Here is a 109,951-nt window from a genome sequence, read left to right as displayed (position 1 = left end):
TGCGCGCCGACCTGCGCGATCCGCAGCACAAGCGCGGCCTCAACGAGAACTTGGCCCGCGAAATCATGGAGCTGCACACGCTGGGCGTGCGTACGGGCTATACGCAGGATGACGTCACCGAGTTTGCGCGCGCGCTGACGGGTTGGAGCATCGTCGGGCCGAAAGGCGAGGGCGGTGCGCCCGGCAGTTATGTGTTTCGCCCCCGTCTGCATGAACCTGGCGAGCGCACGGTGATGGGCCGGCATTACGGCCAAGCGGGCGAGGCTCAAGCGCTAGCCATCCTGCACGATCTCAGCGCTGCGCCGGCCACTGCACACCACATCGCGATCAAGCTCGCCCGTCATTTCGCCGGCGACGATCCGAGTCCCGCGCTCGTTGCGCGCCTAGCCCGCGCGTTTCAGACGAGCGGCGGCAATTTGCCCGCTGTCTATCGTGCGCTCGTCGCCTCGCCGGAGCCGTGGGCGAGCGCGCCGGTCAAGTTCAAAACGCCGTGGGATTGGACGATTTCGGCGCTGCGCGGGCTGGGCGCACGCGAATTGGATGGGGTCAAAGCCGCTGCGCTGCTCGCGCAACTCGGGCAGCCGGTTTGGCGACCCGGCTCGCCGGCCGGCTATGACGATGTCGCCGCGAGCTGGGCCGCGCCCGATGCGCTCGTGCGCCGCGTCGAACTGGCGCAGCGCATCGCGGCGCGCGTCGGCGATCGCGTCGATGCGCGCACCCTCGGTCCCGTCTTGACGGCCGGCTCGCTCAGTCCTGCGACGGCGCTTGCCGTTGCGCGTGCGGAAAGCGCGCAGACGGCGCTAGCGCTGCTGCTCGTGTCGCCCGACTTTCAACGGAGGTGAGCCATGCTCTCTCGCCGCAATTTCCTGAGATTCACGGCCGCAGGCGCAGGCGCGATGCTTGTTGCCCCGCGGATGGCGTTCGCGAGCGTGCAATCGGATCGCCGTTTCGTCTTCATCATTCAGCGCGGGGCGGCCGATGGGCTGCACATCGTCGTGCCCTATGCCGAGCCGGCTTACGCGACGCTGCGCGGGCCGATCGCCGTTGATGCGTCGACTGCGACGCGGCTCGACGGCACCTTCGCATTGCATCCTGCGTTGCAGCAAACGGCGCAACTCTATGCGCAACGGCAAGCTCTGTTCGTGCATGCGGTTGCCACGCCGTATCGTGACCGGTCGCACTTCGACGGGCAAAACGTGCTCGAAACCGGCGGCGGCGCCCCGTACAGCGTGCACGACGGCTGGTTGAACCGCTTGGTCGCGCTCGTCGGACCGAGCCGCGCCGAAGCGATCGCCTTCGCGCCCACCGTTCCGGCGGCGCTGCGCGGCAAGATCGACGTCGCCTCCTACGCGCCCTCGAGCTTGCCGAGCCCGCCCGACGACTTGTTGCTGCGCGTGGGCGCGCTGTACGAGCACGATGCGCAACTCGGGCCGCTTTGGCGCTCGGCCATGGCTGCTCGCGAGATGGCCGGTGGCGCACGCGCCCGAGGCGACGCCGCCGGTCTCGGAAAAGTCGCCGCGAGCTTTCTCGCGCGCGCGGACGGGCCTCGCATCGCCATGATCGAGACCGGTGGGTGGGATACGCACAGCGGGCAGAGCGCGCGCCTTGCGGCGCAGCTCAAGGCGCTCGACGCGATGCTGGGCGCGTTGCACGATGGCCTCGGCCCCGCCTGGGACAAGACGACGATCGTGGTAGCGACCGAATTCGGGCGCACGGCAGCCGTCAACGGCACCGCGGGCACCGACCACGGTACCGGCTCCGCGGCCATGGTGTTGGGCGGAGCCGTTCGGGGCGGCCGCGTGCTGGCCGACTGGCCCGGCTTGCGCACGGCGGATCTCTACGAAGGGCGCGATCTGCGCCCGACCACCTCGCTCGACGCGATGATTGCCGGCGCGGCGAGCGAGACCTTCGGTCTCGATCCACATCGCACGATGGCCTCGCTGTTTCCCCAGACGGCGCAGGCCAAACCCCTGACGGGGCTCGTTACCGTTTGACCGCGCGCGACCGCAGCGGGCCGTGGCGCAACGGCGCAATGCCGCACTGCCAGGAGCCGGCAGCCGAAATTGCCCGTCACGATGCAACAACGCACCGCCTCGCGCCGGTCTTACCGGTAACGAGGCAATACAACCCAGGGAGGCAGTTAGATGTCGATTCGTTTTACGCTTATTCGCTCACGCGCCGCGCAGGCGCTATTGCTGTCGGCGGCCGCGCTCACGCTGGCGGCCTGCGTGGTCGAGCCGGCCCGGCCGCCGCGGCCCGCGCCGCTGGTCGAAGTCGTGCCCGCGCGGCCCGCGCCCGAGTATCACTGGGTTAAGGGCCGCTACGTGTGGGTCGGCAACCATTGGAATTGGGTCCGTGGTCACTGGGTACTCGACTGACTCAACGGCGGCGGCGCAACCGAGGCGCTCACGCGCCGTAGTTGCGTAGCCGCTCGAGATCGACGACCGTGACGCCCCCGTACTCGAGCCTGACGACGCCATCCTTGTGCAGTGCCTTGAGCGATTGGTTGGCAACTTGGCGCGTGATGCCCGAAAGCAGACCTAACTCTTCCTGTGTGATCTCGAGGTGGTCCCCACTGCCCGGATAGAGCACGGGGTTGAACAGCGAGGCGATGCATCGCGCGAGGCGCGGCGTCGCATCGAGCATGCGGTCGTATTCGAGCAGCGCCATGAAATGGCTGAGCCGCTCGTTGAGTTGGCGCACGAGGAACCGATTGAACGCAACGCTGTGCTCGACGAGCCACATGAAGGTCGCACGGTCCATGAACGCCATGCGCGTGTTGCGCAGCGCGACGATGTCATAGCGGCGCGGCTCGTTCTTGAGCACCGAGCCCTCACCGAACCAGCCGCCTGCCGGCACCCCCGTGAACGTGACGCTGCGGCCGTCTTTCGAGACGGCGCCGACTTTGACGAGCCCCGACACGACGCCGGTCCAGCTTTCGAGCACCGTGTGTTTCGGGCAGATGCAGGCGCCGCGCGCGAAGGTTTTTTCGACGATGCCGGCGCAGGCGCGTTCGGCTTCCTCCTCGGGCAACTCGAGCGACCAGGCGGCGATATGCGCTAGCCTTGCCCGCCCCACGCCGGGCCGGCCGGCTTCGGCATCGGGGCGCGGTGGCGCTGTCATGGCTTCGCTGCGGGCTCGGCCGCGGCCGCGCCGGGCATGCGGCGCTGAACACCGACTGGCAATGCGCTCACGCGGCGCACTTCGGGCGAATCGAGCCAGGCGCGCGAACCGATGCAGTCGACGAACATCTCGGTGGCGTCTTCGCCCCAGAACAGCTCGCCGTCGAGCACGAACGTCGGCACGCCGAACAGGCCGAGCGCCATGGCCCGATCGGTGTTGGCTTTGAGCGCGTCCTTGGCGCTTTGCGCTTCTACCGCTTCCACGCCTTGGGGGTAGTCCATCGCATCACAGAGCGCCGCGAAGCCTTCGGGCGAAGCGACGTCGTGGCCGTCGCGCCAGATGAACCGAAAGATGCGTTGGATGACATCGAGCGAGCTCCCCATCGCGATCGCGAGCCGTAACGCCTTGAGCGAATTGAACGGGTGCGCGGGGGGCATCCGATAGGCGATGCCGAGCTTTTGCGCGCGGTAGAGTGCATGACGGTAGGTGAAGACGCGCTTGGCCGGAATCTCGGCCGGACCGCGTTGCCCCACTTGCGTCAGGATCGCGCCAAACGCGATCGGCCGCGCTTGGACCGTCAGCGTGGCGGGCAGCTTGTCGAACTGCTCCAACTGCAGGTAGGCGAACGGTGAGACGAAATCGAAGAACCATTCGGCCGTGTGGCCGGTCGTGGAGCTGGACATCCTGCGAGTTCTCCTGGGGTAGGTTGGCAAGTGGGCATCGATGGCGCGTCGCCAGGTGCCGCCTATCGCGCCGCGCGTGATGCGCTTTGTAACGTAAACGAAGCGGCCTTCCCGCTCAGGGCGCGAGCTGCCGCCATGCGGGCGAAAGCTCGAACGGCGCATCGGTCATCGCGCGCACGTCGGCGAGTGTCGCATGCGAAATGATTTCACGCAGCAACAGGCCCGTCTCGGTGACGTCGAACACCGCATGCTCGGTGACGATGACCTTGACGCAGGCGCGGCCCGTCAGCGGCAGCGTGCAGCGTGACAGGATTTTCGAGCGCCCATGCTTGTCGGTATGCGCGAGCGCCGCGATCACTTTCGGCGTGCCGTAGCACAGATCCATCGCCCCGCCGATGCCGGGCCACCACTTGCCGTCTCGTTCGCACGCCCAGTTGGCCAGATTGCCGAGGGCGTCCACTTGCAGCGCGCCAAGGATCGTCACATCGAGATAGCCGTTGCGCATCGCGCCGAGCGAGGTCGCCAGGTCCATCAGCGCCGCACCGGGCGGCAGTGTGATCGGTTCGGTGCCCGCATTCGTGAAGTCGCTGTCGATATCCGCGAACGCAGGCCGCCCGCCGAATCCGAACGCGCCGTTTTCCGTGTGGAAGATGATGCCCGCGCCGGCATCGAGATAGTTCGCCGTCAGCGTCGGGATACCCAGGCCGAGATTGACGACTTCGCCGGCTGTCAGCTCCTGCGCGCAACGCGCCGCGATGCGCTGTTTCGGGTCGGTAAGGTAAGTGCGGGTCAGCATCGTAGTCTCCTCGCATGCGTCGGTCGGTTTGGCGCCGGGCCTTCAGGCGCTGGCGGCGGTTTCTCGCGGCAGGCGGCCCAGCTTGGTCCACTGATCTCGGTAAAGCGCATGTTGGGCGGGCAGCGTGAGCCCCTGCACGACGGCATCGACAAACACGCCTGGGCAGCCCACGCGTTCGGGCGCGATGGCGCCGACTTCCACGATCTCGTTGACTTCGACCACGGTGTAGCGGCCGGCCATGGCGATATCGCGCTGGTTTTGCAGCGACGTGCCACGAAATTCGACGTTGCCGAACGTATCGGCGCGCCAGCCTTTGATGATCGAGACATCGGCCGTGAGCGGCCGTTCGACGAAGAACTCCCGACCGTCGAGCGTGAGCTTGTCCTTCGGCGTGTTGCGCGCCGGAAACATGCCTGGTTGATCGAGGATGCCGATGCCGACGGGGATCAGCACGCCGCCTAAGCCCATCGCGCCCGCCCGGACTTTTTCGGCCCAGGTTCCCATGGGAAAGAACTCGGTCACGCGCACGGCGTCGGTCAGGTACGCCCAGGTCGACTCGTCCGTCGTGCCGACATGGGTGCCGATGAACTCGGCAAGCTGCCCCGACGTGAAAAGCCGCGCCTTCAAGAACCCGCCACGCAGCCCCGGGGTATTGGCGATCAGCGTCAGGTCCCCGACCCCGCTTGCGAGTAGGGCTTCGATGCAGCAAGCCGCTTCGCCCGCGCCGACGAATTCGCCCAACATGAGCCGCATGCCCGGCTGCAAGGCGGCGAGCGCCGCCTCTATGGATTTGACCTTATTTACGTAGCGCATCGCCGTCTCTCCGTTGTGGGTGCAACACGAGCCGTCGCCTCGCGCGAAGGGGACTGCGCCGCGTGAGCCGATTGCGACGCAGTCTAGGGGGTGTTGCGCCTGCAAGTTGTCTTGTGGATGACAGTTCGTCGATTCGAGCGGGAACGCTCCATGCTCGTACGGTTCTCGCCTTTGTCCCCGTTTACGAGATCCCGAGCGTCCGGAGGTTGTCCGATGTTTCGCTGTCCTGGTTTTATCGCCGCGCTGCCCGTGGCCTGCGCCGGGCGCAATCACGTGCGGCTACGATTGGCGCGCGAGGCGGCATGACGATCGGTTGCCCCGAATGCGGTTCGTTAGCGCACACGTCCGTGCTGGCCGGGCGCATGCTCGCGCGCTGCCGTGTTTGCCACTATCCGCTCGAACGCGCGAGCGGCCGCTCGGTCGCGGCGGCGCTGGCTTGTTCGTTGACGACCTTCGTCCTGCTGCTGCCCGGCAATTTGTCGCCGCTCATGACCGTTCATCTGCTCGGCGGCGAGCGCTCGGCGGTGCTGGCATCGGGCATTGTGCTGATGTGGCGCGAGCGCTTCGAGTTATTGGCGGTGCTGCTCGGCCTCGCGGGCGTCGTGCTGCCGCTCGTGCGCTTTTCCGCGCTGTCGGTGGTACTGGCCGCGGTGCTGCTGCGCTGGCGCCCGCGTTGGCTCGGAGCCTGCTACCGCTGGACGATTTGGCTCGACGCGTGGGCGATGCCCGATGTCTTCTTGCTCGGTTGCTTCGTCGGCTATTCGCGCGTCACGCAAGACTTGACCGGTTCGATCGACGCCGGCGGCTACTGCTTCGTCGCCGCCGCGTTCATGTCGATGGTGACGCGCGCCACGCTGGATCACCGCACCGTTTGGCGCGCGATTGCGCCCGAGCGCGAGGTCGCGCCGGGCGAGCGCGTGCTCTCGTGCACGGCGTGCGACCTCATCGCGCCGGTTGAGCACGAGGGGCGTGCCTGTCCTCGCTGCGGATTGAAGCTGCGCAAGCGCAAGCCCGATGCGATCGCCCGCGCCGCAGCGCTGAGCCTGGCCGCCTTCGTGCTGGCGTTCCCCGCCAATCTGTATCCGATGACGATTTCGCTGCAACTCGGGCGTCCGGTCACGCATCGCATCATCGACGGCGTCACCGAGTTGTTCAAAGCCGGGTTGTGGCCGCTTGGCATTCTGATCGTTTGCACGAGCATCGCGATTCCGTTCGCGAAACTGTTCGGCATGGCGTGGTTCATCGTCTCGACGCTGCGTCGGTCCACGCGCCACCTGCGCACCAAGACCTTCGTCTACCGGCTCATCGACGAGTTGGGGCGCTGGTCGAACGTGGACGTGTTCACGATCGCCGCGTTCGCGCCGTTGATCCAGTTCGGGGGCTTGGCGAGCTCGCGCCCCGATGACGGCGCGACCGCCTTTGCGCTCGTCGTCTTCTTGACGATGGCCGCCTCGCGCGCATTCGATCCGCGTCTGATGTGGGACGCCGCCCAAAGGAGGCGCGCGTGAACGAGCTGAACGAGCACCGCACCGAGGCAGCCGACTTGCGCCGCACGCGTTGGCCGGGCTGGATTTGGGCCGTGCCGATCGCCGCGTGCGGCGTGGCGGGCTGGCTCGGCATTCGGGCGCTCGTGCATGGCGGCGAGACGGTCACGATCGTGTTCGACGACGCCTATGGGATGAAGGCCGACGATACCTCGGTCACGCTGCGCGGCGTGAGCATCGGCGAAGTGCGGGACGTCTCGCTCGACGACGACGGCCGCCACGTCGATGTGCAAGTCGAGATCGATCGCAGCGCCAAGCGCTATCTGCGCAAGGGCACGCGCTTTTGGGTGAAGGGCGCTCAAATCGATTTGAGCGATCCGTCCACGGCCAAGGCGATGCTCGGCGGTCCGGAGATCGTGATGGAGCCGGGGCCCGGCGCCGAGACGCGCAAGTTCGTCGGAGGCGAGCGCGCCTATGCGCCCCGCGGCCCGGTCGTTAAGTACGTGATTCGCTTTCCGGGCGCGGTTGGGCAACTGGACGAAGGCGCGCCCGTGCGGCTGCGCGGTTTTCGCATCGGCGAAGTCGCGCATGTGGGCTTTCGCTACGATGCGGCCGCGGGCACGCTCGATTCGCCAGTCGAAGTGGCGATCGATTCGAGCAAGCTGGGCCTGGCCGATGGCGTCAAGCCCGCCGACGGCAATTGGCGGCCCATCGTCGACGATATGCTCAGACGCTTGATCGCGGCGGGCTTGCGTGCGCGGCTGTCGCAGGACCCGCCGATCATCGGCGCGCGCGAGGTCGAGCTCGACTTCGTCGCCGGCGCGCCCAGCGCCGACTTGGCCGTGAGCGCGGGTGAAACCGACATCCCGAGCGCGCCTTCGGGCGATGTCGACGCGATCATAGCCAAAGCCGACGACGTGATGACGAAAGCCGACCACGTGATGACGAAAATCGACGCACTGCCGATCGAGCAGACGGGCGAGGACATTCGCCGCATCGCAGCGCGCATTCGTACCTTGTCTTCGTCGCCGCAGATCGCCGACAGCTTGGACCATTTGGACCACTCGATCGCGCAGGTCGACCGTACGCTGCGGGAGGTTTCGCCGCAGCTCGGGCCGCTTGTCGCGCAACTGCGCCAGACGGCGCACGAGGCCGATAGCGCCGTGGCGGCCGCCAATCGCACGATCGGCGGCGATCCGATGCGCCAGAACGATTTGCCCGAAGCGCTGCGCCAGTTGACCGAGATGGCGCGCTCGGTGCGCTCGCTCGCCGACTATCTCGACCGCCATCCGGAAGCGCTCGTGCGCGGCAAGCAAGGGAGAGGGCAATGACACGGAAAACGACGTTGGCGCTCGCCGCGGTGCTGGCGCTTGCCGCATGCGGGCACAGCCCGCCAACGCGCTACTTCTCCCTCGACGCGGTGCCCTCCCGCGCACCGCTCGCGACGGCGGGGGCGGCGCCCCGCGCGATGCCGGCCGTGCAGTTGGGCGCCGTGCGCGTTCCGGCTGCGCTCGATCGGCCGGAAGTGGTCGCCCAGGATGCGGCGCATCGGCTTTCGGTGCGCGAGGACGACCATTGGGGGGCGCCGCTCGGGCAGATGATGCGGCGCGCGCTGGCGCAAGATCTGCTCGCGCGCTTGCCGCCCGGCGCATTCGTGCTGCCCGACGCGCCCGCGCCCGACGGAACGCGAGGCATCGTCGTAACGGTGCTCGATCTGCGCGCCAGCCACGACGGCCGTTTGACGCTCGAAGGCAGTTGGACGCTGACGGCCGGGCAGCCGGCCAAAGCCGTGTCGATGCAAGACATTGCGTTGAGCGAGCCGCTGTCCTCGGACGATTCGGCGGCGATCGCCGATGCACTCAGCCGTGTCATCGGGCAACTGGCCGATCGGATTGCACTCTCGCTTGCGCAGCAACGCTGAGGCGCGCGTTCGATAACCGATATCCGACCCTCCTGCCGACCTCGATCCGCAAATCTAACGGCGTGCGGCATCGCCGCTATTGCGCGCGCTCGGCGGACGGCCGCTGCAAGCGTTCGGTCAGCGCCGCATGCAACTGCGCGAGCACGGCCGGTTCTGCATCGCTCACCGCCCACCAGATCATGCCGCCTGCACGCCAGCTCGCCAGCGCGTAGCCGTCGCTCGTCGATGCGCTCGGGGCCGGCGCGGCGCCGTCGCCTTGCTCCGGCATGACGTACACGTCGATGACGTGCTTCCGATACCGATAGACGAGCACGGCGACACGGCGATGATCGACATAGTCGAGCCGCCCGCCGGTCAACGCGAAGCCGCTCGCGGCGAGGTCTTCGACGGGGGGCGCATAGTCGAGCCTGCCGTTGAACCATGGCTTGACCGTATGTTGATCGGACGAGACCACGTCGATGTCGTGCCCGGACAATTGCGCGCGGACGTGACTGGCGACGAGGTCATCGACGAGCGACGAGCCCGGGGCAGGGGGGCGCGGCACGAGCAGGAAGAGGCTCGCCGTCACGGCCAACGCCGCCAAGGCGGCCCCGACGATCGCGACGGGCCGGCCAAGCGCTGCCGGGCCACCGCCTCCCGTAGGTGCGCCGCGCGGCGTGCGCCATCCCGGCCAAAACTTGCCGAACTTGCCGACTTTGCCAATGCTGTCGAACGCCCGCTCGGGGGGGCGCTCGGGCACGGTCTCTGGCCGTGGCGGCTCGACGCTAGGCGGTCTCGGCGAGACCGGCGCGGGCTGCGAATCTGAGGCGGCCGATGCATGCCCTTCCTGCTCGTCCGTCGCATCGACGGCAGGCAGCGCCGCGACGAGGCGAGCGCGCAACGCGTCCGGGGCGTTGAAGTACGGCGCCACGCGCGTGGCTTGGCTGACCGCTTGCAGCGCTTGGGCCTCGCGCCGGCACGAGGCGCAGGTCGCCACATGCTGCTCGAGGCGCAGGGCTTCGGCGGCCGATAGCTCGCGATCCGTCGCGGCATCGAGCAGCGGGCGGGCTTCATTGCAGTCCATCAGAGCTCTCCTTGCCGAAACGCTGTGCGCCCGCGCGGCCTTCCTCGACGAGCGGCGCGAGCAACGCCGCGAGCTTGCGCCGGCCGCGTGCCAAACGCGACATGACCGTGCCGATCGGCAGATCGGTGATGGCGGCGATATCGCGGTAGGCCATCTCCTCCAATTCGCGCAAGATCAAGACTTCGCGAAATTCGACGGGCAGGCTCGCGAGCGCTTCGTGCACGAGCCGCGCATGCTCCCCTCGCAGGAGCAACGCTTGCGGATCGGCGAAGCCCTCGCAGGTCGGCTCGAAGACGCTGGTTTGATCGAGCGCGTCGTCCAACGGTGCGACTTCCCGCGAATTCGCGCGCCGTTGCCATTCCGTGTACCAAGTTCGGCGCACGATGGCGAGCAGCCAGGGCCGTGCGTTGTCGCCGTGGAACGAATCGAAGAAGCGAAATGCGCGCATGAACGCTTCCTGAACGATGTCCTCGGCGTCGCCCGCGCTGCCGCTGAGCCAACGAGCGAGGTTGTAGGCCGCGTCCAGATGCGGCAGCGCCACTTGCTGAAAGCGGCGGCTGCGCTCGGCCTCGGAGCACGGGCTGGGCGCGTCGCTCGCATGCTTGTCGGTTTCGGCCACCGGGGGCGCCTCCTGGGTTGACCGCTGCAATACCGAAGATGCGTCCAGTTTATTCCCGCGCGGCTCATCCGCGGCGGCGGTGCGCACCGCCGCGAGCCGCACCCTCGAGCGGCGAGCCGCCAGCCGGGCTTGATCGATCATGATGGCCCCGGGTTAGCGAACGACGATCTTGCCGACCATCATCGGATGGATGCCGCAAAAGTAGGCGTACGTTCCGGGCTTGTCCAGTACGGTCGCGAACGAATCGTTCGTGTCGAGCGCCTGCGAGGGCTTGAACGCCCCGGCGGCGCTGACGATCGTATGCGGTTCGTCGTCGAGATTGGTCCAGACGATGCGTGCGCCAGCCGGGACCGTGAGCTCCTTCGGTGCGAACGCGAAGTTGTGAATGTCGATCCGATAGGACGGTGCGCCTTTGGCGGACGTTGCAGCGTTGCCCGTGTCGTTGGTCGCGGCGACACCGCGACGCGTCGTTCCGACCAAGAGCAGCGGCGTGAGCGCGAACGCGGCGAGCAGGGTGCGGCGCGCGGGACCGAAGGGTTTCATGAGAGCGCCTCCTCCGTCAGCGCGAGCGTGTTGCCCGCTTGCACGTGGCGCACTTCGCGCACGCCGAGATAGCTCGCCAGTTGGCCGGGTGCGACTTCCTTGAGCGGACCGGGGCCGGAGCCGACGCCGGGCGCGGGTTGCGGGTAAGCGGTCGAGCGCGCCGTATGGAACGTGATCTGTCCTTCGACCTTTTGTTGAATTTGGTGGATGTGACCGTTGAGCACGGTGACCGAGCCGAAGCGGCGCAACATCGTCATCGCTTGGCCCGCATCGTCGGTGCCCCAACCCCATGCAGGGTAGAGCGACCATAGCGGCATGTGCGCGAACACGACGATCGGCGTCTCCGATGAGCGCGCCGCCAAGTCTTGCTTGAGCCACGCGAGTTGATCGGGACCGAGCCAGCCCAAGCCCCCGCCTTTGAGGCTGAGCACGTTCACGAGTGCGACGAAGTGAACGCCGCGGTGATCGAAGCTGTACCAGCCGCCTTCGGTTTGGCCTTCGCCGAAGCGATGAAAGAATTCGCGGCCGTTGTCGCCGATCACATCGTGCTCGCCGGGCACGAAGAACGCGCGCTGGGTGCGCGAGCCGCGCATCAGTTGCTGGACCGTGTCGAACTCGTCGGGGCGCGAGAGGTGCGTGAGGTCTCCCGTGTGAATGATGAAGTCGGGCTGCAGCGGTTGCGCGTCGATGCGCGCGAGCGCCGCTTTGAACGTGCCCGTCACGTCGGGATTGGGGGCCTTGGTGAAGCCGATATGCGAATCGCTGACCTGCACGAAGCTGAAGGTGGCGTCCTTCAGCGCATCGCCGGCCACGCCGGCGCCGTCCTGCGCTTGCGTGCCCAGCATGCGCGCTTGCAACACACCGGCATGCATGGTCCAAAGCGTGCCGGCGCCGGCCCATGCCATGCATTTGAGAAAACGGCGCCGGTCTGTCGATCCGTGCTCGCTACGCTCGTCCTCGCGGTCCATCTCGCTCTCCTTGGGAATGAACGGTTGCGCCGTGCTGCGCACGGCTAAGGCCGCCGCCGTGCGTCTGGGCGCGGTCCTCGAGGTGCATTACCGGAGCGCTTTCGTGGATATTCCCGTGCGGCGGCGATTGGCTGCCGCCCCCGGCACAAGCAGACGATTCGCCTATCGCGGCCTACGCCTTTCGTCGGATATTCGCCCGTCCAAGTTTTGCTGACGGGAAGTGCACCGATATGAACGAAGCAACGACGATATTTGCAGGGGTGCGATGGCCGCGCCTGACGATAGGCGCCTGTCTCACGGGTGGGCTTGCGCTCACCATCCACGTGGTGATGGTGCAATGGCTGAAGGTGTCGAATCCGGACTTTCATTCGCCGTTGCCCGAAGTGCTCAATGCGACGGTGATGGTGTATGCGGCGATGTGGCTCGATCGCTGCCTGCGCGCGCAATACGCGGGACGGTCGCCGGCCCTGCGCATCTTCGTCTTGTTCGCGCTGCTCGCGTGCCTGAACGCGACCGTCAGAAACGCGTTCATGACCGGCTATTGTTCGACGACCACCCCGCTCAGATGGCTCTTCGGTCCGTTATCGAGCGTGAGCCCGATCGTCTATTTCGCCGTCGCGGCCGCCTTGACGGCTGGGGTCTGCCAATTTCGGCAAAACGGGGTGCGGCTCGCGGCCGGCGCGGGAGTGGCGTTGTTATTGGTTGCGGTGGTTTCGCCGGGTTTGTCGCTGATGGAGCAGGCGGCTTACGTGCAATTGTCCGCACTGCTGCCCAGCGTTGGGTGGTGCAAGCTGCCCTACGGAATGGACGTCATGATTCCGGCGTATTTGACCTCGGTCGAGCCGGCGCTGGCCAGCTTCGCTTGCATCGCGCTCGTTTGGCGATATCTGCCCGAGCGCCCGCTGCTTCGCACCGTGTCGTTCGTCGTGTTGATTCTTGCGCTCAAGAAGCAGTTGCTGGCGTCGTTGCTTTATCCGTTCTTTGCGCCGGGCTCGGCGCTTACCGCGCTCGCCAGCATGGGGCAGCTTTCCTTGGCGGCAGCGGCGCTCGGGCTGCTGACCGTAGGGTTTTGGCGCTGGGTGCGCCCGGTCCCGCTGAAGCGCGAGTGCGCAAAGGCCTGACGGCCACTAACCGACGAGCGCGGCGGCTCGATCCTTCACGGCTCGCGCGAGGCCCGCATCGCTTCGCGCAATTGCGCGCCGATCTCGAACGAGCGCAGCCGCGCTGCGTGATCGTAGATCTGAGCCGTGAGGATGAGCTCGTCGGCTTGCGTTTGCGCGATGATCGATTCGAGCGCGGCGCGCACGGTGTCGGGGCCGCCCACCGCGGAGCAGGCGAGCGAATGTTGCACGTCCGCCAACTCGAAGTCGGCGGCATCGAGACGATCCACCGGCGGCCGCAATTGTCCGGGCGTGCCGCGCCGACGCAGGAGGAATTGCTGTTGCAGCGACGTGAAGAGCCGCTGGCCCTCGGCGTCCGTATCGGCCGCGAACAAATTGACGCCCACCATCGCGTAGGGCTTGGCTAGGGCGGCGGAAGGCCGAAATTGCGCGCGATAGACCTCGAGCGCCCTGAGCAGGAGATCGGGCGCGAAGTGCGACGCGAACGCGAACGGCAGGCCGAGGCTCGCGGCCAGTTGCGCGGAAAACAACGACGAGCCGAGCAGCCAGATCGGCACGTTAAGCCCTGCGCCGGGCACGGCGCGCACGCGCTGGCCGGGCACCGGTTCGGCGAAGTAGCGCTGCAGCTCGGCGACGTCTTCGGGGAACCGATCCCCGCTGTCGCCAAACTGATCGCGCCGTAGGGCGCGCATCGTGGTTTGATCGGTGCCGGGCGCGCGGCCCAGGCCCAGATCGATGCGATCGGGATAGAGCGAAGCGAGCGTGCCGAACTGCTCGGCAATGACGAGCGGAGCGTGGTTGGGCAACATGACGCCGCCCGAGCCGACGCGAATCGTTTTGGTGCCGCCCGCGATATGGCCGATCACGACCGCGGTCGCCGCGCTCGCGATGCCGGGCATGTTGTGGTGCTCCGCCAGCCAGAAGCGTTTGTACCCCCAGCGTTCGACGTGCTGCGCGAGATCGAGCGAGTGAGCGAAGGCGTCGGCCGGCGTCTGACCGAGCGGCACGGGGCACAAATCGAGTACCGAGAAAGGGATCATCGTGTCGAGTTGTCGAATTGTCGAGTCGAGTTGCGGCGAAGAGGCGGTCGAGCAACGAGCAGGACCGTCGCACCGAACCGCGACGGGCGGTCGATAAATTGGAGAAGGCATTGTGCCAAACGGGCGAGATCGCCGCTGGCGGTGCAGAAAAGGCCCTGCGCGCGACGGGTGTACTACCGTGCTCGATGCTTCGTCTTCGGTCATATCGTCGCGCATTTGGTTAGATAGTTGCATAGCTAACGATATGACGATAGAATGCGGCTCATGTTCGATCAATGCCTTTACTTCAATACATCGGCGCTGGCGCGGCGTCTCGAGCGCGAGTGGGCGGAGGCGTTCGAGCCGTTCGGCGTGACGCCGCCGCAGGGGTTTATGTTGCGGGCCATCCTCGATCGTCCTGGCATGTTGCAGCGCGAGTTGTCGGAGGCGTTGTCGATCGCGCGCCCTACGGCAACGCGAGCGCTGGACGGCTTGGAGGAGCGCGGTTATATCGAGCGGCGGCGCGTGGAAGGCGATGGCCGCGAAGTGGCGATTTTCCCGACGGCGCAGGCGCAAGCGATCAAGCGGCCGCTGAACGAGGCGAGCGGCGCAGTCACGGCGCGGCTGAAGGATCGAATGGGCGGCTCGACGTTTGCTGAGACAGTCCAAAAGATCCGGGTGGTGCGCTCGGCCTTGGAATGACGAAGGATTTTTTTTGAAACAAATAGTTGCATAGCTAATTATCTGACGAAAGGAGCGGCAGGATGGCTGATATTCATTCGGAGGGAAGGGCGAGGAACGGCAACGGCGCATCGGTGGCGCGGGCGGGATGGGCGGTGCAGCCGGCGGCTAGGAACGAGGGGCGCAGGGGCGGGCCGGCTGCGCCAGATGGCGGACGGATGGCGGCATTGCGTATCGGCGCTTTTTTCGCTGCGAGCTGGCTTGCCGCGGCAGTGCTTTACTTCGGCCGCCATAGCGTGGCGCTGATCGTCGTGAGCGGTGTGGTGGCGCTGGGCGGGCTCGATGTGATGCGGCCGGAGTGAAGGACGGTGACGATGGATAGAAGGCGGGTGCGCGGCTTCGGCCTTTTTAGTGGTAATCGTCTTCGCGCTGATGGCGAACGGCAAGGATTGTGATGTAGCGATTTTCAACGCCAGCATGCGCGGCGTTACCCGCACCTTCGATTTCGAACAGCGCTACATACCCTGACTCGCCGAAGGAAATAACCAATTCACGTAAGAAGGGATCGGCATCGTCCACTTTGCGGCACGTAAATGGGAAGGAGCGCAGCATATCCGCAGCCTTGCGGATCGACTCGAGCGCGCGCTGCGCCACTTCGACATCCCGTTCGAGCAAGAAAGCGTAGAGTCTTTTGAGATCGTCCCGAGCCCCGCGGGTGTAGCGAACGCGAAAGCTCATCGTTTCATTTGCGCGGCATGCAGCATGCCCTCGAGTTCGGCATGCACGGTGTCTGCATCGAAATACTCATTGTCGCGGCGCGCCTGATCGCGCGCGTCGAGCCCTCGAGCAACAAATTCGCGCTGCGTCCGACGGCGCGCGATGCTTTCGCGCAGCGCGGCTTCCATGAACGCCGACAGCGATTCGTCCTTGCGTAACACGCCTTCCGCGGCCTGTCGCAATTCGGGGTCGACGCGCAGCGGCGGCATCGTAGCGGTTTTCATATGCGTAATTGCTCCTTGCATTGCAAACGCGATGCAAGGATAGCATCACACGGCGTCAAGGAGGAAGTGCAAAGTCGTGCGGCTTGTCGCGGGGCAATTTCTTCCTACCATCTGCCGCTTTGCATGGCCGACACTTGCCGCCCCCCAATTTCTCTTCCTCCCCCTTCTTGAAATTGCCCAGGTCGGTCCATATAATTAGCACTCGCTGCACATGAGTGCTAACAAGTTTCATCCGGGTCGCGCTCCGCGGCCTTCACTTAACTTCAGCGTTCTTCAGTCTCAAACCAGAGAGGAGTATGTATGAACCTTCGTCCTTTGCACGATCGCGTCATCGTCAAGCGTTTGGATCAGGAAACCAAGACCGCCTCGGGCATCGTGATCCCTGACGCCGCGGCCGAGAAGCCGGATCAAGGCGAAGTGCTCGCGATCGGGCCGGGCAAGCGCAACGACAAGGGCGACCAAATCGCACTCGACGTCAAAGTCGGCGATCGCGTCCTGTTCGGCAAGTACGCCGGCCAAACCGTCAAAGTCGACGGTAACGAGCTGCTGGTGATGCGCGAAGAAGACATCATGGCCGTCGTGCAGAAGTAATTTCTGTCCTGGTCGATATTCCACAAAGATTTCAAGGAGTTAGAAGATGGCAGCTAAAGACGTCGTATTCGGCGACAGCGCTCGCGCCAAGATGGTCGAAGGCGTGAATATCCTTGCAAACGCAGTGAAGGTCACGCTCGGTCCGAAGGGCCGCAACGTCGTCCTCGAGCGCAGCTTCGGCGGCCCGACGGTCACGAAGGATGGCGTGTCGGTCGCGAAAGAGATCGAACTCGAAGACAAGCTCCAGAACATGGGCGCGCAGATGGTCAAGGAAGTTGCGTCCAAGACGAGCGACAACGCCGGCGACGGTACGACGACGGCCACGGTGCTGGCTCAGTCGATCGTGCGCGAAGGCATGAAGTACGTCGCATCGGGCATGAACCCGATGGACTTGAAGCGCGGCATCGACAAGGCCGTGCACGCCGCCGTGGAAGAGCTGCGCAAGATCAGCAAGCCCTGCACGACGAGCAAGGAAATCGCGCAAGTGGGCGCGATCTCGGCGAACAGCGATTCGTCGATCGGCGATCGCATCGCTGAAGCCATGGACAAGGTCGGCAAGGAAGGCGTGATCACCGTCGAAGACGGCAAGTCGCTGGCCGACGAGCTCGAAGTCGTCGAAGGCATGCAATTCGACCGCGGCTACCTGTCGCCGTACTTCATCAACAACCCCGACAAGCAAGTCGCCGTGCTCGAAAACCCGTTCGTGCTGCTGCACGACAAGAAGGTTTCGAACATCCGCGATCTGCTGCCGGTGCTCGAGCAAGTGGCCAAGGCTGGCCGTCCGCTGCTCATCATCGCTGAAGACGTCGAAGGCGAAGCGCTCGCAACGCTCGTCGTCAACAACATCCGCGGCATCCTGAAGACCGTCGCCGTGAAGGCGCCTGGCTTCGGCGATCGTCGCAAGGCAATGCTCGAAGATATCGCAATCCTCACGGGCGGCCAAGTGATCGCCGAGGAAACGGGCCTCACGCTCGAGAAGGCGACGCTGCAAGAGCTGGGTTCGGCCAAGCGGATCGAAGTGGGCAAGGAAAACACGACGATCATCGACGGCGCAGGCGAAGGCAAGAACATCGAAGCGCGCGTGAAGCAAATTCGCACGCAAATCGAAGAAGCCACGTCCGACTACGACCGCGAAAAGCTGCAAGAGCGCGTTGCGAAGCTGGCTGGCGGCGTGGCCGTCATCAAGGTTGGCGCCGCGACGGAAGTCGAAATGAAGGAAAAGAAGGCGCGTGTCGAAGACGCGCTGCACGCTACGCGCGCGGCCGTTGAAGAAGGCATCGTTCCTGGCGGCGGCGTGGCGCTGATCCGTGCTCGCACGGCCATCGCTGACGTGAAGGGCGCGAACGCCGATCAAGACGCCGGCATCAAGATCGTGCTGCGCGCGATGGAAGAGCCGCTGCGTCAGATCGTGATCAACGGCGGCATGGAAGCCGGTGTCGTGGTCGCCGCGGTGGCGAACGGCAAGGGCAACTATGGCTTCAACGCTGCGACGGAAGAGTACGGCGATCTGGTGGAAGCCGGCGTTGTCGATCCGACGAAGGTCACGCGCACGGCGCTGCAAAACGCCGCTTCGGTGGCAGGCCTGCTGCTGACGACGGACGCAGCGGTTGCCGAACTGCCGAAGAAGGATGCTCCGATGCCTGGCGGCATGCCCGGCGGCATGGGCGGCATGGGCATGGACATGTAATTTCGGCGGGCCGATAGGCCATTTGCCGAAACGACATGGGGGCGCGCCGCAAGGCGCGTCCCGTTGACGAAAAACCCGCATTGCTTTTCGGCGCTGCGGGTTTTTTTACGTCTGTGCGATACGTGCGGGGCGCTAAGCCCGCGTCGATTTTTGGCGAGGCGTTTGCTCGCCGATCGTCGGCGTGCCTTCGTCGTCGCGAGCCCAGAAGAAGCGATCAGGCATATAGGCGCCCATTCCGGGGCGGAACGCCTGACGTGTCGCTTGATAGAGGTATTCCTGCGCTTCGCGCACGGCCTCCGCAGGCTCTTGCCCGTTGGCGAGCAGCGCCGCGACGGCCGCGCCGAGCGTGTCGGTGATGCCCATGACGCGATATTGCGGCTGGTCCCACATGTCTTGGCGAACCTGCCCTTCTTCGCTAAAGAGCGTATAGACCAAGCGATGCGCGCCCGTTTGCGTCGCCAGCACATACTCGGTGCCTTGCGAGAGCAGATGGGCGATCGCCGCATCCAAGCTGGGCGCTTCGGCTTCCCCGTCGGGCTGGGCGAGCGTGATCAACGTCGCTTGATCGGCGATCAGGACCGTCGTTTGCGGGGCGAGCAGATCGGCGATCGATTCGCGCAACTCGTCGGCGGCCAGCACGTGCTCGTCGTCGACGGTGAAATCGGGCGCGAGGATCAGCGGGATGCCGTCGTAGTCGGACACCACTTCGGCAATGGCGCTAACCACTTCTGCGCGCGTGGCGGCGCCCACTTTGAAGGCGGCGACGGGCATATCTTCGAGCAGCATGCGCGCTTGCGTGGCGACGACGTCGGGGTCCAGGCCCGTCACTTCATCGCAGGTGGCCGAATCGCGCACGGTATAGCCGGTGAGAACCGATACCCCGTGGCAACCCATGCTCGCGAGCGTGAGCAGGTCGGCCTGCAGGCCGAAGCCACCCGTGGGGTCGGACAAGCCGAATGTCAAAACGATGGGGGGAGCGGCACTGTGCATGGAATGGAGCAATGTGATGGAATTCGCGGGCGGCGGGCCGGCCGGCGCGCCTGCGCGGACGCCCCATTATGCGGCTTTATTCGCTCCGATGGCACTGACAAGGATGTCGCGCACACACAGCGCGCGGGCGCAGACCGAGCGCCGCGCAGGCAGCCGAGCGCACGCATGTGTATTCCTAGCCAGGCGCGCCCCAAAAACGGTACCATCATGGCTCTTTGATCCACGGATCTTTCGACGCGATACAAGAATGGAATACAGAAGCTGGATGTGCCTGATTTGCGGCTGGATCTACGACGAAGAGGCTGGTTTGCCTGAAGAAGGCATCGCCCCGGGTACGCGCTGGGAAGACGTTCCGATCAATTGGACCTGTCCGGAATGCGGCGCGCGCAAGGAAGACTTCGAAATGGTTCAGATCTGATCGGCGCCGGGCGGCTGGGGCCGAACGCGGCCGGGCCGCTCCCCATGTCCACGACGCTATGACATCCGCAGATTTGCCGACTCTGGAAGCATTGCCCAACCCGCGCGGCGCCGCGGTGCCCGAGGCCGAAGCCGCGCTGGCCGAGGCCCGCCGCGCGAGCGAAGCGCAAATCGCCGTCGTCGGGCCGCTATTGCGCGCGGGGCAAGTGTTGCGCCAAGCCGGCTGGCTTGCCGCGCAACGTTACACCGACGCGCTGGTGCTCGCTTCTCCGTTCGCGAGCGGCGATTTTCTGCCGCAGTTCAATGCGGCGCTTGCCGATTTCCACGCGGCGCTCGGGCGTCGCAATTTGCGTGAGTTGGCCTGCTCGCCTACGCTCTTCGCGCATTATCGCGAGTTGCACGCGCACGTCGCCAAACATACCCAAGGCTATACGGCCGTTTTCGAAGATCTTGCCCTTGCGGCGCGGCCGATTGCGCCGGCCACCATGCGAGCCATGGCGCCCGCGGCGCTCGGGCCATTGCGCGCTCGTTACGAGCAGGCGTTGCTGCCCGTGCTCAAAGGGTCCGACGAGGCGCCCGCCGCGCTGGACGAATTGGACGGGTGCCTCGCCACGCTTGCCGGGGACGATACCTACGACGCCTGGCGCTTGGCCGGCGCATGCGCGCACACATTGCGCGTCAGCGGGCGCGCGCGTGCGGGCGAGCCGGACGCCAAGCGGTTCTATGCGCGCTGCAATTTGCTGTTGTCGGAACAAGAGCATGGATTGCAATTGGCCTCGCGCTCGTTCGTGCGGGCCACGCTCGCGCTGCTGTGGCGCGATTACGCGCTGTATGGGGCGGCGGCGGAGGATGCCGATGCCGTCGCGCTCTTGAACGATTACGGTTTGACGGTGGATTGGCACGTCGCGGCGACCCAGTCGTCGGAAGCGGCATGGGAGCAGGGCGCCACGCTGGCGGAAGCGGTAGCTGCAGGCGAGATCGCGCGCGACTTGGGCGTTCTGTCGGTCCCCGTTTTCGCGTATGAAGATTTCCTGCAAACGGCCGATGCATCGATGGCGGCGCTGGCGGTCGGCATGGACGCCGTTTTTGCGGGCCCCACACCGGATATCGCCGCGGCCGAACACACGGCGTTGGCGGCTTATCGGTTGGGCGCCTCGGCGCAAGCGTTGGGCCTGGGCCATGTCGCATTGCTGGCCGAGGCGCTAGGACTCGCATGGCGTCGTCAGGCCTATGCGGCGCGCATCGATTCGCCGCAGTCGGCGCCCGCGCGGCGTCCGGTGGAACAGGCGGCCGAAGCGCTGCGAGCCATGTTGCTGCGTGTCGCGGCCGGGGTTGCACCGCCCGATTCCGCGGTGCCGCTGGCGCTGCTGACGCAGGCGATCGAACGCGCCGCGCCCGGCAGCGGCGGGGCGCAAATCCCTGCGGTTCCTTAAAGGCTACCCGAGCTCGTGCCTTGCCCCGCATCCAGCTGTGCAAAAGACTAGCCGCTGAGCGTAATCCCTGACTATCTTTGTTTCTATGTGAAACGCGGCCGGGCCGTTCGCGCCGGGCCGTGCGGGCCCCTTGTCCGAACGGCCAAAGCGCGCAGTCGCCGCATGCATGCGTGATAGAGTGCGATAAGCGTACTTACTGCCTGCCGGGGCTGGCGCGAACGATGCGCCGGCCTTGGCCGCGGCCCGTCGCGTGCGCGCCGCAACGCACTCGTGGCGGCCAACCTGCACCGTCTTTGCTAAAATTCGAACCATGCCTAAGAGTAACGATCGCATCAACCTGACCAACCAGTTCCTGATCGCCATGCCCAATATGGCCGATCCCACTTTTTCAGGGACTGTGGTCTACCTTTGCGATCACAGTGAGCGGGGTGCGCTCGGCCTGGTGATCAACCGGCCGACGGACATCGATCTGGAATCGCTTTTCAGCCGCATCGATTTGAAACTCGAAATCGAGCCTTTGCTTCATGTCCCCGTCTACTTCGGCGGCCCCGTGCAAACGGAGCGCGGCTTCGTGCTGCACGAGCCGGTGGAGGGCAGCGCCTATACCTCGTCCATGGCGGTGACGGGCGGCTTGGAGATGACCACCTCTAAAGACGTGCTCGAAGCCGTGGCCAGCGGCAAAGGCCCGCAGCGCTTTTTGCTGACGCTCGGCCACGCGGGCTGGGGAGCGGGCCAGCTCGAAGAGGAAATCTCGCACAACGGCTGGCTGACGGTGGAGGCCGATCCGAGCATCGTGTTCGACGTGCCGGCCGAAGGGCGCTTCGAAGCGGCGCTCGCGCTGCTGGGCGTCACGCCGTCCATGTTGTCGGGCGACGCGGGTCACGCATGATGAAACCGGTCGGGCGTGAGGCGACGCTGCTTGCGTTCGACTACGGCGAAAAGCGCATCGGGGTAGCGATCGGCAATCTGCTGACGCGGCAAGCGCGCGCACTCGTCGTCGTGCCGAACCGCAGCCGCGAATTTCGCTTCGAAGCGGTGGGCAAGCTCATCGGCGAATGGAAACCCGAAGCGCTCGTCGTCGGTTTGCCGTGCCATCCCGATGGCACGCCTCACGAAATGACGCAGTTGGCGAAGCGGTTCGGCAATCAGTTGAACGGGCGTTTCAATCTGCCGGTCGATTGGGTGGACGAGCGCTACAGCTCGGTCGTCGCCGATCTCGATATGCGCGAGAAAGGCGCGTCGGCGCAGATGCGCGATGCCGAGGCGGCTTGCATCATTCTCCAACAGTACTTGGACGGACTTTCCGATGAGTTGCATTGACGCCGAAGCGTCGTATCAGACGCTGCTCGCGCAGATTCTCGACGCCTACGGCGCGTCGTTCGCCGCGGCCGACGGCCCCGTGCTCGCCGGCATCTATAGCGGCGGCGCGTGGTTGGCCGAACGGCTGGCCAGTGACGTAGGCGCGAAGTTTTTTGGCGTCGTCAACGTCTCGCTGCACCGCGACGATTACGCCAAAAAGGGATTGCATAGCCAAGCGAGCCCGACCACGCTGCCGTTCGACGTCAATAACCGCCGCATCGTGCTCGTCGATGATGTTTTGCACACGGGCCGCACCGTGCGCGCAGCCATCAACGAGTTGTACGACTACGGGCGCCCCGCGGCCATCGAGCTTGCGGTGCTGGCCGAGCGCAGCGGCCGCGAGATGCCGATCGAAGCGCGGTTCGTCGGCGCTCACGCGCAGCTCGATGCCGATACGACGCTCGTGCTGGAGCAAGGGCCCGATAGGCGCTTCACGTTCCGTGTCGAGCCGCGCGTCGCTTGAACCGTATGCTGCCTTACCGCTATCGCTCTTCGGCGCAATGCCCGTGCGTCATGCGTCACGAACGGCATGCGTGCCGCGCGGCGCATCGTTCTTCCATGTTTGAACTAGACCGATCATGAACACCGTCACCCCGAGCCCCGCCGCCGGCGGCGAGCCCGCCCAGCCCGAGCGTTTTCGCTATGGCTTTTTGAAGGGCAATCCGCAGCTCACGAAGAACGGCGAGCTCAAGCATCTGCTCACGGTCGAAGGGCTGCCGCGCGCGATCGTCACGCATATTCTCGATACGGCGGAGCAGTTCGTCAGCGTGACCGATCGCGAGGTGAAGAAGGTGCCGCTGTTGCGCGGCAAATCGGTCTTCAATCTCTTCTTCGAAAACTCCACGCGCACGCGCACGACGTTCGAAATCGCGGCCAAGCGCTTGTCGGCCGACGTCATCAATCTGAACATCAACGCGTCGTCCACGAGCAAGGGCGAATCGCTGCTCGATACGATCAACAATCTCTCGGCCATGCACGCCGACATGTTCGTCGTGCGTCACGCCTCAAGCGGCGCGCCGTATCTGATCGCCGAGCATTGCGCGCCCCACGTGCACGTGATCAACGCCGGCGACGGGCGCCATGCGCATCCCACGCAAGGGCTGCTAGACATGTACACGATTCGCCATTACAAACGCGATTTCACGAACTTGCGGGTGGCGATCGTCGGCGACATTCTGCACTCGCGCGTGGCCCGGTCCGACATCCATGCGCTCACCACGCTCGGCGTGCCCGAAGTGCGCGCGATCGGTCCGCGCACGTTGTTGCCGGGCGGATTGGAAGAGCTTGGGGTGCGCGTCTATCACGACCTGGACGAAGGGTTGAAGGATGTCGACGTTGTCATCATGCTGCGGCTGCAGAACGAACGGATGAGCGGCGCGTTGCTGCCCTCCGCGCAGGAATATTTCAAGAGCTGGGGCTTGACACCCGAGCGGCTCGCGCGCGCCAAGCCCGATGCGATCGTCATGCATCCGGGCCCGATGAACCGCGGCGTCGAGATCGATTCGCAAGTGGCGGACGGTCCGCAATCGGTCATTCTCAATCAGGTGACGTTCGGCATCGCGGTGCGCATGGCCGTGATGAGCATCGTCGCCGGCAACAACGAGTGAGCGGGCGGCGTACTCACGCCTGAACCGCACTGAGCGACGGAACGAAAACAAAGGCAGCGCATGAAGATTCATATCCAAGGCGGCACGGTCATCGATCCGGCCGCGGGCGCGGAAAAGCGGGCGGACGTATTCGTCGCCGACGGCAAGATCGCCGCTATCGGCACGACCCCGGCGGGCTTCGAGGCCGAGAAAACAATCGATGCGACGGGGCTCTACGTCGCACCGGGCTTTGTCGATTTGTCCGCGCGGCTGCGCGAGCCCGGCTATGAGCACAAGGCGACGCTCGACTCCGAGATGGCGGCGGCTGTCGCCGGCGGCGTCACCACGTTGGCGTGCCCGCCCGATACCGATCCCATCCTCGACGAACCTGGGCTCGTCGAAATGCTCAAGTTCCGCGCGAGCAAGCTCAATCGCGCGCACGTGCACCCGATCGGCGCGCTGACGGTGGGCTTGAAGGGCGCCGTGATCACCGAGATGGTCGAGTTGACGCAGGCGGGCTGCATCGGCTTCACGCAGGCCGACGTGCCTGTCGTCGATACGCAGGTGCTGCTGCGCGCTTTGCAGTATGCGAGTACGTACGGCTACACGGTGTGGCTGCGGCCGCAAGACGCGTATCTCGCGAAGGGCGGCGTGGCGGCGAGCGGTGCGGTGGCCTCGCGCATGGGCTTGTCCGGCGTGCCCGTGGCGGCCGAAACCATCGCCTTGCACACGATTTTCGAATTGATGCGTTCGACGGGCGCACGCGTGCATCTGTCGCACTTGTCGTCGGCCGCGGGCGTGGCGCTCGTGCGCGAGGCCAAGGCCGAGGGGCTGGCCGTGTCGTGCGACGTCAGCGCGAATCACATCCATCTGACCGACATCGACATCGGCTATTTCGATTCGCAGTTCCGGCTCGATCCGCCGCTGCGGACGCAGCGCGACCGCGAGGCGATCCGCACGGGGTTGGCCGACGGCACGATCGACGCCATTTGTTCGGCGCATACGCCCGTGGACGACGACGAAAAGCTTTTGCCGTTCGCCGAGGCCACCCCTGGCGCAACGGGCCTCGAGTTGTTGTTGTCGCTGACGATCAAGTGGGCCGACGAGGCGCGGTTGCCGCTCGCGCAAGCGCTTGGCCGCATCACCGTGGAGCCGGCGAAGGTGCTGAAGCTGCCGGTGGGGCGCATCGAGGCGGGGGCGGCGGCGGATATCTGCGTGTTCGATCGACATGCTTATTGGCGTGTCGAGCCGCGGGCGCTCAAGAGCCAGGGGCACAATACACCGTTCCTCGGCTATGAGCTGCCGGCGCGCGTGCGTGCGACGATCGTCGCGGGACGCGTGGCGTACGAGCAAGCGTGATGATGAAGACGACGCTCGCCAAACTGCGCCTCGTATTGCATTTGCTGCATGGCATGTGGATCGTTGCGACGCGCTATTCGCGCTGGTCCGACGCGCGCAAGGCCGAAGTCAACCGCGCGTGGTCGCTCAAGATGCTGCGGCTTGCGGGCATGCGGCTCGTCGTGCATCACGACGAGGAGCGGCTCGATCACGGGGCGCTCGTCGTCGGCAATCACGTTTCATGGCTCGACATCTATGTGATCAATGCGTGGCGGCCCACGCCGTTCGTCTCGAAGGCCGAAGTGCGCCAATGGCCTGTGGTCGGCTGGTTGGCGCATCGGCTCGATACGATTTTCATCCATCGCGAGAAGCGCCGCGATGCGCAGCGCGCCATGCATGAAATGTCCGGGCGCTTGGAGCGTGGCGGGGTAGTTTGCGTGTTTCCGGAGGGCACGACTTCAGATGGGCTGGGCTTGTTGCGGTTTCACGCGAATTTGTTTCAGGCCGCGGTGTCGGCCGGGTGCGCCGTGCAGCCGATTTGCTTGATGTACGAGGATAAGGACGGGCGGCAGTCGACCGTGCCGGCGTATATCGATGACATCTCGCTTGGGCAGTCGGTCGAGGCGGTGCTGCGCGGGGGGCCGTTTACCGCGCATTTGTATGTCGGGGCGGCGATTCCGGCAATGGACGATCGGCGCGCCTTGTCTGCGAAGGCGCGCGAGGCAGTTGCCGCGGGCTTGGCCCAATTGCAGGCGAGCGTGGCGCCCGCGCTCGATCAAGCCCTAGTCATGGCGGTTGCCGAGAGCGGCGGGGAAACTGGCGAGCCTGGCGACAATCCCGCGATCGAAGGCGCGTTCACGCCGCGGCATTGAGCGGCGCTTTGGCTCATTCGCCGGGGCCGTTCCCTTCACATTCCCCGCATTCGACTTGCACGACGGTTCGCTCGCTAGGATCGGATGCGAGCTTGACGGCGGATAGACGATTGCCCCACACGCAACCCGAATCCAGCGCAACAAGGTTCTCGCGCAGCATCAGGCCGAGCGCCGCCCAGTGGCCGAAGACGACCGTTATGTCCGAGGTGCGCCGCTCCGGGGCGTCGAACCAAGGCATGTGGCCGGGTGGCGCAGAATTGGGGCCACCGTTCGCCGCGAACTCCATTGTGCCGTCGGGCGTACAGAATCGAATGCGGGTGAAGGCGTTGAACGCCACGCGTAGGCGGTCTTTGCGCTTGAGGTCGGGGGACCAGCGGCGCGGCTCGTTGCCGTAGAGGTCTTGGAGCGTTTGCTTCCAGCCGGGCGCTCGCAGTGCGCACTGCAATTCGTCGGCGAGTTCGAGCGCGAGTGTCAGGTCCCATTGCGGCAGGACGCCTGCATGCACCATCAGCATGCCGTTTTCGAAATGGGCGAAGGGGCGGTGGCGGAGCCAGTCGAGTAGCGGTTCGGCGTCGGGTGCTTCGAGGATGTCGGCGATCGTGTCGCTGCCCTTCATCTTGCGGATGCCGGCCGCGACGGCCAAGAGATGCAGATCGTGATTGCCGAGCACGGTTTGAGCGCGGGCGCCGAAGGCTGCGACTTCGCGCAGTGTGGTGAGGGAGTCGGGGCCACGGTTGATGAGGTCGCCCGCGAACCATAACGGGGTGTGGGGTTCCAGGGGCAGGGCCGAGAGCAGGCGGCGGAAGGGGGCGTGGCAGCCTTGGAGGTCGCCGAAGGCGAAGGGGGGCTCGGAAGGTAGCGAAGTCATGTCGTCATTATCGGATAAAAACTTTCGGCGGTTGCACAGACAGGACCTACGGTGGCGATATTTTCCCTTTTTCTTGGTTTGATTGGAATTTTGTGCCATCGACTGGCCAGCCATGTCTTCGCCCCTCGAGGGACGCCCGCCAAGCTGCGGCGTGTCGGCGAGACCGCGCTCACCCGCGGGCAGAGTCGATACGGCTTTGAGGCGCGGCTGTTTTGGCGGACAATGCGAGGTTGGCGCCGCGGCGCGTGCCTCGGCTGACGGCCTCCACTGAACGGGTGGAGCGGCAGACCGGCGGCTTGCTCCTCCGCTTGAGCCTAGACGGCAAGCCGAGTTGCGACAGCATGGCGGCGTTATGTTAATGCAGTGGGTTTAAAAAAATTCACGTGGACTTGAGTTGATGAAAGCGGTAATTCTTGCGGGCGGCTTGGGTACCCGTATCTCTGAAGAGACGATATTCAAACCGAAGCCTATGATCGAGATCGGCGGCAAGCCGATCTTGTGGCACATCATGAAAATCTACTCGGCGCACGGCATCAATGAGTTTGTCGTTTGCTGCGGGTACATGGGTTACGTCATCAAGGAATACTTCGCCAATTACTTCCTGCATATGTCGAATGTGACGTTCGATATGCGGAACAATCGGATGGATGTTCATCAAAATCACGCGGAGCCTTGGAAAGTCACGCTCGTGGATACGGGCGAGAATTCAATGACCGGCGGACGCCTCAAACGCGTGAGGGACTACCTCGACGACGACGATTTTTGCTTCACCTATGGAGATGGCGTGAGCGACGTCGACGTTACGGCCACGATCGAATTCCATCGGCGCCATAAGAAGTTGGCCACGCTCACCGGGGTCCAGCCGCCGGGGCGTTTCGGCGCGCTTAACATCGATGGTGACCGGGTTATTAGTTTTGAGGAAAAGCCGCAGGGCGACGGGGCATGGATAAACGGTGGGTTTTTCGTGCTCTCGCCCAAGGCGATCGATTACATCGACGGGGACAACACCGTTTGGGAGCGCGACGCGGTAGACAAGCTCGCGCGCGCCGACCAGCTCTCTGCATGGCTGCACCGGGGCTTTTGGCACCCTATGGACACGTTACGCGATAAGAACCACCTCGAGAACTTATGGAGTTCCGGTCGCGCTCCATGGAAGGTTTGGACGTGAACCGCGCTTTTTGGCAAGGCAAGAAAGTCTTCCTGACAGGGCATACCGGGTTCAAGGGCGGTTGGTTGAGCTTGTGGCTCCAACAACTCGGCGCACAGGTGACCGGTTACGCGCTCGCGCCGCCGACGAACCCGAGCTTATTCGAGGTCGCCCGCGTAGCGGCGCACATGGAGTCCATCGAGGGGGACATCCGCGATTTGAGCGCGCTCGCTCGAGCGATGGATGCCGCCGGACCATCGATTGTCATTCATATGGCGGCTCAACCGCTGGTGCGCCGCTCCTACGCCGATCCTATCGAGACTTATTCGACGAATGTGATGGGCACGGTGAATCTGCTCGAAGCCGTGCGTCGCACGCCAACCGTGCGTGCGGTCGTGAACGTCACGAGCGATAAGTGTTACGACAACCGTGAATGGGTGTGGGGCTATCGAGAGAACGAGCCCATGGGCGGCTACGATCCCTACAGCAGCAGCAAAGGCTGCGCGGAACTCGTGACAGCGGCCTGGCGTAACTCGTACTTCAATCCTGCCGCCTACGACGAGCATGGCGTCGCTGTTGCCAGTGCGCGAGCAGGCAATGTGATCGGCGGCGGCGACTGGGCCGAGGACCGGCTGATCCCGGACATACTGCGCGGCCTCGGTGAGGGTCGCCCCATCGTCGTGCGCAATCCGCGTGCGACGCGCCCCTGGCAGCATGTCCTAGAGCCGCTTAGCGGTTATCTGACGCTGGCCGAAAGATTGTGCGAGCACGGCGCCGAATACTCCGGGGCTTGGAATTTCGGTCCCATGGAAGAAGATGTGAAGCCGGTTTCGTGGATCGTGGACCAGTTTGTCCAGCAATGGGAAGGTGAAGCCAGTTGGGTGTGCGATCAAGCCGAGCATCCGCATGAGGCGCACTCGCTTAAGCTCGACTGCTCCAAGGCCAGATCGCAACTTGGTTGGCAACCGCGATGGGACCTTGCGCGCGCGACCGAAGCAATCATCGCTTGGGAACGCGCCTACCTCGCCCGAAAGGATATGCAGGCGGTGACGCTCGAGCAAATCCATCAGTTCATGCTTTGAGAAGGGATATGAGTACTACCCGCAAGGAACAATTACGCGAGCAGATCGCCGAGCTCGTTGCTCAATATGCCCAGTTGGCTTTTGAGCCGACTGCGTTCGATGCAGGCGTGAGTGCGGTCCCGCCTTCGGGAAAAGTCATCGGCGTACGCGAGCTGCAGCATATGGTGGAGGCTTCGCTCGACGGGTGGCTTACGACGGGGCGCTTCAACGACGCGTTCGAGAAGCGTTTGCGTGAGTTTCTCGGGGTGAAGCACGCGCTCACCACCAATTCCGGCTCGTCTGCGAATTTGCTCGCCTTTTCTGCGCTTACTTCGAGCAAGCTGGGCGATCGTGCGATTCGGCCCGGCGACGAGGTTATTTCCGTGGCTGCGGGCTTTCCGACCACGGTCAACCCGATCCTGCAATTCGGTGCCGTGCCGGTGTTTGTGGATGTGCACTTGCCGACCTACAACATTGATCCGGCGAAGATCGAGGCGGCTATCACGCCCCGGACGAAGGCGATCATGCTCGCCCACACGCTGGGCAATCCGTACGATCTCGCGACGATTACGGCATTGGCGAAGAAGCACGGACTGTGGCTGATCGAGGACTGCTGCGACGCCCTTGGCTCGACCTACGGCGGCAAGCTCGTGGGCACGTTTGGCGATATCGGCACGCTGAGCTTTTACCCGGCGCACCACATTACGATGGGTGAGGGTGGCGCCGTGTTCACGAACAATGACGAGTTGCGATCGATCATCGAATCGTTTCGCGATTGGGGACGCGATTGCTATTGCGCGCCGGGCAAGGACAACACCTGCGGCAAGCGCTTCTGCTGGAAGTTGGGCAATCTGCCGGCCGGATACGATCACAAGTACACCTATTCGCACCTTGGCTACAACCTGAAGATCAGCGATATGCAGGCTGCGTGCGCGCTTGCCCAGATGGAGCGCGTGGAAGATTTCATCGCGGCGCGCAAACGCAACTTCGCTCGCCTAAAGGCGGGGTTGGCCGAGTGCGAACAATTCCTGTTGCTTCCCGAAGCCACTGAAAACAGCGAGCCGTCGTGGTTCGGTTTCCCGATCACCATCAAGCCCGCTGCCGGAGTGAACCGAGTCGATATGGTCCAGTACTTGGACCAGCACAAGATCGGTACGCGATTGCTGTTCGCGGGGAACCTGACGCGGCAGCCGTACATGCTAGGACGGAACTTCCGTGTGTCGGGTGACTTGGTCAATACCGACATCATCATGAACGACACGTTCTGGGTCGGCGTCTATCCGGGACTCAGCGACGAGATGCTCGACTACGTCATCGAACGTATTCGTTTATTCGTTGGCGTTTGGTGATGCGGCGGTAATCGAGAAGCGCAATACGAGACACGATGAGGCTAGAGACAATGGCAAGCTTGGACGTATATAAGAAATCCGTTAAAGAGAATTTCTTGTTTCTCAAGGCAGCGACCAACGTACAGGAACTGTACCTTCGCGCGATTCCGCTAAAGGGGGAGCAGGGTTTCCTGATTCCTGTGGCGCAGGTCCATCTCGGAGACGATGCCTTGCTGCAACGCTTGACGCAGTGGCGCAATCGTTTCGTGCACGTCTATCCCACCCAGTTCCTCGCGACCCTAGAGAGCACGCGCGCTTGGTTGAGGGACAGATTGCTGGCGGTCGAGGACCGCATGCTGTTCCTCGTCGTCGATAAACAAGGCGCGGTCGTTGGACACATGGGTTTCAACTCATGCTTCAACGACGAAGCGCAAATGGAACTCGACAATATCGTGCGCGGGGTGGACGGCGTCGAAAGAGGCATCATGGCCAACGCGCTGCTAACCCTTACCGAATGGGCGCGCAAGACGATCAATGTGGAAGGTTTCTTTCTGCGCGTCTTCGCGGACAACGCGAAGGCGATCGATTTCTATCGAAGCCTCGGTTTTGTGGTCGATGAAACCATCCCGCTCACGAAAGTGGAGCAAGAGGGGTTGGTTTCGTACGTAGCGTGCGAGAACGGCGGGACGCCCGACGCCAGCTTTTTGCGAATGAGCTTGCACGCGGCGAGCCCGGAGATCGGCAAGACGTTGATGTCGACGGCCGGGCCTTCCATCTCCGCTAAGGAAGCTGCGTACGCTTTCGATGCCGCCGCAACAGGCTGGAATAGCAACTGGAGCCGCTATCTGACGAAGTTCGAGCAGAGCTTCGCCTCCTATGTCGGCGCCAAGTATGCCCTCGCGACGACGAGCTGCACGGGCGCACTTCAGATCGCGTTGATGGCCCTCGACATCGGTCCCGGCGATGAAGTCATCGTGCCGGACATGACATGGGTGGCAACGGCCAACGCTGTCCGCTACGTCGGCGCCACGCCTGTGTTCGCCGATATCGAATTCGATACGTGGAATTTGGATGCGGCGACGATCGAGCCGCTCATCACGCCGCGAACCAAGGCGATCGTTGCGGTTCATCTATATGGCCATCCGGCGCGCATGACGCGCATTATGGAGATCGCGCGTCAATACAATCTGAAGCTGGTCGAGGATGCAGCCCCGGCGGTCGGTGCCGAATGGGAAGGCCGGCGTTGCGGGTCGTTCGGCGATTTCGCGGCGTTCAGCTTCCAAGGCGCGAAACTCTTGGTCACCGGCGAGGGCGGCATGCTCGTCACCAACAACGACGCACTCTATGAAAAGGCGCTGAAGATTTGGGACCAGGGCCGCGATCCTTCCAAGGTGTTCTGGATCGACGGCCACGGGGTCAAGTTCAAGATGTCGAACGTGCAGGCTGCTTTAGGCCTTGCTCAGTTGGAGCGCGTCGACGAGCAGATCGAAATGAAGCGCCGCATCGCGCGCTGGTACCGCGAAGGGCTCGAGGGTGTGAGCGGCATCTCGCTCAACCAAGAGGTGCCGGGTGCTCGGAGCATTTTCTGGATGACGAGCGTCTTCCTTCATGAGGATGTCCGAATCGATCGAGAGCTGGTTCGAAAACTCATGAAAGACGCTAACGTCGACACACGGCCGGTCTTTCCTGCGATTAGCCAGTATCCGATTTGGCCGGTCAAGCAAACGCCGCAACCGGTGGCGCTTCGAGTTGGCCAGCGCGCGATCAACCTGCCTAGCGGCGTTTGTCTGAAGCGCGATGAAGTCGATTACGTATGTGACGTACTCAAAAAAATCTTGAAGTAATTGCCGCTGACGCATAGCGCAAGGCGGACGCGTTTCTCGTCCGCCCCTTTTGCCTCTGCGCTGTTCGATGCTTTTTCACGGTCCGCCTACCTTGGTTGCATGCGCCGCTCGTGCTTCCAACCTCGCCAGACCAGCAAGATCAGGGCAGGCGCATACCTCTTGATTCCGCCTTACAGTCGCTGTCACCTGCGCGCCAGATTATGAAAGCTTCGGACGCCGTAACCAAGTTTCTAGCTGCCCACGACATCCATCATTGCTTCGAGCTGGTCGGGGGCATGATTACGCATCTGCTCGATAGCATGGCGCACGACGGGCGCTTTACGATAATGTCCATGCATCATGAGCAGGCGGCTGCATTTGCGGCCGAAGGCGTTGCTCGGCATACGATGGGGACCAAGATCGCCGTCGCACTGGGTACAAGCGGTCCTGGCGCGACGAACCTCATCACCGGCATTGGCAGTTGCTGGTTCGACTCGATCCCATGCCTATTCATTACTGGACAGGTGAACACCACCGAGTTGAAGGGCGACAGGGCGATACGCCAACAAGGCTTCCAAGAACTGGATATCGTCCCAATGGTCAAGTCGATCACTAAGTATGCCGCTCAGGTCACCGACCCGTTGTCGCTGTTGCCGCAATTGCATAAAGCGCTGTCGAGCGCGCGTGGCGGGCGTCCGGGCCCGGTGCTGATCGACATTCCGAACGATGTGCAGCGCAAAGACATTCCGGACGACGTAGTCCAAGCTTGGGTTACGAAGCCGCTGGAGTCGGTCGACGCTCCGGCGCCGGCAACCACGCTGCTCGATGAACTGTCAGCGCTTTGCGCAGCCGCGGAGCGCCCTCTCGTATGCCTGGGCGGCGGCGCGCGGTGGGCGCCTTCGATGCCTGCCTGGGTTGCATCCCTCGAGGCGTTCGGCGTCCCATATGTATCGACGTTGATGGGGCACGAGCGCGTCGCGTGCGCGCACCACTATTTCAACATGATCGGTAGCTACGGCAATCGCGAAGCGAATTGGGCGGTGCAGAACTGCGATTTACTCATCGTCGTGGGCGCGCGTCTCGATGTGCGTCAGACCGGCGCCGACACGGCCGACTTCGGTCGTGCGGCGAAAATCGTGCAGATTGATCTCGACCCGGCGCAGTTGGATAACCGTATCAAGTCCGATTTGGCCATCTTGAGTGAGGCGGAGACATTTTTTCGGCGCTTTCAGATTGGTCCAAAAACATTTGCGGCCAAGAGCGCCGAGTGGGTCGCTGCACTTGCCGACGTACGAGCAGGCGGTGCGAGAAACGAGTATCCAGATTGGGACATCAGCCCGAGCCATCTATTTGCATTGCTCAACACCCATCTGCGCGGCAAGCCGGTAGATTACGTGTGTGACGTCGGCAACCATCAAATGTGGGCCGCGCAAGGGTTGAGGCTCGGCGAGAACCAGGCGGTCCACTACAGCGGCGGCATGGGCGCCATGGGTTTCGCCTTGCCGGCGGCGCTGGGCATTGCCTGCATCTCGAAGCACAAGACGATCGTGATTTCGGGCGACGGCAGTATCCAAGTCAATGTCCAGGAACTGGACACGCTGCACAGGCGGGGTTCGGATTTGGCCATCATCGTGCTGAACAATCACTCGCTCGGGATGGTGAAGAATTTCCAGGATATGTACTTCGACGGGCGGAACCAGTCGACACTGCAAGGCTACAGCTGTCCGTCGTTCACGGAGCTTGCGCGCGCATACGGTATCAAGGCCATTCATGTCTCGGGCAGCGCGCAGCTCGAACAGGCGGTGATCGAGGTGGCGCAGTCGAGCGGGCCCATTTTGCTTGAAATCTCCATGCCTTATGCGACTGAGTGCCGGCCCCGACTCGCTTTCGGAAAGAAGCTGGACGAGCAATATCCAAGTGTCGACTGACCTGAGCGCGATAGGCAGCTCAGTGTCGGTACGGCGAGCCAGTATCGTTTTTGAATGATTGACGTCGAAGGCGCAGCGGCGCGTTTGACCGTGCAAAAAATTGGACGGGAAAGAGGCAAGGCATGGAAGGGAAGAAGCTGATCTCAGTGGTGACTCCATGTTTCAACGAAGAGATGAACGTCGAGGAGTTGCACGCGCGCATTCGTGAAACGATGCTTTCGCTCGGTGAGCGCTACGATTACGAGCACATCATCATCGACAATGCGTCGACGGATAGGACGGTTGCCATCGCAAAGGCGCTCGCTAGCCAGGACCCCAATCTAAAAATAATCGTCAATGTCCGCAATTTTGGACCGGTTCGCTCGCCGTATTACGGCATCGTTGAAGCTTACGGGGATGCCGTGGTACTCGTGGCGGCCGACCTGCAGGATCCCCCGGAGCTCATTAAGGAGTACATCCAGAAATGGGAGGAAGGGTTCGACGTCGTCATGTCCACGAAGGCGCGCAGCGAAGAATCTCGCCTCATGCAGAGGATTCGGAAAACCTACTATAAGCTGCTGAACTCTATCAGCGAGGTACCCCTCGAGGAAAATGCGACTGGGGCGGGGCTTTACGATAGAAAAGTGGTGGACGCGCTCAGGCGGCTGGCGGATCCGTATCCCTACTTCCGTGGGTTGGTCTGTGATTTGGGGTTCTCGCGCTGCACGATCAGCTTTCTGCAACCCATGCGCAAGCGAGGCGTATCGAAGGCCAACATCTATGGCCTGTTCGATCAGGCGCTGCTGGCGATGACGAAGCATTCCAAGTTGCCTCTGCGACTCATGACCTTCGCCGGATTGGCGCTCGGCGTGCTGTCGTTGCTCGCTTCTTTGACGTTCCTCGTGCTGAAGCTGCTCTTTTGGAACTCGTTCAACATGGGCATGGCGCCCCTGCTTGTCGGGCTGTTCTTCTTCGCGGGAATGCAGTTCTTTTTTCTGGGAATTCTGGGCGAGTACATTGGAATGATACTGACGCACGTGCGCAATTTGCCACTCGTGGTCGAGCGCGAGCGAGTCAATTTCGAGGATCGCGGCTAAATGCGCCGAGTCCGCGCCTGGGCTGCCGCTCACCCAACCGGAGCACTCTTTGCGCGTTTCATTGCCGTGGGCGTTCTCAACACCGCTTTCGGGTACTCCTGCTTTGCGGTGCTGCTGTATTTCGGGCTTCCCTACGCCGTTGCGCTGCTGATTGCGACAGTGCTTGGTGTGCTCTTCAACTTCAAGAGCACTGGCATGTTCGTCTTTAAGTCGCGTGACAACAGCCTGATATTTCGCTTTGTGCTCGTGTACGGTGTCGTCTATGGGATCAACGTCATCTTGTTGAAGCTGCTGCTGCTGATCGGACTCAACTCATATCAAGCGGGCGCGCTCTGTTTGCTGCCCATGGCGCTTCTGTCGTTCGTTCTGATGCGCGCCGTGGCGTTCCGTGGCGTTTAATGCGAGATAAAGCCGGAGGCGCGTGACTGGCTGCGGCTAGCATCGCGTCGAAACCGGCCGATGCTCGAGTGCGGCACGGCCCCTGCGTGCCGCGAGCGGGGCCGGCTACCGCAGTTCGACGGCGCTGCGTGCGCAGCGCCGTCGTTCGCTCTAATGATCGTCAGCGTCAGCGAGGGACGTAGAGTTCGTAGCCGTCGGGCACGCCGTAGCCGGTTAGCAAGCGGTAGTGTGTTTTGATGTACCCGTAGGTCAGCGAATTGGTTTGAGAAAACCGCTGACCTTCGCGTCCGTCCAACGGTAAATCGTTTATTAAGACGAACCCGGGCTTGGCTGCCGCAATCTTTTCATTCTCGCGTTGCTGGAACCCTTCGGTTCGCGGCCATAGCGCATAGATGGCCCACGTCGGCGATTTTTGATCGAACAGCGCATAGGCGCCGGGCCAATAGGGTGTGACGTAAAACGGTTTGCCGTTGGGTGCGAAGTCATGAACGAGCTTGTTCAAAAGGGCTACGTCCTTCGCCGTGCCGGGCACGACTCGCAGTTTGTCCGTCCCTACCGTCGTGACTGTGCATTCGGTCTGGTGACATGCCCAGCCGGGATGAGTTGGCCCGACGACAAATACGCTGATTGCGGCCAGCACGGCCGCCAGGGTGTAGCGTAGGGGCGCGCTCGACCGTGCCAGGGCGACGAAGCAACCCACGAGGACCGGGGTGATCGACACGGCCATATGGTCCACGTCGGCTCGCGAATAAGCGTAGTGCGCATACGGAACCGAGACGAGCAGGGCCGCGACGAACTCTGGGTGCGTGGACGCGCTGCTGCGCAGATTGATCGCGGCGCATACGAGGCCCGCCATGGGGAATGCAATGATCCAGAGGAACAAGACGCCGAGTGGCATCTGTTCAAAGGGAACGCGCCACGGGAACGGCACGGGGAGCGGAAAGTTGGTGGCACCCTCATGAAAGATCAGCTGAATGCTGTCCCAGAATGCCGAGCCGAAGCCGGGGATCAAGAACATGGCCAGCAAAGGGCTGAAGCCAGTGACAACGCCCAGAGCACCTGCTCCGAGTTCTTTCAACGTGGCGAGACGGCGCAATTGGAGCGCAAGATAAGCCACTGCTCCGATCGATGCCGCCAGCCCGTAGACGCCGTGGTTGCGCCCGAACACGGCGGCAAATCCCACGCAAAAGCCCGCTACGAAGAAGCCTCGAGGGGAAGGTCGTCGCAATAGATATGCGAACCCACAGATGAGTAAAATGGCGAAGGCGTTGTCGAAAACCTTGAACCAAGGGTTCATCCAAGCGCAAATCGACACGGCGGCCAGCACCCATAGGATGCGATCCGTCTTTGTCGCCCCGCCGCGCGCAACGAGCCAGACGCCCGCAAAGACCCCAATCCAACCGAAGATCGCCGCCGTCGCTCGCAGGGCCACGATGCTGGTGCCGCGTGTGGCCGCGAGCAACGCGGCGGACCAGTAGTAACGGCCGGGGTCGTACGCTTGAAAATCTCGAATCGGGACTTCGCCGCTCAGGACGCGCTGCGCGCCGTACCAGAAGAAACCGCCGTCCGGCAGATTCAGGCCCACATGGCCTTCCCATAAAAACAGGGACAGGGCGATCAAGAGGGTCAGGGCGATCAACTGCGTCACCGTGCGCGTGGCGAGGCGCTCCGGCTTTGCGCTGGCGCCAAAACTGCGCGCAAGCGTATCGCGCGCGTGTGATGTGAGGGGACGGCTGGCGCCTTTGGCGAGCTCGTTGTTAGACATTGTGACCACCTGAGATTCGCCGCAGGCGAGTGCGGACTACCTATGGACACCCGTCACGTTCGATAAGCGTATTTCCATCGCCGCTCGGGCGCGCCGCACGGCGTTTCGGTGTTCGTCGCGCGCCTTGCGCCGGAGCCGAGTACGCGGGGCGCCATTATAGGCGGGGCAGTCGCCGGCTCGCAAGATGGGCGCCGCCCGCGTGCGACGCGCAGCCTTTCGGTCGAGCGGGGCGGCGAAATGTCGCTTCGTGGGGCGGCGGGACGTAATCGGTGCGCAGGTTGCTAATGCGGCGGGCGGCGGCTGTCAAGCTGTTTCTAGTTGTGAGGAACGTGGTTTTTGTTGTCCGCCGCCTTATAATTACGGTCTTTGCGAATTGCGAAGACGCCCCAGCGAAAGGCGGCGGCCCGTCGACGCTCAGCGGCGAGCTCCGGGCCATTGGCTCGGCTCGTTAGGTGATGCTCCGTGCGCGCGGCCGGATCTTCCCCAAGCGTTAGCTCGGCCGTTCACAATATTCCACAAGGAAATGCCAATGATCCTGGTAACGGGCGGCGCCGGTTTCATCGGTGCCAATTTTGTACTTGACTGGCTGGGCGGTGGCGGCGAGTCCGTGGTGAACGTGGACAAGCTCACGTACGCCGGCAATCTGCGCACATTACGCTCGCTCGAAGGAAATCCAAAGCACGTGTTCGTGCGCGCCGACATTTGCGATCGAGCCGCGATGGATGCGTTGTTTGCAGAGCATAAGCCGCGAGCAGTCGTGCATTTTGCGGCGGAGAGCCATGTGGATCGTTCGATTTGTAGCCCGTCCGATTTCGTTCAGACGAACGTAGTCGGCACGTTTACATTGCTCGAGGCCGCGCGCGCCTATTGGGGCGCCCTGGGCGACGACGCGAAGGCCGGGTTTCGGTTTCTGCACGTTTCGACCGACGAAGTCTTCGGCTCGTTGTCGGCCACGGACCCGCAGTTCTCGGAAACGACGCCGTACGCGCCCAATAGCCCTTATTCGGCGACGAAAGCCGCTTCCGATCATCTCGTGCGTGCGTACCATCACACCTATGGCCTGCCCACGCTCACGACGAATTGCTCGAACAATTACGGCCCGTATCACTTTCCCGAAAAGCTGATTCCGCTGATGATCGCCAATGCACTCGCCGCAAAGCCCCTGCCGGTCTATGGCGATGGCCTGAACGTGCGTGACTGGCTTTATGTGGGCGACCATTGCTCCGCGATCCGTACGGTGCTCGCGCATGGTTCACCGGGTGAAACGTACAACGTCGGGGGGTGGAACGAGAAGACGAATCTCGAAGTGGTCCACACGTTGTGCGACCAACTCGATGCGCTGCGCCCCAAGGCGTCGGGTTCCTATCGCGATCAAATCACCTTCGTGAAAGATCGTCCTGGCCACGACAGGCGTTATGCGATCGATGCGCGCAAGTTGGAGCGCGAGCTCGGCTGGAAGCCCGCCGAAACCTTTGAATCCGGCATGCGCAAGACGATTCAATGGTATTTGGAAAACCAGGAGTGGGTGCAAGACGTCATGTCGGGCGAGTATCGGAATTGGGTGGCGCAGCACTATGCAGCCTAACTCGCCGGGTGTGCCTACGCTGCTGGTGACGGGAAGCAACGGTCAGGTCGGCTTCGAACTGCGCCGAAGCTTGGCACCACTCGGCCGCGTCATCGCTCTCGATCGCGCCGGCTGCGATCTGTCGCGGCCCGATGCGCTGCGCGGGGTGCTGCGCGAATGGCGTCCTGACGTCATCGTGAATGCGGCTGCCTATACTGCCGTCGACAAGGCCGAAGGCGATGTCGACGCCGCATTTGCCATCAACGCTGCCGCGCCGGGCGTTCTCGCCGAAGAGGCGCGAGCAGCGGGCAGCTTGCTCGTCCATTACTCGACCGACTATGTGTTCGACGGTTGCAAGCAAGGTCCGTACGTCGAAACCGATGCCGTCAACCCTCGATCGGTGTATGGCCAGAGCAAATTGGCCGGCGAACAGGCCATTGAGGCGGCCGGAGGGACGGCCCTTGTGCTGCGTACGTGTTGGGTGGCCGGAGCGCACGGCGGAAATTTCGCGAAAACGATGCTCAAGCTGGGGCGAGAGAGAGATACGTTGCGTGTGATCGCCGATCAGTTCGGGGCGCCAACGACAGCTTCCCTGATTGCCGACGTGACTGCTCAAATCGTTTCGCGCCACTGGCTCCATGGTCGGCGCGAGTCGTTTCCCGCGGGCGTCTATCACTTGGCCGCCGGCGGCGAGACGACTTGGCACGGCTATGCCACCGAGGTGCTCAAAAACGCCGCGGCTCGCGGCGCCGAGCTAAAGATCGATCCCGCCAGCATCGAAGCGATCCCTACGAGCGCTTATCCGTTGCCCGCACCGCGCCCCGCAAATTCGCGGCTCGATACCCGCAAGCTGCGCGAGACGTTTGGCATCTATCTTCCGGACTGGCGCGAGGGCATGCATTTGCTGCTCGACCAGATCCTTTCCTGACGGTTCGCAATATGCGCAAAGGCATCATTTTGGCCGGCGGGTCCGGCACCCGGCTTTATCCGATCACGCGCGCCGTGTCGAAACAGCTGTTACCGGTGTACGACAAGCCGATGATCTACTATCCGCTGTCCACGCTGATGCTGGCGGGTATCCGCGACATTCTCGTCATTTCGACCCCTGAGGACACGCCGCGCTTTGCGGATATGCTCGGGGACGGCAGCAATTGGGGTATCAACCTGCAGTACGCCGTGCAGCCTTCCCCGGATGGTTTGGCGCAAGCCTTCATCATCGGTCGCGACTTCATAGCCAACGATTCCTCGGCGCTTATTCTCGGCGACAACATTTTCTATGGTCACGACTTGGTGCAGCAGCTCGAGCATGCGTCGGAACGGGAAGATGGGGCGACCGTCTTTGCGTATCACGTTCAAGACCCCGAGCGATATGGCGTGGTCGAATTTGACGACGAATTCCGCGTGCGTTCGCTCGAGGAAAAACCGGCGCGGCCTCGCTCGAACTATGCGGTCACGGGCCTTTATTTTTACGATCGGCAGGTTTGCGATATCGCGGCCGAGATCAAGCCGTCGGCGCGAGGCGAACTCGAGATTACCGACGTCAATGCACGTTACCTGCAACTAGGACAACTCAACGTCGAAATCATGGGGCGCGGTCATGCGTGGCTTGATACGGGCACTCATGATTCGCTGCTCGAAGCGGCAAGCTTCATCGCGACGCTGCAAAAGCGGCAGGGGTTGATGGTGGCGTGCCCTGAGGAAATCGCTTACCGGAGCAAGTGGATCAGCGCCGAGCAGGTAGCCAAGTTGGCTGCTCCCCTGTCCAAAAACGGTTATGGCAAGTACTTGCAGCAGATTCTTTCGGGTGCAATCAAATGAGCTTGAACGTCATACGCACCGCTATTCCCGAAGTAATGGTCATTGAGCCCAAGGTGTTCGGGGATGCGCGCGGCTTCTTTTTCGAAAGTTTCAATCAGAAGGCGTTCGTGGAGGGCACGGGGCTCGACGTGACTTTCGTGCAGGACAATCACAGCCGCAGTGCCAAGGGCGTCTTGCGCGGATTGCACTATCAAATCCAGCAGCCGCAAGGCAAGCTCGTGCGAGTCGTGCGCGGCGCCGTGTTCGACGTAGCCGTCGACATTCGCAAGCACTCGGCGACGTTCGGCAAGTGGGTGGGTGTCGAACTTAGCGAAGACAATCACCGCCAACTCTGGGTGCCGCCAGGCTTCGCGCATGGATTCGTTGTAACGAGCGAGTCCGCTGATTTCCTGTACAAGACGACGGATTATTATGCGCCGCAGTTCGAACGGTGCGTCCTGTGGGACGATCCGGACATCGGTATAGCATGGCCCGACCTTGGAGCGCCTGTCTTGTTGTCCGCTAAAGATCAGCAAGGGGCGCGGTTTTCCGAGGCAGAAGTGTTCGCTTGACTTCGTCGAAACGTCGAGACGATCGTTGGATCGCTCGGCATCGAGTTACCGCTTATCAATTCAGTCTCTTTCGTCGCGCATGAACCTTAACCAAGCAAAAATCGCCGTCATTGGCTTGGGCTACGTCGGCTTGCCGCTCGCTGTCGAATTCGGAAAGCTTCGTCCCGTCGTGGGCTTCGACATCAATCCTGCGCGCATCGCAGAGTTGCAGTCCGGTGCCGATGGCACGCTCGAAGTCAGCCCCGAGGAACTCGCAACCGCGCAGCAGCTTGCGTTCACCTGCACCGTCGACGATCTCCGAGATTGCACGGTATTCATCGTCACGGTGCCCACGCCCGTAGACAAGGCCAACCGCCCCGACATGACGCCGCTAGTCAAGGCCAGCGAAACGGTTGGCCGGGTGATGCCGGCGGGTGCCGTGGTGGTCTACGAATCGACCGTCTACCCCGGTGCGACCGAGGAGATCTGCGTGCCCGTGCTGGAGCGGTTCAGCGGCAAGTCGTTCAACGTCGACTTTTTTTGCGGCTACAGCCCTGAACGGATCAACCCGGGCGATAAGGAACACCGTCTGCCCACGATTCGCAAAGTGACGAGCGGCAGCACGCCGGAAGTGGCGGATGCCGTGGATCGGCTCTACGGCGAGATCATTACGGCCGGGACGCACAAGGCAAGCAGCATCAAGGTGGCCGAAGCGGCAAAGGTCATCGAGAACACGCAGCGAGACGTCAATATCGCATTGATGAACGAACTCAGTCTCATCTTCCATAAGCTCGGCATCGACACGCTGGAAGTGCTTCAGGCCGCCGGCACGAAGTGGAATTTTTTGCCCTTCCGGCCAGGGCTCGTCGGCGGGCATTGCATCGGTGTAGACCCATACTATCTGACGCATAAGGCGCAGGAGGTGGGATACCACCCCGAAGTCATTCTGGCCGGTCGCCGCATCAACGACAACATGGCGCATCACGTGGCCGACGAAACGATCAAGCTCATGCTACGCAAGGGCTTGCCCGTGCTCGGCAGCAAGATCCTCGTGCTTGGTCTGACGTTCAAGGAAAATTGCCCCGACGTGCGCAACACGAAGGTCGTGGATATCGTCAGCGCGCTCGAAGCGTACAACGCGCAAGTCGACATTTACGATCCTTGGATCAACGTGGCCGATGCCGAGCACGAGTACGGCCTGAAGTGCTTGACGCAATGCCCTGAGCCGGGCCAATACGCCGCGGTGGTGTTGGCTGTCGGCCATCGCCAGTTCGTGTCGATGGGAGCGCAGGGGATCAAAGCGCTGGGCCAGCCTGGTGCGGTGCTTTTTGATGTGAAAGGCATCTTGCCGCTTGGAGCGGCAGATGGACGTTTGTAAAACGGATGTAGTGGGGCGACCGAACATGTCAGGGGTATCTTCTCACGCGAGCGCGTACGAACAGTTGCGGGATCGTCTTGCCGGCGAGCCGCGCACGTGGCTCGTGACGGGCGTCGCCGGCTTCATCGGCAGCAATCTGCTCGAAACGCTGCTGCGGCTCGATCAGCGTGTAGTCGGCTTGGATAACTTCGCGACCGGCCACCAACGCAACCTCGATGAGGTCCGCGGCCTAGTGACGTCGGCGCAGTGGGCGAATTTCAGGTTCGTCCGGGGCGATATTCGTAATCTCGACGATTGCAAGGGCGCTTTCGTGTTTCCCGGATCCATGGATGGAGGAGTCGGAGCCCCTGGTGGCGAGGCTTATCCGGTCCAGCATGTGCTCCATCAGGCTGCGCTGGGTTCCGTTCCACGAAGTCTCGTCGATCCCATCGCCACGAACGAAACCAATATCACTGGTTTCCTGAACATGTTGGTCGCGGCGCGCGATGCACAGGTCAAAAGCTTCACCTACGCTGCCAGCAGCAGCACGTACGGCGACCATCCGGGGCTGCCGAAGATCGAAGATCGAATCGGTTCGCCGCTGAGCCCGTATGCCGTCACGAAGTACGTCAACGAACTGTACGCCGACGTGTTCGCCCGTTGCTACGGCTTCCGAACCGTGGGCTTACGCTATTTCAATGTATTTGGGCCCAGGCAAGATCCGCAAGGCGCCTATGCGGCGGTGATTCCGAAGTGGACGGCCGCGCTCCTGGATGGTGAAGCGGTCTACATCAACGGGGACGGTGAGACGAGCCGCGACTTCTGCTACATCGCCAATGCGGTTCAGGCGAACCTGCTGGCGGCTACGGCCGAAGGCGACGATGCGACGAATCAGGTGTACAACGTCGCGGTCGGTGATCGGACTACCCTGAACGGCTTGTTCGCGTCGCTGCGAACCAATCTCGCGGCGCACGGCGTCGCCCCCGACGTGCAGCCTGTCTATCGCGATTTTCGTGCCGGGGACGTTCGTCATAGTCAGGCAGACATCGGCAAGGCCGTACGATTGCTGGGCTATGCGCCGACGCACCGTATCGAGCACGGACTACAAGAAGCAATGAGTTGGTACGTCGACTTTCAAAAGCTGCGTCGATGAATTGACGCGCTGGGGCATCCGCTTCCGGCGACGTCCGGCGATGCGCCCAACCTATAAAAAATGCGTACATCACACGTTTCTTGGAATCTGTTTGGCTTGGGCCTGCCGCTGCTAATCGCGGCGGTCACTGTTCCGCATTTGCTCTCCGCGCTGGGTGGCCAGCGCTTCGGCTTGCTCGCATTAGCCTGGGGCTTGATCGGCTATGGCGGCGCGCTTGATCTCGGTATCGGTCGCGCGACGACGCAGCGCATCGCCGCTTTGCGCGACGGCCATAAAGAGCGCGAGATTCCCGATGTATTGGCGACGGCGACCCGCTTGACGCTCGCGACAGGTGGTGCTGGCATGCTGCTGATTGCGCTCGCGGCATTCGCTGGTGCTGGCAGGTTGGTGCATGCGGGCGAAGTGCCGCAGACCGAGATCCGCTCGGCCATCCTCTTGCTCGCCTTGGCGCTGCCGATGCAAGCGGTGAGTGCGACTTATCGCGGTGTAAACGAAGCTTTTCTCAGGTTCGAACGCATCACGATCGTGCGCGTGCTGCTCGGCGCCGCCAATTTCGGATTGCCGTACTTGATCGCGTTGCAGACCACCCGCGTCGATCTTCTGATTGCGAGCCTGGTCGTATCGCGCGGCCTCGCACTGGTGTTTTACCGCTTGTTCGCGCTGCGATGTCTCGCCTCGCTCGGCAGCCGCGGAAAGTACATGGCGCCGGTCGCGCGGCAGTTGTTCCATTTCGGTGGCTGGTTCACTGTCAGCAGTGTGGTGAGCCCGTTGCTGGTGCAGGCGGATCGATTCTTCATCGCTGCAATCCTCGGCGCCGCAGCGGTCACCACGTACGTGATTCCGTACGAAGTAACCGTGCAGACGCTCATCTTGTCGAGCGCGGTAACCACCGTCGCATTCCCCGCCATCAGCCGCCTGTTGCACACCGATCCCGAGCAGGCGAAGCGCTTGTTCAACCGTTGGCTCAAGCGCGTATTGGTCGTGATGGTAGTCGGCTTGACTGTATTGGCCGTGATCTTGCCTATCCTGTTGACGGTTTGGCTGCACAAACCTGCAGATCCGGCTTCCGTCGCCGTAGGGAGGATCTTGTGTATTGGCGTGATCGCCAATTCCATGGGGGCCATGTATTTTGCGCTGCTCCATGCGAGGGGCAAGACCCGCGTTACAGCGATCGTTCATCTGATCGAAGTGCCGCTTTATGCCGCGGCGCTGGTCGTGCTCGTCAAATACTTCGGGGTCGAGGGTGCCGCCGTGGCATGGGCGCTACGGATGCTGTTCGATACGACATGTTTGAAGGTGTTGTCCAAGGAGGCTGTGTGAGTGACGTGCTTCGTCAGCGCGCTCGGACGGCGGTCAATATTGCATTTCTTGCCACGCTGGCTGTCTTCTTGGGCGTGATTGCCGGGCATCAGTACCTCGGCGAGAGCCGTGACTATCGCTACTATTTGTGGTTTTTTCGTCTGGCGCGCTCGAGCCAAGGCATTGCCCAGATCGATTCCAGATTCGAGGTTGGTTTTCGATTTTTAATCTATTGCCTGAGCTTGTTGGGTTTCAGCAATGTCCTGATCTACACCGCGATCTGTTCGTTCTGCGTGTTGCTGAAGGGGTTCGCATTTCGGGCCGCTGAGGTGACGTGGTGCGCCGCGTCGGTCTTCTTGTATTTCTACCTGACGCGGTATTTTATCTTGTTCGAGATGACGGTCTTGCGCGCGTCGATCGCGTTCTCGATTGCTTTTTTCGTGTACTTCAGAAAGCGTGACACGAAATTTCATTGGCATGAATTCCTGCTGTTGGTGGCAGCAATCGGATTTCACTACTCGGCGATCGTGTTTTTGATTGTCTATTTTACGGGAAGGCTGAATGCGCGCGGTGTCGTGGCCTTCGGCGTGCTCGTGTTTTTGCTCGGATTCTTCGGCAAAATTGTGCTTTTTACATGGTTCAGATCGGTGTTGCCGGTGCTTCAATCGTATCCTGCGTGGAAGATCCCGAGCACAATTGTTCCGATCCCGTTCATGTTTGATATTGCTATGGTGATCGTCGCGCTATTTTTATGGAAGCGCAGCGATGTGGCGATGAAGTATTCGATCGTTGGTATCGTGCTGAGCGTAGCGATCCACTTTTCGATGGTCGGCTATCCGACGATCGCGGGTCGCTTCAGAGAATTGCTGTCGATGTTTATCCTGGTTTATGTCGTCAGAGCGACATTGTCTGAGGATCGAATGCTCAAGCTGCTTGCCGTTTCGTTTGCGCTGTTCAGCGGGGCGCTGCTGTTTTATGGAATGCTTTTCTACGAGCCGTTACTGACGCCATGAATTTGATTGATATCGTGATCGTGAATTGGTCGTCCGGCGGGCAGTTGCTCGATGCCATGCTGAGCTTGAGGCGTTTCGGCAGCGAGTTTATTGCTTCCGTGGCGATCGTCGATAACGCCTCGATCGACGACTCACTCGAGCGCGTTGTTGCCAAGGGTGATTGGGACTTCCCGGTTCATGTGATCAGAAATAAGAGCAATCGGGGGTTCGGTGCGGCGTGCAATCAGGGTGTCGCCTTGGGCAATGCCGAGTACGTTTTGTTTCTGAACCCCGATGCGCGTGTGTTCGAGGATTCACTGTCGTCACCGCTTGCGTTTATGGAGCGTGCCGAGAACGCCAACGTATTCGTTACCGGCATCCGGCTGATAGACGAGCAGGGGCATACGTCGCGCGCCTGCGCGCGCTTTCCCACAGTCGGCATGTTCGCGGCGGCGGCTCTCGGCCTCGATCGGCTGCCCGCGCTGCGCAGCTACACGCTTCATATGGCGGATTGGGACCATGGCGAGACGCGAGACGTCGATCATGTGATCGGTGCCTTTTATTTGATTCGAAGGAGAATTTTCGAATCGCTCCAGGGATTCGACGAACGTTTCTTTGTTTATCTGGAAGACCTCGACCTGTCGTTGCGCGTAAAGCAGGCCGGCGGGCGCGTGGTATATTTTGCCGATGCCCAAGCGTTTCACGCGGGCGGTGGCACTTCGCGGCAAATCAGAGCGACCCGTTTGTTCTATTCTTTGCGTAGCCGCCTGCTATATGGCTTTAAGCATTTTTCTCGCGTGCAGGCTTGGGCATTGGTTGGCGTGACGATGTGTATCGAGTCGATCTCGCGGTTGCTGTTTGCCGCGGTACGGGGCGGCCTCGAAGATGTTCGCAACACGCTGCGAGGCTACGGCATGCTTGCGCGTTCGTTGCCCGCGATTTTGAAAGCGTCGAAACGATGAAAGTTCTTGCGCTGACTCGTTACGGCAGGCTAGGGGCCTCGTCGCGCGTGCGCATGCTGCAGCACGTTTCATGGCTTGAAAATGCAGGCGTTCAGGTCGACGTGCAACCGCTGCTCGCAGACGACATGCTCCGCGGCCGGTATGAGTCGGGATCGTACGGCCGCGGTGCGCTGCTCGCCGCCTATCGCGCACGCATGCAATGTTTGAGGCGTCGCCGTCGCTACGATTTGTTGTGGATCGAGAAGGAGGCGTTACCGTGGTTTCCGGCTTCGATCGAGCGCACCTTGCTGCGCGGTGTCCCCTATGTGCTCGATTACGACGACGCGCTCTTCCATAATTACGACCTGCATCGTTCGAAATGGGTCCGCCGTTTGTTGGGGCGGCGCATCGATCGCCTAATGGCGGGAGCGAGCCTGATCGTCGCGGGCAACGAATACCTTGCGCAGCGTGCGCGCGATGCGGGTGCGCGATGGGTCGAAATTGTCCCGACAGTCGTCGATCTGGACCGCTATCCAATCGATGCGGTCGGCCACGATGGCTCGGTGCAACGTATCGTTTGGATCGGGTCGCCTTCGACGGCCGTCTATGTGAGGGAGCTCGCGGAGCCTCTACGCAGGCTGGCGGCACGTTACGCAATCAAGTTGCGTGTAATAGGCGCCGAGATGTCGATACCGGGAGTCGATGTGGAGTGCGTGTCGTGGGCCGAAGATACGGAAGCCGAATCAATCGCTCAATGCGACATCGGCATCATGCCGCTGAAAGACACGCCTTGGGAACGAGGCAAGTGCGGTTACAAGTTGATTCAGTACATGGCGTGTGGTTTGCCGGTGGTCGCCTCTCCCGTGGGCGTCAATGTGCAGATCGTGCGTGAGGGCGAGAACGGGTTTCTCGCCGACGGGCCGCAAGACTGGGAGATCAAATTGGGCCAATTGCTTGAGAGTTCGCCTTTGCGCTCGGCGATGGGCGCCGCTGGACGGGTTCGCGTCGAGCAAGCATATTGCGTACAGCGGGTCGCGCCCCGGCTTGCCCAAATGTTGATTCGAGCAGGAGCGCGCTGATCATGTGCGGAATCACAGGATTTATGGGCGGCAAGCTTGCCAAGGTTGAGGAGCGTGCGGCCGTCCTCACCGCGATGGCCGATCGGATCCGTCATCGCGGCCCTGACGACGGCGACGTCTGGTGCGACCTGGATACGCTCGTGGGGTTCGGTCACCGCCGCTTGGCCATCGTCGATTTGTCACCGGCGGGGCATCAGCCGATGAAATCGGCCAGCGGCCGCTATGTCATAGCGTATAACGGCGAAATCTATAATCACCTCGCGCTTCGCGAGGCATTGGAGCGGGCCGGTGCCGCGCCGCAATGGCGTGGCCATTCCGATACGGAAACCCTGTTGGCGGGGATTGACGCCTGGGGCATCGACGCCACGTTGCGCCGTGCAGTGGGGATGTTCGCCATTGCGTTGTGGGATCGGCAAACACGCGTTTTGACGTTGGCGCGCGACCGGATCGGGGAGAAACCGCTCTACTACGGTTGGCAGGGAACGGCCGGCGCAAGGTCTTTTCTGTTCGGCTCCGAGTTGAAAGCCTTGCATGCGCACCCAGCGTTCGAAAAGCGGATCGACCGCGACGCTTTGTGCGTCTACATGCGCCACAACAACGTGCCGGGCGAGCATTCGATCTATCAAGGAATCCACAAGCTACTGCCCGGCCATCTGCTCGAGGTTGCTCCGCATCGACCCGAACCGGTGTTGCGCTCGTATTGGTCCGGCGCGCAAGCGGCGCTGCAAGGCGCGCGCGAGCCGTTCGCAGGCAGTGCCGACGAGGCGGTGGATGCGCTCGAACGGTTGTTGAGAGATGCCGTTCGGCAACAGATGATGGGCGACGTGCCGCTGGGGGCATTCTTGTCCGGCGGCATCGACTCGTCGACGGTTGTGGCGCTGATGCAGGCGCAATCTTCGCAACCGGTTCGGACGTTTTCGATCGGATTTCACGACGATGTCTATAACGAAGCCAAGCATGCCAAGGCGGTAGCGGCGCACCTAGGCACCGACCATACGGAGCTTTACGTTACGGCGGATCAGGCAATGGCCGTGATTCCGCGATTGCCCACGCTCTATGATGAACCGTTCGCCGATTCGTCGCAGATTCCTACCTACCTCGTCAGCGAGTTGGCCAGACGGCGCGTGACCGTTTCGCTCTCCGGCGATGCGGGGGACGAACTGTTCTGCGGGTACAACCGCTACCAGATCACGGCCAGCCTCTGGCGGCGGCTTTCGGCGGTGCCGTCGAGCGTGCGCTCGGCCGCTGCATGGCTCCTCACGCGCGTTTCGCCGCGCAGCTTGAATCGCCTGGCCGCGTCGCATCCGGGCGCCGCACGCTGGGCCAATATCGGCGAGAAGATTCACAAAGGCGCCGGCGTGATGGCGGCCGGGTCGCCAGCCGAACTGTATCTCGGCATGGTGTCTCAATGGCAAAACCCGGGAGACATCGTCGTGGGCGGGGTCGAGCCCGCCACGCTGCTCACGGGCGCCGCGCCGGAACTCGACGGGCTTGGCGAAGTCGAGCGGATGATGGCGCTCGATCTGCTGACGTATCTCCCGGACGACATCCTGACGAAGGTGGATCGTGCAGCGATGGGCACGAGCTTGGAGACGCGCGTCCCGTTTCTCGATCACCGGGTCGTCGAATTCGCGTGGAAATTGCCGCTCGACTACAAATTGCGGCTGGAGGACTCCAGTTACACCACCAAGTGGGTTCTGCGGCAAGTACTCTACCGGCACGTGCCGCGCACCTTGATCGAGCGGCCCAAAATGGGCTTCGGCGTGCCGATCGACAGTTGGTTGCGCGGGCCGCTGCGTGACTGGGCGGAAGACCTGCTCAGCGAGCAGCGTTTGCGCCGTGAAGGGATGTTGAACTCCGCGCCGATCCGCCGGAAGTGGCAGGAGCACTTGAGCGGGCAGCGCAATTGGCAGCATCCGCTCTGGTGCGTGCTTATGTTTCAGGCCTGGTTGGCCAACGAGACAGCGTTCGATTCGACGCTGGCGGAGCGCGCCGCGTGAAGTTCTTGATGATCGCGAGTTTCGCCGAGTCGCTGGTCGGGTTCCGCGGGCCGCTAATCGCCGCACTCCAAGCCAAGGGGCTAGAGGTCCACGTCGCCGCGCCCGATTTGCCCGCGTCGCACCCGGTGCGTGCGCGATTGGAGGCGCAAGGGCTCATCGTCCATGACGTGCGGATGCGAAGGACGGGTACTGACCCTTTGGCGGATCTGCGCACGCTGCTGGACCTGCATCGCTTGATGCGCCGCATTCGGCCGGATTTTGTCATGGGTTATACGATCAAGCCCGTTATTTACGGAACATTGGCCGCGTGGCTGGCGCGCGTGTCGCGTCGTTTCGCGCTGATCACCGGCCTGGGTTACGCATTTCAGCAAGAGAGCGGGCGAGGCCGTTTGCGAGCGCTCGTCCAGCGGCTCTATGCGCTAGCGCTTAGCCGCGCGGACAAGGTTTTCTTCCAAAACCCGGACGACGAGGCGATGTTTCGCCAGCGCGCGATCTTACCCGCCCGCGTTCCTTCCTGTGTGGTCAATGGCTCGGGTGTCGATGTGAGCAGTTTTCAGGCGGTGCCTTTGCCCGAGGGAGATCCCCGTTTCCTGCTGATCGCGCGCTTGCTTGGGGACAAGGGGGTGCGCGAGTATGTGGAGGCGGCGAGGCGGATTCGTGCGAAAGGGATGAAGGCCTCGTTTGCGTTGGTTGGGTGGATCGATTCGAATCCGGATTCGATCAAGCAGGAGGAACTCGATGCTTGGGTGGGCGAGGGCGTAGTCGACTATCTTGGAAAGCTGTCGGATGTTCGGCCCGCGATCGCGAGCAGCACGGTGTATGTGCTGCCGTCGTATCGTGAGGGGACACCGCGCACTGTGCTCGAGGCAATGGCAATGCAGCGTGCTGTGATCACGACGGACGCCCCCGGTTGCCGCGAGACGGTGGTGGACGGCGTGAATGGGTTACTCGTACCGGTCAAATCCGTTGAAGCACTCGAACGCGCGATGCAGCGCTTTATCGACGACAAAGCGTTGGCTAAGACAATGGGCCTGCGTGCGCGCGAAATCGCGGTCGAGAAATACGACGTCCATAAGGTGAATGCCATCATGCTGGGCGAGATGGGAATTTCATGAAGCGGCTTTTCGATATTGTGATCGCCGGTACCGCGCTGATCGTCTTCGCTATTCCGTTGCTGGCCCTGACGTGGCTAGTGCGGCGCAGGTTGGGTAAGCCCGCTTTCTTTCGCCAGATTCGGCCTGGCCTAAACGCGCGCCCGTTTACGATGCTCAAGTTTCGTACCATGACCGACGCGCGGGACTCAGGCGGTCAGTTGTTGCCCGATGCACAGCGTCTGACGCCGTTTGGCCGCTTCTTGCGATCCACGAGCCTGGACGAGTTACCGGAGCTTTGGAATGTCCTGAAGGGCGACATGAGCTTGGTTGGGCCGCGGCCCTTACTGATGGAGTATCTCCCGCTGTACACGCCGCAACAGGCACGTCGCCACGACGTGCGGCCGGGGGTTACCGGCTGGGCCCAAGTGAACGGCCGCAATGCTCTCAGTTGGGAGGAGAAATTCGCGTTGGACGTCTGGTACGTCGATCACCGCACACTCTGGCTGGATCTGAGGATTTTGTGGTTGACGCTGCGCAAGGTGCTCGTGCGCGAAGGGATTAGCGCGGCCGGCGAAGCCACGATGTCCAAGTTCACGGGTAGCGAGAAGAGTCCATCCAAGCAACCGAAGAGATGAATCGATGAAAAAATTTGCCATTTTCGGCGTGAGCGGTTTCGGCCGCGAAGTGCTGCCTTTGTTGCGTCGACAACTGCAGGCGGAGCAAGAACCTTGGGAATTGGTGTTCGTCGATGACAATCCGTCGGGATCCCACGCAAACGGCCAACGCGTGCTCACTTACGCGCAATGGATGGCGGAGCCGGCTACGTCGCGGCATATCAATATCGCCATCGCCAATAGCGGTGTGCGTGAGAAGCTCGCTGCTCGATGCGAGAGCGACGGCGTGCAGTTCGTGACAGTAAAGGGGGAGAACGTTGTCGAACTGGATGCGATAGAAATGGGTCCAGGCGCAACGCTGTGCTCGTTTGTCAATCTCACGAGCAACATTCGGGTCGGCAAACACTTCCATGCCAACATCTACAGCTATGTGGCGCACGATTGCGTCATTGGCGATTTCGTCACGTTCGCCCCGGGCGTCCACTGCAACGGAAACGTTGTGATCGAGGATCACGCCTACATCGGCACCGGTGCAATTCTGCGCCAAGGCGAGCCGGGTGCGCCGCTCGTCATCGGGCGCGGCGCGATCGTGGGCATGGGCGCCGTCGTCACCAAGAGTGTTGCCGCAGGCACGACGGTTGTCGGCAATCCGGCTCGGCCGATGGAACGCCGCTCCAATTGATGTCCCCTAGGACAATACAATGCTCAATACTCCCTTTTCCCATTGGCCCAATTTCACCGATGAAGAGGCTGACGCCGTGCGGCGAGTGCTGTTGTCGAACCGGGTGAACTACTGGACCGGTACCGAATGCCGCGAGTTCGAACGAGAGTTTGCCGAGTGGACGGGTACCGGTTACGCCGTGGCCTTGGCTAACGGCACGCTGGCACTGGATCTCGCTCTGAAAGGTCTCGGCGTCGGCGCGGGCGACGAGGTGGTGGTAACGCCGCGCACGTTCATCGCTAGCGTGTCCGCAGTGGTTAATGCTGGCGCAACGCCGGTGTTCGCCGATGTGGACGCCGATAGCGGCAACCTGTCAGCAGAAACGATCGCGCGTGTTCTCACGCCGCGCACGAAAGCTGTGATTTGCGTCCATCTGGCCGGCTGGCCGTGCGACATGGATCCGATCATGGAATTGGCCGAGCGGCATGACATCAAGATCATCGAGGACTGCGCTCAGGCGCACGGGGCACGTTACAAGGGGCGTCCTGTAGGCTCGATCGGCCACGTCGGCGCATGGAGTTTCTGTCAGGACAAGATCATGACCACCGGCGGCGAAGGTGGGATGGTCACGACCGACGACGAAGCCCTTTGGCGCACGATGTGGGCCTTTAAGGACCATGGAAAGAGCTACGAGGCCGTGTATGAGCGCCAACATGCTCCCGGTTTTCGCTGGCTGCATGAGAGCATCGGGACGAATTGGCGGATGTTGGAAATGCAAGCCGTGATCGGCCGAATTCAATTGCGGCGCATGACCGATTGGAGCGAGAGGCGCGCTGCGCATGCCGCGGCCATTTGGGCAGCGTGCAAGCCGTATCCATCGGTACGCGTGCCCGAGTTGCCTGCGGGTAGTGTGCATGCGCACTACAAGTGCTATGTCTATGTGCGGCAGGACCGGCTTGCAAGCGGCTGGAGTCGCGACAAAATCGTCGAGGCCATCAATGCTGCCGGCGTGCCGTGTTACCAGGGCTCCTGCTCGGAGGTCTATCTCGAGAAGGCATTCGACGATACGGGGTGGCGGCCGGCACAGCGGCTGCCTATCGCTCGCGACCTCGGCGAGACGAGCCTGATGTTCCTCGTGCATCCCACGTTGACGGAGGCTGAAATCGCCAAGACCTGTACGGTTGCGAGCGATGTATTGGGGCGGGCTAGCAGGTGACTAGACTGACTGTCCGCTTGTTGGCGTTGCCGCGTTCGGCAAAGCGCTTCGTCGTCGTCGCCGTCGACCTGATTTTGGCGTTGTTTTCGGTTTGGTTTGCGTTCTACCTGCGTATCGACCAGACCGGCTTGCCGCACGCACAGCAGGGATATGTTTATTTACTGGCGCCCCTGTTGGCGTTCCCGCTGTTCGTACGCCTCGGCCTGTATCGCGCGATCTTTCGGTACACGGGCATGGCGGCATTGGCTAGCACAGCCAAGGCGGTCGGCCTTTACGGCGTGCTGTTTTTTCTTGCCCTCATGCTACTCAAGCTCGACGGCGTGCCGCGCAGCGTCGGGCTGATACAGCCGATCCTATTCCTATTGCTCGTGGGCGCGAGCCGCGCCATGGCGCGCTTCTGGTTGGCCGGTTCGTCGGTTGTAAAGATGGGGCACGCGGAAGGCCGGCTGCTGATCTACGGTGCCGGCGCGGCCGGCGTGCAGACGGCGTCCGCACTTGGCATCGGGCGTCAGTTCGTTGTGCTCGGCTTCATCGATGACGACCCCGCCAAGATCGGCCGCAGCATCAACGGCGTCGACATCATGGGCCCCGGCGGCGTGCGCGACGCCGTCGAGCGCATGGACGTGACCGATATCCTGCTCGCCATGCCCTCGTTGGGAAGAGCGCGTCGCAACGCAATCATCGACAGCCTCCGCGAAGTGCCTGTCCATGTTCGCACGCTGCCGGGGATGGTCGATCTCGCATCTGGCCGCGTCACGGTGGGCGATATCCAAGAGTTGGACGTCGAGGATCTATTGGGCCGTGCGCCTGTCCCCCCGGACGCCGCTTTGCTCGCTCACAACCTCTCGGGCAAAACGGTGCTCGTGACGGGCGCGGGCGGGAGCATCGGCAGCGAGCTTTGCCGTCAGATCATTCTCGAGCGGCCCGTGCGGCTCGTGCTCGTCGAGCACAACGAGTTCGGTCTCTATACGATACATCGTGAGCTCGAAGGCCTTTGCACCGAACACCATTTGCCGGTCGAAGTCGTTCCGTTGCTCGCGAGCGTGTCCAATCTTGGCCGTTTGCGCGAGATATGCCGGCATCACCGGCCCGATACCGTCTATCACGCGGCGGCCTACAAGCATGTGCCGCTGGTTGAGTGCAACCCATCGGAGGGCGTGCTCAACAATGTCTTCGGCACGTTGAATATGGCGCGCGCTGCGATGGAGGGCGGCGTCGAATACTTCGTCCTCGTCTCGACCGATAAGGCGGTGCGCCCGACGAACGTGATGGGCGCGAGCAAGCGCTTGGCGGAAATGGTGTTGCAAGCGCTGGCTGCGCGCGATGCGGCGTCTTTCGGGATATTGGATTCCGTGCCTGCCGATGGCGATGGAGCTTTGGCCGGCGATAGCGTTGCAAATCGCACGGTATTCGCCATGGTCCGGTTTGGCAACGTACTAGGCAGCAGTGGCAGCGTCGTGCCGCTCTTTCGTCGGCAGTTGATAAAGGGGGGGCCGTTGACGGTCACGCATGAAGAGGTGACTCGCTATTTCATGACCATCCCGGAGGCTGCGCAGTTGGTGCTGCAGGCCGGAGCGATGGCGCGTGGCGGCGAAGTATTCGTGCTCGATATGGGGCGGCCGGTCAAGATCGTGGATCTGGCCAAGCGCATGATCCAACTGGCCGGGCTGTCAGTTCGCGACGAGCGTAATCCGGGCGGCGACGTCGAACTCAAGATCACTGGCTTGCGCCCAGGCGAAAAGCTCTACGAGGAACTGCTGATTGGGGACAATCCCGAAGCCACCGCGCACGAGCGCATCATGAAGGCACGAGAAGATTTTATGGATTGGTCCGACTTGGCGCCTGTGCTGGTCGAGATACGGCAGGCGGCGGAAGCGAACGACCGCGAAAACATCGTGAAGGTACTGTGCGAGCACGTGCATGGCTACGAGCCGCAACGTGCAGAGCCGTGCGATACAACGCTTGTTCCTCGGGACGACATGGGGCGGCCGATCGAGACTGCCGCTCCCTGAGATCGCGGCGGGGCGGCTCGAAAAGGGTTTCAATACCTGCCGCCGCTTTCGGTTCCGCAGACCCCAGCGGCTCGCTTCGTCCCTCAGGTTACCGGCGCTTTACAGCGGGCCCCAACGCAAGTGCCGCGCCCACCAGCAAACCCAGGAGCGCGCCCGCAGCGATCAGCAATTTTGCACTGGGCGATCGCGGCTGCAGAGGCGCGTACGGGGCCTCCACAATGCGTGTCGGGTAGGTGTTCATCGGGCTCAACGCTTGCTGAAGCACGGTGATCTGCTGTTTCAACTGCAGGATCTGCGAACTGATCTGGGTTGTCATGTTGGTGACCAGGATATTCCGCGCGCTATCGAGAGCCGCTTTACCCTGATCAGCCGAGGAGCGGATGGCCTGATAGCCGAGGGCGTAATCTGCCTCCGCGGCGGCAAGCTTCCTCGACGAGTTGTCGAACTCGCGTTTCATGCCGTCGACCTCGGGATCGTACAACTGCCGATGCGCAGTTGAAAGTTCGTCGAAAGCAAAGCGCAATGCAGCCTCTGCTTGCTGGCGCGAGTAGGCCGTCACGTGAAGGTGAATCAGGTTGGGGCTTGTCTCTTGCGTGGCGTTCAGCGAGTCGAAGATTTCCCTCGATGCCGCCGCAGCGTCCGGTGACGGCAATCCTAAGTCCTTGACGACTCGTAGCCGGAAAGAAGGCAGATTGTAGCGATCGATGACGGTGAGTGGATCTTCGATCTGACGACGGTCCAGCGTGGGGTTGCCAGGTGTCGTGATTTGTCCGATTTGAATCGTCATGGAGGCCGCCCATCGCAAGGGTACGAAGTGGGAGACTGCGGCCCCGGCGAGCGCGCCACCGACGCCGGCAAGGACGACGAGCTTGAGAGACTTGAAGAGTTGTCGAATCAAACTGCGAGGCGAAAATGTCGCAAAAGCGGGAGGTTCTTGGTGCATACGGAGGTACGTTCGGGGAATTTCTAGCACCGTTCCAACCCCACGGCTACGGTGTTCTAACTGATTATTGTAGCCCGAATTGCGGATGTCCCGGCAGATGCGACCGATTTGCGCAGCATGTGCCAGTAAGCGCTCGACGAATCGTCCAGTTTTCGTGATGCGGTATAGTGTTGCCTCTCTGCGCTTAATTGATGCATCGCAAAGCGCGTTGCACGCACCATCCGTTTGATCGCGACGTGGTCGCGAGCCATCATCTTTAACAACCTGAGGGTGTGACGCAGATGTTCCGACACAAAGCCTCATGGCAATCGGTTGCCGTTTTCCTATTCGACCTTTGTTCCGTCGCGGGGGCCTGGCTCTCCGCGTATATGCTCCGGTTCAACGGTGCCATTCCAGACACGTACTGGCACGAAGCATTGGCTTCGCTCGTCTGGCTTCTTCCGATTTATGGGCTGATGTTTCGCCTCTTCGGTCTCTACCGCGGGATGTGGGTGTTCGCCAGCTTGCCTGATTTGATACGCATTTCGAAGGCGGTGGCCTCGGCCGCGGTGGTGGCGACTGTGGCCTCGGTGATGGTTCAGCCCATGCCTCCGATGCCGCGCTCTGTCGTCATCGTTGCCCCGCTCCTGTTGTTTCTCGCGATGGGCGGTGCGCGCGCCTTCTACCGAACCGCTAAAGAATTCCACCTATACGGCGGGCTCGTCGCGCAAGGAAAGCCAGTCATCATACTTGGCGCAGGCAGCGCCGGTGCCAGCCTCGCACGAGAACTGACGCGCTCGCCCGAATGGCGGCTCGTCGGTCTTCTCGATGACGACGCCGCGAAGCGCGGACGCGAAATCTACGGCTATAAAGTGCTTGGCCCTATCAGTGCATTGGAACATTGGGCTCGTTCGCTTGATGCAGGGCATGCGATCATAGCCATCCCGTCCGCGTCAGTGGAACTGCAGCGTCGATTGTCGATGACATGCGTGCGCGCTGGCGTGCATGCGCTGGTTTTGCCCGCGCTTACCGAGGTTGCGCAAGGACAGGCGTTTCTCTCTCGCGTGCGTGAAATTGACGTCGAGGACTTGCTCGGCCGCGAGCCCGTAAAAATCGACACTGAGCATGTGGAGGCGCTACTGCGTGACCGCGTCGTCATGGTCACGGGAGCCGGCGGCTCGATCGGTTCAGAGCTCTGCAGGCAGATTCAACGGTTCTCTCCCGCGCAGCTCGTTGCGCTCGATTTGTCTGAATATGCGATGTATCGGTTGACCGAGGAGCTACGCGATTCGTTTCCCCACTTGCCTGTGGTGCCCATCGTCGGCGACGCGAAGGACTCGCTTCTGCTCGACCAAGTGATGTCACGTTACTCGCCGCATATCGTTTTTCACGCGGCCGCGTACAAGCACGTGCCGTTGATGGAGGAATTGAACGCATGGCAGGCGGTGCGCAACAACGTGCTAGGCACCTTGCGGGTCGCTCGCGCGGCCATTAGGCATGACGTCAAGCACTTCGTTCTCGTCTCGACCGATAAGGCCGTCAATCCGACGAATGTGATGGGGGCGAGCAAGCGGCTCGCCGAGATGGCCTGTCAAGCGCTTCAGCAAACGAGCAGGCACACGCAGTTCGAAACGGTTCGTTTCGGCAATGTTCTCGGGAGCGCCGGCAGCGTGATCCCGAAGTTCGAAGAGCAGATCCGCAAGGGCGGCCCGGTCACTGTCACGCATCCAGAGATCACGCGGTATTTCATGACGATCCCGGAGGCGTCGCAATTGGTGCTTCAGGCGTCGAGTATGGGCCGAGGCGGCGAGATTTTCATCCTGGACATGGGCGATTCGGTGAAGATCACCGACCTCGCACGAGATCTCATTCGTCTTCACGGGTACACGGAAGAGCAGATTCGCATCGTCTTCACCGGATTGCGGCCCGGCGAGAAACTGTATGAGGAGTTACTCGCCGACGATGAAAAGACCATCCGAACGCCGCATCCGAAGCTGCGCATCGCTTGTGCGCGCGAGGCGCCCGAGCGTTTTCTCGACGAACTAATGCCCTGGTTGATGCAGCACCGCACGCTGAGCGACGACGAGGTGCGGCGCGATTTGCGTCGATGGGTGCCGGAATATCAGACGTCCATCATGCCGACGCTGCAGAGCACGTTGGGGGCAGCGCAAGCGCCGCGGATGTCGCACGGCGCCGGCTGAGCGGTTGACGCTGAGCGGTCACTTCCCCCGACCGCGCCGCACCACCAACCACCGTGGCGCCTTAAACCTAACAATACTCACATAAAGCCAAACATACGTCGCCGCGAACAGGACCACAAACGCAAACAAATGCACCGTATGCTGCCAAAACAGCGTCGCCGGTATCACCCCGATCAGACACAGCAGCCATAGATACGGCGACGTATACGAATTCCTGCGCGTAATCTCATGCGCCGTCTTCGCCCCCACCGCCCACCGCATCAACCGCTTATAAACGAGCATATGCAGATGTACGCCATCCGGAATCCCTGGCGACATCCCGCGCACGAACTTCTTCCGGTAAATGGAAAAGCAAGTCTCGAAGATCGGATAAACGAACAGCAGCACCGGATACCAGGCCGACACCTCCCGGTGCCGCATCACCAGCGAAATCGCCAGCTCGGCAAGCATGAAGCCGATGAAATAAGCCCCACCATCCCCGAGAAAGATCAACCCGGCCGGGAAATTCCAGATAAAGAACCCGAGCACCGCCCCCATCATAATGAGCGACCCCGACAAGGCAACCGGGTCGCCCAGCCGAAACGCGACATACGCCAACGACGCAAACATCATCAACGCGACCATCGATGCGAGACCGTTGAACCCGTCGATGATATTGACCGCATTGGCGAGCGCCGCCACGGCCAGCACCGTTACACAGAACGACACCGCGGCATACGACAGCAGAAAGTCGAGCGGCGGCACGCTGATGCGGATCACGGCGATATGCAACGCGAAATACGCGATCGCGGCGGCGGCCATCGTCGCCAGTAGACGGGCCGAGGGCGAGACGCGTTTGGTCAGGTCTTCGATCAATCCCGAGCCGAATGCGGGTAGGCCGCAGGCCACCAGGGCAAGGATCCCGTACGCCACCGTGGGATACGGCCAGGCCAACTGCAACGCGGCGCCAATGAGGCCGATCAGAATGCCCACGCCGCCGATCCGCGGCACCGGGCGCACGTGGAATTTCTGAACGCCCGTCAAATCGCTGTCGACCGAAAACTTCTCGTGCAAATGCGCATAGCGAACGATCAACAACGTGACGAGCAACGAGATCAGAAAGGCGAGGGCAAAGCTGAGCATTACGCAAACCCCATCGGATTCATCTCCTGCCAGCGCCAATGGTCCGCGCACATCCGCTCGATCCCATACTGCGCGCGCCAGCCGAGCAGCTTCTCGGCTTTTTCGGTGCCGGCATAGCACGCGGCCACATCCCCCGAGCGCCGTTCGACGATCTCGTACGGCACCTTACGCCCGGATGCCGCTTCGAACGCACGCACGACTTCGAGCACCGAATACCCGCGCCCCGTCCCTAGATTCACCAACACGCTCGCATCTCGCGTATCGAGCGCATTCAGTGCGGCCACGTGGCCGCGCGCCAGGTCGACGACGTGAATGTAATCGCGCACGCCCGTGCCGTCCGTCGTGTCGTAATCGCCGCCGAACACGCGCAGCTTCTCGAGCTTGCCGACGGCCACCTGCGCCACGTAAGGCATCAAATTGTTCGGCACACCTGCCGGATCCTCGCCGATGAGCCCGCTTTCATGCGCACCAACTGGGTTGAAGTACCGCAGCGTAGCAATGCGCCAGCTCGAATCGGCGCGCTCGAGGTCACGCAAGATTTGCTCGCCGATGATCTTCGATTGCCCATAAGGGTTCGTCGCCGACATGGGGAACGATTCGTCCACGGGCGAGCGTTCGGGCACGCCGTAGACCGTCGCCGACGAACTGAACACGAATTTCTTGATCGCTCTTTCTCGCATCGTTTCGAGCAAGACGAGCAAGCTGTCTACGTTATTGCGGTAATACTCGATCGGCTTGGCGATCGATTCGCCCACCGCCTTGAGCGCCGCAAAATGAATGGCCGCGTCGATCGGATGAGCATCGAACACCGTGGCCAGCGCGGCTTTGTCGCACACGTCGATCTCGTAGAAGGGCACGGGCCGCCCGACGATCCGCTCGACGCGGCGCACGGCCTCGCGCTTGCTGTTGACCAAATTATCGGCAATCACCACTTCGTAGCCGTTGGCGATCAACTCCACTACCGTATGCGAACCGATGAAGCCCGCACCCCCCGTGACGAGGATCGTTCCGCGTCGTTGCACTGTCGTTGTCATCGTTCTTCTCCCGTAGCAGCGCGCATGGCCGCACGCCGTTCGAATTGGCTGGCGCCAGTTAGCGCATGCAGCGTTTGTCGATAGCGTTCGACGACGATCGCTTCGTCGAACTCAGCCGTCACTTTTTTACGTCCGCGCAAACCCATCGCGCGCCGCTCGTCTTTGCTCATGTCGAGCATGCACGCGAGCTGAGTTGCGAGGCTAGACGCGCTCTTCGCTTCGCATAAGAGCCCGGTGACGCCATCCGTGACCACTTCGCGGCAGCCCGGCACGTCGGTAGCGACGATCGGCCGCCCCATGGCCGATGCTTCGAGCAAAGTGCGCGGGACGCCTTCCCGGTACGAAGGCAGAACGACGCAGTCGGCGTTGGCGATGACGGGGCGCACGTCGTGCGCTTCGCCAAGATACTCGATAACGCCTTGCTCGCGCCAAGCTTGGACGTCGGCTTGCGTGATCGCGCTCGGGTTGTCCACGCCAACCGGCCCTAGCAGCTGAAAGCGCGCTTGCGGATATCGAGCGCGCAGCATGCGCGCGGCTTCGACGTATTCGCCAACCCCTTTGTCCCACAGCAAGCGCCCGATCAGCACGAACGTGACCGTTTGTGTGCCGCTTGGCAGCCGCGTCAGAGCGAACTGCTCGAGATCGACGCCTTCCCCGTTCAGCAGCTTCGCTCGCTCGGGATGCGCGAGCAGGCGTTCGTGCAAGAAGGCCTCGTGATCGTCGCGATTGAGAAACCACACTTCCCGCGGAAAGCGAAAGGCGATGCGATAGAGCAGCTTGGCCACTTGCGCCGCGCGGCTCTTTTGAATGAACACGTAGCCCAGGCCCGTCGTGACCGCAATCGACGGCACGCGCGCAAGCCACGCGGCCACCGAGCCGTAGATGTTGGCCTTGATCGTGTAGTGGAACACGACGCCCGGGCGAATCGTGCGGTAGTGCCGATAGAGCGCGGCGAGCGTTTTCAAGTCGTCCAGCGGGTTCGTGCTTTTCGCCGCGACGGGCAGGTCGATGCAAACGCAGCCCATTTCTTCGAGCAAGGGGACCGTGCGATCGCGCGGCGCGAGCACGACCACGCGCACGCCTTTGGCGACGAGCATGCGAATCACGCCCTGCCGGTAGGTGTAGATGGCGAACGCCGTGTTGCAGACGAGGCAGACCGTCAGCGGCGCGGCGTCCAAGGAAGCAGAGGCGGGGGCGGGATTCGACGTTGTCTGCATACGGATTTAGGCCGCCCGCGTAGCGAACAGCGCGCGTTTCATCGTTTGAAGGGCCGAATATGGCGTGACCAGATGCAAGAGATTCTTCGCAAGCCCGAGCCAATCGTAGACGTTCGCGGCGTTGAAGTAGCGCCATTGCAGCTTCAGCGTAGAAACGATCTGCCGCCGTCGTTTCGTCGCGCTGATGCCGCCTTCGTTAAGTTCGTAATAAAGCCCGAGTTCCGGTAGATTCGCGCAGTCGTAACGCTCCATCAAGCGCAGGAACAGGTCGAGGTCTTCCGCGGCGCGGTAAGCGACGCGATAGTTACCCACCGCGCGCACGGCATCGACGCGCAGCATCATGGCCGGGTGGACGAGCGAGGTGCGAAAGAACCGCAGACGCCGAACGGCTTCGGGCTCGACGGGCGTGCGCAGCACGAAGAGTGGGGCGCCTTGTCGCGAGACGACCTGGGTCCACATGCCGAGGCCGGCCACGTTCGGATGTGCTTCGAGATACGCGCGCTGTTTGCCGAGACGCCCGGGGGCCGCCAAATCGCCCGCATCGATGCGCGCCGCATAGCGATAGCCGCGCGCGGCCAGCGCTTCGATGCCCGCTTGCAGCGCGCGCTCGATGCCGCCGTTTTGCGGCATGCGCAGGATCTCGATGTCCAGGTTTGGCAGCGTCGGGGCAACGATGGGCGGGGTGCTGCCGTCGTCGACGATCAGCACCTGCACGCGCGCGCTTTCGACGAACGAAGCGAGCGTGCGCTCGACGTCGGCTTGGCCGTTGTATGCCGGCATCAGAACGGCGACATCGCCTAGCATGTCTTGCGGCGCGGAGCCGGGGGTGGGCGTCGTCATGGGCGCAGCTTGAGGCGAATGTAATAGACGTTGACGGCGACGGCCGCGCAGTAACCGGCCGCAAGACCCGCGAGCGCGCCGTAGGCGCCGATGCGAGGGATCGCGAACAGATTCACGGCGAAGGCGACGGCGAGCGCGAGCAGCCATTTCGTTAGGACAACGAACTTGGCTTGATACTTGAGCAGCACGAGATTGCCGATCGCTTCTACCCCGGCGGGCACCGACAGCCACACGCACCAGCGAAAAATCGGAATGGCATCGGCGAAGTTCGCGCCGAACACGCGGGTGATCACGATCGCGCCCAGCGCATCGAGCACGAGCGCACCCGAGATCATGAGCCCCGCGGCAAGGACCATCAGGTGCACGACGTTGCGCAAGAGACGCGCAGGGTCTTGCACGCGGTAGACGAACGCCGGGGCGATCGTCTGCGCGAGCATGAGCGCAAGCGCGATCCAGTTCTCGTTGATTTGCTGCGCGGCGGAGTAGCGGCCGAGATCGGCGAACGAGATGGCGCGCTCGAGCATGAGCCGGTCGAGCTTCAGGAACAGGTACATGCAGACGAGGCCAACCCAAAACACGGCGCCCGCGCTCGCGAAATGGCGCAAAAGGGCGCGCTCGACGCGCCAGCCGAGCTTGCCGCCATGACGGCGCGCGTAGTAAGCCAGCAGCACGGCGCCGATGGCCGCTGCTTCGACCGCCCAAAGCCACGCGAAGTGCGGGGCGCTGGCGCTCATGCGCACGAGGAGATAGACGAGCGCAAGCTTGCCTAACGCCGCGATCATGCTCGCGACGAGCTGCGGCTTGCTATACGTGAGGCTTTGCAGCCACGAGTTGATGACGCCGATGAACGGCTCGCGAAACAGCATCGTCACGGCGAGCCCGGCAAGCATCGCGCCGACGACAGGGTCGGTCAGCCCCGCGGCGACGCCGCCCCAGGTCGCCGCCAGCGCGAGCGCCGAGACGGCAAATCGTAGGACGAAGGCGCTGCCAAGCACGGCGCCCAGGTCGCCTTCGCCGCGCTGAACGATCGTGGGCACGAGGATTTCCGCGCCGCATACCCACGTGATCGGGGCAAGCACGAGCAGAAGCGTATTGGCGTATTGCCACTTGCCGAACACATCGGGGCCGAAGTAGCGCGCAAGCATGCCCGCGATGGCGATCGCCACCGCGATTTGCGTGAGCCGCTCGAGCCCGAGCCAAACGATGTTCGCGGCGGCTTTAGCGATTTCCGGATGGGCGATGCGCCTCAGCATGTAACCAAAAGTAAAGGCAGGGAATTTGCTGGCCGTGCTCGCGTCGGCGCGGAAATAGCGCGCTTTTCGGCCGTCATCTCGTAGGGCCGGGTCGCGAAGGGGCATATGCGCATTAAAATAGGCGCGAGCCGCGCCGGTCGAAAAACTGCAATTATAAGTGGGTTGACGGCGCCAGCACTTTTCCAATCGCAGCCAAAAGAGAGCTATCCATGATCTCGCAATCCATCTTCAAGGCGTACGACATCCGAGGCGTCATCGGCAAAACTCTCGATGAGGACGTCGCGCGGCTGGTAGGCCGGGCGTTCGGCAGCGAAGTGCGCGCGCAAGGCGGCGATGCCGTCGTGGTCGCGCGCGATGGTCGCCTATCCGGCCCGTCGCTGATCGAAGCGCTCGCACAAGGCCTGCGCGCAGCCGGTGTCGACGTCGTCGATGTCGGCATGGTGCCCACGCCGGTCGGTTACTTCGCGGCCAGCGTGCCGCTCGCGCTAGCAGGCGGCGAGCGCCGCGTCGATTCATGCATCGTCGTGACGGGCAGCCACAATCCGCCCGACTACAACGGCTTCAAGATGGTGTTGCGCGGCGCAGCGATCTACGGCGAGCAAATCCAAGCGCTGTACCGCCGCATTCAAAAGGACGACTTCGAAAGCGGCAGCGGCAGCTACGAGCAATACGACATCGCCGATAAGTACATCGAGCGCATCGTGAGCGACGTCAAGCTCGCGCGGCCCATGAAGATCGTCGTCGATGCGGGCAACGGCGTGGCCGGCGCGCTCGGTCCGCGCCTGTTCAAAGCGCTCGGCTGCGAATTGGTCGAACTCTTTACCGACATCGACGGCAACTTCCCGAATCACCATCCCGACCCGGCGCATCCGGAGAATTTGCAAGACGTCATCCGCGCATTGAAGGAAACCGATGCGCAGGTGGGCTTTGCGTTCGACGGCGACGGCGACCGGCTGGGCGTCGTGACCAAGGACGGTCAAATCATCTATCCCGATCGTCAGTTGATGTTGTTCGCACAGGAAGTGCTGTCGCGCAACCCGGGCGCGCAGATCATTTACGACGTCAAATGCACGCGCAATCTGGCGAAGTGGGTACGCGCGCAAGGCGGCGAGCCGGTGATGTGGAAGACGGGCCATTCGCTCGTGAAAGCCAAGCTGCGTGAAACCGGTGCGCCGCTAGCGGGCGAAATGAGCGGCCACGTGTTCTTCAAGGATCGCTGGTACGGCTTCGACGATGGGCTCTACACGGGGGCGCGTCTGCTCGAGTTGCTCTCGCGCGTAGAGGATCCGAGCAAGGTGCTCAACGACCTGCCCAATTCGCTGTCGACGCCCGAATTGCAGCTCAAGCTCGAGGAGGGCGAGAACTTCCAGCTGATCGGCCGCCTGCAAAAGGAAGCGAAGTTCACCGGCGCCGACGAGGTCATCACGATCGACGGCTTGCGCGTCGAATATCCCGATGGCTTCGGGCTCGCGCGTTCTTCGAACACCACGCCCGTGGTCGTGCTGCGTTTCGAAGCCGATAGCGCCGATGCGCTCGTGCGGATTCAGAACGATTTTCGGCGGGTGATCGTCGCGGCGAAGCCGGATGCGAAGTTGCCGTTCTGAGCGAAGCCGGGCGCGAGGCCGGCTTATCTCTTCGGTTAGCGCTCGGGTGGCCGGGCGCTAGCGGGTAAGCCAACCCGGAAGCGCCACCCCGCGGAAATGCGCGAGCGCGCCCGCCGCCTGCCTCACTGCGAGGCGGCCTGCGCGGGTGCGGGCTGCGCGTTCGTCGGTTGCGCGGCCGCCGGCGCTTCGGGCGCGATGAGCGGCGGTGCGGGTTCAAACGGCATGGCCGTTGGCGATGGCAGGCCGGTGGGCGAGTGCGGCGCGTAGAGCGACGCTGCCCCGAACGGCGCAGCCTGCACGGCCCCGCTGAGCATCGTCTGCGCAGCGGCGGGCGCATCGTTCATGGCCGGCATGGTGTTAGGCACGGTGGCCGATGCAGAGGTCGGTGTAGCCGCAGCCGTAGGCGCTACGGGCGCCATCTGCGTCGTGGCGGCGACCACCGGCGGCGGAGAGCCGGGCAGAACCGTGCTGGTCACGGGCGCCACCGGCACGGGCGCCGTCTTGATCAGCGAGCCCACATAGTGGCCGACCGAATCGAAGAAGCGATCGTAGAACGCGTTCGATTGAATCGTTTCGCTCGATACTTTCACCATCGCGTCGCTATTGGAGCGGATCGGCAGTGAGACCGAGCCGAGTATGCTCAAGCCGACGCTCGCGGACGTATCGCTCTTTTTCAGGGCGTACCCGCTTTGGATTGCATTCGCGTACATGATGCTGGTGCCGTCGGCATCCTCGCCCGGCGTGCAAACCACGTGAAATTCGACGGTGATGTGCGATTCGCCGCTCGGCTGGAAATCCTTGGTGGCGTCGATGCGATCGGTGCCGCTAAAGGTCGTCAAATAACCTTGATTGAGCAAGGCGCGCCGGGCCGCTTCGCAGGCGTCGTTGCTGCCGACGTTATAACCGCGCGAAAACGGGCTCGCGCCCGAATCGAAGAGTTCTTGCTGGAATTTCGGTTGCGGTGCGCTCGAGCACGCGGCGAGAACGGAGAGCGCCGCGAACGAAAGCGCCACGCGCGCTGGACGGAACGAACTGAGCATAATGCGTCGAAAAGGCTGCACTCGGCGAGCGGTTGATGCGGACGAGAAGCATTGTAGTGCCTTCGCCCGGCGGAGCACTAAACACTCGCGGTTGGGAAGGCGACATCATATCGCGCCCGCATCGACCGTACCGCGCGCAAAAATAGTGCGCGGGCGCGGTAGAATGCCTGCCCTCCTGGCAGCATTGCGCCGGGGCGTCGCCGTGCGCCGCCGCGCCTGCCATGCCGTACCTTTCTTTTTACTTTCAGTGTGCAAAAGATCCTGCTGGTCCGCGTGTCGTCGCTCGGCGACGTCGTCCACAACATGCCGGCCGTCGCCGACATCTTGCGCGTCTATCCCGACGCGCAAATCGATTGGCTCGTCGAAGAAAGCTTTGCCGGCCTCGTCACGCTCGTCACGGGCGTGCGCCGCGCGATTCCGTTTTCTTTGCGCCGCTGGCGCAAGCGCTTGCTCTCGCCGTCGACTTGGCGCGAGATTCGCGCGTTTCGGCGCGCGCTTGCCGCCGAGCAGTACGACCTCGTCATCGACTGTCAGGGGCTGATCAAGACGGCATGGGTGGCGAGCTGGGCCCGCGGGCCGCTCGTCGGGCTCGGCAATCGCACCGACGGCGCGGGCTACGAATGGCCGGTGCGCTTTTTCTACGACCGGCGCGTGCCGATCGCGCCGCGCACGCATGTGGTCGAGCGCACGCGGCAACTCGTCGCGCAGGCCATCGGCGCGCCGGTGCCGCAATCGACGGATGAACTCGATTTCGGGCTCGACACGTCGCGCGCCGCTCGCGCATTGGCCGAGACGGGGCTCAACTTGCCGGTGCCTTACGTCGTCTTGGTGCACGCCACCTCGCGCGCCGACAAGCAATGGCCCGATGCATCGTGGATCGAACTGGGCCGCGCCCTCGTGACGCGTGGCGCGTCGCTCGTGTTGCCCTGGGGCAGCGAGGCCGAGCGCGCGACGAGCGAGCGCTTGGCCAAGGAGTTCGGCGCCGCGGCCATCGTGCCGCCGCGCTTGTCGCTGCCAGCCGTGGTGGGCCTGCTCGATGCGGCGGCGGCGACGGTCGGTGTCGATACGGGGCTCGTTCACATCGCGGCGGCGCTCAAGCGTCCGACCGTCGAGTTGTACAATTTCGCGACCGCATGGCGCACGGGCGGCTATTGGTCCCCCCGCGTGGTCAACCTCGGCACCGCCGGCGATCCGCCGACGCTGCAGCAAGTGAAAACCGCACTGGCCGGGTTCGGCCTGCTGTAATCGATGGCGCACAACGGGACCATGAAAGAATCGCAAATCCTCGAAGTCAATTGCTCGGATTGGGAAGGCTCCGACCTTTCGGTCACGCGGGACACGCTGCGTGTCGCGCTGGAAACGGGCAAGGTCATCTATTTCCCCAATCTGCGCTTCGCGATCGAAGGCGGGGAGACGGCGCTGCTCGACCCGGCGCTCGCCGATCCGAAGCGCAAGAACATCAGCCTCGATCCGAACGGGGGCGAGCTGCGCGGCGTAGCGGGCGACGCGGTGACGCAGTCGGCCGTGCGCGCACTCGTCGCGCGTTACCAAGCGCAAGCGCGCACGCTCGTCGATCGCTTGGTGCCCGAATATCGCGAGGCGTTGCGTCCCGCGCCCACGAGCCTGCGCCTGCTGCGCGTGGAAACGCGGCATACGTCGTGGCGCAAGGACGACAGCCGGCTGCACGTCGATGCGTTCCCGTCGCGGCCCAATCGCGGCGAGCGCATTTTGCGCGTGTTCGCCAACGTCAATCCGAACGGCGAGCCGCGCGTCTGGCGCGTGGGCGAGCCGTTCGAGCAAATGGCCAAGCGTTTCCTGCCGAAGATCAAGCGCCAGACGCCGGGATCGGCATGGCTGCTCAATGCGCTGCATATCACCAAATCCAAGCGCAGCGCTTACGATCATCTGATGCTTAATCTGCACGACGGCATGAAGGGAGATCTCGAATATCAGAAGACGTGCCCGCAAGAGACGATGCCGTTCCCGCCCGGCAGCGCATGGATGTGCTTCTCCGATCAGACGTCGCACGCGGCCATGTCGGGGCAGTACATGCTCGAGCAGACGTTCTTTCTGCCCGTGCGCGCGATGGTGCAACCCGAATGCGCGCCGCTCGGCATTCTCGAGCGGCTCGAAGGCCGCGCGCTGATTTGATGCCGATGCCCAGCCAATGGAAGCACCCATGTGACACGCCTGCGCAATGCGTTGCGGGCGTGCCCGTCGCGTATGCATGGCGCGCCGCCGTGAACGAAGGCCGAGCATGTTGAGGGCGATCTATCGCGCGCTGTGGTGGGTCGTCGCGCCGCTCGCCGTCTTGCGGCTTCTCATCCGCTCGCGCCGCGAACGCGGCTATCGCGAGCATATCGGCGAGCGCTTCGGTTATGCGCCCGCCCGTGTGCTCGAAGACGATGCGCCGCTCATCTGGGTGCATGCGGTGTCCGTGGGAGAGACGCGTGCGGCCGAGCCGCTCATCACCGCGTTGATGAAGGCACGGCCCGATGCGCGCGTGCTGCTCACGCACATGACGCCGAGCGGAAGGGCGACGGGCGCGCAATTATTCGGCGATCGCGTGCAGCGCTGTTATTTGCCCTATGACTTGCCGCACGCGGTGCGGCGTTTCTTGCGTACTTGGCGTCCGTCGCTGGGCATCGTGATGGAGACGGAAGTCTGGCCGACGCTGATCGACGAATGCCGCGCCGCGGACGTGCCGCTGGTGTTGACGAACGCGCGCATGTCGGCGCGCTCGTTCAAGCGCGCGGCGCGTTTCGGCGCCGCCGCGCGCGAGGTGTTCGGCGGTTTCTCGCGGGTGCTCGCGCAAAGCCCGTCGGATGCGGAGCGGCTCACGGCGCTCGGTGCGCGCAATGTGGCCGTGTTGGGCAACATGAAGTTCGACATGGCCACGCCGCCCGAGCTCGTTGCGCGAGGCCGCGCCTGGCGTGAGGCGATCGGCGCTCGGCCCGTTTGGGTGGCCGCCAGCACGCGCGAGGGCGAGGAAGCGCTCGTGCTCGATGCGTTCGCGGCGCTCGCCGCGCCACAGGCGCTATTGATTCTGGTGCCGCGGCATCCGCAACGTTTCGACGAAGTCGCGGCGCTCGTGGAACGCCGCGGGTTGCGCTGCATGCGGCGCTCGGAGTGGGGCGGGGCGGCGCTCGCGGCGGCTGCCGCGACGCACGTCGCCGACGCGCCGCTACCGCGCGATGTGACCGTGCTGCTCGGCGATTCGATGGGCGAGCTCGGCGCGTACTACGCGGCGTCGGATGTCGCCTTCATCGGTGGCAGCCTGTTGCCGCTCGGCGGGCAGAATCTCATCGAAGCGTGCGCCGTCGGCGTGCCCGTGCTGATCGGCCCGCACGTGTTCAACTTCACGCAGGCCACGCTCGATGCGGTCGCCGCGGGGGCGGCCGTCCAAGTGGCCGATCCGAGCGATCTGGCGCGCGTGCTGGGCGAACTGTTCGCCGACAAGGCGCGGCGCGTGGCGATGGGGGCGGCCGCCTCGGCCTTTGCGGCGCGGCATCGCGGGGCGACGCAACGCACGCTCGACGTATTGCTGACGTTGCTGCCCCAGGATGGCGGCGTTCAGGCGTGAGCGAGTAGTCGCTCGCATGAGCAGGCGTGTTCGGCCTGCTGATAGGCGGGACTGTGGTCGCCCGTTCGCGCGAGCCGCCTGCGTGACCGAATCGGCCGTCTACCTAGGCGATCCGCGAGGGCAGCCGCCTCACGCGGACAACAAGCCTTTCCGCTCGATCAACGCAATCACCTCGTCGAGCCCGCTTTGCGTTCTCAGATTGCACATGACGAACGGCCGCTCGCCGCGCATCGCTTTCGCATCGGCCGCCATGATGTCGAGATTGGCGCCCACGTGGGGCGCTAGATCGATCTTGTTGATCACCAGCAGATCCGACTTGGTGATGCCGGGGCCGCCTTTACGGGGGATTTTCTCCCCGCCTGCGACATCGATGACATAGATCGTCAGATCGGACAGTTCGGGGCTGAAGGTCGCTGCAAGATTGTCGCCGCCCGATTCGATGAAGACGATGTCCGCATCGGGGAATCGCGTGAGCATCCGGTCCACCGCTTCGAGGTTGATCGAGGCGTCTTCCCGAATCGCCGTGTGCGGGCAGCCGCCCGTTTCGACGCCCATGATCCGTTCGGGCGCGAGCGCGCCCGCGACCGTCAGCAGGCGCTGGTCTTCCTTCGTGTAGATGTCGTTCGTGATCGCGACGAGATCGTAGCGCTCGCGCATGGCTTTGCAGAGCATTTCGAGCAGCGTCGTCTTGCCCGAGCCGACCGGGCCGCCCACGCCGACGCGCAGCGGCGGCAGTTTCTTGGTTCTCATTGCGAGTCTTCTCTTCTCTTGGGATGGCGATTGTCGATTGTCGATCGGGGAGAATCACGAACGGAAGAGTCGCGAATATTGCGTCTCATGCCGCGCCGAGAAAACCCCGAGCATCGGTGAAAACGTATTGATACGATCGGGCGGTGTCCGCAGGGCACGGGCCACGGCCTCATCGATGACCGCACGCGCCGCCACCAAAATGCGCTGCCCGGCCAACTGACCGAGCGGCACGGCCTTGATGGCGGCGGCAACTTGGTTCTCGGCCCAGGCGAACGCATAAGCGGCCAGTGCGGCGTCGGCTGCGATATCGTGGGCCGCCGCGGCAAACGCGAAAGCGGTGGGCTGCGAAAGCGGGGTAAGCGCCCCGAGCGCCGCGCGAGACGCCTCGCCGCCCCACGCGAGCGACAGCGCAAGCTGCTTGAGCGACCATCCGATCTGCTCGGTTTCGCGTCGAAGCTCGGCCGACTCGCGGCTGGCGATGAATTGCCGGTCCGCAGCGGCGATCGCGGTGGCGTCGTGCCGATGCCAGCGCTCCATTTGATGAGAGATGAACGGCAACTCGGCGCGCGCGAGCACGTGCATCAAGCCGTCCTCGATCCATGCGCTGGCCGAGTCGGCATCGACGATCCATTGCGCATCGACGCCCGCCTCCAAGCCTTGCGAATAACTGAACGCGCCGATCGGCAGCGCCGGGGACGCGAGATGAAGGAGGGCGGTGAGTTCGGTAAGCCGCATGGTAGATCAGCGAGGCTTGTGCGAATGCGGTTCGTTGTGGCCGCAACAATCTGCGTCGCCATGAGCGTGATCATGCCCGTGCTCGTGATCGTGCCCGTGAGAATGGCCGTGGCCATGCGTGTCGTCATGCGGATGATCATGACCATGATCGTGGCCGTGGCGCTGCGCGAACACCTGCTGCGCGAGCGCGTAATCCTCGGCAAACGTCGCATCGTGACCATGCCGGTGTCCGCCGCCGTATGCGCCGGCTTCAGGATGAAACGGTAGCGTCGCACGCTCGACCTGAACCCCCAGCCGCACCAGCATCGCTTCGAGCACGCTGTCCGCTTCGAGCTTCAAATAGCCCGCGCCGATTTCGACCGGCGTATGCCGATTGCCCAGATGATAGGCGGCGCGCGTGAGCGTCGTGGCATCGGCCGCGCGCACGACGAGCACGGCTTCGGCCTGTGCCACCACGCGCACGAGCGCGCCATCGTCGGCGACCAGCACATCGCCGTCGGCCAGCACCGTGCCGCGCGGCATGACGAGCGCCACTTCCTCCCCCGTATCGAGCGACGCTGCGAGCCGGCTCTTACAACGCGCCTCGTAGGCGAGCGTCAGTGTGGGCGCGCGCGCGACCAGCGAGGCCGCGAGCTTGGCCGGTGGGGAAACCCGTTTGTCGATCGTTCTCATCGTAAATAGTCAGTACAACGCAGTTTCGTGTCGTCGAGCGTCAAAACAAGAAATAGCGCTGCGCCATCGGTAGCACCGTGGCGGGCTCGCAGGTCAGCGTTTGGCCGTCGGCTACGACCTCGTACGTTTCGGGGTCGACGCTAATGGCCGGCTGCCACGCGTTGTGAATCATATCGGCCTTCGATACGGTGCGGCATCCGCGCACGGGCACGACGCGCTTTTGCAGGCCATAGCGCTCGGCGATACCGGCATCGGCCGCCATTTGCGAAACGAACGTCAGCGAGGTTCGCGCAAGCGCCGCGCCGCGCGTGGCGAACATCTCGCGGTAATGCACGGGCTGCGGCGTCGGGATCGAGGCGTTGGGGTCGCCCATCTGCGCGAGGGCGATCATCCCGCCTTTGACGATCATCGTGGGCTTGATGCCGAAGAAGGCAGGCTCCCAGAACACGAGATCGGCCCACTTGCCCGCTTCGATCGAACCGACTTCATGCGCGATGCCGTGCGTGATCGCCGGGTTGATCGTGTACTTCGCGACGTAGCGCTTCGCGCGGAAATTGTCGTTGCGCGCACCGTCTTCCGGCAGCGGCCCGCGTTGCGTCTTCATTTTGTGGGCGGTCTGCCAGGTGCGGATGATGACTTCGCCCACGCGGCCCATCGCTTGCGAATCGGAGGAGAGCATCGAGAGCGCGCCCAGATCGTGCAGGATGTCTTCGGCCGCGATCGTCTCGCGGCGAATGCGCGATTCGGCGAAAGCGAGATCCTCCGCAATCGAAGGGTCCAAGTGATGGCAGACCATCAGCATGTCGAGATGTTCGTCGAGCGTGTTGACGGTGTAGGGCCGCGTCGGATTCGTCGACGACGGCAACACGTTCGCTTCGCCGCACACCTTGATGATGTCGGGGGCATGGCCGCCGCCCGCGCCTTCGGTGTGATACGTGTGAATCGTTCGCCCTTTGAACGCGGCGACGGTGGCTTCGACGAAACCCGCTTCGTTCAACGTATCGGTGTGGATCGCCACCTGCGTGTCGGTGGTGTCGGCCACGCTCAAGCAGTTGTCGATCGCGGCCGGCGTCGTGCCCCAGTCCTCATGCAGCTTCAAGCCGATTGCGCCGGCCGCGATTTGTTCGACGAGCGGATCGGGCAGACTCGTGTTGCCCTTGCCGAGAAAACCGAGGTTCATCGCCCACCCGTCGGCCGCCTGCAGCATGCGTTCGAGGTGCCACGGGCCGGGCGTGCAGGTGGTCGCATTCGTGCCGGTGGCCGGTCCCGTGCCGCCGCCGAGCATGGTCGTCACGCCCGAGGCCAACGCCTCCTCGATCTGCTGCGGGCAAATGAAGTGGATGTGCGTGTCCACGCCGCCCGCCGTCACGATCAGCCCTTCGCCGGCGATGATTTCCGTCGCCGCGCCGATCGCAATGGTCACGCCCGGTTGAATGTCGGGGTTGCCCGCCTTGCCGATCGCGGCGATGCGTCCGTTCTTGATCGCGATGTCGGCTTTGACGATGCCCCAATGATCGAGAATCACGGCGTTGGTGACGACGGTATCGGCCACTTCGCTCGCGACGCGTTGCGATTGGCCCATGCCGTCGCGAATCACCTTGCCGCCGCCGAATTTCACCTCTTCGCCGTAGACGGTGAAGTCGCGTTCGATTTCGATCAGAAGCTCGGTGTCGGCGAGCCGAATACGGTCGCCCGTCGTGGGCCCGAACATTTCCGCGTAGGCGCGGCGGCCGATTCGTAAGGTCATGACGATTCGTAGTCCGAAGTAATTGCGCCGAAGGGGTGGTCAGCGGGGTGGCTCAAAGCGGCCCCATGACCTTGCCGTTGAAGCCGTACACCGTGCGTGCGCCCGCCAATGCGACGAGTTCCACCGTGCGCGACTGCCCCGGCTCGAAGCGCACGGCCGTGCCGGCGGCGATGTTCAAGCGAAAGCCGCGAGCCTGTTCTCGATCGAACGCGAGCGCCGCGTTGACCTCGTAGAAGTGGTAGTGCGAGCCGACTTGCACGGGGCGATCGCCCGTATTGGCGACGGTGACGGTGCGCGTGTCGCGGCCCGCGTTCAGTTCGATTTCGCCGTCTTCGGTCAGGATTTCACCGGGAATCATAGGCGCCTCAAAGACATGCTCAAGGAATCGGATGGTGGACGGTGACGAGCTTTGTCCCGTCGGGGAACGTCGCTTCGATCTGGATCTCGGCGATCATTTCGGGCACGCCCTCCATCACGTCGTCGCGCGAGAGCAGCGTCGTGCCGTAGTGCATGACTTCGGCGACGGTTTTGCCGTCGCGCGCCGCTTCCATCAGCGCCGCGGAAATGAACGCGACCGCTTCCGGGTAGTTCAATTTCAAGCCGCGTGCGCGGCGGCGTTCGGCAAGCAGCGCCGCCGTGAAGATGAGCAGCTTGTCTTTTTCTCTGGGCGTCAGTTTCATGGGCGCGCGGCGCTCGATAACGTAATGTCGTTGAAAGATGGGGCGGCCCTGCGCGCAATCGGCCAGGACGCGATCATCGTAGCACCGCCTCGCCACGCGGCAAATGGCGGCGTGGCGGGGCAATGGTTAGGCGTGCTTAGCGATGCGGTGCGCCGCTGCCGAACGCGTAAGCGCATCGAACCGGCGAGCCCGGTGGCGCTGCGGCATCGACAGGCCTCGCTCAAGTCTGCCAAAGCCGCAGCGGCCTCGCGGCGACGCCGTGAACCAACGGACGCAGTGCGAGCCAGCATTGCGTCAACGTGTGCTGTAGCGCCTCCATCGAATGAGCGAGCGCGCGCACGATCAGCACGCCGTCCGCGATGCAGGACACCCCGGCGCGTTGCGCTTCGTCGAACGGAAGCTGCGGCGCGAGCGTTTCGGCGAGCGTCTCGTTGCAGGCGGGACCCACGGCCCATAGCGTGCCGTAAGCGGGAAAGCCCGCCAGCCCTTGGCGTGCAATACGCAGCGGATCGTCGGCCGTGAGTTCCGCGCGCTCGAACCATAGCGGCTCGCCGGTGGGGCCGAGGATGCGCGCCGTGCTCGACAAGGCGCCGGCAGCCCAACGCTCGCCCGCGGCGATGCGGCCGAGCTGCGTGGCATCCCAGCCGAGCGCCGTCGCGCCTTCGGCAAGCGTCAAGGTGAAGTCGAGCGCGATCTGCGCGCCGTCGAACACGATGTTGTTTTGCGGCAGCCAATCGAGCTTCGCCTGCGCGCCGAGCGTGATGTCGATACGCTGGCGCGCGAGGCGGCCGTTCGCCTTGTACCACTTCGTCGCGCCAGGGGTGGTCAATACCGCATGCGTGCGCGCGCCTAGCAAAACGTCGATCGACAACGCATCGCCGCCCGCCACGCCACCGGGAGGGTGAACGATGACGGCGTGACAAATGGCTTCGCCCTCGGGGTACAGCGGTTTTTGCACACGTAGCGGTCCCGAATGCAGACGATGCACGAGCGTCGTGCGCGCGGCGCGGTGTTCGAAGCCGAGCGCAAGGTGCGCCTGCCAGCCGTTGCGATCGTGCGCGGGAGGGTCGCCACCGAGCGTGGCCGTCGACGCCATCGGGGAGGCCTGATGAAATACCGAAGAAGACATGAGATGCGTTGGGCGTCGGACAGGCGCGCGGATGAATGGGGTCGAGCATAGCACCGGCGCCGGTCAGACGGCGATCATCTCGCGCACGCCGCGCGCGTCCATTTCCGAGCCCGCGCCGCTCGCCACGATTTCGCCGCGGCGCATGACCCAGTAGTGATCGGCGAGCGCTTTGGCGAAGTCGTAATACTGCTCGACGAGCAGCACGGTCATCCCCGTTTCGTCGACGAGCTTGCGCAGCGTCCGCCCGATCTCCTGAATGACTGACGGTTGAATGCCCTCGGTAGGTTCATCGAGAATCAACAGCCGAGGCTCGCTCATGAGCGCGCGTCCGATCGCGAGCTGTTGCTGTTGTCCGCCCGATAGGTCGCCGCCGCGCCGCTTGCGCATTTGCTCGAGCACGGGAAAGAGGCTGTAGATCCGCTCGGGAACGCGCGAGACGCCGCGCTTGCTCGCCGCGCCGACGAGCAGGTTTTCCTCGACGCTCAAGCGCGGGAAGATCTCCCGGCCCTGCGGCACATAGGCGATGCCGCGCGCCACGCGCGCGGGCGGGGCGAGCGCGTCGAGCGTCTCGCCGCCCCAGGCGATCGTGCCGCTCTTCGCGCGTACGAGGCCCATCAGGCAGCGCATCAAAGTGGTCTTGCCCACGCCGTTGCGGCCGAGCAAGACGGTGAGCGAGCCTTGCGGAACGTGCATCGTGACGTCGCGCAAAATGTGGCTGCCGCCATAGAACTGATTGAGTCCGGTCACGTCGAGCATGGATGTCCCCGTTGATGCAGTTGTGTTGCACGCGGCATCGAAAGCCTCATCGGCCGAGATACGATTCGATGACGGTCTCGTCGCGCTTGACTTCGTCCAGCGTGCCCTCTGCGAGCACCCGGCCTTCGGCCATCACCGTGACACGGGATGTTGCGCCTGCGAGCGCGGCGACGAACTCCATGTCGTGTTCGACGACGATCATCGAACACGTGCCGCGCAAACGATCGAGCAACGCAGCCAGCGCCATCGTCTCGTCGTCGGTCATGCCGGCCGCCGGCTCGTCCAAGAGCAGCAGCGCCGGTTGCTGCATCAGCAGCATGCCAATTTCGAGGCGTTGCTTTTGTCCGTGCGAGAGCACGCCCGCCGGCCTGTGCGCCTCGCGCTCGAGACCGATCATGGCGAGCGTTTCTTCGATGCGGCACAGCGCCGCGCCGGTTAGCCGCGCGCGCAGCGAGGTATGCCAGCGTTTGTCGGTTTTCATCGCGAGTTCGAGGTTCTCCCATACGGGATGCTGCTCGAACACAGTCGGCTTCTGAAACTTGCGGCCGATGCCGGCGCGCGCGATCGTCGGCTCGTCCATGCGCGTGAGATCGAGCGTCTGCCCGAGAAACGCGCGGCCGCTATCGGGGCGGGTGCGGCCCGTGATGACGTCCATCATCGTCGTCTTGCCCGCGCCGTTGGGCCCGATCACGCAGCGCAACTCGCCTGCATCGAGCGTCAACGACAGCCGGTTCAGCGCACGAAAGCCGTCGAAGCTGACCGTCACGTCGTCGAGATAGAGGATCGTGCCGTGCGTGATATCGATGGCCCCGCGTTCGAGCACATGGGCCATCGGCGCGTCGCCGGCCGGTGCTGCATCGTTCGTCGACGATTCATGAGCCATGCCGATCATTACCGCTCTCCTTTGCCGATTACCGACAGCGCCAAACCGACGAGGCCGCGCGGTAGCGCGAGCGGCACCACGACGAAGAGCGCACCGAGGAAGAACAGCCAATATTCGGGCAGGTGCGCGGTGAAGACGCTGCGCGCCGCATTGACCACGACCGCGCCCGCAATGGGGCCGACGAGCGTTCCGCGACCGCCGACGGCCACCCAAATCGCCATTTCGATCGAGTTGGCCGGCGACATCTCGCTTGGATTGATGATGCCCACTTGCGGCACGTACAACGCGCCGGCGATCGCGCACAGCATCGCCGAAATCGTCCACACGAACAGCTTGTACGCGAGCGGGCTATAGCCTAGAAACATGAGGCGTGTTTCGCTGTCGCGCATGGCGGTGACGATGCGGCCCAGCTTGGACGTGACGATTGCACGCGCGCCGAGGAAGGCGAGCACGAGCGTCGCGAAGGTGAGCAGAAACAAAGTGACGCGCGTGGCCGGTTGCGCGATCGAAAAACCCGCGATGCGTTTGAAATCGGTGAAGCCGTTGTTGCCGCCAAAGCCCGTTTCGTTGCGATAGAACAGCAGCATGGCGGCGTAGGTGAGCGCTTGCGTGATGATCGACAGATACACCCCTTGCACGCGCGAACGGAAGGCGAAGAAGCCGAAGGTCCACGCCAGCAGGGCAGGCACGAGCAGCACCAACAACAGCGCGTACCAGAGATGTTCCGTGCCGTGCCAAAACCACGGCAACGCGTGCCAATTCAGAAACACCATGAAGTCGGGCAGATCGCTGCCGTACACGCCGTCGTGCCCGATCGCGCGCATCAGGTACATGCCGATGGCGTAGCCGCCCAGGGCGAAGAACAAGCCATGGCCCAAGCTGAGAATGCCGCAATAGCCCCATACCAAATCGAGCGCGAGCGCGGCGATCGCGTAGCACATGAACTTGCCGCCAAGCGTCAACGCATAGGCCGATAAATGAAAGGCGCTCGATTCGGGCAACACGAGCGCGGCCAGCGGTGCGCCGCAGCCGACTGCGAGCACGAGCGCGACGAGGGCGGTCCATGCGGGCCGCGAGAGCAGGGCGCGGCGCTCGGGCAGCGCGAGTGCCGGTCCAGTGGCCCTCGGTTGAACGGGCATCGATGCCGGCACCGACGGCGCGTGCGGCGCATGCACTTCCTGGGCCGCCGTGGAAGGGGGGAGCGTTTGCATCGTGGGCCTCATGCGCTGCGTCCTTTCAAGGCGAACAAACCTTGCGGACGCTTTTGAATGAATAGGACGATCAAGACGAGCACGGCGATTTTCGCGAGCACCGCCCCCCAGAACGGCTCGATCGCTTTCATCAGAATGCCCAGGCCAAAGCTGCCGAGCACCGTGCCCGCGAGTTGCCCGACGCCGCCGAGCACGACAACCATGAACGAATCGACGATATAGCTTTGGCCCAGATCCGGGCCGACGTTGCCGATCTGCGAAAGCGCGCAGCCGCCCAGGCCTGCAATGCCGGCGCCGAACGCGAAGGCATAGGAATCGATGAAGGCGGTCTTGACGCCCACGCAGGCGGCCATCGAGCGATTCTGCGTGACGGCGCGCACGAACAGCCCGAGCCGGGTGCGTGTGAGCACGCCCCAGGCGATGGCCACCACCGCCACTGAAAACGTCAGGATGACGATGCGGTTGTACGGCAAGATCAAGTTCTGCATGACCGTGATGCCGCCGGTCATCCATGCGGGGTTCGCCACTTGGACGTTTTGTGCGCCGAAGAGCGTGCGGGTGGCTTGCATCAACACGAGGCTCGCGCCGAACGTCGTCAGCAGCGTCTCGAGCGGCCGCCCGTACAGGCGCTTGAGCACGAGCCGCTCGAGCGCGACGCCCACGGCGGCCGCCGCCAGGAACGAGGCCGGCACGGCCGCGAGCGGATACCAATCGAAGGCGCCGGGCGCATAGTGCCGAAACGCGTTCTGCACGAGATAGGTGGCATAGGCGCCGATCATGAGGAACTCGCCGTGTGCCATGTTGATCACGCCGATCACACCGTAGGTGATGGCAAGCCCGAGCGCCGCGAGCAATAACACGCTGCCGAGCGAAATCCCCGCGAAGAGCGTGCCCGCCATACGGCTGTTGCGCTCGATAGCGTCGAGCGCGTCGATGCCGCGCTGTGCCGCGGCGCGCACGCGCACATCGGGTTCCGCGAAGGAGCCGTCGGCGCGCTTGGCCACGAGCGGTTGCAGCAACGGATAGAAATCGAGGTCGTGGCGCGCGGCGACGAGCTCGACCGCTTCGAGGCGTTTGGCCGGATCGGGATCGGTGAGCGCGGTCGTCGCCCATAGCGCATCGAGCCGGCGCTTGAGCGCGGGATCCGTTTCCTTGGCGCGGGCGGCTTCGACGAACGGCTTCATCGACGCATTGGGATTGGCGAGCAGTTCGTCGACGGCGGCGCGGCGCACAGCCGGATCGGGCGAGGCGAGCCGCAGGCCCGCCAAGGCACGCGCCACTTTGCCGCGCAGCAGATTGTTGAGCATGACGGGCTGCGCATCGCCGATGGCGACCGGCTTGCCGGAGACGGCATCGCGGGCATGGTCATCGTCGCCGGCCGCTTGGATCAGCACGTCGCCTGCGCTCGTCGCCAGCACGCGGTCATCGGCAAGGCCGTCCAGCAGCAAGAGCGCGGCGGGATCGTGTCCGGCCGCCAGTGCATCGATAGCGGCCGCTTTTGCGTTGAAATCATCGCCTGCTAGCGGGGCGACATCGGCCGGCGTGAGCGCGAACGCCGCGGGTGCGAGCAGCGAGCACGCGAGCGAGCAAGACAGCGCTGCGACGACAAAGGCGCGGCGTAGGGATCGGTTCATGAGTCAAGGCCAAGCAAGAGCAACGACGCGATTGCGCCGAGGCGCGGCAGCGAGCCCGAGATCGATCCGTTGGGCGAGCCGCGCGCCATGGCGCACGAGAGAGAATGCCGCGCTAAGAGCGCGGCTCGAACGGGCGTTGCGTTCGTTCGTCTATGCGACGCGTCGGCGGCGCAGGAACTCGCCAATCGAGCTGACGACGTCCGGCTTGCCTTGATTGCCTGCGATGAACGGGCTCCAAGGCTGAGCGCGAATCGCGGTCTTCGTCTTCCAGACCACGTTGAATTGCCCGTCCGCCCGGATCTCGCCGATCATGACCGGCTTGTGCAAGTGATGATTGCCGTCCATCGTCAGCGTGAAGCCCGAAGGGGCGGCAACCGTTTGCCCGATCATGGCGGCGCGCACCTTGTCCACGTCGGTGCTCTTGGCTTTTTCGACGGCTTGCTTCCACATATGGATGCCGACGAACGTTGCTTCCATCGGATCGTTCGTCACGCGCTTCGTGCCGCCGGGCAAGTTTTGCGCGGCGACCCATTCGGCCCATTGCTTCTTGAACTTCGCGTTTGCCGGGCCTTTGACCGACATGAAGTAATTCCATGCCGCGAGGTGGCCCACGAGCGGTTTCGTGTCGATGCCGCGCAACTCTTCTTCGCCGACCGAGAATGCGACGACGGGCACATCGGTGGCTTTGAGCCCTTGGTTGCCGAGCTCTTTATAGAAGGGCACGTTCGAATCGCCGTTGATGGTCGAGACCACGGTGGTCTTGCCGCCCTGGGCGAACGCTTTGATGTTGGCGACGATGGTTTGATAGTCGCTATGGCCGAATGGCGTGTAGACCTCTTGGATGTCGGAATCCTTGACGCCTTTCGAATGCAGAAAGGCGCGCAAGATCTTGTTGGTGGTGCGCGGGTAGACGTAGTCGGTGCCGAGCAGGAAGAAACGCTTGGCGCCGCCGCCTTCGGGGCTGATCAGATATTCGACGGCGGGAATGGCCTGTTGATTCGGCGCGGCGCCCGTGTAGAACACGTTGCGCGACATTTCCTCGCCTTCGTATTGCACCGGGTAATAGAGCAAGCCGTTCAATTCTTCGAAGACGGGCAAGACGGACTTGCGCGAAACGGAAGTCCAGCAGCCGAACACGCAAGCGACTTTGTCCTGCGTCAGCAGTTGCCGCGCTTTTTCCGCGAACAGCGGCCAATTCGAAGCCGGGTCGACGACAACCGGTTGAATCTGGCGGCCCATGACGCCGCCGTTCTTGTTGATATCGGCGATCGTCATGAGCGCCGTGTCTTTGAGCGAAGTTTCCGAGATCGCCATCGTCCCCGACAGCGAATGCAAGATGCCCACCTTGATCGGACCGCTCGACGATTGCGCGCGAACCAACGGGCTTTGTCCCGCGAGCGCGAGCGCGCCGGAGAGCGACCCGAGCTTCAACAAGCTACGACGTTTCATTTGCTTCCCCTTGCCGGTGCTGAACTTGCGTTTATTGGATTGGGCCGCGCGGCGCTTGCGGTGTGCATCGATGCGATGCACAGGTCATGCGCGCGGGCCGCCGAGCGTTGCAAGGGGTGTGCCAAGCGATGCGTCGCCAGGCAGCGTCAGGCTGCGCGCGGTTCGCGCGCGTGGCGCGCGGACCGGCTGCACTGTGGGGAGGAGCTAGCTTGGTGCGTGATGCGCCGCCAATGAGCGGGGCGAGCGGTTTTGGTGAATCGGAGGCGGCGGTGTGCGCCTACCGGGTGGTGCGCGGGTTTTCGGCGAATTGCCTTGCGGCGGGTACAGCGGCTCGCGCCGCGTGTCGTATCGTGCGTTAGGTTAGTACAGCGGCACCTTGGGATCGACTTGACGCGACCACGCATCGATACCGCCTTGCAGATTGAACACATGCTTGAAGCCGCGTCCTTCGAGGAACATGGCGACGTTCGCACTACGCGCGCCGTGGTGGCAGATGCAGACGATCTGCGCTTCGTCGTCGAGTTCTTCACTGCGCGCCGGGATGTCGCGCATCGGGATGTCGACGCAGCCGGCAATATGCGCCGTCGCGATTTCCCATGGCTCGCGTACGTCGAGCAGCACCGGAGCGGGGCGCGACGGATCGGCCAGCCATTGTGCGAGGTCGGGCGCGGTCAGGTTTTGCATGGCGAAGATTGGTGTGGGCTGGTGTGGAAGCGATCGAGCGAGGCGGCGCGACCCTGCAGCCGCGCCGATCGACACAGCTTAGAACTTGAAGCGCGGGGGTTGCACGGCGTTCACGAGGGGTTCGACATAGGTTTCGAACACATCGGCTACGCGGAACTGCTTTTCGTCGATGCGCGTGATGATCTGCGCTTTCATGACGGGCGCCGTCCCGACGAAGGCGGCAAGGCGGCCGCCGATCTTCAACTGCTCGAGCATTTCCTGCGGCAACACCGGCAGGCCTCCCGAGACGCAGATGACATCGTACGGTGCAGCCGCGGGCCAGCCGCGCGCGCCGTCGCCTAGGGCGACTTCGGCATTGGTCACGCCGTTCTCGGCCAAGTTGCGCTTGGCAAGTTCTGCCAGCTCCGGCTTGATGTCCACGGTCAGCACATGGCGGCCGCGGTGAGCCAGCAGCGCAGCCATGAAGCCCGATCCCGCGCCGATTTCGAGCACGGTTTCATTTCTCTTGACGGCCAGTTCCTGCAACACGCGGGCCTCGACGCGCGGGAAGAGCATGTGCTCGCCCGCGGGCAAGGGCACTTCGAGATCGGCGAAGGCGATGTCGCGATAGGCGGCGGGAACGAAGTTTTCGCGCTTGACGACCGACAGCAGATTCAGCACGTCCTGGTCCAGCACGTCCCAGGGGCGAATTTGTTGTTCGATCATGTTGAAACGGGCTTGCTCGATGTTCATGGCGACTTGACGGACTTGGACGTAGCGGTTCGTGCGGGATGAAATGTGCGAGAGAAACTTGCGGATTGTACCAAACCGCGTTGCTTGGGCGTTCGCCCGCCATTCCGAAGCGCGCGCAGGTCCCATCGGACGCTTATGCAGCGCCACGGCTTTGCGGTGCTTAGGGTCGAGCGCAGGGCACGGCCCCCTAGCGCTTGCTGCGTTTGATCTGCGCCTCGAAGGCGACGTCGAGCTTGCTCACGCGCTTGGGTTTGGCTGGCGAGACGGCGTCGACGAAGGCGACGAACGCATCGAGCGGCAACGGCTCCGAGAGCGGCGCCTCGGCCCCGCTCGCCCGGTCGACCAAGCGGAAGAGGCCGCCGGATAGGCCGATCGCGGCGTAGTGGGGATTGCCGGTGCGCTGCTTGAGCCTTTCTACTGCGGAAATGGCGCGCGTACTGCGCATGCTGGGTTCCTCTAAGTGGTCGTCGAACGTGTAGGAAGCGTACTTTACCAAGTCGCACGTCGCGAGGCCGGGCTGGGCGAGGACGGATGGTATGCGACGGCCGAAGCGGGTACGCTAGCGCTTTGCTCGGCCTATGTGGCGCTGCCCGCCCGCGTTTCAATGAGGGCCGAATGATCTCGATCCCTAAGCCACGGCCCCCATGAATTGTCGCCCCGGTTGCGGCGCCTGCTGCATCGCCCCCTCGATCTCGAGTCCCATTCCCGGCATGCCGCACGGCAAGCCGGCGGGGGTTCGGTGCATCCAACTTGGCGATGACGAGCGGTGCATGATCTTCGGGCGGGCGGATAGGCCCGCGGTTTGCGGCTCGCTCGGCGCGAGCGAAGAGATGTGCGGCGCAGACCGCGAGCACGCGCTGTTCTGGCTCGAACGGATGGAATTCGCCACGTTCCCCGAGCGCGGGTGAGCGTGCATCGCGCGGCCATGTGCGCTTGGCGGGTTATGCTCCTTTTTCGCTAGCGCGGTTCAGTCTTTGATGCCCGAAATGGACGGCTAGCGACTCCCGCAGGCCATAATGTCGTTTTCCGGACGGACCAGATTTTTCATGGCGCACCACCACCACCACGACGATCACGCGAGCCATCACGAGGGCGAGGGACACGCGCATCCGCACGAACATGACGACGGTCATGACCATGCCGGTCATGGTCATGGTCATGGTCATGGTCACAGCCACGGCCATGGTCACGCGGGCCACAATCATTTGCACGGTGTGATGGATCAGCGCCGCATCGGCTGGGCGTTCCTCATCACCGCCGCCTTCATGCTCGTCGAGGCGGTGGGCGGCTTGATGTCGGGGTCGCTCGCGCTGCTCGCCGATGCGGGGCATATGGTGAGCGACGCCGCTGCCCTGGGATTCAGTTGGGCGGCCATGCACTACGGCCGCCGCCCCGCAACGGCGCAGCTTTCCTACGGCTACAAGCGGCTCGAGATCCTGGCCGCCTTCGTCAACGGCTGCGCGCTGTTCGTCATTGCCGGGTGGATCATCGTCGAGGCGATCCAGCGGTTCTTCGCACCGGTGCACGTGGCCGGCGGCATGATGCTGGTCGTCGCCATCCTGGGGCTCCTCTCCAACATCGCCGCGTTTCTCGTGCTGCACGGGGGCAATCGACAAAACCTGAACCTGCGCGGCGCGTGGCTGCATGTCCTTGGCGACATGCTGAGTTCGGCCGCTGCCATCGTCGCTGCGGGCGTGATTTTGCTGACCGGTTGGACGCCGATCGACCCGTTGTTGTCGGTATTCGTCGCGCTCGTCGTGCTTCGCAGTGCGTGGGGGATCGTCAAATCCTCCGCGCATATCTTGCTCGAAGGCACGCCCGAGGGCCTGAGCCTAGCCGACATCAAGGCGGACTTGGAGGCGAACCTGGCCGAAGTGCAAAACGCCCACCATATTCACGCGTGGTCCATCACGGGCGAGCAGCACATGCTGACGTTGCATGTCCATCCGACAGAAGGCGCGATTGCGCGCGACGTTGTGACCGCGGTTCAGCGCCGGCTTGCCGAGCGTTTCGACATCGCTCACGTCACCGTGCAGATCGAAGAGGATTTCTGCATCGACACGCACGGGCATGAGAAAACGGGGGCGAGCGCCTCCAACTGTCACTAAAGGCCGGCTCGCACGGATCGAGCATTCGCCGGGGCGCGCCCCGCTAAGGCCCCGGTGCGCGGCCCGTTAAGCGTCCATTAAGCGTCCATTAAGCGGTGCGCATCGGAGGCCCGCTGCGGCGGGACAGCAACAGCACGATGGTGCACAGGCAAAACGCCGCGCTCGCATAGAAGGTGGCGGCCGCGCCCACGCGATCCCACAGCGCGCCTGCGAGGACGCTTGAAACGAGCGTAACCAGGCCGGTCAGCAGATTGAACATGCCGAACGCGGTGCCGCGCAACTGCGCGGGAGCGGTGTCCGCGACCATCGTGGCAAGCAGACCTTGCGTCATGCCCATGTGCAGGCCCCACAGCGCCACGCCCGTCACGACGAGGCTCCAATGACTGCCGTGCGCGAGAACGAGATCGGCTGCAATGAGTACGGTGAGGCCCAAGATCAAGAGTCGCGTGTGGCTGACTTTGTCGGCAAGTTTTCCGAACGGAAATGCCGACAGCGCGTAGGCGATGTTCATGGCCACCATGACGAGCGGCACGAGCGCTAGATGGATGCCGCTTCCCATGGCGCGCAGCACGAGGAACGCCTCGCTAAAGCGCGCTAGCGAGAAGACGGCGCCCACGAGGACCACCCACCAGTAGTGCGTGCTAAGTTGCGCGAGGCTTTCCCTGCGGATGGGGTTGATGCGCCTTGCGCCGCGTGGGTGAACGGGCTCTTCCACTGCTAGCGTTAGCAACGCGACACAGAGTGCGGCAGGGATCACGGCAAGCCAGAACGCCAGCCGAAAGTTGTCCGCCCACAGAATCATCGCGAGAGCGGCCAAGAGCGGGCCGAGAAACGCGCCAACGGTATCAAGCGCCTGGCGCAGCCCGAAAGCCGCGCCGCGCAGGCCCGGGGGCGTCACATCGGCCACGAGCGCATCGCGCGGCGCGCCGCGAATGCCTTTGCCGACGCGGTCCATGAGACGCGCCGCGACCACGACGCCGATACCGGGCGCCAACGCGAACAGCGGCTTGCTCAGCGCGCCGAGGCCGTATCCGGCGACCGCGAGCCATTTGCGGTTGCCTAGGTAGTCGCTGAGCGCACCCGAAAACACTTTGACGACGGGCGCAGTCGCTTCGGCGACGCCTTCGATTACGCCGATCGTCGCCGCACTGGCGCCGAGGCCTACCATCAGGAACATCGGCAACAAGCTGTGGATCAACTCGGAGGACACGTCCATCAAGAGGCTGACGCAGCCCAGCACCCAGACGGTGCGTGGGATTTGTCGAAGAATGCCGATATCCGATCCGCTTTGCATGGGGCGTTCCAGTCTAGTGGTTTGGTGTGGTCTGGTCGGTTTTGCGGGTTCGAGGCGAGCAGGCCGGGAGCGAAGGATTTCAGCCACCGCGCTCGACATGTCCCGTCGGCATAAAATGGCAAGCAGGTTTCGATACTAGCAGTCCAGCAGGAGGTTCATGCATGCCGTATGCAGTTGCGCCCCGTCGGCGCCGGTTGTTGGGTTTGGCATGCGCGGCGCTCGCTAGCGCGAGTCTGGGTGTGTCGCTCGCGGCATGCGCGAGCGAGACGTTTCCATTCATTCCCGACCACTACACATTCTCGCGCGAGCAGGTGCAGACGGCCGTGGGGCGCAAGTTTCCCTATCGGCGCACGGTGTCGCAACTGTTCGAGGTGGCGCTGACAAACCCCGTCGTCGGCTTCGAGCCGGGTCAGAACCGCGTGACGGTCCATGTCGACGCACATGTCGAAAGCCCGTTTCTGCAGCAACCGGTCGACGGCGCCTTCCTGCTCTCGAGCCGGCTCGAGTACGACGACGCGAGCCATGCCGTCGTATTGCGTTCCCCCAGCGTCGAGCGTGTCGATGTGAGCGGCGAGGCGCGAGCATACCGCCAGCAGATCGAGGCGGCCGGCGCCCTGGCCGCCTCGCAATGGCTCGACGGCTATCCGCTCTACACGTTCAAGCCCGATCAGTTGCAGTTTGCCGGCGTGAACTTCGAACCCGGTACAATCACAATCCTTACAAACGGCATACGCGTGCAAATCGTCGAAAAATGACGTGTGCGCGGCCGCGAGGGGCTGCGCACATCTTCGCCGCCCTCTCGCATTTCGAAAGAGGGCACCGATGGACTTGATATTGATCGGCAAGGCGTTGATCCTCGGCATCGTCGAAGGGCTGACCGAATTTCTTCCCGTGTCCAGCACGGGGCATTTGATCGTGGCGGGCAGTTTGCTCAACTTCGGCGGCGACGGCGCGAAGACGTTTCACGTGGTCATTCAATTCGGCGCCATCCTCGCGGTCTGCTGGGAGTACCGGCAGCGCATCGGCCGCGTGGCCGCCGGCGTGTGGACCGATGCGACGCAGCGGCGCTTTGCGCTGAATGTCGTCATTGCCACGATTCCGGCTGTTGTCCTTGGGCTGACGTTCGAAGCCGTCATCAAGGACGCGCTGTTTGCACCGGTGCCCGTCGCCTTCGCCCTCGTGACGGGGGGCTTCGTCATCCTTTGGGCGCAAGCGCGTGAGCGCCGTCGCGACGGCGCGCCCGCGCGCGTGCAAGCGCTCGATGAATTGGCGCCGCTCGATGCACTCAAAGTGGGGGTCGCGCAGTGTTGCGCATTGATTCCGGGCGTCTCGCGCTCCGGTTCGACGATCATCGGGGCCATGCTGCTCGGCGTCGATCGGCGCGTGGCGACCGAGTTTTCGTTTTTTCTGGCGATTCCGGTGATCGGCGGCGCGACGCTTTACGAACTGGCCAAGCATCGCGGTGGCGCTTTCATCGACATGGCCGAGATTTTGACGATCGGCACGGTGGCGGCGTTCGTCAGCGCCTTCATCTGCGTGCGTTGGCTGTTGCGCTACTTGGCCACGCACGACTTCACCGCATTCGCTTGGTACCGCATCGCGTTCGGGATGATCGTGCTGGTCATCGGCTATGGCGACGCGCTCAATTGGGGCGCGTAGCACTGCACGAGCGGCCCGTTCGCGCTGCGGGTTCCACCGCGCTGCAGATGCCGAACGCGAAGCGCGGGGCTAGTTATTACGCGCGCCGCTTGAAGACGAGATCCCAAACGCCGTGGCCGAGCCGCAGCCCGCGTCGTTCGAACTTCGTCACGGGCCGGTAGTCGGGCCTTGGCGCGTAGCCGTCGGCTGTTTGGTCGAGCGACGGCTCTGCTGAAAGCACTTCGAGCATTTGCTCGGCGTAGTTCTGCCAGTCGGTCGCGCAATGCAGATAGGCGCCCGGTTTCAGGCGCGATGCCAAGAGCGCGACGAACGGGGGCTGAATGAGGCGGCGCTTGTGGTGCCGAGCCTTGTGCCAAGGGTCCGGAAAGAAAACGTGCACGCCGTCGAGCGAGCCGGGCTCGATCATGTGTTCGAGCACTTCGACTGCGTCGTGCTGAATGATCCGAATGTTCGTCAACTGTTGCTCGCCGATGAGCTTGAGCAGCGCGCCCACGCCGGGCTCATGGACTTCGACGCCGATGAAATCGTCGTTGGGGCGTGCGGCCGCGATTTCCGCCGTCGACGCGCCCATGCCGAACCCGATCTCGAGCACGCGCGGCGCGTGGCGGCCGAACTGGGCGTCCCAGTCGGCGGGGCTGGGGGCGTAGGGTACGACGAAGCGCGGGCCTAGTTCATCGAGCGCGCGGCGCTGGCCTGTCGATACGCGGCCGGCGCGCGTCACAAAGCTGCGAATGCGGCGCGGAAAGGCGGGGGTGCCTTCGGCGCCGGATTGGCTCGTTTCCTCGGTGTTGCCGGGGGTTTCGGGCGGCAGGCCCGTCTCGTTCGGATCGTGACTCATGGTGCTCTAACAGTCGAAAACATCGGCGGCCGCCACGTGAAAAAAGCCGCCAGTGCGGGCGGCTTGCGTGTCGGGCGCGGGCCGGCCCATGGCCGGCGTGGCGTGGGCGAGATTGTAGACGAGTGCGCGGCGGCCGTGAGATTTCAGCGATGTGTGGCCTGTCGGGTGTTACTGGATGGCGGGGGATGGATAATGCCTGCGCGGTGTGCGGGCGGATCAGTTGGACACGATCACATGGATGCGCGTGGGAAATTCGAGGTCGAACTCGCGTGTGCGTCCGACGCGGACGTTGAGCAGGAGGCGCTCGACTTCCTGCAGCATTTGTTGATTGCGCGCCGTATTGTTCCGCGATGTTTCATGCGTCTCCCCGGCGAGGGCTCGCCGCGTATCGACCAGGAGCGCGATGGCGCTGGTGCGTGACATGAAATACCGTTCCATCTTTGTCGAAGGCGCAAGAAGAGGGCAGTGGGGCGCTACGGCCAGCCGGATTCCTATCGACAGCGGCGCGCGCCGGAAATTCCATGATCCCCGATCCGTACGGCGCTGGATGTTTCGCGGCGAGCGCGGCCGTCCCATTTGAAATCAAGCGGCCCTTGAGCGCTTGGTCGCTGGGCGGAGAGCTCCCTACATGGGCGCTGCCTGGGGTTTTTTCAAGCGAGGGCGGGCTGTGACGGTGTGACTCAGGGGCACGTGTTCGCCGAGAGCGATTGTGTCATCTGCTTGGTGCGGTCGGTCTGACACATGGCTTCTGCGGCCGAGAGCATCGAACCGTCTCCCCACTGTCGTATTGCCGACTGTTTGCAGGTTTGATCGCGGCGTTTTTGCCAGGCGGCGAGTTTTTGGGCGAGCGCGGCTGCGCACTTGGGCGATACGGTGCGTTTTTCCTCAATCAGCTGCTGAAGCCTGCGTTCGGCGATGAGTTGGTCGCGCCAGGCGCAAAACCGCATGCTGGTGGGGTTGGCGTCGCAGCTGGAGAGGAGCGAGGCGACTTCTGGGGGCGTCAGGCCGCTGCGTTGAGCCAGTACTTCGGTGAGCGTTGGGCCGGGTGCCGCGCGCACGGCGGCAGACGCCGATACCAAGGCGAACAGCAACACCATGCGTTTCGCTAGTCTTTCCGCCGACATGTGAAGCTCACGTCATCAGAGGCAACTGATCGACTCCGGAGGAAGCGCTTGGGAGAATGCTGGAGCGGGCGATGGGAATCGAACCCACGTCTCTAGCTTGGGAAGCTAGGGTAATAGCCATTATACGACGCCCGCAGAGCCGGTGATTGTACAGGGGTTTTGGTGGTTTGGGGAGTGGGGTTTTGCGGTCGCTGGCATCGAAACTGGCCTGGCTCGCTCGTGGAATGGTGGCATCGCTAGTCGGTCCGAATGTGGCTAGTTGCGGCCGCTCGCCCGAGCGCTGAGGCGGACGCTCAGGCGTCGGCTTTGAAGGAGACAGCGGACCTTCGCCCATTCTCACACCAGCGCGGCGGTTGCTCGAACTGTCGAGCGCAGATGTGAACAAGCCCGCGCGCGGCGGGCTGAGACATGATCCGAGCACGTATAAAAAGCACGCGCGCGGCTGCGCCTTCAGGGTCGGCTACGCAGCCATCAGAAGGTCCGCAAACTCCTTATCGTCTTCGTACGAAACCACTCGCGCCGCCTCCGAAAGAACGGTTGCTGCTCGACCAAATTCATCCGCCGACGCCCCTTGCTCCATAACGACAACTCGATTGTGGACCGCCTGCGCCGTAGCTTTTTTCAGATCGGCAAGCTTGCCGTAGCTCTGATAGATATAGCCCCAATCAACACGCCTATCGTCTGATACGCCGATCGGCTGGACTACGCGTATGCCTCCGTCGTTGGGGAGAACTACGCCAAGGGGAAACTCTATCTGATGCCCACTGACCCCTGCGAGGCGAGGTTTGCTCAGCACGGACCCAGGCGGCAGCTTCGCGCGAAGAGTGCGGGCCACTTGCGCCGCAAACCGTTCGTGTCGGGTCTTGGGGAGCCAGTTCACCTCGTTGTCGGAAATGGCAACCGCGAGTCGCAAAGCATCCCACAATGCGAACCTGAGGTCTGCTGCTGGACCGGCCGCAGTGATTTCACCATCCTTGCTCAGGGTCGCGAATCTCGCGCCGGGAATCGACGCAACCTTCTCTAGTCGAGTAGGCGATGGCTTAGCGCCATGGTCAATCGCATGCAGGATTGTGCTATGGCCATCCGTCAAATAGAAGTGACCCGGCGCATCTTCCATCACATAAAAGCTGGCAAGCTGGCCGTCATTTCCCAGTGAAATAGGGGCATGAACATGTAGGGTATTGCACCCCACTGGAGCGCAAACCCAGTCTGTCGCTTTGACTAGATCGGTGCAGTTCATAGTAGCGTCCCTGTCTCGCCCTTGAGCGGATGTTCGATATTCCCTTGAAAGGTCAGATTGCATTCTACGGCAAATGTTTTCAGCAGATCCACGACATCCATCAGCGGCGGCTCAACAGGCTCTGCGTACCCATATTCGCCCACCCAAACATGTCGGTGAGTGGGATTCACAAGCGTCTTGCCGTAGAAGGGACGCCCGGCGCCAACCCGATTAGGATGGCTCTGCTGCGGATTCGTGTCGAGCGCCGCAACGCGATCATTCTCCACGAACAGGGCACATGCGAAGCTTTCGGGGATCGTGAAGGATGCAAGGCCCTTTTCGATGAGTTTCGGGCCGCGAAATCTAGCCCGAACTACGACCCCCTCCAGAACCTCTTTGCCAGCCTGCACGCCACTCTCGAAGATGCTCGTTTTCGGCACATGGCCGCTGGCCTCTATAGACCATATGAACGGCCTGACAACCAGCTTCCCCGGCATCGCCAGTAAACTGCGGACTTCTTCTTCTGTCACCAGTTCGCCCCTTCGCGCTGGAATTGGATGTTGTCGTATTGCCGACAAACTACAGTAGGTGGCACCCACGATTCGACGCCATTATGCGCCGACTGCGTCATCCCAATAATCCCCACCACCAACGCGTCATCTTCCGTCGCTGCGATAGGTACTGTGCGATGACAGGCCAGTGCTCGGCCCGTATCTAATCCGATGCTTCCATCGTCGTTCTTGCTGAACCTATGCACCTTTGCTTCGACCACTTCGCCAGTCGTCGCGTCGCAGCTGAATCATCCAATACCGCAACCGCTCATCGCCTTCCCGATGTGGTTCGTCACAAGCGACCGTTCTCGACCTTGGCGGAGTCCCATTTACCAAGGCGGGCAGCTGTGACGAGCATGCCGACCGTGATAGGAATGCGATCGAGCGCCCGTCGCCGCTTCCGCGACAGGGCTGTGACGAGCATGAGCAGAAGGCCGGACCCCGCGTCCATGAAGTAGCGCCCCGACGCAAAAATCGCCTTCGTCGACCTTGACGCGGGCAAAGAAGGCTTCCATGAACATTTCGCCCTCCATGCCGGTGCTTTGGCCAAGGCGAGATGGGTCGCTCTGCTGTACCGCGAGCTAGAAGTAGGCCCTCCAGAACTCAGTTCGTGGCTTAGCGCGCGTTACCGCATTGATCCAGTCAGCAAGCGCCCGTAGCTCCACTTCTGCTTGTGCAGCGTCGGTCTCGCCACTTCGCCAAGCCGTCCAAACCTTCTGGAACCATTCTTTGGGCAACGGCGGGCGGGTGGATGCTGTCATTCCCCATCATGCCCTCAACGGTCCAGCCGCTCCATGCAGGGTCCGCGTTGTCCAGCCAATCAGCGCGGGCGGTGTTCGCTCGCCCTGGCGATCTCCATGTGGTCCCGTTCGAGTTCGATCTCGTAAGTGTCGTCATGGCTCCAACGCGGGCTGAAAATCTGCAACTCAATTGTCGGCATGCTCGTGTCTCGTGTGGTTGTTGTACTGCCTAATCCGCAGGGTAGTTGCCCGGCGGCCGTCGCGATAGCGCTTGTGAGTCCCAGCTGCCATCAATCAGTGCCCTATGAAGCATACCGACCGTCAGGGTTTCCCGTTTAAACGAGTGCGGCTTTCTCAGTATTTTCATTACCAAATGATACAGAATGCCCTCGCCTTCCATTAGGAAGTAGCGATGAAAGTCGTAGTCGCCCCTATCCAAATGGAACGCTTCGAAGAAGTGCTGCATGAACTCGTCAGCATCGTCGCCCTGTTGCCCCAAATCCGTTTCGATCGTCGATTCGGGTGTTATGGCCTTCTTCGGTGATACGCACGCTTCCTTTCTGACAAACGATTCGAGGTCTTCCCAGGTATGGCTTGCCATTAGAACACCCTATCCTCGGGCGAAACGATGCGGTTGTATTGAATGACGGTGTGATATCCGATCTGGGCAACATCGTTTGCCAAGAGAACCCAACCGACGCCCGGCAGCGTTCGACCGATAAACGTGCTGAGCTTGTGAGTCAAAATCCAACGAAGCCGCTTTATGCTGTTCATCGTGAAGGTCGGCAAGACCTTCTTTTTCAGCTCGTAGCGGAACAGCGAACGAGACATAACGGAGGCGATAGACGTTCCCTTCGTCGCTCCCAATGGCTTGGCCCGTGTTGGCAAGATCGGCAGACCGGAAAAAATCAAGATGACGTATTCCACGTCGTCGACCCCGAGCTGCTCGCAGGTCTGCTCAACAGCGATGAATAAGAAAAGCTCGGTCGGCTCCAGATCTTTGTGAGATCCGTAGTTATACGTGTTGCTCATGCGGCCCTCATGTTTTTTTGCTTAGCTCGGATACAAGCCGACGAACAGCCGACGAAACGCCGCCTGTTCGTCGGCTGGATCGTATCAAAAAAGCTGGGGCGGCGGTCGATCCGTCTGGGGAATCGGACGGTGACGGGGATGGGGCGTCATATCGCCATGCGTGAAACGCGTGATCGAAGCGATTCTGCAATTGATGTTTTATGCAGGAGGCGCGGCCGTTCGCAATGCGCTCGTTCACTGCAAGGGCCTGCTAACTGGCGGGTCCACATTGGCGACAACTTAGAAGCGCAGTCCATGCCTTCAACGCGACGGGGGCGCGGCTAATTGCCCGAGGTCGCGCCGGCCAGCGCCCGAACGCGCGCTTCGTCGCTGCGAAGCTCTTCGGCCGTGCCTTCGTAGACAATGCGTCCGTTGTCGAGCACATACGCGCGATCGGCGATCTCGAGCGCCACGCGGACGTTCTGCTCTACCAGCAACACGGCGATACCGGCATCGCGCATCGTCGCGATCGCCTTGAACGTGTCGCGCACGATCAACGGCGCGAGTCCCTGCGAAGGCTCGTCGAGCAGCAACAGCGTCGGATTGAGCAGCAGCGCACGCGCAATCGCCAGCATCTCCTGCTCGCCGCCGGAAAGTTGCGCAGCCTTCTGCGCGCGCCGTTCCCCTAGCCGTGGAAACATCTCGTAGATACGCGCAATGTCCCATTTCCCGGGCCGCTGCAGCGGCACCTTCAGGTTCTCTTCGACTGTCAGGTTCGCGAACGTGCGCCTGCCCTCCGGCACATAGCCGACACCGAGCGCGGCGATCCGGTAGGGCGGCCACGTGCGCGTCGAATGACCGAGCATGCTCACCTTGCCCTGCTGAGCGTGAATCAACCCCATCAACGCGCGCAGCGTGGTGGTCTTGCCCGCGCCGTTGCGCCCGAGCAGCGTGACGATCTCGCCTTCCTTCACCGTGAGCGACACGCCGTGCAGGATGTGGCCCTTGCCGTAGTACGCATGCAGCGAGTCGACGTCCAATGCGCTCATTCGGCCTCTCCCAGATAGGCGGCTTGCACATCCTCGTTGGCGGCGATCTCCTCGGGCGTGCCGTCGGCCAGCACGGCGCCGGCGGCAAGCACGAGGATCCGCTGCGCGAGCCGGAAGATAACCTGCATGTCGTGCTCGATCAGTGCGATCGCGAGTCCCTGTTCGCGATGCAGGCGGCCGATCAAATCCGCCACCATGTGCGTTTCTTCGTCCCCCATGCCGGCGGTAGGCTCATCGAGCAACAGCAGTCGTGGACGCAATGCAAGCGCCATCATGATCTCGATCGCGCGCTGATCCCCGTGCGCGAGTTCGCCGGCGCGCCGTAGCGCATGCTTGCTGAGCCCCCCGAGCTCGAGCAGTTCGTCCACGCGCGCACGGATGGTCGCCGCTTGCTCCCGGGTCGTGCGTAGCCGTCGTGCGAGCCCCAGCTCCATCTCCACTGGAATGCGCAGGTTCTCGCTCACCGATAGATTCGGAAAAATTTCGGTGATCTGGAACGTGCGCGCCATGCCGAGCGCGACGCGCTTATGTACGGCCAGCTCTGTCACGTCTTGTCCGTCGAACACGATGCGCCCGCTCGTGGGCGCGAAGAACCCGCTGATGAGGTTGAAGAACGTGGTTTTGCCAGCCCCGTTCGGGCCAATGATCGCGCGCAGCTCGCCCGCTTCGACGTTGAGTGTGACGTCGTTCACGGCGACCAGCAGCCCGAAGCTGCGCGATACGTTTCGCACTTCGAGCAGGCTCACTTCTCCCCCCGCCGGCCGACGAGCCCCAGCACCCCGCCGGGGAAGAACATCACCACGAGCACGAAAAACAGGCCGATGAAGGACATCCAGTTTTGCGTGTGACTGGATAGAAAATCCTCCAGCACGACGAAAATGGCGGCACCCACCAGCGGCCCCCAGAACGAGCGCATACCGCCGAGCACGGTCATCATCACGAGATCGCCCGACTGCTGCCAGTGCAGATCGTGCGGGTCGGCGAAGTTGTTCAGTTGCGCATACAGGGTGCCCGCAAGGCTCACGAACAGGCACGAGATCACGAACGACAGCCAGATGTGCCGCTCGACGGCAATGCCGAGGAAGCGCGCGCGCCGCTCGTTTTCGCGGATCGCGACTAATGTGTGCCCGAACGGCGAGCGCAACAGCCACCCCATGATCGCCGCCGAAATCGCGAAGCAGGCCAGCACCATGTAATAGAAAAGATGCGCGTTGCCGAGGATGTCGAGCCGCGTGAAGCCGAGGTCGATCGGCATGCGATGCCAGCCGGACAGGCCGTCGTCGCCCCCCGTCACGCTGTTCCAGCGGTAGGCGATGAAGTAGAACACTTGTCCGAACGCGATCGTGACCATGGCGAAGTACACGCCGCGCAAGCGCGCGATCAACGCGCCGACAATCGCCGCGGCGAGCGTGCCGGTCACCACGCCGACCAACATGCCGAGCCCCGTGCTGGGCACCAGATAGCGGATCGTCAACGCAAGGCCGTACGCGCCGAGCCCGAAGTACGCGCCATGGCCGAACGACAACACGCCGGTGAAGCCGAGCAGGAAGTTGAGGGCGGTGGCCGCGAGGGCCATCACGATCACGCGCGAGCCCAACGCCGTGTAACCGCCGATGCGGTCGAGCCAGAAGGGCAGCGTCAGCAGCAGCACCCAGATCAGGATGCGGGCGGCCATGTCGATATCGAGTCGTCGTCGCACGGTGGAGAGCCCCAAGCCGGAGTCGGAGTCGGAGGCAGAGTCGGAGTGCAATGGCTGTCTCACTGGATGCGGCCCTCCTCGCCGAGCAGTCCGCGAGGGCGCACGAGCAGCACGAGGCCCATGATCACGTAGATAATCGCTTCGCTGGCCGACGGAAAGAACACGGTCACCAACCCCGATGCGAGTCCGATCAGCAGACCGCCCAGCAACGTGCCCGGTAGGCTGCCGAGTCCGCCGACGATGATCGCGACGAAGCTCGGCATGATCAACGAGCCGCCGAGCGTCGGGTCGAGCCCGAGCATGCCGGCCGCGAGCACACCCGCCAGACCGGCGAGAAAGATCCCGAGCCCGAAGTTCAGCGTTCGCAGAACACGCACATTGACGCCGAGCGCGCCCACCGTCTCCAGATCGCGCGTGCCGGCGCGAATGCGCATGCCCGTGCGCGAGCGGCCGAGGAATAGAAACAGCGCGGCCACCACGCCCACCACGAGCACCACCATGAACAGCCGGTAGGCCGTCAAAAAGAAGAATGTCTGGCTGAGCGGCGTGTTCAGCCAGGCCGGCACGGCGAACGGCAGCGTCTGCGGGCCCCAGAGGAAACGGGTGCCGTCCTCGATCATGAACGCCAGACCGAAGGTGAGCAGCAAGCTATAGAGCGGGTCCCGCCCGTACAACCGGCGAATCAGCACGCGTTCGACGATGAGGCCGATCACCGCCGTTGCGAGCGGCGCCAGCGCAAGCGCGGGCCAGAAACCGACATACGGAATCATGAAGTAGGCGAGATACGCGCCAATCGCGAGAAAGCCCCCGTGCGCGAAATTGATGACCCCGGACAGGTTCAGGATCATCGACAGGCCGAGGGCCATCAGGGCGTAGAAGGCGCCGATGATCAGCCCATTGAACGCGTTGTAGAGAATCAGTTCCGTCATGGTCGGGCGGCTCCGTCGGCGCGGATTCGCCTCAGCTCGGCCATGTGAGCTTGCAGCCCGTCTGTGCTACCGGCAACGCGACGTCGACACCCTTGACGACGTCATCGACGTGGAACAAGTCCTCCGGGCTGGCCCCTTGCGACACGGCGTGACCGACATAGAGGTTCGGCATCAGTTGGTGGTCACCCGCCCGATAGAAGGGCGTATCGGGCATCAGCGCGATCTCCGGCGGCAGCTTGAATCCCTCGAGGGCCTTCGCGAGCTTGACCGCGTCGAGGCTCTTCTGCTCGTTGGCAACCAGCGCGCAGGTCCAGGCGGCGACGTAGCCGAACCAATGGCGTGCGGTTGGCACCTTGCCGCCCGTCTTGCGTTTGATCGCGGTGACGAACTCGGCGAGGTGGGGGACGTTGGGCTGATTCCAGTACCACTCGAACACCCACGTGCCGATTCGCGCGTCCGGCGGCAGCCCTTCCAACACTTCGAGTTCCTGCTGCGCGCCGGCGATGTGAAACCGCTTGTTCAGGCCGAACTGCACGGCTTGTTTCAGCGAGTTGACCGCATCTTGGCCGGCGGTCAGGAAGAGGATCACGTCCGGATTGGCGGCCTGCGCCTTGATCAGATACGACGAATAGTCGGTAGTGCCCAGCGGCGTCAACGACGCGCCCACCTCGGTGCCCCCGTACTGTTTCAGCGCAACCTCGAAGCCCTGTTGCAGCGTATGGCCGAAGGCATAGTCCGGCGTAATGAAATACCAGCGCTTGCCGTACTTCGTGAACAGCAGTTCCGCGACCGAATTGGTTTCCATCCGGGTCGTGTTGCACACGCGAAATACGTTCCAATGGCAGTCGGCGCCCGTCACCGCGTCGGTGTGGCCACCTGTGACGATCAACAGCTTTTTCGCATCGTGTGCGACTTCCCCGATCGCCAGGGCCATTGCGGAATTGACGTTGCCCAACAGAAAATCGACTTTATCGCGGTCGATGAGTTTGTGTGCCTTCTGTACCGCGGTGCCGGTATCCGCGCTCGTCGAATCTTCGGATATCAGCTCTACGTGGCGGCCGAGAATGCCGCCCTTGGCATTGATTTGCTCGATTGCCAGTTCGCAGCCGATCTGTTCGTTTCGCCCGAGTTGGGCATAAGTGCCGGTGAACGGATCATTGAGCCCGATGCGTATCGGCGTTTCGCCGCGGGCGCTGATGATGAATGGCGGGGCGAGTTGCGCGACGCCGGCTGCCGCGGCAGCCTTCAGAATCGTCCGGCGCTTGCCGTTGGCTTCTCCAGTCTCCATGCCTACACCTCCTTGTTCTATGTTCAGAGGTACGTTGCGCGAAGATGTGACCGGCCTGCGATGTCTGCGGCCAATGGCCATGATGAATACCGGCCGCGCGCGCTTGGGTAGACCTCATACCGACAGGTTTTCGTCGGGGCTGCGCCCGACGAATAGAATGCGCGTCTGGCACGTGGCTTCAATTATGAACTGGGATAACGCCCGCTGTTTGGTTTCGCGACGTATCGGATTCCCTCATATGGTTCTTACTAATAAGCTCGCTATTCGCGCTTCGGGCTCGAATGTGGGAAAGAGCACACTGCGGAAAACTACGAAGCTTCGACGATTTTTGTCGACGGTATTCACCGCGAAAATCGGTGTCGCTCCAAATCCTGCTTGAAGCTGGCGTGAAGTCGGCCAGAAGGGGATGAGAAGGGATGACAAGGGAATGAGAAGCGCGCGTGAAACTGATGCGAAGGCTTTTTGTCCCGAGCCACGCGATAGCGTATATGCCGGCGCGCGCATGCACCGAATCGATGCATCACGAGCCTTGCGACGGCCGGCTCGGCGCTCCCGCGTTCGGTGCGCCGCCCCGGCAGGCCCGCCGCGCCACGCTTGGCCCGCTCTTTGCTCTTAGCGGCCCCGGACCCCACGCGTGCCACATCAGGGCGCGTGCCGCCCCAATCACTTTAGTCCGGGAACCAAGATGGAACATAAGCCGCACCGTACCGCTCGCCGCCGGTGGCTCGCCGCGCTCGTCGCCGCCCCCGCATTCGTTTTGTTGTCCGCGCAAGCAGCGCACGCCGATGCGCTCGACGCGATCGTCAAGCGCGGCACGCTGCGCGTGGCGGTGCCGGCCGACTATCCGCCGTTCGGCTCCGTGGGCACCGACATGAAGCCCCAGGGCTACGACATCGATATGGCCGCACTGCTGGCGAAGTCGATGAAGGTGAAGGTCGAACTCGTTCCGGTCAATAGCGCGAATCGCATCCCGTATCTGCAAACGGACAAGGTCGATCTCATCATCTCCTCGCTGGGCAAGACGCCCGAGCGCGCGAAGGTCATCGATTTCTCGGCGGCTTATGCGCCGTACTTCCAAGGCGTATTCGGCCCGGCCGATGTCAACGTCAAAACGCCCGACGATCTGGCCGGCAAAACCGTGGGTGCGACGCGCGGGGCGCTCGAGGAAATCGCGCTGACGAACATGGCGCCCAAGGCGACCATTCGCCGTTTCGACGATAACAACGCCACCATTCAGGCGTTTCTCTCCGGCCAGGTGCAACTGATCGCGGCCGGCAATGTGGTGGCCGCCGCCATCATTGCCAAGCATCCCCCGCGGTTGCCCGAGATGAAATTCATCATCAAGGATTCGCCGTGCTATGTCGGGCTCGCGAAGAACGAGCCGCGCTTGCTTGCGCAGGTCAATGCCGCCATCGAAGCAGCGAAAAAAGACGGCGAGCTGCAGGCAATGTCGAAGAAGTGGCTCGGTCAGCCGCTGCCTGCCAACCTCTGACCTCAACGCGCCCGCCTGCGCTTGCTGCCGCGCGGCGAGCCGCTTCGTCGTTCGCTTCAACGGTATTGCTATGAGTTATCAATTGCAGTTCGGCGACCTGTCGGCCTACGCCGGCATGTTCGCCAGCGGCGCCGCCGTCACGCTCGCGCTGACGGCCGCATCGACGCTGCTGGGGGTGAGCGTCGGCGTGCTGGGCGCCGCGGCGTGCGAAAGCCGCTATGCGTCGCTGCGCCGCGCCACCTTCTGTTATGTCGAGGGTATTCGCAATACGCCGTTTCTCGTGCAGCTCTTCTTCGTGTTCTTTGGGCTGCCCGCGCTAGGCATTCACATCGGCGAATACACGGCCGCCATTGCCGCGATGACGCTCAATCTCGGCGCCTATTCGGTCGAGATCCTGCGCGCCGGCATTCGCGCGGTACCGAGGGGGCACCATGAGGCGGCCGCGGCGCTCGCCATGTCGCCGCGCGAGACGTTCGTTCACGTTTTGCTGCCGCAGGCCTTCGCGAAAGTGTTCCCCGCGCTCGCCAGTCAGATTGTCATCACGATGCTGGGCTCGGCCGTCGTCTCGCAGATTTCCGTGGCGGATCTGACCTACGCGGCCAGCTACGTGCAATCACGCAACTTTCGCGCGTTCGAGACGTACTTTCTGATCGCGCTCGTGTATTTCGCGATGGCGCTGGTGTTGCGCGCAGCGCTCCACGCGGCGGGTCGCCGGCTGTTCGCGCGCAACCTGCGAGGTGGGCGATGATCGAATTCACGTTCGGCCAGATGCTCGAAGCGTTGCTGCTCGCCGCGCGGTGGACCGTCTTGCTCTCGCTCATTTCTTTTGGCGCCGGCGGGGCCGTCGGCCTTGTGCTGCTCGTGCTGCGCGTGTCGCGCTCACGTGTGCTGCGGGCGCTGGTGCGCGTCTACATCGAGGTATTTCAAGGCACGCCGCTGCTGTTGCAGCTGTTTATCGTGTTCTTCGGTTTGCCGCTCGTCGGTATCGACGTCTCGCCTTGGGTGGCCGCCACGCTCGGCCTGACCTTTTTTACCAGCGCGTATCTGGCCGAAATTTGGCGCGGCTGCGTGGAAGCGGTGCCCAAAGGGCAGTGGGAGGCTTCGGCCAGTCTGGCGATGAACTACTTCGAGCAACTGCGGCACGTCATCCTGCCGCAGGCGGCCCGGATCGCAGTGGCGCCCACGGTCGGCTTCGGCGTGCAGGCGATCAAGGATACGGCGCTCGTGTCGATCATCGGCTTCTCGGAACTCGCGAAAGCCGGCACCGAAATCTCGAATGCGACCTTCAAGCCGTTCCTGGTCTACGGGCTCGTTGCGCTCATCTATTTCGCGCTCTGCTATCCGCTCACCCATTACGCGCGCACGTTGCAAAGGACGATGTATGGCTCTCGTTGAAACTTCAGGCGTCGAAAAACAGTTCGGCGCGAACCATGTGCTAAAAGGGATCGATTTTTCCGTCGAGCGCGGGCAGGTCGTCTCGATCATCGGCCGCAGCGGGTCGGGCAAAAGCACGTTTCTGCGCACGCTGAACGGGCTGGAAAGCATCGATGCCGGATCGATTCAAATCGACGGGGCGCATATCGACGCACGGCACGCAGACCTGCGCGCGCTGCGCCTGAAAGTGGGCATGGTCTTCCAGCAGTACAACCTCTTTCCGCATCTCACGGCCGGTGAAAACGTCATGCTCGCGCAGACCGTGGTCAAGAAGACGTCTCGGCACGAGGCGCGCGCGACGGCCGAGTCGATGCTTGTGCGCGTCGGTCTCGGCGATAAGTTCGGCGCCTATCCCGATCAGCTCTCGGGCGGGCAGCAGCAACGGGTGGCGATCGCCCGGGCATTGGCGATGAACCCGTCGGTGTTGCTGTGCGACGAGATCACGTCGGCGCTCGATCCGGAACTCGTCGGCGAAGTGCTTAGTGTGGTCGAGAGCCTCGCGCGCGAACATATGACGCTCATCATGGTGACGCACGAGATGCGTTTCGCGCGCGCGGTCAGCGACAAGGTTGTCTTCATGCACCAGGGACGCGTGTGGGAAAGCGGCACGCCCGAGGCGATTTTCGATCATCCCGAGACGGTCGAATTGCGCCGTTTCATTCACTGACCTCGTTACAGCGGCCGCAGGGCTTGTTTGATGCAAGCGATGAAATCGTGCGCTTGCGCCGTACGCCATTTCGGCAATCGCTGACCTAGAATATGAGCATGGTCGCAACCTAATAAGGAGGCCGCCATGACTCAGTCTATGATCTACTTCGTTGTCGGCTTGGTGGTCTTGTTGGTCGCCGGATTCATGGTGGCGCAACGTTACTGGCGCGATCACCCCGCAGAGGGCATGGCGCAGTGGCTTGATTCGCATCATATGGGTTGGCTGCACCGGCATAAACATTAATGCGGCATCGCAAGATAAAAGGCCCCGCATTGTTGCAGCGTATGAATTTGACGAGGTACGTGGCCGTCGTGAGAGTGATTGCCAACGATGGCTCTGTCAGCGCAAAGGCTATGGCGCGCCTTCGATCAACTGCCGCGCGAGCAGATCGGCATGCGGCGTCAGCGCGAGAAAGTCGCGCGCGCAAAGATAAAGCCGCCGTGCAGCCCATGCCTCCGACAGTGGCAGGATGGCAAGGTCCCGACGCAGCGTGCTCGCCAATGCCTTGGGCAGGATCGATACGCCGACGCCTGCCTCGACCAACATCGCCACATGCTCGACGCTGCGAAACTGGACGCGGTAGTAGAGCTGACGGCCAAGACGCGACGCGCGTTCGGCAAGGTGTGTTTCGAGCGCAGTGTCCGCCATGCCGACAACCGGTTCGCCAAGAGTTTCCGTGAATGCCACGGACGCTTGCGTCCCCAAGCGATGCGTGCGACTGGCCACGACTACGAGTTCGTCCTCTGCAATCAGATACGTCTGCAGGTTCGCGAGGTCAGTGATGTCGGCCACGATGCCAAGGTCCGCGCGCCGGTCCACCAGCGCCTGGACGATCTCGGGACTAGGCCGTTCTTCGAGATCGACGGCAAGGTCGGGATGCGCCGCCAGGAACTGACATAGCCGGGGCGGCAGGAATGTTGCCAGCGCTGCGGTGTTGGACAGCAGTCGAATGCGTCCTTTCAAGCCCGTTGCGTAGGTACGCAACTCCCCGCGCATCTGCTCGACTTGGCCGAGGATCGAACGGGCATGCCGGATCAAGGCCTCGCCGGCCGCGGTTGCGCGCACGCCGCGACGGTTGCGCTCCAGCAATGGAGCGCCAAGCGCCGACTCCATGCCAGCGATGCGCTCACTGACCGACGCCAGCGCCAGGTGCATTTGCCGTGCGCCTTGGGTCAGGCTGCCGCATTCCACAACAGTCAGGAATAGCCGCATATCGGTCAGGTCGAAGCGCACGACAAAGTCCCTCTATCTGCTTTCGTTTTTTCCGAAGTCTAGCACTGGAAATGCCAGATTGCGGACAGGTGATTGCGTGCTTAGCATCCCCCCATGGGATCATTTCTTTTGGTTTTTCTAGCCGGACTGGTGGCTGGTGCAATGAATGCGCTAGCCGGCGGCGGCTCGTTTGTCAGCCTGCCTGCGCTGATTGCGGTGGGTGTGCCACCGGTTTATGCGAATACTTCCAGTACAGTGGCGCTGTTTCCTGGCGGCCTCGCCAGCGCGTGGGCATATCGCGACGGTCTGGGTCCGGTCGGGTCGGTGCCATTGCGCGCGTTGCTGCTTGCGACGCTGTGCGGTGGACTGGTCGGAGCGATCCTGCTACTGCGCACCTCGTCCGCGGCATTCACTTTCGTGTTGCCCTGGCTGCTGCTGATCGCGTCCGTTGCGCTTTCGTTCGGACGGCGGATCGGCGATGCGCTGCGTGCTCGCTGGCACATTCGCGCAGGCGCGGTACTGGCCATCCAGTTCGCGCTCGGCGGGTATGGAGGCTACTTTGGGGGCGCGGTGGGGATCATGATGATCGCCACTTGGGGGCTGCTCGACAATCGCGATATCAAGCACCTCAATGCTCCACGTACGCTGCTGGTCGGCGCGGCTAATCTGGTTGCAGTGCTGGCGTTCATCGGTGCGCAGGCGGTGCGCTGGCCCGAGACGCTGGCCATGCTAGCCGGCGCAACCCTAGGGGGATACGGTGGCGCGCGCATTGGCCGGCGCGCCTCGCCGGCAGTCATTCGTGCCGGGACGCTACTGGCAACGTCCTGCATCACGCTGGCGTTCTTCGTGAAGGCCTACGCGCCGATGCTGCTGCATCGTTGAGTATGTTGCGCCCTGCTGGATGGACCGTTCCGACCTAGACTTGTATCGATGCGTTCGCCCGATCCGGCGTCTCGGAATCGACTTTGACTTTGACCCGCGTCGATGGGCCGTGCCCGAATGCGACCGCATCTTGCCCATGACCGACGACGGAGGTGAACATCATGGCCGAGAGCTGGAAAGTTGCCGGTACGTATTTCGAAAGCTGCAACTGCTACGCCCCATGCAGTTGCGTTTGCCTTGACCCGCCGTCGGACGGAGACTGCGCCGTGCTGATCGGCTGGCATATCGATGAAGGCAAGTTCGCCGTCGTCCCACTGGACGGACTCAACGTCGCTCTGTTTGCGTATTCTCCGGGCCATATGTTGCAAAACAAATGGAGAGTCGCCCTTTATCTGGACGAACGCGGCACATCGGAGCAGCAAGAGGCGTTGGGCAAGATCTTTTCCGGTCAAGTGGGCGGCCCGCTTTCGGCACTGAGTCCGATGATCGGCGAAGTGATGGGCGTCAAGCCGGTTGCCATCGATTATCGACTCGACGGGAAACGTCGCAGCCTTCATATACCCAACGTCGCAGACGTGGAAATCGAGGCATTGCAAGGGCAGGACGGCGGCGACGTGACACTCAGCAATCATCCCTTTACGCCGGCCCCGGGTTTTCCGGCAGTGGTCGGGAAATCGAAGGAGTTTCGCTTCGCCGACCACGGCTTCACCAGGGAAATCTCGAACCGCAACGGATTCTATTCGCCGTTCGCCTACCATGCCTGAGCCAGCCCTACTCGGTGGCCGCGCGGCGCGACGCCTGCCCGGGCGCGACCGCGTGATCGTGCTGTCCGGGCTCGCGGCGGCCGCAGCGCTCGCGTGGGCATACGTGCTCTATATGGGTTGGGGCATGGCCCACATGGACGCAGGTATGGCGATGGCGGTCATGCCGCGCATGACGGATTGGCACATCTTCGATCTGCTGCTGGTGCTCGCGATGTGGGCCATCATGATGGCCGCCATGATGCTTCCGTCTATCGTGCCCATGGTTTTGAGCTTTGCCTCCCTGAGCCGCCGGCAGCGGGCGCAACAACTGCCCTATGTGCCCACCGGCGTGTTCGTTCTCGGCTACCTCGCTGTGTGGTCGGCGTTCAGCCTGGGCGCCACGCTTGCGCAGTGGGGCCTGCTCGAAGCGCGTCTCGTCACACCAATGATGGTGAGCGCAACGCCGTGGGTCGCGGCAGCGCTCCTCGTCGTTGCGGGGATCTTCCAGTTCACGCCTTTGAAGCAAGCGTGCCTTGCCAAGTGCGCGTCCCCGCTCGGCTTTCTTCTGACCGAATGGCGTGAAGGCACGTATGGCGCCTGGATCATGGGCGTTCGTCACGGGACGTATTGCGTCGGCTGCTGCGCGTTACTCATGACGCTGCTCTTCGTATTCGGCGTCATGAATGTGGTTTGGATTGTCGCGCTGTCGGTCTACGTATTGCTCGAAAAAATTCTCCCGCGTGCGCGATGGCTCCGTTTCGTAGGGGGCGTGCTGCTGATTTGTTGGGGAGTCGCAGTAGCAGCTGGCATCTAGTGACCTGTCCCGCAAGCTCCTTTGATATGAAATCGCTCATTTGATTTATCAAAGAACTTACGGGGCAGGGCGCTAGAAAACAACGCGTAGATATCGCTAGCCACGAACCGGTACGCTTGCATGTGGCGCCGCTGCGCGCGTGTTACGCGTCGATCACCGGCTGCCGCGGCGCCGTATGCGTGTCGTCCCCAAGCTCCGCCGCCAAAAACTCCAGAAACACTTTCATCTTCGCCGGCAGAAAATGCCGCGACGGATAAACGGCATAAATCGTGGTCTCGTCGCTTTCCCACTCGGTGAGCGCTGGCACGAGCGCGCCCTCGGCCAATTGACTGCGCACGTAAAGCTCCGGGATCAGGCTCAAGCCGAATCCCGCGAGCAACGCATCGCGCACCGCCAAGCTCGAGGACACCTTGTAGCGGCTGTTCACGGGCACCGTCACGGTCCGCCCATCTTTGCGAAACGCCCACACAGCGGAGTGATCCGACAACGTGAACTGCACGCAACTATGGTCGACGAGTTCGCTCGGGTCCTTGGGCATGCCGCAGCGTTCGAAGTACGACGGCGCCCCACATAGCACGTGCTTGAGCACCATGAGTCTGCGCGCCACCAGCCGAGAATCCTCCAGCTTGTCGCTGCCGCGCAGCGCGCAATCGTAGCCGTCACGGATCAAGTCCACGCGCCGGTCGTCCAAGTGAAGATCGAGCGAAATGCCGGGGTGACGCGCCAAGAATCGCGGTAGCGCTGGCGAGATCGTCAGCAGCGTCAGCGTGATGGGCGCGCTGACGCGAAGCAGTCCGGCGGGCTGTTGCTGCAAGTCGCCTACGGAGCCGTCCGCTTCGTCCAGATCGTCCAAGATGTGCGAGACTCGCTCGTAATACTGCGCGCCGGCTTCGGTCAAACTGAGCCGCCGAGTCGTCCGGTTCAGCAATCGCGCGCGCAGATGCGTTTCCAACTCGCCGATGTTCTTGCTGACCGCGGCGGGAGACAGGCCCAATTGCTTGGCTGCCCCGCTGAAGCTGCCGACCGAGACGACGGTCCGAAACACGGTCAAGGCAGTCATCCGGTCCATGATTGCGCACCCCTGGTAAATGGTTTTTTCCGTGGCGGCAATATTACCAATCCAAGGGCTACTAGTTGGGGTGCCAGCGCATCTTGAGCCGGGCGACGATCACGTGCGTACTTCATCGTCGTCCGCAAAGTCGCGGTTCTTGCATCGGTATCCCCAATGTGCGGGACTGGCTCGCCGTTGCGCCGCAAAATTCATTTCCCAGAAACTGGTTCACGCCTATACCATCGCCAGGACGGCTAGTTGGCGATGAATGGAGGGCGGGATGACCAGAGCGCGGAGTTTATCCGACAGTGCGCGATTCGACAGCCCGCTCCGGGCACCCGACGGTGGCGGGCTGCTTCCGGATGGGCGAGAGATCCTCGGCAAAGATCTGATTCGAAGTCTTCTTTTTTCCCAGCAGTCTCCCGCTCAGATAAAGGCGCAAAAGGACAATCTGCTCCGTGCGCATAATCGGCTCCTCGCTCACGGGTTCGAGTTCGTCGGCTATCACGGCACCGAATCAAAATACGCGAAAGATCTATTGGAACGTGGCGTGTTGCCGACGGGCAAAGGTCCCGAGTTTCTGACATCGACTGAGCCGCTCGATAAGCCCTACATTACCGGGGCATCCCGGTTCGGTTTATCCCGAGGTGAAGGCTTCTACGTTGCGTATCAGCGCGTGTTGGCCGAGTCTTACGCTCAGCGGGCAACCTATCTTCCGAAGCTGCAAAAAGTGCTTCGCGTTTACGCTAGAGGTCTATCGGCAATGAAGCCGACGCCGCTGCATTGGCATCGCGGATTGAATTGGGGGCTGCAGGACAATCAAGCGTTTCAGCAGGGCTCGTCGCTCTCCAACGAGGCGGGCGTCGATGTTGGCAAAGCGCTCGCCAAGCATTATCGAGGTTACTTGGAAATGCGATTCGAGCGCCAATACTTCAAGGATCTTGCTGTCATTCCTTCGTATTACCCCGAATGGGAACGACAAGAGATGGATAGTGGCAAGGATCCACGGTGGCCAGCACACGAAGCGCCGCTGTATCGGTGGCTGACATACCTGCCCGAGGGTGCGGTCTCTGCGCTTGCATGCCCGCCCGAGGATGCGGCCCACATTCGTTCGTCTCCATACAATGTTTGGGCGCCTCAGGGGCTAAAAGACTTTCTGCTGGCCAGGCGTGCACCGCAACCCCCATCTGGACGCAAGCGCGCGGCGTCGTCCGAAAGTAGTAGCGCTTCGTCCGGAAGTAGCAGCGCTTCGTCGCGCAACAGTAGAACGTCGTCGGGAGAATCGTCGTCGAGCGGCGGCGCGAAGCGAAGGTCGATGTCCAAGCAGCCTGCTCGTAAGCGGCTAATGCCTCCCTTGTAACGGTGGACGGCCCTTTTCTCCGCAGCGATCTTCCGCTGGAGCAGCACGTTCGCGACCCCAGGAATGTTCCCCTCGATCGACGGCGATCCAAAACGCGGCCAGGCGGTCCCTGATGATTGCACACCCCTGGTAAATGGTTTTTTCCGTGGCGGCGATATTATCAATCGAGGCGCTCGTAATTAGCATGCCGAGGTATCCGTATCCACAGTGGAACTTCTCGAAGGAGCCTCGTCATGCCGCTGCCAGCCATCGCTTCGCCTTTGCGCGTGTCCGTTCTCGATTCGACGATGAGCTACCGCCAGGCGGGACCCGAACACGCCCCCGTCGTGCTGTTCCTGCATGGGAATCCGACTTCGTCGTATATCTGGCGCAACATCATGCCGGCAGTGGCCGGCACGCACCGGGCCATTGCCCCGGATCTGATCGGCTATGGGCAGTCGGGCAAACCGGACATGGACTACCGTTTTGCCGATCACGTTCGCTACCTCGACGCGTTCATCGAAACGTTGAGCCTGGACGAGTTCTATCTCGTCGCGCAAGACTGGGGCACGGCGCTGGCCTTTCATTTGGCCGCGCGGTTTCCCCAACGCGTGAGGGGCTTGGCCTTCATGGAGTTCATTCGTCCCTTCGAGCGTTGGGACGATTTCCATCAAAATCCGCAGGCGCGCGAGACGTTTCGGCGATTCCGCACGCCGGGCGTCGGCGAGGAGATGATCCAGCGCGACAACCTGTTCCTCGAACGGGTGCTTCCGGGTTCCATTCGCCGCACGCTGTCCAGTGATGAGCTCGCGGCCTACAAGCAGCCTTTTCCGACCGTGCAATCGCGCAAGCCTATCTGGCGTTTGGCAAATGAATTACCGATAGAAGGGCAGCCACGAGATGTCCATCGCTGCCTGACCGAAGCGCATGCGGCGCTCGAGGCTTCCACGTTCCCGAAGCTATTGTTCGTCGGCGAGCCGGGCGCCATTGTGTCGCCCGCGTTCGCAAAACAGTTTGCGGCGGCCCAACGCAATATCCGCGTAGTCGAGCTAGGC

114 protein-coding genes and 1 tRNA gene (2 of these 115 only partly in view) are annotated in these 109,951 nt (G+C 62.9%); 61 read left to right on the top strand and 54 right to left on the bottom strand.

What is annotated here, in order from left to right:
- The 3 genes from MMB74_RS18915 to MMB74_RS18905 all read left to right on the top strand — a co-directional run.
- A protein-coding gene (locus MMB74_RS18915; RefSeq protein WP_277430190.1) for a DUF1800 domain-containing protein crosses the window boundary here: on the top strand, nt 1-842 show its 3' portion. 547 nt of this gene lie to the left of the window's left edge; the window shows 842 of its 1,389 coding nt (coding positions 548-1,389); its start codon lies off the left edge, out of view; the stop codon is at nt 840-842.
- A 3-nt stretch (nt 843-845) separates the two neighbouring features.
- Entirely contained in the window at nt 846-1,994 is a 1,149-nt protein-coding gene (locus MMB74_RS18910) for a DUF1501 domain-containing protein (RefSeq protein ID WP_277430189.1), read from the top strand.
- 150 nt (nt 1,995-2,144) lie between these two features.
- Nucleotides 2,145-2,378 (top strand): hypothetical protein, encoded by a 234-nt coding sequence (locus MMB74_RS18905; protein ID WP_277430188.1) that lies wholly within the window; start codon nt 2,145-2,147, stop codon nt 2,376-2,378.
- A 28-nt stretch (nt 2,379-2,406) separates the two neighbouring features.
- Here MMB74_RS18905 and MMB74_RS18900 read toward each other — a convergent pair whose 3' ends face one another.
- The 4 genes from MMB74_RS18900 to MMB74_RS18885 all read right to left on the bottom strand — a co-directional run bounded on the left by MMB74_RS18900 (nt 2,407) and on the right by MMB74_RS18885 (nt 5,415).
- Nucleotides 2,407-3,123, bottom strand: coding sequence for a Crp/Fnr family transcriptional regulator (locus MMB74_RS18900; protein WP_277430187.1), 717 nt, complete (start codon nt 3,121-3,123; stop codon nt 2,407-2,409).
- Entirely contained in the window at nt 3,120-3,806 is a 687-nt protein-coding gene (locus MMB74_RS18895) for a 2-hydroxychromene-2-carboxylate isomerase (protein WP_277430186.1), read from the bottom strand. Before MMB74_RS18895 ends, MMB74_RS18900 begins: the two co-directional genes overlap by 4 nt.
- Nucleotides 3,807-3,921: 115 nt before the next feature.
- A complete protein-coding gene (locus MMB74_RS18890) occupies nt 3,922-4,602 on the bottom strand; it encodes a 3-oxoacid CoA-transferase subunit B (RefSeq protein ID WP_277430185.1) in 681 nt (226 codons plus the stop codon).
- Nucleotides 4,603-4,644: 42 nt separating this feature from the next.
- A complete protein-coding gene (locus MMB74_RS18885) occupies nt 4,645-5,415 on the bottom strand; it encodes a CoA-transferase (RefSeq protein WP_277430184.1) in 771 nt (256 codons plus the stop codon).
- A 302-nt stretch (nt 5,416-5,717) separates the two neighbouring features.
- Here MMB74_RS18885 and MMB74_RS18880 point away from each other — a divergent pair, with 302 nt between their 5' ends.
- The 3 genes from MMB74_RS18880 to MMB74_RS18870 are packed head-to-tail and all read left to right on the top strand — an operon-like array spanning nt 5,718 to nt 8,820.
- Nucleotides 5,718-6,923, top strand: coding sequence for a paraquat-inducible protein A (locus MMB74_RS18880; RefSeq protein WP_277430183.1), 1,206 nt, complete (start codon nt 5,718-5,720; stop codon nt 6,921-6,923).
- The gene (locus tag MMB74_RS18875) at nt 6,920-8,230 is read left to right on the top strand and encodes an MlaD family protein (protein WP_277430182.1); all 1,311 of its coding nucleotides are present in this window, start codon (nt 6,920-6,922) and stop codon (nt 8,228-8,230) included. Before MMB74_RS18880 ends, MMB74_RS18875 begins: the two co-directional genes overlap by 4 nt.
- A complete protein-coding gene (locus MMB74_RS18870) occupies nt 8,227-8,820 on the top strand; it encodes a PqiC family protein (protein WP_277430181.1) in 594 nt (197 codons plus the stop codon). The genes MMB74_RS18875 and MMB74_RS18870 overlap by 4 nt, the downstream gene beginning before the upstream one ends.
- A gap of 76 nt (nt 8,821-8,896) precedes the next feature.
- Here the strand turns inward: MMB74_RS18870 and MMB74_RS18865 are convergent, their stop codons facing one another.
- The 4 genes from MMB74_RS18865 to MMB74_RS18850 are packed head-to-tail and all read right to left on the bottom strand — an operon-like array spanning nt 8,897 to nt 12,013.
- Nucleotides 8,897-9,883 (bottom strand): zf-HC2 domain-containing protein, encoded by a 987-nt coding sequence (locus tag MMB74_RS18865; protein ID WP_277430180.1) that lies wholly within the window; start codon nt 9,881-9,883, stop codon nt 8,897-8,899.
- Entirely contained in the window at nt 9,870-10,643 is a 774-nt protein-coding gene (locus MMB74_RS18860; RefSeq protein WP_277430179.1) for an RNA polymerase sigma factor, read from the bottom strand. The genes MMB74_RS18865 and MMB74_RS18860 overlap by 14 nt, the downstream gene beginning before the upstream one ends.
- A 12-nt stretch (nt 10,644-10,655) precedes the next feature.
- A complete protein-coding gene (locus MMB74_RS18855; protein ID WP_277430178.1) occupies nt 10,656-11,045 on the bottom strand; it encodes a cupredoxin family copper-binding protein in 390 nt (129 codons plus the stop codon).
- A complete protein-coding gene (locus tag MMB74_RS18850; protein ID WP_277430177.1) occupies nt 11,042-12,013 on the bottom strand; it encodes a metallophosphoesterase in 972 nt (323 codons plus the stop codon). Before MMB74_RS18850 ends, MMB74_RS18855 begins: the two co-directional genes overlap by 4 nt.
- A 230-nt stretch (nt 12,014-12,243) precedes the next feature.
- Here MMB74_RS18850 and MMB74_RS18845 point away from each other — a divergent pair, with 230 nt between their 5' ends.
- Nucleotides 12,244-13,134 carry a hypothetical protein gene (locus tag MMB74_RS18845; RefSeq protein ID WP_277430176.1) on the top strand — a complete coding sequence of 297 codons (891 nt, stop codon included), beginning with the start codon at nt 12,244-12,246 and terminating at the stop codon, nt 13,132-13,134.
- Nucleotides 13,135-13,169: 35 nt separating this feature from the next.
- On the opposite strand, the gene MMB74_RS18840 is transcribed toward MMB74_RS18845, so the two are convergent.
- Nucleotides 13,170-14,174 (bottom strand): LLM class flavin-dependent oxidoreductase, encoded by a 1,005-nt coding sequence (locus MMB74_RS18840; RefSeq protein WP_277430175.1) that lies wholly within the window; start codon nt 14,172-14,174, stop codon nt 13,170-13,172.
- A gap of 264 nt (nt 14,175-14,438) precedes the next feature.
- Here MMB74_RS18840 and MMB74_RS18835 point away from each other — a divergent pair, with 264 nt between their 5' ends.
- Nucleotides 14,439-14,855 carry a MarR family transcriptional regulator gene (locus tag MMB74_RS18835; protein WP_277430174.1) on the top strand — a complete coding sequence of 139 codons (417 nt, stop codon included), beginning with the start codon at nt 14,439-14,441 and terminating at the stop codon, nt 14,853-14,855.
- Nucleotides 14,856-14,917: 62 nt separating this feature from the next.
- Nucleotides 14,918-15,196, top strand: coding sequence for a hypothetical protein (locus tag MMB74_RS18830; protein ID WP_277430225.1), 279 nt, complete (start codon nt 14,918-14,920; stop codon nt 15,194-15,196).
- Nucleotides 15,197-15,242: 46 nt separating this feature from the next.
- On the opposite strand, the gene MMB74_RS18825 is transcribed toward MMB74_RS18830, so the two are convergent.
- Nucleotides 15,243-15,572, bottom strand: a complete 330-nt coding sequence (locus tag MMB74_RS18825) for a type II toxin-antitoxin system RelE/ParE family toxin (protein ID WP_277430173.1) — start codon at nt 15,570-15,572, stop codon at nt 15,243-15,245.
- A complete protein-coding gene (locus MMB74_RS18820; protein WP_277430172.1) occupies nt 15,569-15,835 on the bottom strand; it encodes a YlcI/YnfO family protein in 267 nt (88 codons plus the stop codon). The genes MMB74_RS18825 and MMB74_RS18820 overlap by 4 nt, the downstream gene beginning before the upstream one ends.
- A 300-nt stretch (nt 15,836-16,135) precedes the next feature.
- Between MMB74_RS18820 and groES the strand changes: the two genes are divergently transcribed.
- Together groES and groL are read left to right on the top strand one after the other, a co-directional pair.
- Nucleotides 16,136-16,426, top strand: a complete 291-nt coding sequence (gene groES / locus MMB74_RS18815) for a co-chaperone GroES (protein WP_102648303.1) — start codon at nt 16,136-16,138, stop codon at nt 16,424-16,426.
- 46 nt (nt 16,427-16,472) lie between these two features.
- Entirely contained in the window at nt 16,473-18,113 is a 1,641-nt protein-coding gene (gene groL, locus MMB74_RS18810; protein WP_277430171.1) for a chaperonin GroEL, read from the top strand.
- A gap of 132 nt (nt 18,114-18,245) precedes the next feature.
- Here the strand turns inward: groL and MMB74_RS18805 are convergent, their stop codons facing one another.
- Nucleotides 18,246-19,103, bottom strand: coding sequence for a hydroxymethylpyrimidine/phosphomethylpyrimidine kinase (locus tag MMB74_RS18805; RefSeq protein ID WP_277430170.1), 858 nt, complete (start codon nt 19,101-19,103; stop codon nt 18,246-18,248).
- Between the two features lie 247 nt (nt 19,104-19,350).
- On the opposite strand from MMB74_RS18805, the gene MMB74_RS18800 reads away from it, so the two are divergent.
- The 8 genes from MMB74_RS18800 to MMB74_RS18765 all read left to right on the top strand — a co-directional run bounded on the left by MMB74_RS18800 (nt 19,351) and on the right by MMB74_RS18765 (nt 26,108).
- Nucleotides 19,351-19,521, top strand: coding sequence for a rubredoxin (locus tag MMB74_RS18800; protein ID WP_025527884.1), 171 nt, complete (start codon nt 19,351-19,353; stop codon nt 19,519-19,521).
- A gap of 58 nt (nt 19,522-19,579) precedes the next feature.
- Complete coding sequence (locus MMB74_RS18795) at nt 19,580-20,953, top strand: hypothetical protein (protein WP_277430169.1); 1,374 nt, start codon at nt 19,580-19,582, stop codon at nt 20,951-20,953.
- 310 nt (nt 20,954-21,263) lie between these two features.
- Nucleotides 21,264-21,842: a YqgE/AlgH family protein gene (locus MMB74_RS18790; RefSeq protein WP_277430168.1), complete on the top strand. Its 579-nt coding sequence runs from the start codon at nt 21,264-21,266 to the stop codon at nt 21,840-21,842.
- The gene (ruvX, locus tag MMB74_RS18785) at nt 21,839-22,273 is read left to right on the top strand and encodes a Holliday junction resolvase RuvX (protein ID WP_277430167.1); all 435 of its coding nucleotides are present in this window, start codon (nt 21,839-21,841) and stop codon (nt 22,271-22,273) included. Before MMB74_RS18790 ends, ruvX begins: the two co-directional genes overlap by 4 nt.
- A complete protein-coding gene (gene pyrR / locus MMB74_RS18780; protein WP_277430166.1) occupies nt 22,260-22,775 on the top strand; it encodes a bifunctional pyr operon transcriptional regulator/uracil phosphoribosyltransferase PyrR in 516 nt (171 codons plus the stop codon). Before ruvX ends, pyrR begins: the two co-directional genes overlap by 14 nt.
- Before the next feature lie 115 nt (nt 22,776-22,890).
- Complete coding sequence (locus MMB74_RS18775; RefSeq protein ID WP_277430165.1) at nt 22,891-23,919, top strand: aspartate carbamoyltransferase catalytic subunit; 1,029 nt, start codon at nt 22,891-22,893, stop codon at nt 23,917-23,919.
- Between the two features lie 60 nt (nt 23,920-23,979).
- Complete coding sequence (locus MMB74_RS18770) at nt 23,980-25,257, top strand: dihydroorotase (RefSeq protein ID WP_277430164.1); 1,278 nt, start codon at nt 23,980-23,982, stop codon at nt 25,255-25,257.
- Between the two features lie 2 nt (nt 25,258-25,259).
- Entirely contained in the window at nt 25,260-26,108 is an 849-nt protein-coding gene (locus MMB74_RS18765; RefSeq protein ID WP_277430221.1) for a lysophospholipid acyltransferase family protein, read from the top strand.
- A 13-nt stretch (nt 26,109-26,121) separates the two neighbouring features.
- On the opposite strand, the gene MMB74_RS18760 is transcribed toward MMB74_RS18765, so the two are convergent.
- Complete coding sequence (locus MMB74_RS18760; protein ID WP_277430220.1) at nt 26,122-26,976, bottom strand: symmetrical bis(5'-nucleosyl)-tetraphosphatase; 855 nt, start codon at nt 26,974-26,976, stop codon at nt 26,122-26,124.
- Nucleotides 26,977-27,373: 397 nt separating this feature from the next.
- Between MMB74_RS18760 and rfbF the strand changes: the two genes are divergently transcribed.
- From rfbF to MMB74_RS18725, 7 genes are all read left to right on the top strand, one after another.
- Nucleotides 27,374-28,144 carry a glucose-1-phosphate cytidylyltransferase gene (gene rfbF / locus MMB74_RS18755; RefSeq protein ID WP_277430163.1) on the top strand — a complete coding sequence of 257 codons (771 nt, stop codon included), beginning with the start codon at nt 27,374-27,376 and terminating at the stop codon, nt 28,142-28,144.
- Nucleotides 28,126-29,205 (top strand): CDP-glucose 4,6-dehydratase, encoded by a 1,080-nt coding sequence (gene rfbG, locus MMB74_RS18750; RefSeq protein ID WP_277430162.1) that lies wholly within the window; start codon nt 28,126-28,128, stop codon nt 29,203-29,205. The genes rfbF and rfbG overlap by 19 nt, the downstream gene beginning before the upstream one ends.
- 8 nt (nt 29,206-29,213) lie before the next feature.
- Nucleotides 29,214-30,533 carry a lipopolysaccharide biosynthesis protein RfbH gene (rfbH, locus tag MMB74_RS18745; RefSeq protein WP_277430161.1) on the top strand — a complete coding sequence of 440 codons (1,320 nt, stop codon included), beginning with the start codon at nt 29,214-29,216 and terminating at the stop codon, nt 30,531-30,533.
- 59 nt (nt 30,534-30,592) lie between these two features.
- Nucleotides 30,593-32,356: an aminotransferase class I/II-fold pyridoxal phosphate-dependent enzyme gene (locus MMB74_RS18740; protein WP_346780693.1), complete on the top strand. Its 1,764-nt coding sequence runs from the start codon at nt 30,593-30,595 to the stop codon at nt 32,354-32,356.
- A gap of 200 nt (nt 32,357-32,556) precedes the next feature.
- Entirely contained in the window at nt 32,557-34,263 is a 1,707-nt protein-coding gene (locus MMB74_RS18735; protein WP_277430219.1) for a thiamine pyrophosphate-binding protein, read from the top strand.
- A gap of 122 nt (nt 34,264-34,385) precedes the next feature.
- Entirely contained in the window at nt 34,386-35,339 is a 954-nt protein-coding gene (locus MMB74_RS18730) for a glycosyltransferase family 2 protein (RefSeq protein ID WP_277430159.1), read from the top strand.
- Nucleotides 35,340-35,738: a GtrA family protein gene (locus MMB74_RS18725; RefSeq protein WP_277430158.1), complete on the top strand. Its 399-nt coding sequence runs from the start codon at nt 35,340-35,342 to the stop codon at nt 35,736-35,738.
- Nucleotides 35,739-35,904: 166 nt separating this feature from the next.
- On the opposite strand, the gene MMB74_RS18720 is transcribed toward MMB74_RS18725, so the two are convergent.
- Entirely contained in the window at nt 35,905-37,503 is a 1,599-nt protein-coding gene (locus tag MMB74_RS18720; protein WP_277430157.1) for a hypothetical protein, read from the bottom strand.
- A gap of 529 nt (nt 37,504-38,032) precedes the next feature.
- Between MMB74_RS18720 and rfbB the strand changes: the two genes are divergently transcribed.
- The 16 genes from rfbB to MMB74_RS18640 all read left to right on the top strand — a co-directional run bounded on the left by rfbB (nt 38,033) and on the right by MMB74_RS18640 (nt 55,833).
- Entirely contained in the window at nt 38,033-39,088 is a 1,056-nt protein-coding gene (rfbB, locus tag MMB74_RS18715; RefSeq protein WP_277430156.1) for a dTDP-glucose 4,6-dehydratase, read from the top strand.
- A complete protein-coding gene (gene rfbD, locus MMB74_RS18710; RefSeq protein ID WP_277430155.1) occupies nt 39,078-39,995 on the top strand; it encodes a dTDP-4-dehydrorhamnose reductase in 918 nt (305 codons plus the stop codon). Before rfbB ends, rfbD begins: the two co-directional genes overlap by 11 nt.
- Nucleotides 39,996-40,006: 11 nt before the next feature.
- Entirely contained in the window at nt 40,007-40,885 is an 879-nt protein-coding gene (gene rfbA, locus MMB74_RS18705; protein WP_277430154.1) for a glucose-1-phosphate thymidylyltransferase RfbA, read from the top strand.
- Nucleotides 40,882-41,436 carry a dTDP-4-dehydrorhamnose 3,5-epimerase gene (gene rfbC / locus MMB74_RS18700; RefSeq protein ID WP_277430153.1) on the top strand — a complete coding sequence of 185 codons (555 nt, stop codon included), beginning with the start codon at nt 40,882-40,884 and terminating at the stop codon, nt 41,434-41,436. Before rfbA ends, rfbC begins: the two co-directional genes overlap by 4 nt.
- Nucleotides 41,437-41,515: 79 nt before the next feature.
- Nucleotides 41,516-42,793: a Vi polysaccharide biosynthesis UDP-N-acetylglucosamine C-6 dehydrogenase TviB gene (tviB, locus tag MMB74_RS18695; RefSeq protein WP_277430152.1), complete on the top strand. Its 1,278-nt coding sequence runs from the start codon at nt 41,516-41,518 to the stop codon at nt 42,791-42,793.
- A gap of 25 nt (nt 42,794-42,818) precedes the next feature.
- Nucleotides 42,819-43,925, top strand: coding sequence for an NAD-dependent epimerase/dehydratase family protein (locus MMB74_RS18690; RefSeq protein ID WP_277430151.1), 1,107 nt, complete (start codon nt 42,819-42,821; stop codon nt 43,923-43,925).
- 60 nt (nt 43,926-43,985) lie between these two features.
- The gene (locus tag MMB74_RS18685; protein WP_277430150.1) at nt 43,986-45,245 is read left to right on the top strand and encodes a flippase; all 1,260 of its coding nucleotides are present in this window, start codon (nt 43,986-43,988) and stop codon (nt 45,243-45,245) included.
- On the top strand, nt 45,242-46,237 hold the full coding sequence (locus MMB74_RS18680) for an EpsG family protein (protein ID WP_277430149.1): 996 nt from the start codon (nt 45,242-45,244) through the stop codon (nt 46,235-46,237). The genes MMB74_RS18685 and MMB74_RS18680 overlap by 4 nt, the downstream gene beginning before the upstream one ends.
- A gap of 2 nt (nt 46,238-46,239) precedes the next feature.
- A complete protein-coding gene (locus MMB74_RS18675) occupies nt 46,240-47,178 on the top strand; it encodes a glycosyltransferase family 2 protein (protein ID WP_277430148.1) in 939 nt (312 codons plus the stop codon).
- Nucleotides 47,175-48,236, top strand: a complete 1,062-nt coding sequence (locus MMB74_RS18670; protein ID WP_277430147.1) for a glycosyltransferase family 4 protein — start codon at nt 47,175-47,177, stop codon at nt 48,234-48,236. Before MMB74_RS18675 ends, MMB74_RS18670 begins: the two co-directional genes overlap by 4 nt.
- A gap of 2 nt (nt 48,237-48,238) precedes the next feature.
- The gene (asnB, locus tag MMB74_RS18665; RefSeq protein ID WP_277430146.1) at nt 48,239-50,236 is read left to right on the top strand and encodes an asparagine synthase (glutamine-hydrolyzing); all 1,998 of its coding nucleotides are present in this window, start codon (nt 48,239-48,241) and stop codon (nt 50,234-50,236) included.
- Between the two features lie 8 nt (nt 50,237-50,244).
- Nucleotides 50,245-51,351: a glycosyltransferase family 4 protein gene (locus tag MMB74_RS18660; protein WP_277430218.1), complete on the top strand. Its 1,107-nt coding sequence runs from the start codon at nt 50,245-50,247 to the stop codon at nt 51,349-51,351.
- Complete coding sequence (locus MMB74_RS18655) at nt 51,348-51,965, top strand: sugar transferase (RefSeq protein WP_277430145.1); 618 nt, start codon at nt 51,348-51,350, stop codon at nt 51,963-51,965. The genes MMB74_RS18660 and MMB74_RS18655 overlap by 4 nt, the downstream gene beginning before the upstream one ends.
- 4 nt (nt 51,966-51,969) lie before the next feature.
- On the top strand, nt 51,970-52,626 hold the full coding sequence (locus MMB74_RS18650) for an acetyltransferase (protein WP_277430144.1): 657 nt from the start codon (nt 51,970-51,972) through the stop codon (nt 52,624-52,626).
- 19 nt (nt 52,627-52,645) lie between these two features.
- A complete protein-coding gene (locus tag MMB74_RS18645; RefSeq protein WP_277430143.1) occupies nt 52,646-53,821 on the top strand; it encodes a DegT/DnrJ/EryC1/StrS aminotransferase family protein in 1,176 nt (391 codons plus the stop codon).
- Nucleotides 53,822-53,826: 5 nt separating this feature from the next.
- Nucleotides 53,827-55,833, top strand: a complete 2,007-nt coding sequence (locus MMB74_RS18640; protein ID WP_277430217.1) for a nucleoside-diphosphate sugar epimerase/dehydratase — start codon at nt 53,827-53,829, stop codon at nt 55,831-55,833.
- Between the two features lie 88 nt (nt 55,834-55,921).
- Here MMB74_RS18640 and MMB74_RS18635 read toward each other — a convergent pair whose 3' ends face one another.
- Entirely contained in the window at nt 55,922-56,620 is a 699-nt protein-coding gene (locus tag MMB74_RS18635) for a hypothetical protein (protein WP_277430142.1), read from the bottom strand.
- A 437-nt stretch (nt 56,621-57,057) separates the two neighbouring features.
- Here MMB74_RS18635 and MMB74_RS18630 point away from each other — a divergent pair, with 437 nt between their 5' ends.
- Nucleotides 57,058-58,956, top strand: a complete 1,899-nt coding sequence (locus tag MMB74_RS18630) for a nucleoside-diphosphate sugar epimerase/dehydratase (RefSeq protein WP_277430141.1) — start codon at nt 57,058-57,060, stop codon at nt 58,954-58,956.
- 18 nt (nt 58,957-58,974) lie between these two features.
- Here the strand turns inward: MMB74_RS18630 and MMB74_RS18625 are convergent, their stop codons facing one another.
- The 5 genes from MMB74_RS18625 to MMB74_RS18605 are packed head-to-tail and all read right to left on the bottom strand — an operon-like array spanning nt 58,975 to nt 64,422.
- Nucleotides 58,975-60,078, bottom strand: coding sequence for a glycosyltransferase (locus MMB74_RS18625; protein ID WP_277430140.1), 1,104 nt, complete (start codon nt 60,076-60,078; stop codon nt 58,975-58,977).
- Nucleotides 60,078-61,100: a UDP-glucose 4-epimerase GalE gene (galE, locus tag MMB74_RS18620; RefSeq protein WP_277430216.1), complete on the bottom strand. Its 1,023-nt coding sequence runs from the start codon at nt 61,098-61,100 to the stop codon at nt 60,078-60,080. The genes MMB74_RS18625 and galE overlap by 1 nt, the downstream gene beginning before the upstream one ends.
- An 8-nt stretch (nt 61,101-61,108) precedes the next feature.
- Nucleotides 61,109-62,329 (bottom strand): glycosyltransferase family 4 protein, encoded by a 1,221-nt coding sequence (locus MMB74_RS18615; RefSeq protein WP_277430139.1) that lies wholly within the window; start codon nt 62,327-62,329, stop codon nt 61,109-61,111.
- A 6-nt stretch (nt 62,330-62,335) separates the two neighbouring features.
- Nucleotides 62,336-63,169, bottom strand: coding sequence for a glycosyltransferase (locus MMB74_RS18610; RefSeq protein ID WP_277430138.1), 834 nt, complete (start codon nt 63,167-63,169; stop codon nt 62,336-62,338).
- Nucleotides 63,166-64,422, bottom strand: coding sequence for an oligosaccharide flippase family protein (locus MMB74_RS18605; RefSeq protein WP_277430137.1), 1,257 nt, complete (start codon nt 64,420-64,422; stop codon nt 63,166-63,168). Before MMB74_RS18605 ends, MMB74_RS18610 begins: the two co-directional genes overlap by 4 nt.
- 209 nt (nt 64,423-64,631) lie before the next feature.
- Between MMB74_RS18605 and MMB74_RS18600 the strand changes: the two genes are divergently transcribed.
- Nucleotides 64,632-66,026: a phosphomannomutase/phosphoglucomutase gene (locus MMB74_RS18600; RefSeq protein WP_277430136.1), complete on the top strand. Its 1,395-nt coding sequence runs from the start codon at nt 64,632-64,634 to the stop codon at nt 66,024-66,026.
- A 122-nt stretch (nt 66,027-66,148) separates the two neighbouring features.
- Here MMB74_RS18600 and MMB74_RS18595 read toward each other — a convergent pair whose 3' ends face one another.
- Nucleotides 66,149-67,066, bottom strand: coding sequence for a DUF2242 domain-containing protein (locus MMB74_RS18595; RefSeq protein WP_277430135.1), 918 nt, complete (start codon nt 67,064-67,066; stop codon nt 66,149-66,151).
- Nucleotides 67,067-67,282: 216 nt separating this feature from the next.
- On the opposite strand from MMB74_RS18595, the gene waaC reads away from it, so the two are divergent.
- The 3 genes from waaC to waaA all read left to right on the top strand — a co-directional run bounded on the left by waaC (nt 67,283) and on the right by waaA (nt 70,649).
- Nucleotides 67,283-68,311: a lipopolysaccharide heptosyltransferase I gene (waaC, locus tag MMB74_RS18590; RefSeq protein ID WP_277430215.1), complete on the top strand. Its 1,029-nt coding sequence runs from the start codon at nt 67,283-67,285 to the stop codon at nt 68,309-68,311.
- 21 nt (nt 68,312-68,332) lie between these two features.
- Entirely contained in the window at nt 68,333-69,217 is an 885-nt protein-coding gene (locus MMB74_RS18585) for a Kdo hydroxylase family protein (protein WP_277430134.1), read from the top strand.
- 106 nt (nt 69,218-69,323) lie between these two features.
- Nucleotides 69,324-70,649 (top strand): lipid IV(A) 3-deoxy-D-manno-octulosonic acid transferase, encoded by a 1,326-nt coding sequence (gene waaA / locus MMB74_RS18580; RefSeq protein WP_277430133.1) that lies wholly within the window; start codon nt 69,324-69,326, stop codon nt 70,647-70,649.
- Between the two features lie 129 nt (nt 70,650-70,778).
- Here the strand turns inward: waaA and ureG are convergent, their stop codons facing one another.
- The 15 genes from ureG to MMB74_RS18505 form a co-directional block, all read right to left on the bottom strand.
- A complete protein-coding gene (gene ureG / locus MMB74_RS18575; protein ID WP_277430132.1) occupies nt 70,779-71,399 on the bottom strand; it encodes an urease accessory protein UreG in 621 nt (206 codons plus the stop codon).
- Nucleotides 71,400-71,453: 54 nt separating this feature from the next.
- Nucleotides 71,454-72,134: an urease accessory UreF family protein gene (locus MMB74_RS18570; RefSeq protein ID WP_277430131.1), complete on the bottom strand. Its 681-nt coding sequence runs from the start codon at nt 72,132-72,134 to the stop codon at nt 71,454-71,456.
- Nucleotides 72,135-72,140: 6 nt separating this feature from the next.
- The gene (ureE, locus tag MMB74_RS18565) at nt 72,141-72,806 is read right to left on the bottom strand and encodes an urease accessory protein UreE (protein WP_277430130.1); all 666 of its coding nucleotides are present in this window, start codon (nt 72,804-72,806) and stop codon (nt 72,141-72,143) included.
- 40 nt (nt 72,807-72,846) lie between these two features.
- Nucleotides 72,847-74,553 (bottom strand): urease subunit alpha, encoded by a 1,707-nt coding sequence (gene ureC, locus MMB74_RS18560; RefSeq protein ID WP_277430129.1) that lies wholly within the window; start codon nt 74,551-74,553, stop codon nt 72,847-72,849.
- Nucleotides 74,554-74,605: 52 nt separating this feature from the next.
- Nucleotides 74,606-74,911 (bottom strand): urease subunit beta, encoded by a 306-nt coding sequence (locus MMB74_RS18555; protein ID WP_277430128.1) that lies wholly within the window; start codon nt 74,909-74,911, stop codon nt 74,606-74,608.
- Nucleotides 74,912-74,930: 19 nt separating this feature from the next.
- A complete protein-coding gene (gene ureA / locus MMB74_RS18550; RefSeq protein ID WP_277430127.1) occupies nt 74,931-75,233 on the bottom strand; it encodes an urease subunit gamma in 303 nt (100 codons plus the stop codon).
- Nucleotides 75,234-75,453: 220 nt separating this feature from the next.
- Nucleotides 75,454-76,329 (bottom strand): urease accessory protein UreD, encoded by an 876-nt coding sequence (locus MMB74_RS18545; RefSeq protein ID WP_277430214.1) that lies wholly within the window; start codon nt 76,327-76,329, stop codon nt 75,454-75,456.
- A gap of 96 nt (nt 76,330-76,425) precedes the next feature.
- A complete protein-coding gene (gene urtE, locus MMB74_RS18540; protein ID WP_277430126.1) occupies nt 76,426-77,118 on the bottom strand; it encodes an urea ABC transporter ATP-binding subunit UrtE in 693 nt (230 codons plus the stop codon).
- Between the two features lie 46 nt (nt 77,119-77,164).
- On the bottom strand, nt 77,165-77,950 hold the full coding sequence (gene urtD, locus MMB74_RS18535) for an urea ABC transporter ATP-binding protein UrtD (RefSeq protein WP_277430213.1): 786 nt from the start codon (nt 77,948-77,950) through the stop codon (nt 77,165-77,167).
- A 59-nt stretch (nt 77,951-78,009) separates the two neighbouring features.
- Nucleotides 78,010-79,140: an urea ABC transporter permease subunit UrtC gene (gene urtC, locus MMB74_RS18530; protein ID WP_277430212.1), complete on the bottom strand. Its 1,131-nt coding sequence runs from the start codon at nt 79,138-79,140 to the stop codon at nt 78,010-78,012.
- An 80-nt stretch (nt 79,141-79,220) separates the two neighbouring features.
- Nucleotides 79,221-80,846, bottom strand: a complete 1,626-nt coding sequence (urtB, locus tag MMB74_RS18525) for an urea ABC transporter permease subunit UrtB (protein ID WP_277430125.1) — start codon at nt 80,844-80,846, stop codon at nt 79,221-79,223.
- Between the two features lie 150 nt (nt 80,847-80,996).
- A complete protein-coding gene (gene urtA, locus MMB74_RS18520) occupies nt 80,997-82,295 on the bottom strand; it encodes an urea ABC transporter substrate-binding protein (RefSeq protein WP_277430124.1) in 1,299 nt (432 codons plus the stop codon).
- 360 nt (nt 82,296-82,655) lie between these two features.
- Nucleotides 82,656-82,979, bottom strand: a complete 324-nt coding sequence (locus MMB74_RS18515) for a rhodanese-like domain-containing protein (RefSeq protein WP_277430123.1) — start codon at nt 82,977-82,979, stop codon at nt 82,656-82,658.
- A gap of 78 nt (nt 82,980-83,057) precedes the next feature.
- Nucleotides 83,058-83,711 (bottom strand): protein-L-isoaspartate O-methyltransferase, encoded by a 654-nt coding sequence (locus tag MMB74_RS18510; RefSeq protein WP_277430122.1) that lies wholly within the window; start codon nt 83,709-83,711, stop codon nt 83,058-83,060.
- Nucleotides 83,712-83,898: 187 nt separating this feature from the next.
- The gene (locus MMB74_RS18505) at nt 83,899-84,156 is read right to left on the bottom strand and encodes a hypothetical protein (protein ID WP_277430121.1); all 258 of its coding nucleotides are present in this window, start codon (nt 84,154-84,156) and stop codon (nt 83,899-83,901) included.
- Between the two features lie 199 nt (nt 84,157-84,355).
- On the opposite strand from MMB74_RS18505, the gene MMB74_RS18500 reads away from it, so the two are divergent.
- On the top strand, nt 84,356-84,619 hold the full coding sequence (locus MMB74_RS18500) for a YkgJ family cysteine cluster protein (protein ID WP_277430120.1): 264 nt from the start codon (nt 84,356-84,358) through the stop codon (nt 84,617-84,619).
- 33 nt (nt 84,620-84,652) lie between these two features.
- Here the strand turns inward: MMB74_RS18500 and MMB74_RS18495 are convergent, their stop codons facing one another.
- Nucleotides 84,653-84,922, bottom strand: a complete 270-nt coding sequence (locus tag MMB74_RS18495) for a hypothetical protein (RefSeq protein WP_277430119.1) — start codon at nt 84,920-84,922, stop codon at nt 84,653-84,655.
- A 6-nt stretch (nt 84,923-84,928) separates the two neighbouring features.
- Between MMB74_RS18495 and MMB74_RS18490 the strand changes: the two genes are divergently transcribed.
- Nucleotides 84,929-85,819, top strand: a complete 891-nt coding sequence (locus MMB74_RS18490; protein ID WP_277430118.1) for a cation diffusion facilitator family transporter — start codon at nt 84,929-84,931, stop codon at nt 85,817-85,819.
- Between the two features lie 88 nt (nt 85,820-85,907).
- Here the strand turns inward: MMB74_RS18490 and MMB74_RS18485 are convergent, their stop codons facing one another.
- Nucleotides 85,908-87,113 carry an MFS transporter gene (locus MMB74_RS18485; RefSeq protein WP_277430117.1) on the bottom strand — a complete coding sequence of 402 codons (1,206 nt, stop codon included), beginning with the start codon at nt 87,111-87,113 and terminating at the stop codon, nt 85,908-85,910.
- A 161-nt stretch (nt 87,114-87,274) separates the two neighbouring features.
- Between MMB74_RS18485 and MMB74_RS18480 the strand changes: the two genes are divergently transcribed.
- Nucleotides 87,275-87,868: a DUF1439 domain-containing protein gene (locus MMB74_RS18480; protein WP_277430116.1), complete on the top strand. Its 594-nt coding sequence runs from the start codon at nt 87,275-87,277 to the stop codon at nt 87,866-87,868.
- Nucleotides 87,869-87,935: 67 nt separating this feature from the next.
- Nucleotides 87,936-88,772, top strand: coding sequence for an undecaprenyl-diphosphate phosphatase (locus MMB74_RS18475; RefSeq protein ID WP_277430115.1), 837 nt, complete (start codon nt 87,936-87,938; stop codon nt 88,770-88,772).
- Nucleotides 88,773-88,848: 76 nt separating this feature from the next.
- Here the strand turns inward: MMB74_RS18475 and trmB are convergent, their stop codons facing one another.
- From trmB to MMB74_RS18410, 14 genes are all read right to left on the bottom strand, one after another.
- Nucleotides 88,849-89,610, bottom strand: a complete 762-nt coding sequence (gene trmB / locus MMB74_RS18470; RefSeq protein ID WP_277430114.1) for a tRNA (guanosine(46)-N7)-methyltransferase TrmB — start codon at nt 89,608-89,610, stop codon at nt 88,849-88,851.
- A gap of 216 nt (nt 89,611-89,826) precedes the next feature.
- A complete protein-coding gene (locus tag MMB74_RS18465) occupies nt 89,827-90,033 on the bottom strand; it encodes a hypothetical protein (RefSeq protein ID WP_277430113.1) in 207 nt (68 codons plus the stop codon).
- Between the two features lie 257 nt (nt 90,034-90,290).
- Nucleotides 90,291-90,707 (bottom strand): lysozyme inhibitor LprI family protein, encoded by a 417-nt coding sequence (locus MMB74_RS18460; protein WP_277430112.1) that lies wholly within the window; start codon nt 90,705-90,707, stop codon nt 90,291-90,293.
- An 87-nt stretch (nt 90,708-90,794) separates the two neighbouring features.
- Nucleotides 90,795-90,869: transfer RNA gene (locus tag MMB74_RS18455), tRNA-Gly, on the bottom strand.
- Between the two features lie 325 nt (nt 90,870-91,194).
- Nucleotides 91,195-91,974: a hypothetical protein gene (locus tag MMB74_RS18450; RefSeq protein WP_277430111.1), complete on the bottom strand. Its 780-nt coding sequence runs from the start codon at nt 91,972-91,974 to the stop codon at nt 91,195-91,197.
- Nucleotides 91,971-92,483, bottom strand: coding sequence for a hypothetical protein (locus MMB74_RS18445; RefSeq protein ID WP_277430110.1), 513 nt, complete (start codon nt 92,481-92,483; stop codon nt 91,971-91,973). Before MMB74_RS18445 ends, MMB74_RS18450 begins: the two co-directional genes overlap by 4 nt.
- Before the next feature lie 841 nt (nt 92,484-93,324).
- Entirely contained in the window at nt 93,325-93,444 is a 120-nt protein-coding gene (locus MMB74_RS27445; protein ID WP_346780692.1) for a hypothetical protein, read from the bottom strand.
- Between the two features lie 29 nt (nt 93,445-93,473).
- Nucleotides 93,474-93,845, bottom strand: a complete 372-nt coding sequence (locus tag MMB74_RS18440; RefSeq protein WP_277430109.1) for a DUF1493 family protein — start codon at nt 93,843-93,845, stop codon at nt 93,474-93,476.
- Entirely contained in the window at nt 93,845-94,276 is a 432-nt protein-coding gene (locus MMB74_RS18435; RefSeq protein WP_277430108.1) for an STM2901 family protein, read from the bottom strand. The genes MMB74_RS18440 and MMB74_RS18435 overlap by 1 nt, the downstream gene beginning before the upstream one ends.
- A gap of 320 nt (nt 94,277-94,596) precedes the next feature.
- Nucleotides 94,597-95,304: an ABC transporter ATP-binding protein gene (locus MMB74_RS18430; protein WP_277430107.1), complete on the bottom strand. Its 708-nt coding sequence runs from the start codon at nt 95,302-95,304 to the stop codon at nt 94,597-94,599.
- Nucleotides 95,301-96,050 (bottom strand): ABC transporter ATP-binding protein, encoded by a 750-nt coding sequence (locus MMB74_RS18425; RefSeq protein WP_277430106.1) that lies wholly within the window; start codon nt 96,048-96,050, stop codon nt 95,301-95,303. Before MMB74_RS18425 ends, MMB74_RS18430 begins: the two co-directional genes overlap by 4 nt.
- A complete protein-coding gene (locus tag MMB74_RS18420; protein ID WP_277430105.1) occupies nt 96,047-96,979 on the bottom strand; it encodes a branched-chain amino acid ABC transporter permease in 933 nt (310 codons plus the stop codon). Before MMB74_RS18420 ends, MMB74_RS18425 begins: the two co-directional genes overlap by 4 nt.
- A gap of 83 nt (nt 96,980-97,062) precedes the next feature.
- Nucleotides 97,063-97,932: a branched-chain amino acid ABC transporter permease gene (locus MMB74_RS18415; RefSeq protein ID WP_277430104.1), complete on the bottom strand. Its 870-nt coding sequence runs from the start codon at nt 97,930-97,932 to the stop codon at nt 97,063-97,065.
- Nucleotides 97,933-97,963: 31 nt separating this feature from the next.
- A complete protein-coding gene (locus MMB74_RS18410; RefSeq protein ID WP_277430103.1) occupies nt 97,964-99,220 on the bottom strand; it encodes an ABC transporter substrate-binding protein in 1,257 nt (418 codons plus the stop codon).
- A gap of 685 nt (nt 99,221-99,905) precedes the next feature.
- On the opposite strand from MMB74_RS18410, the gene MMB74_RS18405 reads away from it, so the two are divergent.
- The 5 genes from MMB74_RS18405 (at nt 99,906) to MMB74_RS18385 (ending at nt 103,098) form a co-directional block, all read left to right on the top strand.
- Nucleotides 99,906-100,712 (top strand): transporter substrate-binding domain-containing protein, encoded by an 807-nt coding sequence (locus MMB74_RS18405; protein WP_277430102.1) that lies wholly within the window; start codon nt 99,906-99,908, stop codon nt 100,710-100,712.
- 70 nt (nt 100,713-100,782) lie between these two features.
- On the top strand, nt 100,783-101,460 hold the full coding sequence (locus MMB74_RS18400; protein WP_277430101.1) for an amino acid ABC transporter permease: 678 nt from the start codon (nt 100,783-100,785) through the stop codon (nt 101,458-101,460).
- Nucleotides 101,457-102,107: an amino acid ABC transporter permease gene (locus tag MMB74_RS18395; protein ID WP_277430100.1), complete on the top strand. Its 651-nt coding sequence runs from the start codon at nt 101,457-101,459 to the stop codon at nt 102,105-102,107. The genes MMB74_RS18400 and MMB74_RS18395 overlap by 4 nt, the downstream gene beginning before the upstream one ends.
- Entirely contained in the window at nt 102,094-102,813 is a 720-nt protein-coding gene (locus tag MMB74_RS18390; RefSeq protein WP_277430099.1) for an amino acid ABC transporter ATP-binding protein, read from the top strand. The genes MMB74_RS18395 and MMB74_RS18390 overlap by 14 nt, the downstream gene beginning before the upstream one ends.
- Before the next feature lie 126 nt (nt 102,814-102,939).
- The gene (locus MMB74_RS18385) at nt 102,940-103,098 is read left to right on the top strand and encodes a hypothetical protein (protein ID WP_277430098.1); all 159 of its coding nucleotides are present in this window, start codon (nt 102,940-102,942) and stop codon (nt 103,096-103,098) included.
- A gap of 108 nt (nt 103,099-103,206) precedes the next feature.
- Here the strand turns inward: MMB74_RS18385 and MMB74_RS18380 are convergent, their stop codons facing one another.
- Nucleotides 103,207-104,088 carry a LysR family transcriptional regulator gene (locus MMB74_RS18380; protein WP_277430097.1) on the bottom strand — a complete coding sequence of 294 codons (882 nt, stop codon included), beginning with the start codon at nt 104,086-104,088 and terminating at the stop codon, nt 103,207-103,209.
- Nucleotides 104,089-104,181: 93 nt separating this feature from the next.
- Between MMB74_RS18380 and MMB74_RS18375 the strand changes: the two genes are divergently transcribed.
- The 3 genes from MMB74_RS18375 (at nt 104,182) to MMB74_RS18365 (ending at nt 106,506) form a co-directional block, all read left to right on the top strand.
- On the top strand, nt 104,182-104,949 hold the full coding sequence (locus MMB74_RS18375; RefSeq protein ID WP_277430096.1) for a sulfite exporter TauE/SafE family protein: 768 nt from the start codon (nt 104,182-104,184) through the stop codon (nt 104,947-104,949).
- A 161-nt stretch (nt 104,950-105,110) separates the two neighbouring features.
- Nucleotides 105,111-105,713, top strand: coding sequence for a DUF1326 domain-containing protein (locus MMB74_RS18370; protein ID WP_277430095.1), 603 nt, complete (start codon nt 105,111-105,113; stop codon nt 105,711-105,713).
- On the top strand, nt 105,706-106,506 hold the full coding sequence (locus tag MMB74_RS18365) for a DUF2182 domain-containing protein (protein WP_277430094.1): 801 nt from the start codon (nt 105,706-105,708) through the stop codon (nt 106,504-106,506). The genes MMB74_RS18370 and MMB74_RS18365 overlap by 8 nt, the downstream gene beginning before the upstream one ends.
- Before the next feature lie 142 nt (nt 106,507-106,648).
- On the opposite strand, the gene MMB74_RS18360 is transcribed toward MMB74_RS18365, so the two are convergent.
- Complete coding sequence (locus tag MMB74_RS18360) at nt 106,649-107,575, bottom strand: LysR family transcriptional regulator (RefSeq protein WP_277430093.1); 927 nt, start codon at nt 107,573-107,575, stop codon at nt 106,649-106,651.
- Between the two features lie 262 nt (nt 107,576-107,837).
- Here MMB74_RS18360 and MMB74_RS18355 point away from each other — a divergent pair, with 262 nt between their 5' ends.
- Both MMB74_RS18355 and MMB74_RS18350 read left to right on the top strand, forming a co-directional pair.
- On the top strand, nt 107,838-108,917 hold the full coding sequence (locus tag MMB74_RS18355) for a hypothetical protein (protein WP_277430092.1): 1,080 nt from the start codon (nt 107,838-107,840) through the stop codon (nt 108,915-108,917).
- 233 nt (nt 108,918-109,150) lie between these two features.
- Nucleotides 109,151-109,951: the 5' portion of a haloalkane dehalogenase gene (locus MMB74_RS18350; protein WP_277430091.1), read on the top strand. It continues 132 nt past the right edge of the window; 801 of the gene's 933 nt are visible here — the first part of the coding sequence; it begins with the start codon at nt 109,151-109,153; its stop codon lies off the right edge, out of view.

Origin of the sequence: Trinickia sp. Y13 (assembly GCF_029522115.1) — a bacterium.
Lineage (GTDB): Bacteria > Pseudomonadota > Gammaproteobacteria > Burkholderiales > Burkholderiaceae > Trinickia.
The sequence above is the reverse complement of the archived record's forward strand: the minus strand, read 5'-3'. Positions and strand labels throughout refer to the sequence as shown.

What these genes read in the sequence shown, in the direction of transcription:
- MMB74_RS18910 (WP_277430189.1), top strand. Translation starts at nt 846, where the DNA reads ATGCTCTCTCGCCGCAATTTCCTGAGATTCACGGCCGCAGGCGCAGGC.
- MMB74_RS18905 (WP_277430188.1), top strand. Translation starts at nt 2,145, where the DNA reads ATGTCGATTCGTTTTACGCTTATTCGCTCACGCGCCGCGCAGGCGCTA.
- MMB74_RS18900 (WP_277430187.1), bottom strand. Translation starts at nt 3,123, where the DNA reads ATGACAGCGCCACCGCGCCCCGATGCCGAAGCCGGCCGGCCCGGCGTG.
- MMB74_RS18895 (WP_277430186.1), bottom strand. Translation starts at nt 3,806, where the DNA reads ATGTCCAGCTCCACGACCGGCCACACGGCCGAATGGTTCTTCGATTTC.
- MMB74_RS18890 (WP_277430185.1), bottom strand. Translation starts at nt 4,602, where the DNA reads ATGCTGACCCGCACTTACCTTACCGACCCGAAACAGCGCATCGCGGCG.
- MMB74_RS18885 (WP_277430184.1), bottom strand. Translation starts at nt 5,415, where the DNA reads ATGCGCTACGTAAATAAGGTCAAATCCATAGAGGCGGCGCTCGCCGCC.
- MMB74_RS18880 (WP_277430183.1), top strand. Translation starts at nt 5,718, where the DNA reads ATGACGATCGGTTGCCCCGAATGCGGTTCGTTAGCGCACACGTCCGTG.
- MMB74_RS18870 (WP_277430181.1), top strand. Translation starts at nt 8,227, where the DNA reads ATGACACGGAAAACGACGTTGGCGCTCGCCGCGGTGCTGGCGCTTGCC.
- MMB74_RS18865 (WP_277430180.1), bottom strand. Translation starts at nt 9,883, where the DNA reads ATGGACTGCAATGAAGCCCGCCCGCTGCTCGATGCCGCGACGGATCGC.
- MMB74_RS18860 (WP_277430179.1), bottom strand. Translation starts at nt 10,643, where the DNA reads ATGATCGATCAAGCCCGGCTGGCGGCTCGCCGCTCGAGGGTGCGGCTC.
- MMB74_RS18855 (WP_277430178.1), bottom strand. Translation starts at nt 11,045, where the DNA reads ATGAAACCCTTCGGTCCCGCGCGCCGCACCCTGCTCGCCGCGTTCGCG.
- MMB74_RS18850 (WP_277430177.1), bottom strand. Translation starts at nt 12,013, where the DNA reads ATGGACCGCGAGGACGAGCGTAGCGAGCACGGATCGACAGACCGGCGC.
- MMB74_RS18845 (WP_277430176.1), top strand. Translation starts at nt 12,244, where the DNA reads ATGAACGAAGCAACGACGATATTTGCAGGGGTGCGATGGCCGCGCCTG.
- MMB74_RS18840 (WP_277430175.1), bottom strand. Translation starts at nt 14,174, where the DNA reads ATGATCCCTTTCTCGGTACTCGATTTGTGCCCCGTGCCGCTCGGTCAG.
- MMB74_RS18835 (WP_277430174.1), top strand. Translation starts at nt 14,439, where the DNA reads ATGTTCGATCAATGCCTTTACTTCAATACATCGGCGCTGGCGCGGCGT.
- MMB74_RS18830 (WP_277430225.1), top strand. Translation starts at nt 14,918, where the DNA reads ATGGCTGATATTCATTCGGAGGGAAGGGCGAGGAACGGCAACGGCGCA.
- MMB74_RS18825 (WP_277430173.1), bottom strand. Translation starts at nt 15,572, where the DNA reads ATGAGCTTTCGCGTTCGCTACACCCGCGGGGCTCGGGACGATCTCAAA.
- MMB74_RS18820 (WP_277430172.1), bottom strand. Translation starts at nt 15,835, where the DNA reads ATGAAAACCGCTACGATGCCGCCGCTGCGCGTCGACCCCGAATTGCGA.
- groES (WP_102648303.1), top strand. Translation starts at nt 16,136, where the DNA reads ATGAACCTTCGTCCTTTGCACGATCGCGTCATCGTCAAGCGTTTGGAT.
- groL (WP_277430171.1), top strand. Translation starts at nt 16,473, where the DNA reads ATGGCAGCTAAAGACGTCGTATTCGGCGACAGCGCTCGCGCCAAGATG.
- MMB74_RS18805 (WP_277430170.1), bottom strand. Translation starts at nt 19,103, where the DNA reads ATGCACAGTGCCGCTCCCCCCATCGTTTTGACATTCGGCTTGTCCGAC.
- MMB74_RS18800 (WP_025527884.1), top strand. Translation starts at nt 19,351, where the DNA reads ATGGAATACAGAAGCTGGATGTGCCTGATTTGCGGCTGGATCTACGAC.
- MMB74_RS18795 (WP_277430169.1), top strand. Translation starts at nt 19,580, where the DNA reads ATGACATCCGCAGATTTGCCGACTCTGGAAGCATTGCCCAACCCGCGC.
- MMB74_RS18790 (WP_277430168.1), top strand. Translation starts at nt 21,264, where the DNA reads ATGCCTAAGAGTAACGATCGCATCAACCTGACCAACCAGTTCCTGATC.
- ruvX (WP_277430167.1), top strand. Translation starts at nt 21,839, where the DNA reads ATGATGAAACCGGTCGGGCGTGAGGCGACGCTGCTTGCGTTCGACTAC.
- pyrR (WP_277430166.1), top strand. Translation starts at nt 22,260, where the DNA reads ATGAGTTGCATTGACGCCGAAGCGTCGTATCAGACGCTGCTCGCGCAG.
- MMB74_RS18775 (WP_277430165.1), top strand. Translation starts at nt 22,891, where the DNA reads ATGAACACCGTCACCCCGAGCCCCGCCGCCGGCGGCGAGCCCGCCCAG.
- MMB74_RS18770 (WP_277430164.1), top strand. Translation starts at nt 23,980, where the DNA reads ATGAAGATTCATATCCAAGGCGGCACGGTCATCGATCCGGCCGCGGGC.
- MMB74_RS18765 (WP_277430221.1), top strand. Translation starts at nt 25,260, where the DNA reads ATGAAGACGACGCTCGCCAAACTGCGCCTCGTATTGCATTTGCTGCAT.
- MMB74_RS18760 (WP_277430220.1), bottom strand. Translation starts at nt 26,976, where the DNA reads ATGACTTCGCTACCTTCCGAGCCCCCCTTCGCCTTCGGCGACCTCCAA.
- rfbF (WP_277430163.1), top strand. Translation starts at nt 27,374, where the DNA reads ATGAAAGCGGTAATTCTTGCGGGCGGCTTGGGTACCCGTATCTCTGAA.
- rfbG (WP_277430162.1), top strand. Translation starts at nt 28,126, where the DNA reads ATGGAAGGTTTGGACGTGAACCGCGCTTTTTGGCAAGGCAAGAAAGTC.
- rfbH (WP_277430161.1), top strand. Translation starts at nt 29,214, where the DNA reads ATGAGTACTACCCGCAAGGAACAATTACGCGAGCAGATCGCCGAGCTC.
- MMB74_RS18735 (WP_277430219.1), top strand. Translation starts at nt 32,557, where the DNA reads ATGAAAGCTTCGGACGCCGTAACCAAGTTTCTAGCTGCCCACGACATC.
- MMB74_RS18730 (WP_277430159.1), top strand. Translation starts at nt 34,386, where the DNA reads ATGGAAGGGAAGAAGCTGATCTCAGTGGTGACTCCATGTTTCAACGAA.
- MMB74_RS18725 (WP_277430158.1), top strand. Translation starts at nt 35,340, where the DNA reads ATGCGCCGAGTCCGCGCCTGGGCTGCCGCTCACCCAACCGGAGCACTC.
- MMB74_RS18720 (WP_277430157.1), bottom strand. Translation starts at nt 37,503, where the DNA reads ATGTCTAACAACGAGCTCGCCAAAGGCGCCAGCCGTCCCCTCACATCA.
- rfbB (WP_277430156.1), top strand. Translation starts at nt 38,033, where the DNA reads ATGATCCTGGTAACGGGCGGCGCCGGTTTCATCGGTGCCAATTTTGTA.
- rfbD (WP_277430155.1), top strand. Translation starts at nt 39,078, where the DNA reads ATGCAGCCTAACTCGCCGGGTGTGCCTACGCTGCTGGTGACGGGAAGC.
- rfbA (WP_277430154.1), top strand. Translation starts at nt 40,007, where the DNA reads ATGCGCAAAGGCATCATTTTGGCCGGCGGGTCCGGCACCCGGCTTTAT.
- rfbC (WP_277430153.1), top strand. Translation starts at nt 40,882, where the DNA reads ATGAGCTTGAACGTCATACGCACCGCTATTCCCGAAGTAATGGTCATT.
- tviB (WP_277430152.1), top strand. Translation starts at nt 41,516, where the DNA reads ATGAACCTTAACCAAGCAAAAATCGCCGTCATTGGCTTGGGCTACGTC.
- MMB74_RS18690 (WP_277430151.1), top strand. Translation starts at nt 42,819, where the DNA reads ATGTCAGGGGTATCTTCTCACGCGAGCGCGTACGAACAGTTGCGGGAT.
- MMB74_RS18685 (WP_277430150.1), top strand. Translation starts at nt 43,986, where the DNA reads ATGCGTACATCACACGTTTCTTGGAATCTGTTTGGCTTGGGCCTGCCG.
- MMB74_RS18670 (WP_277430147.1), top strand. Translation starts at nt 47,175, where the DNA reads ATGAAAGTTCTTGCGCTGACTCGTTACGGCAGGCTAGGGGCCTCGTCG.
- asnB (WP_277430146.1), top strand. Translation starts at nt 48,239, where the DNA reads ATGTGCGGAATCACAGGATTTATGGGCGGCAAGCTTGCCAAGGTTGAG.
- MMB74_RS18660 (WP_277430218.1), top strand. Translation starts at nt 50,245, where the DNA reads ATGATCGCGAGTTTCGCCGAGTCGCTGGTCGGGTTCCGCGGGCCGCTA.
- MMB74_RS18655 (WP_277430145.1), top strand. Translation starts at nt 51,348, where the DNA reads ATGAAGCGGCTTTTCGATATTGTGATCGCCGGTACCGCGCTGATCGTC.
- MMB74_RS18650 (WP_277430144.1), top strand. Translation starts at nt 51,970, where the DNA reads ATGAAAAAATTTGCCATTTTCGGCGTGAGCGGTTTCGGCCGCGAAGTG.
- MMB74_RS18645 (WP_277430143.1), top strand. Translation starts at nt 52,646, where the DNA reads ATGCTCAATACTCCCTTTTCCCATTGGCCCAATTTCACCGATGAAGAG.
- MMB74_RS18635 (WP_277430142.1), bottom strand. Translation starts at nt 56,620, where the DNA reads ATGACGATTCAAATCGGACAAATCACGACACCTGGCAACCCCACGCTG.
- MMB74_RS18630 (WP_277430141.1), top strand. Translation starts at nt 57,058, where the DNA reads ATGTTCCGACACAAAGCCTCATGGCAATCGGTTGCCGTTTTCCTATTC.
- MMB74_RS18625 (WP_277430140.1), bottom strand. Translation starts at nt 60,078, where the DNA reads ATGCTCAGCTTTGCCCTCGCCTTTCTGATCTCGTTGCTCGTCACGTTG.
- MMB74_RS18615 (WP_277430139.1), bottom strand. Translation starts at nt 62,329, where the DNA reads ATGCAGACAACGTCGAATCCCGCCCCCGCCTCTGCTTCCTTGGACGCC.
- MMB74_RS18610 (WP_277430138.1), bottom strand. Translation starts at nt 63,169, where the DNA reads ATGACGACGCCCACCCCCGGCTCCGCGCCGCAAGACATGCTAGGCGAT.
- MMB74_RS18605 (WP_277430137.1), bottom strand. Translation starts at nt 64,422, where the DNA reads ATGCTGAGGCGCATCGCCCATCCGGAAATCGCTAAAGCCGCCGCGAAC.
- MMB74_RS18600 (WP_277430136.1), top strand. Translation starts at nt 64,632, where the DNA reads ATGATCTCGCAATCCATCTTCAAGGCGTACGACATCCGAGGCGTCATC.
- MMB74_RS18595 (WP_277430135.1), bottom strand. Translation starts at nt 67,066, where the DNA reads ATGCTCAGTTCGTTCCGTCCAGCGCGCGTGGCGCTTTCGTTCGCGGCG.
- MMB74_RS18585 (WP_277430134.1), top strand. Translation starts at nt 68,333, where the DNA reads ATGAAAGAATCGCAAATCCTCGAAGTCAATTGCTCGGATTGGGAAGGC.
- waaA (WP_277430133.1), top strand. Translation starts at nt 69,324, where the DNA reads ATGTTGAGGGCGATCTATCGCGCGCTGTGGTGGGTCGTCGCGCCGCTC.
- ureG (WP_277430132.1), bottom strand. Translation starts at nt 71,399, where the DNA reads ATGAGAACCAAGAAACTGCCGCCGCTGCGCGTCGGCGTGGGCGGCCCG.
- MMB74_RS18570 (WP_277430131.1), bottom strand. Translation starts at nt 72,134, where the DNA reads ATGCGGCTTACCGAACTCACCGCCCTCCTTCATCTCGCGTCCCCGGCG.
- ureE (WP_277430130.1), bottom strand. Translation starts at nt 72,806, where the DNA reads ATGAGAACGATCGACAAACGGGTTTCCCCACCGGCCAAGCTCGCGGCC.
- ureC (WP_277430129.1), bottom strand. Translation starts at nt 74,553, where the DNA reads ATGACCTTACGAATCGGCCGCCGCGCCTACGCGGAAATGTTCGGGCCC.
- MMB74_RS18555 (WP_277430128.1), bottom strand. Translation starts at nt 74,911, where the DNA reads ATGATTCCCGGTGAAATCCTGACCGAAGACGGCGAAATCGAACTGAAC.
- ureA (WP_277430127.1), bottom strand. Translation starts at nt 75,233, where the DNA reads ATGAAACTGACGCCCAGAGAAAAAGACAAGCTGCTCATCTTCACGGCG.
- MMB74_RS18545 (WP_277430214.1), bottom strand. Translation starts at nt 76,329, where the DNA reads ATGGCGTCGACGGCCACGCTCGGTGGCGACCCTCCCGCGCACGATCGC.
- urtE (WP_277430126.1), bottom strand. Translation starts at nt 77,118, where the DNA reads ATGCTCGACGTGACCGGACTCAATCAGTTCTATGGCGGCAGCCACATT.
- urtD (WP_277430213.1), bottom strand. Translation starts at nt 77,950, where the DNA reads ATGGCCCATGTGCTCGAACGCGGGGCCATCGATATCACGCACGGCACG.
- urtC (WP_277430212.1), bottom strand. Translation starts at nt 79,140, where the DNA reads ATGCCCGTTCAACCGAGGGCCACTGGACCGGCACTCGCGCTGCCCGAG.
- urtB (WP_277430125.1), bottom strand. Translation starts at nt 80,846, where the DNA reads ATGAACCGATCCCTACGCCGCGCCTTTGTCGTCGCAGCGCTGTCTTGC.
- urtA (WP_277430124.1), bottom strand. Translation starts at nt 82,295, where the DNA reads ATGAAACGTCGTAGCTTGTTGAAGCTCGGGTCGCTCTCCGGCGCGCTC.
- MMB74_RS18515 (WP_277430123.1), bottom strand. Translation starts at nt 82,979, where the DNA reads ATGCAAAACCTGACCGCGCCCGACCTCGCACAATGGCTGGCCGATCCG.
- MMB74_RS18510 (WP_277430122.1), bottom strand. Translation starts at nt 83,711, where the DNA reads ATGAACATCGAGCAAGCCCGTTTCAACATGATCGAACAACAAATTCGC.
- MMB74_RS18505 (WP_277430121.1), bottom strand. Translation starts at nt 84,156, where the DNA reads ATGCGCAGTACGCGCGCCATTTCCGCAGTAGAAAGGCTCAAGCAGCGC.
- MMB74_RS18500 (WP_277430120.1), top strand. Translation starts at nt 84,356, where the DNA reads ATGAATTGTCGCCCCGGTTGCGGCGCCTGCTGCATCGCCCCCTCGATC.
- MMB74_RS18490 (WP_277430118.1), top strand. Translation starts at nt 84,929, where the DNA reads ATGGATCAGCGCCGCATCGGCTGGGCGTTCCTCATCACCGCCGCCTTC.
- MMB74_RS18485 (WP_277430117.1), bottom strand. Translation starts at nt 87,113, where the DNA reads ATGCAAAGCGGATCGGATATCGGCATTCTTCGACAAATCCCACGCACC.
- MMB74_RS18480 (WP_277430116.1), top strand. Translation starts at nt 87,275, where the DNA reads ATGCCGTATGCAGTTGCGCCCCGTCGGCGCCGGTTGTTGGGTTTGGCA.
- MMB74_RS18475 (WP_277430115.1), top strand. Translation starts at nt 87,936, where the DNA reads ATGGACTTGATATTGATCGGCAAGGCGTTGATCCTCGGCATCGTCGAA.
- trmB (WP_277430114.1), bottom strand. Translation starts at nt 89,610, where the DNA reads ATGAGTCACGATCCGAACGAGACGGGCCTGCCGCCCGAAACCCCCGGC.
- MMB74_RS18465 (WP_277430113.1), bottom strand. Translation starts at nt 90,033, where the DNA reads ATGTCACGCACCAGCGCCATCGCGCTCCTGGTCGATACGCGGCGAGCC.
- MMB74_RS18460 (WP_277430112.1), bottom strand. Translation starts at nt 90,707, where the DNA reads ATGGTGTTGCTGTTCGCCTTGGTATCGGCGTCTGCCGCCGTGCGCGCG.
- MMB74_RS18450 (WP_277430111.1), bottom strand. Translation starts at nt 91,974, where the DNA reads ATGAACTGCACCGATCTAGTCAAAGCGACAGACTGGGTTTGCGCTCCA.
- MMB74_RS27445 (WP_346780692.1), bottom strand. Translation starts at nt 93,444, where the DNA reads ATGCCGACAATTGAGTTGCAGATTTTCAGCCCGCGTTGGAGCCATGAC.
- MMB74_RS18440 (WP_277430109.1), bottom strand. Translation starts at nt 93,845, where the DNA reads ATGGCAAGCCATACCTGGGAAGACCTCGAATCGTTTGTCAGAAAGGAA.
- MMB74_RS18435 (WP_277430108.1), bottom strand. Translation starts at nt 94,276, where the DNA reads ATGAGCAACACGTATAACTACGGATCTCACAAAGATCTGGAGCCGACC.
- MMB74_RS18430 (WP_277430107.1), bottom strand. Translation starts at nt 95,304, where the DNA reads ATGAGCGCATTGGACGTCGACTCGCTGCATGCGTACTACGGCAAGGGC.
- MMB74_RS18420 (WP_277430105.1), bottom strand. Translation starts at nt 96,979, where the DNA reads ATGGCCGCCCGCATCCTGATCTGGGTGCTGCTGCTGACGCTGCCCTTC.
- MMB74_RS18415 (WP_277430104.1), bottom strand. Translation starts at nt 97,932, where the DNA reads ATGACGGAACTGATTCTCTACAACGCGTTCAATGGGCTGATCATCGGC.
- MMB74_RS18410 (WP_277430103.1), bottom strand. Translation starts at nt 99,220, where the DNA reads ATGGAGACTGGAGAAGCCAACGGCAAGCGCCGGACGATTCTGAAGGCT.
- MMB74_RS18405 (WP_277430102.1), top strand. Translation starts at nt 99,906, where the DNA reads ATGGAACATAAGCCGCACCGTACCGCTCGCCGCCGGTGGCTCGCCGCG.
- MMB74_RS18400 (WP_277430101.1), top strand. Translation starts at nt 100,783, where the DNA reads ATGAGTTATCAATTGCAGTTCGGCGACCTGTCGGCCTACGCCGGCATG.
- MMB74_RS18395 (WP_277430100.1), top strand. Translation starts at nt 101,457, where the DNA reads ATGATCGAATTCACGTTCGGCCAGATGCTCGAAGCGTTGCTGCTCGCC.
- MMB74_RS18390 (WP_277430099.1), top strand. Translation starts at nt 102,094, where the DNA reads ATGGCTCTCGTTGAAACTTCAGGCGTCGAAAAACAGTTCGGCGCGAAC.
- MMB74_RS18385 (WP_277430098.1), top strand. Translation starts at nt 102,940, where the DNA reads ATGACTCAGTCTATGATCTACTTCGTTGTCGGCTTGGTGGTCTTGTTG.
- MMB74_RS18375 (WP_277430096.1), top strand. Translation starts at nt 104,182, where the DNA reads ATGGGATCATTTCTTTTGGTTTTTCTAGCCGGACTGGTGGCTGGTGCA.
- MMB74_RS18370 (WP_277430095.1), top strand. Translation starts at nt 105,111, where the DNA reads ATGGCCGAGAGCTGGAAAGTTGCCGGTACGTATTTCGAAAGCTGCAAC.
- MMB74_RS18365 (WP_277430094.1), top strand. Translation starts at nt 105,706, where the DNA reads ATGCCTGAGCCAGCCCTACTCGGTGGCCGCGCGGCGCGACGCCTGCCC.
- MMB74_RS18360 (WP_277430093.1), bottom strand. Translation starts at nt 107,575, where the DNA reads ATGGACCGGATGACTGCCTTGACCGTGTTTCGGACCGTCGTCTCGGTC.
- MMB74_RS18355 (WP_277430092.1), top strand. Translation starts at nt 107,838, where the DNA reads ATGACCAGAGCGCGGAGTTTATCCGACAGTGCGCGATTCGACAGCCCG.